This is a genomic window from Maribacter polysaccharolyticus (assembly GCF_028882255.1).
GTDB lineage: Bacteria > Bacteroidota > Bacteroidia > Flavobacteriales > Flavobacteriaceae > Maribacter_A > Maribacter_A polysaccharolyticus.
Genome location: NZ_JARBUY010000002.1, coordinates 762,068 through 877,410, shown reverse-complemented (window position 1 = coordinate 877,410; position 115,343 = coordinate 762,068). Strand labels below are relative to the sequence as shown.

Below are 115,343 nucleotides of genomic sequence, written 5' to 3'. Positions count from 1 at the left end.
TACCGAGATTGGTACATGTTTACAGATGCTCGAAAGCGTTGTAGGATTTGATCCTGGCGATGGTAAAAAATATGTAAAATTTGACCGACCAACACTTAATACGTTATACCAGTACTTGGAAATATTTAAATGGACAAGTCTAGAATCGATGAATGATTTCATGCGATTAATAGTTATTTGGGGTGACGGTTCGTTCACTCCGTTTAATAGTTCAATCGAACAAATTCTAGCGTTTGACACCTTCTTGAAATCCTATGCTAAATTTGGATATACGGCTGATGATCTCATCTATCTATTTGATGAATCACTTGTTGAACAGACCGTAAATACCGACAGTCAAACATTTTTAGCATCTGCAGAGACTAAAGCCTTGCTGGCGAGTGATGAGTTTCAATCAGGCGATAAGTTTGCTGTGCTATACAACAGTTGGCTTTCTATGGATAAGTCCGTCCTTTCTTATTTAAGGGGTTTTATTGAAAAATCGGATAGTGCCCTTAATACTTTGTTCAACAGTTTATCGCAGACCACTATTCCGGACCAGACGATAATTGATTTATCTAATATAAAACTCTCGTTAGAGCGATTAAACCTCATCATAACGGTTTCTAAAATATCTAATGAGGCATTAATTAAACTTGGTGAAGAATCCAATACCCTGCTTTACCCGAAACTTGGCTTCTCAGCTTGGAACGACAAGTCGTGGATTAAAGGATTTTCAATCCTTAGCAATTGGATTTCTGAAACTGCCGACTTATATAATTTTGATATTTGGACAGTATTAAAAAATATTGAACGGGGAACACTCGATGGAGATGATTTTATTAAATCAATTGTAAAATGGAAAGGTGTGACTAATGCCGATGTCCCTGATATATTTGGCACAACGAGTTCTGTCATGCAAATAAATGCGGCTCTTGAAAGAGTCGATTGGGCAAAGAAATTGAACTTAAATTTCGCTTTGGTAGAGCGATTAAAAACAAATAATTCACTAGATAATTTAAAAGAGCAAGAACAATTACTGTTGAATGCCATCCGCTCTACATACACTAATAACGACACCTTTAAAGAAGGAAATCAAGAACTGGAAAGCAAGTTAAATAGTAAGCTGAGAGATGCCTTAGTTGCCTTTATCATTTATAACAAACCTATTAGAACAAAAAATTATGGCTTTAAAGACATCACAGATTTATATAACTACTTTCTATTAGATATTTCGATGGGCGATTGTTTTATGCTCCCTAAGGTCGTGATCGCCACCAACTCCCTTCAGACCTATATAAACAGATGCCTGCTTGGACTGGAAGTGTCTAGAGATGAAAAGTATTTCATCATACTGGATCTAGATGAGAAAGAAGAATGGGAATGGCGCAAGAATTATAGGGTTTGGGAGGCCAACAGAAAAATTTTCCTGTTCCCAGAAAACTATATCGAACCGGAGATCAGAGATAATAAGACGTCTGAATTCAAAGAATTGGAAGATGAACTACTGCAACAAAAATTGGACCTGGAGGTTGTAGAGAGCGCCTACAAGAAATATATCCATCAAGTGATGAAGCTTGCCGAGCTCAAAATCGTAGGTGCGTACAGAGACTATTGGAACGGCATCAATAGAATTTACCTATTTGGAAGAACAAGCACGCAGCCGAACGAATACTACTATCGTCATGTGGAAATACTTTCGGATGGTGCTAAGATCTGGTCTAATTGGGAAAAAATGAATGTCGCTATACCTGCAGAAGATGTCTCTGCTGTACGCCTAAATAGTAAGCTATATGTATTTTGGACCTCTTACCAAAGAAGAGATATTAATATCATTGACGGTCAGGATCAAAAATTATTGGCACATATATACGATATTTTTGCCAACTACACCTACCAGAAGATCGATGGTAAATGGAGTGAGCCACAGAAGATTGATCTCGGTTTTAGAAAATCAAGCAAATTTGATCCTTTTTTAAGAAAATTCAGTGATGATGCCGCAGATAGTCAAATTCAAGATCCAGCTTTACAAGATCATAATAAGCAAGATTTTATATCTGGTAGCACACCAAGTACTATGGATCTTACAGATTTAGCTAAAGAACTAAGGGAAAACGTCCTAAAATCTTTTGAAAAAACAGTATATCGCAAACCATATCCAAAAATCGTTCGAGGTGATTCTAACGAATTATCACTCTATCATATATGGACCGATAAAGAAGAGGCACTTGCTCCAAGATACAAATACACCAGAGCCATCTACGATGCTTTTGAAGAGGATATTACCATAAAAATAGTTAGAGATTGGTGGTTTGATGGTGAGCATGATTTTACATTCCCATTTAATCGGTTCGACAGAATCGTTTTATATCCAAGTTCCACATCGCAGGAAGCGCCACCAACAACCTTTACCATTCCTGATCAGACCGTTGGTTTTACTCTCGGAGATGATATATTGAACTTCACTGTAAAATTCGATGTTCCGAACCTGAAGTATCGCATAATACCTCAAAGTTCGAGTGGGAACGATAAATACTTCTTCAAAAATTTAAACGAGGTAGCCAATGGCAGCTTCTACCTGGACCATCAGATAGATTATATCCCAATTTCAGCCTTAAAAACACAGAAAAGTACGGTGGATATCACCCACCAAATATTAAAAAGCAAGCGCGAACAAAACTTATCAGTAGAATATATGTTAAACAGAGAATACAACACCTATTTTGATAATTTCAAATCCTTCCATGTAGGGCATAGAAACAGTATTCTGCTTTCAAGTACAAGTATTCAAAACCAAAGAGATTTCATTTCGGAACTCGCCATTGGTAGTCTACCAAGAATACCACTTAATCCAGAGGGATTACAATCGTTATGGCAAAACATTTCCATATCGGTGAACGAGCTTTTACATCATAAAAATCAGAATCATGTAAAAACACAGATCGATTATAACGAAAGCTTTGGCAATTATTTCTATGAGATCTTCTTTCATATTCCCATGAGAATTGCAGATCACTTGAATGCCGCTGGTAAGTTCAGAGAAGCAGATATTTGGTATCGATTCGTCTATGACCCTACGAACACCAAAGACGAATTTGAACGATTGGCATTTCCTGCAGATGTAAATTGGAATTTCGCTGCGTTTAGAGAACTGGGCATTAAAAAATTAGAAGACATCTATAGTAATGAAAATGCCATTGAGCAATATAGGCGCAATCCAGGAAATCCACATGCCATTGCTAGAATGAGAATTTCAGCCTATCAAAAGAATGTGGTCATGAAATATTTGGACAATTTAATGGATTGGGCAGATTATCTATTTGAACAATACACTCCCGAAAGCACAAGCGAAGCCCGAAATCTCTATGCAATGGTCAAAAACATTTTGGGAGATAAGCCTCAAAGTGTTGGCAGTTGTTCAGAGTCTGATGAACTGAAGTATGAGGACATCAACTTCCATCTGAATGAGGCGACAGGAGAGTTTATCTATAATATGTTTACCAAGGTACCTCTTAAAGCAAGCGGCTCCGCTTATTCCAAAATGGAGGAAGAAACCTATGTCAACAAGTTTGCCGAGAGGTTGGAAGCCAGGGCCAATATGAAAACCTATAACTACGTGGGTAGAAAATCAGATAAAAAAGCATACTATGATCATAAGGAATCCAGCTTCAGCAATAAGGATGTGTCCAAATACAAGAATGTGGTAGTGTTTAATGCCAGAAAATCGTATAATATTGGAAATCTTCATCGCGATAAACAGGTGTTGGACAAAGTCTATGGTAGACCACATAGACCTGTAAGGTATATCAATATAAAATCCGATCTGATTTTCTGCTTTCCAAAAAATGATATGTTCCTCGCTTATTGGGACCGGGTAAACGACAGAATCTACAAACTCAATAATTGTATGGACATTAATGGGAATAGACGAGTTATGCCAGCTTTTGCACCTCCGATAGACCCTGCGCTTCTTGCTCGAATGATCGGTGGTGGAATGTCCTTTGATGATATACTAGGGGCTTTAAATAGTGGTCTGCCATATTATAGATTTGAGTATCTGATTGCTAAAGCGAAAGAATTCTGCGGTACGGTCCAGAGTTTTGGTGGACAACTCTTTGCAGCTATCGAAAAAAAAGACAGCGAAGAATTAACACTGCTGAGATCCAGACATGAGCAAAACATCCTCACGCTCACGACGAGCATAAAACGTAAAAATCTAGATCAGGCAAAAACGAGTCTTAAGATTCTTGAAGAAAGTAAAAAAGGCTTGCAATTGAAGATCGATCATTTCGATCAATTGATTGAAGAAGGATTGATACCATGGGAGAGAACAGAACAAATTGCCAAATGGACCGCTGGAAGTATACGAATAGGTGAAGGAGTTCTCCAATTCCTTTCTGGAGGGTTGAGGCTTGTTCCACAACTCGGAAGTCCTTTTGCCATGAAATATGGTGGGCTCGAACTAGGGGACAGCGCAAACCGCTTTGCAAACGCTCTTGCTGCTACCGCGAAGATTGCCGATAACATTGCCGTACTTGCAGGAATGGAAGGTGGCCATCAAAGAAGAGACCAACAATGGCGTCACCAATTGGAACTTGAAGAACAAGCGATGGTCGGTATGGATGAGCAGATAAGCAACGCTGAATTGGCGGTTGCTCTGGCCGAATACGATATCGAAATGCATGAAAAGAACATAGCGCAATACCAAGAGCTTCATGAATTCTACACCACAAAGTTCTCAAATCTTAATCATTACACCTTTCAAGTGGGTCAACTTCAGAAACTGTACAAAATGGCATACAATCTTGCCTATGAAATGGCTACAGATGCCCAGCGTGCTTATAATTTTCAACGTGGAATTGCTCTTGCACATCCAGGATTGATCGAAATGAACAATTGGAATTCGGAAAAAGTCGGATTGTTGTCAGGTGAGAAATTGATGCTTCAATTGCATCAACTTGAGAAAGGATTCATAGATTCAGACAAGGTCAACAAACAGATCACACAGCACTTCAGTTTGAAACAGATCGCACCTGAAAAGTTATTGGAACTCAAGTTCAATGGTGAATTCAGGGATTTTGCCATTCCTGAAGCAGCTTTTGATGTGACGTATCCAGGTTTTTATAGAAGACGCATCAAATCGGTTAGAATCAGTATTCCATGCATTTCCGGACCCTATGTGAACATTGGTGCTACGTTGACCTTAGGAGTCAATAAGATCAGACAAGAAAAGGATACGGCTCTTATAGATTTTTCATTTAAAGGCTGCGATACCATTGCCACCAGTACTGCGCAGAATGATGGTGGTCAGTTCGATCTTAATTTCAATGGAAGTAAATACCTGCCATTCGAAGGCGCTGGAGCGATCAGTAGTTGGTCATTATCTCTACCCAATACCGTTCGTTCGTTCGATTACAATTCGATATCGGATGTCATTTTTCACATTAGTTACGAAGCTGAATTTGATGGCGTTCTTAAAACATCTGTCGAAAGTACATTGAAGACCGAACTTGGAAAACTCAATGGTACTAAAACAATAAGAACACTAAGTTTAAGACATGATTTTCATAGTGAATGGCATTTACTCAATCAGGTTAGTCATACAACCGATATTGAGCTCAAATTACAAAATACCCATTTTCCATATTTTGCCAATGTGCAATCGATCGGTGCTATAGAGAACTTTACTTATAACCTTGATGGAAATGATGTCTTAAGTAAGGTTAATTCAAGTCAAGGTATCACCAAACAATCTGGAATGAAGATCAAAATTCCAAAAACTCTTGGAACACTAAATCTAAAAGATGTTATGTTTTTTGTTTCATATTCATTGTCTTAGTTTCTAGTGCAGTTAAAATTGTGTTTTATTAAGAAACTTTACTTATTTTAATAGATTTAATGCACATAAACTTCTTATATCCCCCTCAAACAAAGCCACACAATCAATGTGGTTTTTTTGGGTCCTTCCTTGATTATAGTTTCAATTCCCAATCTAATTATTATTACAACTTTTATGGACAACAGCCTTAAATATTTGTCCAATCTATTTAAGAACAACCTCTAGTAAGTCTTTCATTATGTTTTTAGTTTGACCCTAAAATGGGATTATTCAGTAACAACAAACCCAAAGTCAACACATTTGAAGGATCCATAAAAAAGTTGGATTCAGTGAAATTGCTTAAAAATCCCAGTTCAAGCAAAACTGAAGGACAAAATTCGACCGTTTGTCTCAACACCTGAAAATTCGCGAACTTCACTCCCCTACTCTTGAAACCGAGTTTGTCCGTTATGCTTTTCTCAAATAGGTATCCTAACCAAATTGAATCTTCTTGATATATACCCTCCCTCTTTGAAACATATACCTCTACCCCTTTAGCTTTAGGATTGTCAGCGTGATTACAATGGAGGGACACAAAAATATCAGCTTGCAGTGTTTTTGCCAATTTCGCCCTATCACCCAAGGCAATCATGGTATCCGTATATCGCGTTAGATAAATCTCAAACTTATCCATAAAAAGGACTTGATTCAGCCGAACGATCTCCTTGGCGACATCCAAGACAACATCCTTTTCCTGAAAATGGTTTACCCCAATGGCACCAGGATCCTTTCCCCCATGACCGGGATCGATCACAATGATTTTTTTCCGGAACTCCCCTTGTCCAAAAATGAAACACATTTTCAGGAACAAGATGATCAAACTGACGTTTTTGATTGTTGTTACTCCCCTAAGATTTTCAGTTATCAACATACAAACATGAATTTCCAATAGAATCCAATGGCTTTTGCCATGAAATAAAAACAATGGGATTCAAATAATATTTTATTCACAAAATACTGATTTTCAGTATTTTAATTTAAATATATGATAATTTTAAAACATTGAAAATCAGTAAATCCTTAAACCGTACATCTATGAAAAAATCAAATTATCTTGTCTTAGCATTCACCTTATTATCCACTTCCCTTTTTGCCCAGATCGGAGGCATCGAAGATTCCGTCAATGACATTTCGGATACCATAAGGACCATTTTCCCTATCGTCCTTGGGGTCATTTTCCTTATTGGCTTCCTCTTCAATGCAGGCCACTTTTTCGGTGAAAATGCCGACTTGAAGAAGGGTATAACCCGTGTGTTAGTTTTTGTCCTTATCGCAGGAGCTGTAGTGGGTATCTTCACCTACCTAATCACCCTGGTCGTATAATGAAAAACTATCAGGTTTATCGAAACATCCGCAAGCGGGCCTTGTTGTTCGGGCTTCCCGTTTCTTTGTTCGCATTACAGATGTCGGCCTTAATCGGCTCCCTTTTAGTGGTCATTTTTTCCTTCAGCCTAATCTTGTTGATGGGAGCCATAGTGGTGAATACTTCCCTCTACGTCATTTTGTTGAAGCTGACGCATCAACCATATCTCTTGCACTTTGCCAAAGTATTCCCTTCTGCCATTTCCAATAAGAAAACCACCCCTATCAGCTATGAGGATTAATTTGACACAGCAATATCCCATAGTGGATATCCAAGGGAATGTGATCTTTGCCAACAACGGCAATTTGATCTTAGGGTACCAGGTGGCCCTACCCGAAATCCACTCCCTATCCGAAAAAGATTTTGAGGATCTTCACGGCAGTTGGTTTCAGGCCCTGAAATCGCTTCCAACGGGTACGGTCATCCATAAACAGGACATCTATAGAAAACTTGACTATACAGGAACGGAACTGCCCAATAGCACTTTTCTTGAGAAAGCCACTTATTGCTATTTCAAGGGAAAGGAACATATTGTCCATAAGTCTTATCTTTTCTTCGTATGGCCTAAAAACAAGGTCTTGAACAATGCCAAATATATGAACCCTTTCAATAGGGTTACGGAGGCTATTCCCGAAGCGATGACCACAGAGTTGAACAGTTTTAAAGCTTCCGTTTCTGATACTGTCCGATTTCTGAACAATAGCCAAAAACTGGAATTGGACCCGCTTACGGCAGACGAAATCCTATCCTTGACCGATGCTTTCTTTAACGGATTCCATAAGGGCTTCGATACGGATATCGTATTGGATAAGGACCATGCCCAAATCGGAAACCACTATTTTGATGTCTTGGCCATCAACAACGAAGGCTGTTTCGGTGAAAACGTCCAAAGCAGTAAGACCAATGATGCCTTTACCTCCGATGATTTTGTGTTTCATCAGGGCTTTATAGATGGTATTGGGCTCAACTTCAAGGAAAACCATATCGTGAACCAGATCATCTATTTGGACGATAGGCATAAATGGCGGAAGCTGCTTGAAAAACGTTTGGAGGAATTGGGTAAAAGTTCCAATTTCGGCACCCAGAATAAGGTGGTGTTCCGTAAGATCAGTAATATCCTAGACCAAATCAACCTAGATGATAACGCACGAATCATACGCGGTCATTTGAACGTGGTTTTTTGGAGCGACCGCAAAACCGACCTGGCACAAATAGCCTCTCGACTGAAGACGGAATTCAAAGAATTGGACATGGTGCCCTATTATCCAAAGGGGGAAGAACGAAAAAACTATTTACTGAACAGTTATTGTTGCTTTTCCTCCAATTTTTCCGATGGGGATCTTTACGTGACTGATTTAAAACATGCACTCTGTTTGCTTATCAATAATTCAAACTACAAATCCGATGAGAGGGGGGTCATCTTCAACGATCGCCAACATAACATACCCATCATAAAGGATGTATGGGATGAAAAAAAGAAACGTATCAAGGCCCGAAACTTCGCCATCTTTGCCCCTACTGGGGAAGGCAAGTCATTTCTTGCGAACAATATACTCCGCCAATATTTTGAAAGTGGTGTCCGCTTGGTGATCATCGATCTCGGAGGTAGCTACACCAAGTTCGCCAAACTCTATCCCGATGATCATATCGTACTTCGCTACGAACAGGGCAAAAACCTTGGGATCAATCCTTTTTATATCACGAACCCACATGATTTGGGGCCTGAACGGTTGGAAGACCTATCCGTCTTCCTTTTGGAACTCTTCGCCTCAGGGTTTAAGGTCTCTAAGGCGCAAGAGGTCGCCCTAAAAAAAATCCTGGTCCACTATTATAAAACCAATGGTAACAGTGGCCATTCTTTAGATGGATTCTACAATTTTATAAAGGATACTAACGAAGTATTGTTGGATACGCTTGGCATCGATGATTCCTATTTCAACATCAAGAACTTTCTTCACATCATGTCCGAGTATGTCGGGGATGGCCTATATAGTTTCTTGTTCGAGGTTCGCAAGGATCAATCGTACAAACTCGAGGACAAAGGATTGATTGTTTTTGAATTGGATGAAGTCAAGGACAATAAAGAAGTACTGTCCGTAATGCTCAAGCTCATCAAGTCGGCCATACAACGGACCATCTGGCACAACCGTTCCGAGAAGGGCATTATCCTTTTCGACGAGTTTGCCAAACAACTCAAATTCGAGAACGTATTGGAAAGTGTCGAATTCTATTACCAGGCTATCCGAAAACAGAACGGTGCCATTGGAATCATCCTTCAATCCATCAATCAATTGCCCAGTAATTCCGTTTCGGCGAGCATTCTTGAGAACACCCAGGTCATCTATAGCCTTCGGAATGAAAAAGGGTATGAGGAATTGGTCAAGAGACTCCATCTATCGCAGCATGACCTGAACCAATTAAAATCCATCAAAAACGATTTGAAAGGCGAACGCAAGTACACTGAGATCTTTATCAAAATCGGTAAGGAGAGTAACATCTTCCGCCTTGAGGTACCTCCGGAAGTCTATGCCGCCTATTTGACCGATGGCTTGGAGAACGACCACATCATGCGACTTTATAACACCCATAATTGTATGGAGAAGGCCATTAGGGAATTTGTAGATCTAACCTTTAATAAACCATAACCACTTCCATAAAACAACACCTCATGAATAGACTAAAAACAAGAACCTTCATTGTATCCGTCGTCCTATTAATATCAATGTGTGCCAATAGCTCTGCCCAAGGATTGCCCGTCTATGATAACTCCAATTTCATCTCCTTGGTAAAACAACTCTTTGAATCCGCCAAGCAAACCGCGGAAATGATCAAGACCGTACAGTTTCTCCAGGATGCAAAGGAAGCTATTGAAAAGGTGAACAATGCCGTCCAACAATATGAGGCCGTAAAGGAAATCAACGCCAATAACGAAGCTCTGGTCACTATGGTCAGGAACGATTTAAGGGAAATCCTGAATTCCCCCTACATACATCCCCATGAGATTGATGCTATCTCGAATGCCTTCAATTCCATCATCGATGGGGCGTTGAACAATCTGGAATTCATGCAACAGGTACTGTCCAACGATTTTTTGAAAATGACCGACGCGGAACGTTTGGCCATATTGGAATCCCATAGGGATGAATCCAAAAAAATGGTGGCGGATATTACCTTAAAGAACAAGCGGTATCAGCTGATCATTTCCTTTAGGGAAATGCAGGATAGGATCGACCATAGGGAAACCAACTACTAAAACCTCGCATTTATGTTCTTATCGATCGGCTTGGAATATGTGGATGCCGTCTTTCAGACCATCAAGGATAGTGATTTTGCTTCCTATGTCATCGGTGGTATGAAGGTCTTGGCTGTATTGTTCTTTATGTTGAACATCCTCAAAAAGTATTACGAGGGAGGGGCGACCCAACATGGATTGACCTGGGGACTGACCCCCACCGATCTGATTAAGAATTTTGCCGTGGTTCTGGTCGTAATTTTCTCCACGGAAGTATTGGATGCCTTTGATGCTATTTTGGTGGCCATCGAGGGGCAATATCGCGGTACGGCGCCTACCCTACTCCCTTTGGGCCTCCAGGAAATCGAAGTGGAGGAAGATCTGGGATTGTTCGATGTCACGGCCAAGGCCATGGGATTGCTCTATGAATGGTTGGCCACCCCTTTTCTGGGCATTCGAACCGTTGCTTGGGGGCTTGGCCTCTTTTTATGGGTTCTCGATCTATTTATCTACCCCCTTTTCCTAGCCGAACGCTATTTCCTTTTGGGGGTGATGCAAGCCTTCTTCCCATTGGTCCTAAGCATGGCGGTTTTTGAAAAATTCAGAGAAATCGGATATCGCTTTTTTAAGTTGTATGCTGCGGTCTATATGATCGTACCCGCTTTCTTTTTGGTGAATGTTTTCGTCAATGAACTCCATCGGGAGATCACGGAAAATTTCTGGCCCAGTCTTTTCGGAACGGATTTCGGCAGTGAGTTGTTTGCCCCGATTATTGAACTGGCCGGAATAGGTTTTATCATCCTGATAAAGTTTAAACTCTACAAGCGGGCAACAAGTTTCACTTTTCGATTATTCACCCCTTAAACCCTTTTACATGAAAAAAACAAAAACCCCTTATAAAAATATTTACGACGTATTGGATATCAATAGGTTCATAGTACTATCTGTCGTCATAGTATGTTTATTGACCAGTGGATTTGCCCTATCTACCGTCTTCCGTTTTAATGATCGAATGCTCAATAGTGCCTTTGCCGTAAATACAGATGGATCCGTAATCCCGTTGAAACTGGTCTCTGAAAGGGAAAATATGGAGGTGGAGGCCCTCTCCCATCTGGATATGTTCCATAGGTATTTCTACGGCATCGATGCGTCCAACTACCTGCGTAACTTGGAAAAGGCGCTATGGCTTGGCAATAGTTCCGTGGATAACGTATACCGTCAAAAAAAGGCCGATGGGGTCTATAACCGGTTGTTACAGTATTCCCTGGTTCAGAAAATAAAAACCCTTGATACGGAGCTGACCTTATCCGGTACCACCATGGGATTCCGTTCCACGATCATCTTTGAGATCAACCGGGGTTCGGTAATCGATCGTTACCAACTGATGACCTCTGGGAACCTTATAAAAGTGGACCGGAACTTCCCAAATAATCCACATGGCCTGCTCATTACCCACTTTTTCGAAAATTCGTTACGAAAAATCAATAATCAAGAATAATACAACACTACAAATGGACAAAAATAAGATCATCTTTATCAGCATCATCAGTTTAGTACTCGCCTTTATCTTGCTATATGCGACCCTGGTCCTGGGGAAAACCGATACTTCGGAAGAACCAATAAAAGATCCAGGGGTACCCGAGCTAAAGGAAGAGCAAGCAGAATACAGTTCAAAATTGGAAGCAGTCAATGCGATCAAGGAAAAGCGGGCATCGAATTCCCCCAGTATCTATGATGAAGCCTTATTGGATTCCACAGGCTTGTACGACCCCATGCAAAAAGAAAAGGAACGCCAACGCATTGTGGACAGTATTTACCGGAACGGTAAGATCGATTATGACAATGGTACGTATGCCAATACGGCAGGTACACCTAAAACGCCCCCAAGAAAAAAAGTCCATTCCAAAAATAATATGACCGATATCCCTGATTTTGCTACACTGCATAAGGCCTTCTTTTCCGCTGCCCCAGAAAACAAACCAACCGCTTTGGACAAAAAACCCATCAAGACCGATGCCTTTATCCTCGTAGAGGTCCATGGTGAACAAACGGTAAAGGAAGCCGAGCGTTTGGAATTGCGTTTGGCCGTCGATGCCCAAATCAACAACCTATTGGTTCCCCGAAATTCCTTGCTTTATGGCTTTGTAAGCTTTAAGGCCAATCGGGTCTTTATAAATATCACCAATATCCATAATCTAGCGGTGGATCTAAAGGCCTTCGACCTCTTGGACGGGAATGAGGGCATTTATGTTCGAAACAGTATTCGGGGCGAGGTCAACCGGGAAGTTATAGATGATATCGTCCAGGACGTGAATATTCCCGGGGTTCCCCAGATCGGGGGAATCAAACAGGTCTTCCGCCGGAATAATCGCAATGTCAAGGTCACGATCCACAATCAGTATCAACTTTTCCTAAAACCCACCTTATGAGAAGAACAATCATTCTATTGGCACTAATAACAAGCCACATTGGGGTTGCCCAAGGGCTAAAGACCATTTATACCAATGAGCACCAGGTGGTATCCCTATTCTTTCCCAATGCCATCCGACAAGCGGTCGTAGGTTCCAAAAATTTCGTTTTCAGTTACAACAGGGAAATACCCCAAAATTATGGGCTACTACAAGGAACATCAGGTACTGAAAGCAATCTATTGGTCATCACCCAAAACGGAGGTGTTTATTCCTACCTATTGGCCCACGAGGGTATACTGGATACCTTGAGCTATTTTGTTAGACCCAAGGACAGGATCTATAACATAGCAACCAAGACCACAGCTATGATACAAGGCCCCATTATCAAACCTGGAGATACGCCAACGGAAAAAACCGCCAAGACCCTTGCTATTGATAACCAGGTGAAATACTATAGGAACTTCAGTTCCTACCAGCTCAAAAGCAACCGGAACAGCCTAAAAAGAAAAAGAAAAAAAGGATTGGCATTGCATTTAAAAGACCTTGTCTATAACCGTTCCGAGGTATATGCGATCATTGACATAAAGAATAGGTCCAAAATCGATCTTGAAGTGGATTACGTAAAAATCTTCAAGGTCAATGGGAACCTTCGTAAAAAAGCCTCCTATCAAAAGCTGCCTCTCACTGTACTCTATCGGCATAATTTTCCCAAGGTGGTCAAGTCAAGGGAAAATACCTCCCTGATCCTAGCGGTTCCTAAATTCACCTTGGGGGATTCCGAGAAACTTTGGATTGAACTCAAGGAAAAAAATGGAGGAAGAACCATGGGTCTGGGTTATAAATAGTTAATACCGACAGCGTCCTTAATCATAGATCTATTTCAGGGAGACCCTTGTCCAACCTGTTTCCGGTAATTCATATTGGTCCAATTTCATGACCGCCCTATCCCCTTGTTGGTACTTATATTTTAGGAAAGTGCAATCGTCATTACACTCCAAATAAAAAAGCCGCATCCTTTTTGGATAGGGCAACTTTGCATTTTCGCATTCCACCCGTAATCTATGCGCCCCGATTTCCTGAAGGAGATGTTTTATAACATAGCGGTCCGTATTTATGTAAACCACGTTTTTCATATAAATTTGGATTTTATCCATTTTTTAGGATATTTTCCAAAATTAAGAAATCAATTGTTCCCTTATTCAGTTTTAACATTATTTCCCTTTAAGAAAAGATTCAAGATACTGGTGTCTGCCCCATTCTTGTTGGGAAACCGTTGGCATTTTGGCTTCGTGCATCAGAAAATCGAATTCCTCCGCAATTTTATGTACTGATGGGATGTCATTGATTCTCACCCTGGTCTCATAATTATGCCTGGTTCCCCTATAGGTGAAATTCAACGACCCCAAGTACGCTATCCTATCATCAATGATGTCGATCTTACTGTGCAGATAGGTAGCCCCAAAACCATTGTCATCTTTGGTACGCACCACTTTGAAAGGGAACAAGGGGCTATAGGAATAGGAATAGACCTTTTTCTTGGCGGCTTTGCTACTGTACTGATGGCCGATAAGGTAAAAGAGAATAACCAAGGGCAACAACCAAAGCAATCGAATATCCATTAGCCAGAAGTTCAAGATAAGAAATGCAATTCCCGAACCAATACCAAGACCCTTGAATATCCTAGCCCTAATCATCCCCCTGTTCTTGCTCCTTCTTGCATGCCCATCAACGTGCACTTCTTGATCGATAAGTCCGGGCACCATATTTGTTCGACCGCTATAATGACCCCCAAGGCTATCGGTGGTGATCACTTGAACAGCGATACCCTTGAAGTGAAGATCCATAAGTTTCCCCATAAGACCTGGGGAAAGAAAAGGGGAAACGATCTTGACCGATTTTCGGGCCATCCCGATGTCCTCCATCAATTTTTTCCCGGCACCGGTCCCCATGTATATGTCGCAGCTGGTATTGTTGTAAAACATAGTTTTTTGATTTTGGACCAACCCTTAAAGATACGAAATCCCGTAATCACTTAAAAACAACTTTTATTCGTAATTTGTTATTTATCAACATTTTACCACCCTATGACTTCGACCGGAACAGCTGCCGGGCCTCCAAATGGATGCGTTCAAAATTGGCCTGAATCTCGGCATCGTTATAGGTATATTTTGGTTCGGGCAGGGCCCTTTTGATATGTGGGATCGGAAATCTTACTTTTCGTTCTCTTCCGTCCGCAAAGGCTACGAATTCCCCTTGTTTCAACCTAAAAAACACATCCGAACGGATTTTACTCACCTCCCTCTCCCCTTTGGTAATCCTGGAATCAAAATTCCAATTGCTGCTCTTACTGATACTTATGGTTGGCTTTTTGATGATCTCAAAAAAGCGTTCATAGTATTTGGCCGTATCAGGGTCGTTGGCCTTTCCGAAAAATTGATAGGAAAGGTTGCTCAGTATGGCCCGACTGGCCTTGTCCCCATAGGTCATATCATTTTGAATCTTATCCTGTAGCACATATACCGTGGCAATATCATAACTCCTCAAAGTGGCCGGGATTCGATGCATATTCAGTAAACGGATCGTAGGTGCTTCTTCCATGAGCACGAATGACGATTTTCTGTTTCGGACACTCATTTGCTTCGTAATTGTATGTAAGATGGTGGCTATCACCGGAGAATAAGCTGTTTCGTATTTGGGATTGTTCACGACGGATACCACGGAAGGATGATTGGGATTGTTGATATCCAAAAGTATTTCATCTGCCGAAAGCACCATAAAGATACGCCGGGTACTTATTTTTTTAAAGGCGTTGGCCAAGGTACCCATCACCCCGGCGGTCTGGCGTTCCGAATCCTTTCCAGAGATAAAGGCGTCGGCCATCGCTTTTGCCGTCAGGTTCGAGCTTAACCAAGCAATCAGGTTCTTGGTCCCTAAATATTGGTAGATGGCAATGAGATGGGGCAGTGTGCAAAGTTCGGAATGGTCGGTCTTCAATTTCCATATCATCCCGCCCAACAGCCCCTCAACGGCATCGTTGAAGAATTTGGAGGAGCCCATGGCAATGGACTCCCTTTGTTCCAACAGGTTTTCCAAGAGCACCCTGGAGACTTCGTTCACGCTTTCCTCGTCCTCCATATACCGTGGTGCTATGGGGTTTACCTTGGCATAGATGTCGTCGAACGAGATAATATGAAACGATACTTCGCCTTTTTCAAACAGGGGGTAAGCCATTTCCGTAATCTCAAAATGCTTGTAGTCATAGATCACCCCACAGAATCTGTTTTTGTAAAAGTGTTTCAACAGAGGGTAAACAACCGATTCCGTTTTGCCACTGCCCGCTGAGCCAATGATGGAAACACCACGACGAATATTTCGCATAGGCAGTGCCCTGCCCCGGGTCGACAATCTTACATGGTACTTTTTAACCGTTGTGGATAGCTCCTGCCCAAAAGTCTGCATCATATAAAATAGGGTATTAATGACCTGTAAAGGCAGGAGCCCATACAATGAAATCTGCAGTAGGTGTCCATCCCAAATAAAATAGCTCCCTACCCCTAGGGAAAGGACAAAGAAGGAGTTGATACCAAAGCCGAAACCGGTCCACCGATAGCTACCCAAAAAGACAATCAAGACCATGGGATATCCTATAAAAAGTATTGCCATTGTATTGGTATCCATAGCTGGTGTTCTCGATCAATTTAGATTCCGATAGAAGATGCATTCTTGGCCACCTTCAAGGCTTTTTTAAACTGTTTGATGGTCTTAAGGGCCAAATCGACCTTGCCTTTGGGAATGTTCAGCATGGGAACGGTTACTCCGGTCTTCCCCAATAGTTGGAATGCCGCACTTCGCTCGTTAATGGGAAGTTTCAATAAACGGGCAAAGTAGGCATGTGGATTTTTGATATAGGTCTTTCGTGCGGTATAGGTTTCCACAAAGTTCCGATTGTAAGTAAAGAGTCTGTCAAAGGTCTTTTCAGCGTTCTCGAAAAATTGGTCCCGATTAAACCCTCGCTTGACCTTTTTCCCATTTAAGAGGGATTCCGATTCCATATACTTACTTCCGGGGGAAAGGCTATATCTATTGGTCACGTCCTTACGGCTCATGATAATATGGATGTGGGTCTGTAGCCCAGGCTTTTTCATTCCCTGTTCGATGGCCTTGCCATTGAGGCGATGTGGAATTCCTTTTTTAAGTTTGTCAACCTGCCGTTGAAGGTTTTGCACATTACCTACCATCTCACCCCGTCGTGTTTTCCGGATATCATGCTCCAGTTTAGCTATTTGTGCTTTATATACCCGGTTCTCCTTAACTTCCCTATCAAAGCCTTTATAGGTCCGTTCATACTCAATTTTCGCATAATACTTGAGACTGTTCACAGGTACGGGCTGATTCCGATAAAAGGCAGCTGAATAATCCTTCATCACTTCCCGTACATATTTTTTCAATAATTCCCGGTCATTGTTGATGGCTTTCAGTTCCTTTTGACTGGGACTGATGGTGATCGCATAGAATTTCGGTTCCTTCCTTTTCAGTTTGGCCGTATTGCCATCGATTTCCTTGATCACTTTTTCTGGAGTGACGAAGTCATTGTTTTGGTCAAAAAAGTGTTCTTGTAACTCTGGTGTTCTTCCCTCATTTTCCTTTTCCAAATACGTAACGAAATCCGCTGAACTTTGTGAAAATGTATGGTCAATATGCTGTCGGGTAATACTGATGTACATATTATTGATTTTTATATTTTGATTGCAGTTCCCTGAATTCCTCCAGGTTCATATCCAGATACAATCTGGATTTCCCAAAACCCGTCCGGGTTTCTTTTACTCTTTCAAAAATAAATGCCCCGAACTTTTTCCGGGTTTCCTCCAATTCGTTTTTGAGGTTGTTCCTTTCCTTTCGTAGTTCGATCGCTTCCATCGCATCTTGAAAATGCATATCCGATACGGTTTCTTGGGGGCCGATTTCTATGAGATCGGGCTCTTCATCTTTGGGTGGGACCTGTTCGAACAGCAATTGCATCATCGCCTTGGTCGGGTTTATACCGTTCTTTTCAATATTCTTGACAATCGCTATTAGGGCGTTGATCCGTTTCTTTGTACCATCGTTCCTGACTCCCAAATTGTCATGCGGGGAAAGATCGTTCCAGTCAAAAAAGTTCAGCATGGCCTCCAATGCCTCTGTATTGGATTTAGAAATCTGTTTTGAAAAATCCCTAAATCTTGAAGCGATGTCCTTTTTGACATTGATGGCCGAAAAATTATATTTTGAGTACTCTTCCATGTATTTGCTGCAAAAAAATACCTGTTTATGGGGGATTCGGAGCTGTTTGCTGCAAAACCCATTGACATACGGTTTTTTATATTGACTTAAAGTATTGATTTACAATATTTTAATTCCAATATATCCACGCAACGTCGCGATAGCGTGTTGCCCTCTTGCTATTCCTTTTCGTTCGCGTCAGCGAACTGAAAACTTCTGCACATTGGTAGTCGGCCAATTACTTTTTTGGGAACAACAAATTCCTATTAAATCAAACTAGATGGGTAAGCCTGTCAGCGAAAGTCAAAATATTGGACAGGCATACTGTTAAAATCCGTACTGGATTTCAAGATATTAAAGATACTGATTTTTTGAAAAAAGGGAATAAAAAAACGCTTGAAAATTCAAAGGTTCTTAATGAGTATATATTAATGCTAAACTGTAAACTTGAACTTATGGTTATACAGATTTTTAATAGCTTCCTCTTCCAACAGAGTTTCGTAGTCCAGATGATTTTCCCTCGCATAGACTTTAATATCCGCACCACATTTTTGTTCTACTTCATGTCTAGATTGTTGCATGAGTTTTTCTTGGGTCTCTCCATCCAAATTATTGAAGTTGAGACGAAACGGTATATCCAAATTAATATTCATTGGGAAGCATTAAGGTGTTATCCACGAAAAACAAACGCAATTCATCCAGGGGAAAATCGGTAAAATCGTATTTGTGTTTTTCCAATACATTGTCGTTTCCGTCACTATAGATAATGACTGCTTCATGACCCATGGCATCCTGTTCTTCCATGGAAAGCCGTTTAAAATCAATGGTAATAAAATAGCTTTTATCCATCAAATTTTTGGCGATTACCGAAGCATCTGTAATCAGCCAATAACAGTCCGCGACCGAAGCCAAATATTTAATTCCGTTGGTGTATCGCGTTCTAGTGAGGGGTATCTGAAAAATCGTTTCTGATCCGTGGAAATGTTGTAAGCCTTCTAGTATTTCTTTAACTTGTGCTTTCATTGTTATTTTCTTAGAGATTAATAATGTAAAAGAGGGCGAAACTTTCTCGTGGAGCGCCCTCTTTATTTTTAGAGTTACTCGGTCGAACTATTACCGTTCTTTGTTCCTAGTAAAAGAATTTCACTAGCCTCTACTTCGGTTACATAGCGTTGGTTACCGTCATCGGTAGTATAGGTCCGGGTTCTAAGTTTGCCTGTTACTCCTACTTCTTTTCCCTTGACTACATATTTTTCAATAATTTCAGCAGTCTTGCCCCAGGCTACGACGGTGTGCCAATCTGTAGTCTGTGTTTTTTCGCCTTTGGCATCTTTGTAATACTCGTTTGTTGCCAATGAAAAACGGGCGACTTTCTTACCGCTTTCAAGATTTGTAATGGTTGGTTCTTGTCCAACGTTTCCAATTAACTGTACGTGATTTTTTAAAGTACTCATGATAAAATATTTAAAAATTGATTAAAATACTATCTGAACCATTCAGACAGTTTGCGTTTCTATTTTTTTGAAGTGATTTACTTATTATATCTTGAGCGTTTTCCTTTTTTGTTTTCTTTGGTTCCGCTTCCTTTTTGATGTTTTTGTACGATTTCATAAGATTCATTTTAGATTTACTTCCCATAGCGCCCTCGCTGTTACCTTTTTTTGTTGCTTGGTGTGGTTCAATATTCAGGTTTGGTAAGGCGTATAAAAAGTGAAGTGCAACGAGAGCGGTTTATGCCGCCGTCCAAAAATGAATGTTGTTGTTTTGCTGTCAAAAAAAGGTTGGGCAGTGAGGGTGCGGAAGTGGGTCTAAAGGCTTACGTGAAGTATTAAAGCATAGGAAGCGGTAACAAATGAATAATGGAATTCCGATTTGGCGGACGCTATTCACGATTTCGGCTCGGGAATGAAGTGTTCCTTCCCAGAGCATCGGGAAGGTTTAACGGAAAGGAAAGTCGAAATTGGGGATTGTGTCCAAGACCTTTGTAGGGAAGCTCTTTTCCCGGAATGTAGCGTTTTGCGGAATGTAGGGAAATGTGCTGAGTGGGTTTTAGTACATAACTTCAATTAATTAAAAATGGTCTCTATTTAAAATTAAGATTTCGAAATATTATATTTGCACAACGAAAGTTACTTTGACATAATTTACATCATAAAAGTTCACAAATCGTCAACATGAAACGTGAACATTAGCAAATACCCCACTCTGACTGGGATGAGCACATGAGGTTCGAGCCCCAGCCAGGTCACAAAAAACTAAACCCACCTCTCGGTGGGTTTTTTATTTTAGGGAATTGCCGAACTCATTATAGGTTTTCGAAAGATCGGGAATTTCTGAACGGGAGCCTGGATCGGCAACCACTAAAATTATCGATAGGCCTTTAGAATGGAAAGTTTAGGGGCTTAATACTCTTCGACCGGTAATACCCCTAGGCGGTGACCCAATAGTATTAACACAGGACTTGTCATGGTTCATATACCTTGTTTCATAGAAACCGGATCAATTGCCCTACCTATCCAAATCAATCAAATAACCGACGGAAAGGTTAAAAAAACCGGTTGTTTTCAATTTAGTTTCAGATTCTACAGGAGAGGGAATATTAATATTATATCCTACTTCAAAATCCCATGACTTGGTAGACAGTGTTAAGGGTAGGTTTATTTGTGTATTTAGTAAATCGAATATATCATTAAAGATGATTTCGGTAGATTGATCTGTGTCTTGGGTGTTCAATTGCTCTAATGCGATCGTTTGTTGTGCGATCAGGAAGTTAAGTTTGGGATTGAATTTCAACACTGACTTTTTTTGTCTCGCAATCGTAATATGGGCATACGTCTGTGATGTAATCTGTAAAGATCCATCAGACCCAAACAAATAGGAAATACCCAGTTTTGTACCTAAAGTTCGTTTTTGGGTTCGTAATCCCAGACTTAAACTTAACGAGTTTGTAAAAGTGTCCCAACCATCTGAATAAAAAAATCGGGTATATCCAGCATTATAGGTAACCTGTTTTTCTTTACCCAAGGTGTTAAAATAGCCAACAGACACCGTGGTATAATCCCAATTAGGCTTAAAGGTTTCATAAAAAATCCCGGAAACACTCACATTGAATCCCGAAGAATCATAATAGGATAATTGCGGAACGATACTGAATTGGTCGATGCCGGAATCTCGCCCTGAGAAAAACGTATTATTATAAAACGATGTGTTTGCGTAAATGAAATTATAGGTGTTGAATGAGTTTAAAATGTCATCTATGAATTGTTGTTCGTTAAAGAATAGATCATCCAAAAGTAAATCGATTTCATCTTCTTCCGGTTCTTGTGCATATAATGAATCAGAGGTTGCCACTGTAAACAGCAGCAACCAAATTGCTAGTAATCCTTTGGCGGATTTGGAACGATGAAGTTTCATCTTTTAGCCGAATTTAATTTCCTCCTCCACTTCCGTTCCCGTTTCCACTGCCAGTACCTTGTCCATTTCTTACCCGTTCGCCATCACCGCCAAAGCCCTTCTGGTTTCTTATTTCACCTTGACCGCTGGATTGTCTGTTTTGTTGTACACGTTCCCGTAACATTTGACGTTGCTCCTCGGTTAAGGATTGTCTGAATTGATTTCTTACTTCCCGTAATTGATTTTCTTGATTTTCACATAATTGGTTTTGCTCATCGGAAAAAGATTCCATTAAACGTAATCTTATTTGTTCCCTAGTTTGGGTTTGATCTTGCAAAATGGCCAACTGTTGATCTGTCAAGGTTGCTCTAAGTTGTTCGCGATTTTGTAACATTAATTGACGTTGTGTTCTTAGCATTTCCTGCTGTTGTGTAGATAACTGCTCCATGATCGGACCAAAATCGGTTTCCTGTGCAAATAGAAAACTCCCTGAAGTTAAAAGCATTGCGAAACCAAAAAGTGCGATTAATGTTTTTACTGTTGTTTTCATGATTATAATTTTATATTGTTAGGTGCTTTTTATCGTTAGAACCAATAAGTTCAATAAAGTTTGTTTTGAATATTATAAAACGACATTTTCAATCAGGCTTTTATCGATGTATCCATTTATCATCGAATCTTCCACAAAAAGAGAATTGATGAATATATTTTCCAGCTGTTGTTCTGATAGTTCTGCTTCAACGATTATTTCGTTAAGGATATAATCATCCATAAAACCATCCATATCCGCATCATCTATAAGAAGTGAGGAAACCAAGAAATCATCGGAATATAAATCCATTGAATTCATTTGCTCAACATTTACAGTTTGTGGTTCAATGGTTGATGGGTCATTTTGCAGCCAAATCATAAAACCTATTAGTAAAACAATTGAAGCTGCGATCGGATAGGCTATCATTGGTCTTAGCCCAAACACGGTTCTTTTTTGTTCTTTTTCCATTGGTATACTTTTTAAAATATCGTTTTTGGATATTGAGAAATAGTTATCGGGAATATCCATCCCTAGATACTCTTTATGCTCTTGGGCAAGTCCTTTTTTATCGATATCATCATTTAAAAAGCCTTTTCGGTATTGCCCAATTGGGTTCTTACTTTTTTTATTCTTCTTTGCCATGGTATATATTAGACCTTTTTATTTTCAATTAGTTTGTATCGTATCGCAAACAATTTCCTTTTCGATTGTTTTTACAGCACTGTAATAGGACGATTTTAAGGTGTTCTCGCTTACATCCAATATTTCTGATATTTCATGAAAGCTCAAATCATCAAAATATTTCATTTGGAATACCCGTTGTTGTTTTTCCGATAGACGGGAAATAATAGCATGAAGTTTTAACTGTACCTCTTCTCCATCAAAATAGGCATCCTGGGTTAAATTATTGAGGTAATCGTTATTGTCCCCATTTTGGTTAAAAGCCGGTTTTATTTTGTTCTTTTCCAAAAACCGGATGGATTCATTGAATGCAATCCGAAACATCCAAGTGTGTAGTGTACTGTTCCCTTTGAAATTCCCAATGCCATTATAAACTCTAACGAAGGTGTTTTGAAGTACATCATTGGCATTATCGTGAGTCAGGACAATTTTCCGGATATGCCAATAGAGTCGTTCTTGATATGCATCAAGCAAATCCTCGAAGGCTTTATTTTTTTGCTTTGGATTCTTTAATTTTTTTATGAGGTCGGTTTCTCCTTTTTCGGGTTTCATTTTTGTACGGCTTCCTTTGGTTATTAGACCCTATACTTTCCGTTTAGTTTGTTTTGCTATAAAAAGATACAGGGAATAAAATGGTTTGATGAACTTATTTCTTTTTCTTAGGGGGAATGTTCGAATATTGAATCACCCATTGACCGGAAACAAAATGTACTGGGAACATATAGTGACCATGCCACCCTAACCATTTTCCGTTCGGTATCATTCTGCTCAATCCAATGCAGCTATTACGTTCAGACTTTCTTTTAAAACCTCCAGGTGAAATACTACAGGGTTTGTTCTTCGCAATTCACCATCCTTCTCAAAAATGAGTTCCGTGTCCTTATTCTCTATTTTCATTGTAACATTTTCGACCTTTTGATAAGAATATTCCTTAATCTTATGCTCGCATCTGAGTAGGAATAAAAATGCGAGATAAAGGATTTTGGATTTATTCAATCGATCAATTATTACAATATCAAGTAACCCGTCATTTAAAATTGCCTTTCTTGTCATCGAGAAATTGTACCCCATGATATTGGTGTTCGATACGAAAACCAAAAAAGGGTTTAAGATGGCTGCTTTCCCATTAATTTCAATGGTGTATTCCGTATCATTTTTAAATGACCTGACCGATTGTAAAGTGGCTCTCAGATACGTAATCAATCTTCTTTTCGAAGTGCTTTCGAAATTGGATATCGTATTGGCTGCAAATCCAAAACCAATATTGCTGAAAAAATATTCCCCATTGATACTTCCTACATCAATTGGGGTTACTTTTTGGTCTATGATGAGTTGAATGGCTTTTTTCAAGTCTTTCGGGATTTTAAGGTTCCTGGCCAGTCCATTACCGGAACCTAGAGGGATAATCCCCAGCAATATTCTGGAATTGACCAAGCAGGATGCCACTTCGTTGATCGTACCATCACCTCCACAGGCAACGATGATCTCTGCATTTTCACTTATGGACTGTTGTACCAGAAGTGTCGCATGTCCTTTATAGTCGGAATGTTTTACAACAATTGTAAAATCATCCTTTTCAAAGAATGCCGATAAATAATGCTTTGTAATACGAGGCTTGCCTTTACCGGCAATTGGGTTTACTATAAAATGGATCGTTTTCATAAGTCCATTTTTAATTTTAACCCATTATGGTTATAAAGGTAATCTGCCACTTGAAAATATGAAATGGTTTCCTTTAAGAAACCATCATCCAAGGGCAATGCCTTTAGACTGTTATCTTTGGCATCCCACCGGTAGAATTTAGCGGATTTCCTGTCTCCTAAGACCATGAGCCCGCTTTCTTTTAAAAGGCCTAATTTTCTGTAATTGCCAATAAATGCCCGTTCATCCTTCCTTTCCATCTTATAGACGTCTTTACCGAAAAAATTACTTTCATAATCCCATCCCAATTTGGCGAACAACGTAGGGAAGACATCGATTTGGGAGCAGAGTTTATCGATATGCCCAGCATTCGTCCCTTCCAGATTCACTATCATTCCTGGGATATGGTAATTGGCCACATCAAGTTCCCATCGCCCGGCACTACTGGCACAATGATCGGCCATAATTACAAATACAGTATTCTTGAACCAGGTTTTTTTCTTCGCTTCTTGAATAAATTCATGAAGCGCAAAGTCCGTATATTTAATTGCGCCGATTCTTCCAGATCCAGAAGGAATATCGATCTTATTATCAGGATATGTATATGGCTTATGGTTGGAAGTAGTCATGATAAAGTCAAAAAAAGGTTTTCCCCCAGCGGTTGCGATATCTGCCTCTTTCAATACCTTCCTGTAAATATCCCCATCACAAACCCCCCAGGCATTTTCAAAGGTTACTTCCCCATCCCCAATATTTTTACGATCGGTTACAATATCCCAAGAGGGTAAGAAGCCCCTTCCCCGATCAACGATATCGAATCCGTTACCACTGAAAAAATGATCCATATTATCAAAATAACCATCTCCACCGTAAAAAAAGGTGCGGCTGTAACCCTTGATTTTAAACACCTCCCCGATGGTAAAAAGATCTTGATTCTTCTCCCTTTTAACAATACTTCTGCCGGGTGTAGGGGGTATACCTAGGGTGATGGCTTCCATACCGCGTACTGTTCGCGTCCCCGTTGCATATAGATTATCAAAGGAAATGCCGACTTGGGCCAAGGAATCGAGCGTAGGGGTCAGACGCTTTTGATTGCCAAAAGTCCCTAAATACTTAGCACTTAAACTCTCGATACAGATAAAAATCACATTGGGTTTTCTTTCTTCAAGATCATTCTTTATGAACCTTCTTATGCTTTTCGATGATGTGAAAATGCTATCCTGGGACGTAGAAATATTTCTTTTCACCTTTAGGAAGGCAGATTCCGTATTTTCGGTTTTATAGAACTCCCTGTAATTAAGTTCATTATTCCTAAAGGCAGCAAAAAAGGAATAAATTCCAGTCTTGGAAAGTTCATTATTGAAACGATTTTCTGAAAGTTCCGCATTTTCATTATTGACGAACAACGTAAAAATCAAGGCGACGCCCAATACGAATACACTCGGTAACAAGCGTAATTTAAATCGATCTTTACTTTCAAAAGTTTTCTTGAAGATCAGTGACTTTTTAAAAAGCAAAACCGTAAACAATACGAGAATACCCATACCTCCAATCAAAATCGGCAAGGGATAGGATTCGTTTATATTCTTTACCACCTCGTAGGTATACACTAAATAGTCTACGGCAATAAAATTGAACCTTCTTTGAAATTCGTCCCAAAAAATGATTTCCGCGAAGAATGAAAAGAAGATGATCAACACGCCAATAGTAAACCCCGTATAACAAATAACCCTATCGACTATTGAACCCATAAGGCGTCTGGGCATTAGCAAAAAATACAATGAAGCGATAAAGACAAAAAATGAAACGGTACCGATATCAAAAAAAAGGCCGGTAATGAACGTGGTAAACAAAACAATAAGACCGTGATCGGTTTCGGAAAAGTTCCAAATCAGGAAAATCACCCTCAATATAAACGAAAGGATGATAAACAAAAAGACAAAACCCTTTAACAATGTGAATCTTTTTGGAATTAATGGTTTCATTTTATTCGAATTAATTTTTTTAGTTTATTCAAATTTTCCCGTTTTCCTTTTTCCAAGATAGTTTTGCCATAACTTGTTTTGAATCGGTGCTCCTCCAAGAACTTAATATTCAGTAATTGCCATTCCTCATCGGTCATGACAGTATCACAAAACAATTCCCATTCTTTACGTAAGAGTAGGTTCCTAAAAAAGAAATGCGATGTACCCAAGTGGAACAAATCGGCATCACAAAGTACTTCCGCATAAATGTCATGGGGATTTTGGGGTATTTTTGTGGCCTCTATACAAGCGCATACCCTTTCAATTTCGGCCCTGGTACAATTTGTTTTCACTAGATACTTAGCTGCAATATTTTTGCTGACTTCTTCGTGACCACTATAGGTTACCGAAAAACCCGTATCATGAAAACAAGCTGCTATAGCTATAAGCTTTACCTCACTTGGCTGCATTCCCATGGCATCTGAAATCAAAAAAACATTGTCGATTACCTCCTGGGTATGCGTATAATCGTGAAAAGGCAGGTTTTTACATTTGTCTCCCTGTAGTATCCTAGAACAATACTTCGAAATGCTTTTAATTGTCATCACGGTCATCGTCCTTATCAAATTGAATCACATCAGCATCATATCTTATTTCTGAATGTCGAATCTCGCCACCACTGGTTCCTACATATTTGGAAATCATCATCGAGATTATCGCCAGTAGGATAACCAGTGATAATGCATATTTAGTGAATACGGACTTTCTGTACTCCAAAAACAAAGTGGCAAGAGATACCCCTCCTAGAATCAAAATCGTTGTAAAAAACAACCCTGCATATTCTTCATGATCATGCAAAAGCGTCTCACTTACCCCAGGAATATTCCCTACAACTTCTTCCGCCCCTTCTCCCGTATAGAAGGCGGCAATGGATGTTAGGGCACTGAAAACAAAAATACCCAGTGCCGTATTCCTTACTTGTCGGTTCTTAATGATATAACCTGAGATCAATACCAGAAAACCGAACAATACCCCCACCATGGGAAGATGGTTAACCACTAAATGTACATGTGCCTCGTTCATCATTTTTTTTATGATCAATAGTGCCTTCCAGACTTACTCGGTAATTAAATTAAATGCTCCCTTCGTTAAAAATTCCGTGTTCGCTTCAAAATCGGCTGCATTAAGAATTTGAGTAAATCCATTATCCTTACTGCCTGTTTTGACCAATACCCTTTTGAACCTTGTATTATCTTCCTTCACGAGTACAAAAAAGTCATTATCAATGTTCGCAACAGCTTCGGTTGGCAGTGCAGGATGCTCCGCCGATGTGGTCAAAATCTCAGCCTCAATGTACATTCCAGGAGCAAATTGCCGTACTTCCCCATCGTCTAAAAGATCCCCATGGATATCCACGGTCCTACTTTGAGCATTTATCGCCTTGTTGACTAAATGAACCACACCTTTATATACCCTGTCCACGTCGTTCTGCAATCTTATATTGATTGGCTGCCCCACCTTGACAAGGGGAAGGTCTTTTTCAAAAATCTTCAATTCTATATGAAGGTCGTCGGTATTGGTAACGGTTATCGCAATATCAGAAGGATTTAAGTACATGCCCTTACTTGCGTTTATTGTAGTTGCATACCCTGATAATGGTGAAATCACCGTAATGACAGACCGAATATTTTCGCCCGTAAGGCTATTTGGATCGATGTTCATAAGGCCCAACTTCTTTTTAAGGGATTGAAATTGTGCCAAGGTTACCATATACTCCGATTCGGCCTTCAAAAAATTTTTCTTGGAAGTCACATTATCGACCATCAATTCTTGCTGGCGTTCGTAATCGGACTTTAAATATGTGAGGCGTCCCCTTGCCTCAAGAAAATCCTGTTGTATTTGAATATAATCGGGATTTTCAATCGTGAACAGGACTTGCCCTTTTTTGACCACATCCCCCGGTAATAGACCGATGTCTTTTACGTAACCGGCAAAGTATGCACTTACGTCCACTTGGTTTTGTGGGGGTACGGCAAACATTCCGTTAGCCTTAACGACGGCATTGAAATCGTGCAATGTAATTTCACCAAGTTCCATTCCACCCGAATTGAATTGATTTTCGGTTATGGTAATTACATCTTCGTCCTGAATCCCTTTCGTTGCATCCGTATAGGCCGTTTCCGTTTTTTCCTTTGAGTTACACGAAGCCAATGAAAGCAACAAAAGAATACTTATTGAACTTATGACAGGGGTAAAATTGTTGACTATATTTTTCATCATTAATCGATTAAATAATTTAATTCCAAGACTGTAGCGTTATACTGGTTAAGATTATACAAATAGTTGATTTTGAGGTTTTTGGCATTTTCCAAAAGTTGTACATACTGTAAAAAATCGATCTCGCCGTTTTGAAATGATTTTGAAGCACTAGTCGTTAATTCCATTGCCAGTTTGACCCCTGTATTCCCATAATAATCCACAGCTTCTTGATGTCTCTTTACATCGGATAGCAAACCCTTATACTTTGATTCCAGTTGTATTTTGTAATTTTCAGATTCATCGGCCATTATCATGGTCTCTGTTTTAGCCGCATTGATTTTTGCCTTGTTCGCCCCGAACCATAATGGAATCGACAAGCCCGCTTGAAAACCATTGTATCGTTTTGCATTGGCGCCATTATTGGTGCCTTGGAATACTGATATATGTACATCCGGAAGCAATCTTTGCCTTTCCAAAGCGAGTGAGGATTTGCTCAATTTTTGGGCAGAATCGTAATACAGTATCCCAGGATGGTTGCCAAAATTCGGCTGTTGCAATTCCAGTCTAGGCAAACTGTTTTCCTTTATGACAACCAACGAATCTGTCTGCATCCATTGATATAGCTGGGCAAAAGCCTTTGCCACGCCCTCTTTTGTTTGTGCCAGCAAAATGGATATTTCTTTTTGTTTGGCTTCTGCCGTAAGTTTTTCCAATAAATTGGTTTCGCCCACCTCATATCGCTTGTTGGCCGCCTTCGAAAATTGACCATAGAGACTATCCAAAAACATGTATTGTTCTACAAGATTGTTATTGTACACGACATTGTAATAGGCCTTATAAACCTCCTTGGTCAAGGCTCTTTCATTTAATCGGAACTGTTGGGTAGATAACTCAACTTTTTGTTTTTCAACTTTTCGTTGGGCACCATATATCGTTGGGAATTGTAAGGATTGACTAACCCCATAAACTTTCAGCGCAAGACCGTTTTCGGCAATATTATTTTCATCATAACCATAATACACCTGGGTTTTATCCAAGTTGAACGCACTCCCAACGAGCTGCTTTGATTGGTCTACCTTTTTGGCATATGCCTTTAATCCGTTATTGTTCTTAATGGCTATCCTAACGGCTTGTTCGGCAGTAATGGGGATTTCTTGGGCATTACCTAAAACCGGTAAAAACAAAAGGATAAAAATACCAAGGGCTTTCAGATTCACTCTTCGCTTAACTTTTGGATGACGCCCTTTCCGATCGAACATCGCATATAGAACAGGAAGTACGATCAGGGTCAAAGCTGTAGCGGTAATCAATCCCCCAACGACAACTGTTGCCAAAGGTCTTTGTACTTCTGCACCTGCAGAGGTTGAAATTGCCATAGGCAAAAAACCTAATGCCGCAGCGGCGGCTGTCAATAATACCGGACGCAATCTATTGTTAGTCCCCATCAAAATCCGTTTATTGATATTGTTCACACCATGTGCTTTGAGCTCCTTAAACTCTTCAATCAACACAATGCCGTTTAGCACGGCAATCCCGAAAAGAGCAATAAAGCCAACACCTGCCGAAATACTGAAGGGTAATCCCCTCAAATAAAGTAACATAACACCCCCGATCGCCGACAACGGAATGGCACTGTAAATCATTAAGGCTTCCTTTACGGAATCGAAAGCAAAGTAGAGCAACACAAAAATTAGAACCAGTGCAATGGGCACGGCTATTTTCAATCTTGCCGTTGCCGTACGTAAATTTTCAAATTGTCCCCCATAGCTTATTGAATAGCCAGTTGGCAGTTTAACATCCCTTTCTATTATCGACTGAACATCCCTAACTACCGATTCCAAATCGCGATTACGAACATTTACACCTACGACAATTCGCCGTTTTGTATTATCACGTGAAATTTTAGCAGGGCCTTTGGTATAACTTATTTTAGCAAATTCGCTTAATGGTAATTTCATTCCATTGGGTAATGCTACCGAGGCCGTTTCAATATTTTCGATATCCCTTCTATGGGCATCGTCATAACGAATCATCATCTCGAATTGCTTTTCCCCTTCGAAGACAGTTCCTGCAGGCATACCTGCGAAACCCATAGTGACGACTTTATTCAAGTCCTCGATATTCAAGTTATATTTTGCTATTTTTTTTCGGTCATATTGAACCGACATTTGCGGTAACCCAGCTGTTTTCTCTACCGAAATATCGGCCGCTCCCTCCACGTTTTGGATCGCTTTTTCTATTTCCAATGCTTTTTGGTACAGGATATCCAGATCCTCCCCAAAAACCTTAATGGCCAAATCTGCACGAACCCCTGTAATCAACTCGTTGAATCGCATTTCGATGGGTTGTGTAAACTCAAAATCAACACCCGCTATTTCAGAAAGGGCCGCCTTAAATTTATCGGCCAGTTCATCCTTGGTTTCCGCGGATACCCATTCGCCTTTTGGCTTGAGTTTAATGATGACATCACTTTCTTCCATAGACATCGGGTCAGTTGGCACTTCCGCAGCACCAATTCTACTCACAACTTGCTCCACTTCGGGGAATTCCTTCAATATTTTTTCCATCCTGGTTGTGGCCTCAATGGTTTTACTTAATGATGTCCCTGTTTTCAAAACAGGTTGTATCACAAAATCGCCCTCATCCAAAGTAGGCACGAATTCACCTCCCATCCTAGTGTATAGCAATACGGTAATTACCAATAAACCTATGGCCATCCCCAAAACCGATTTCTTTCTGCGTAATGCCCATGAAATCGTGGGTTGGTATTTTTCTTCAAGAAAAGCGATCAGTTTAGATGAAATAGTCCGTTTTTCGGTATTCGATGGTTTTATAAACAATGAAGCCATTACAGGAATGTACGTGAAACACAATACCATAGCACCTGTGAGTGCAAAACTGAATACCAAAGCCATAGGGCGGAACATTTTACCTTCTACATTGACCAAGGAAAGTATTGGAATGAATACGATGATGATGATCAGTTGCCCAAATACTGCCGAGTTCATCATTTTGGACGCCCCATGATAGGTGATTTGATCTATTAAACCTTGCCTTTGGTTTTTGGGAAGAGCCAACAATTCAGTTCGTTGACTTGTAATTTGAAAGGCAATGAACTCAACAATGATCACTGCACCATCGATGATGATCCCAAAGTCTATCGCCCCTAAGCTCATCAAGTTAGCGTCAACCCCAAAAATATACATTAAGGACAGGGCAAAAAGTAAGCTCATTGGAATAACCGATGCTACCACCAATCCAGAACGCAAATTACCCAAAAGCAATACTACTACGAATATCACGATCAAACATCCCAAGATCAGGTTTTCGGCAATGGTAAAAGTGGTTTTGGCAATAAGTTCGCTCCGCTCTAGAAAAGGATTGATTGAAATGCCTGGTGGCAATGTTGATTGTATTTCGGCCACACGTTGTTTAACAGCCTCGATAACCGCATTGGAATTGGCATCTTTAAGCATCATTACCTGTCCCAAAACTTTTTCCCCTTCCCCGTTTCCTGTAATGGCACCAAAACGATTGGCGTGACCAAAGCCTACCGTTGCGATATCCCTTACATAGACTGGCACATTACCAGTACTGGTCACTACGATATCCTCGATATCCCCTACAGAACCCACTAGGCCTTCGCCTCTTATGAAATAGCTTTCATTTACTTTCTCTATGTAACCGCCACCGGCAACACTATTGTTTTTTTCCAAAGCACTGAACACATCAAAAATGGAAACGTTCATCGCACGAAGTCGTTCTGGATTAATGGCAACTTCATAGGTTTTTAGGTAACCACCCCAAGTATTCACCTCTACAACTCCCGGAATTCCCGAAAGTTGACGTTTTACCAGCCAATCTTGAATGGTACGTACATCGGATAGGGAATATTGATCTTTATGATCCGCATCGACATCGATCACATATTGGTAGATTTCGCCAAGACCCGTTGAAACGGGCCCCATAAAAGGCTTTCCAAATCCGGCTGGAATTTTTTCCTCTGCACTTTTAATTTTCTCCGCAATGAGTTGACGGGGTAGGTATGTACCCAAATCATCATCAAAGACCACGGTAACTACGGACAATCCAAACTTTGAAACCGACCTGATTTCTTTGACCCCGGGCAAGTTTGCCATTTCCAACTCCACGGGATAGGTCAAAAACTTTTCCACATCTTCAGTCGCCAAATTTCTCGAGGTCGTAATGACCTGAACCTGATTGTTGGTTACATCAGGGACGGCACCAATGGGGATATTGGATAAGGAATATAGGCCAAAGCCAATAATACCCGCAGTAAACAAGAGAACTATTAACTTGTGATGGATACTGTACTGGATAATACGTTCTAACATTATTCTTGGTTTATAAAAATGATAGACCAAATGTAGAAGGGGTATCTAAATGTATTCTAAGTACTTTCTTAAGATTCGCTTAAAAATGGAGCCCTTGAACCGAATGAAGAAATGTCCTGACCGTAAGCATTGGCCTTATTAATCCCAAAAAACACCTTTGATTGTACTTACCATTGCGATCCAAGGGGGGTATTTATCCTTTATCGGATGCAAACAGAAACCTTGCAGTTATCTGAAATATCCGTACGGATCGGCTTAAAACCGAATTATGAAGGTTGTACTTTGGCCCATTTCGCTTTCAACTTCGATACTTGCACCGATGGCATCGGCGGCCTTTTTTGCTATGGATAGACCTAGACCATTTCCCGGTATGCTTTTATGATCAAGGGCATCCGATCGGAAGAAGTGGTTAAAAACGTTGTCCAAATCCTCTTTTTTTATCCCGATACCCTCATCTACGACCTTGCAGATTAACACAGCATCGGATTCCGTAATGATAATTTGGAGTGTAGTGTCCTTTCTGGAATATTTAATGGCATTACCTATGATATTTTCCAAAATTAAGTTGGTATAGTATCCGGGCACTATTTGCTCTTGTGAAACTTCGTTGTGAAAAGCTATTGAGAGTCCCTTATCCGTTATGGCTTTTTTTTGCCGTGAGAGTATTTCATCGATCAACGTTGGTAGCGGAATCGAAGTTTCTTTTGATGCTTTCGAATCGTTATCCAACCTGGCCAATAACAAAAGTTGTTCCAGTGTGTCCGACATCCGGTCAATTTCGGTGAGGCTGAATTTTATCTTCCCCTCATATTCTTCCCGTTCCCTAGGCTTACGTATCAACACTTCCAATGTCCCCCTTAATGTGGAAAGGGGGGTTCGTAATTCGTGGGAAGCATCCGAAGTAAATTGTCGCTCCCGCTCAACTGTATTCTCAATACGTTGTAGTAATTGATTTATACCAGAGGATAAATCGTAAAGTTCATCCTTATTTTGAGGAAGAATTACCCGCTCATTCAAATTATTCTTGGTGATCCTATTGGTGGTTTGCGTGATAACCTTTACCGGTATTATACTTCTTCCCGCTATAAATCGTGAAATATAATATAAACCCGCCAAGAGAACCAGATAGGAAAAAAACAATACATTCCTTAAGTTCAACAATACCATATTTGAGGATTCCAAGGACATGGCCGCTAGAATAAAACCTTTGATCTTTCCGTTTTGCTCGATAGGGATTTGGACTTGTCGGATGGCCCTATTGTTTAGGGTTTCGTTAAAGTGGCCGCCAAACTTTTGCTCAGGATTGTAAGCGAGGACATCATTTTTCAGGTTAGGGGAATTGTCCATAAATTTCCCATTTTTATCCAATATTTGGATAAAAACAGGGTTTATCTGTACTTCCAAGTGCTCTCTTTCTGCCCACTCCTCCTTATTTTTTATCTTTATACTGTCTCCTACTATTGTTATTTCCTCAGTATGTTTTTCCGCTTCGAAAGTAAGGTCGTTATCCAGATTTTCGTATACGGTCCTCTGGACTACAAAATACACAACCGTAAATGTAACGGCCATGATTATGGCCGTGGCGATCATGTAATGGAGGGCAATTCTGTTTCTAAAACTCAAATTCATAGTTCTTTTGCCATATATCCTATCCCCCGGATTGTTTGAATATAATTCCCATCTCCCTCCATTTGCAACTTTTTACGCAAGGCATTGATATATACATCGATGACCCCGGTATTATATTCAAAATGGATGTCCCAAACACTTTCAATAATTCGAGTCCTGCTGCAGACCCTTCCCTTATTTCGAATTAAGTATTCGAGCAAGGCAAATTCTTTCTGGGTTAGGCTAACTTCTTCATCGTTTTTCAGAACCCGATGTGTACTTGTATTAAGGGTGATTTCCCCTAATTTAAAAATGGAATGTTCACCTGATTTCGGTCTTAGTTGGACTTTTATACGTTCTAAAAGCTCTTCAAAATGGAACGGTTTTTTTATATAGTCATTGGCCCCGGATTGCAATCCGAATATCGTTTCGTCCACGGTGTCCTTTGCTGTTAAAAAAATAACCGGGGTATCTTTAAACTCCTTCCTGAACTGCCGGCATATTTCAATACCGCTTATTCCAGGGACCATCCAATCCAATAGCAATAGGTCATAATCTCCGGATAGCGCCAAATTCAAACCTTTGTGACCGTCTTCTGCGATAGTGACCATATACGACTCTTCTTCCAAACCTTGTTTGAGAAAATTAAAAATGCCCGGTTCGTCTTCCACTATTAAAATATGCATGATACAAAAGTTACACTTTAAATTTAGAATTTACTTAGGACTTTCTTAAGATTTGCTTAAAAAGATAATTCCGGAATACTTGTTTGTTGAAGTTGAATCGACTGGGTATACTATGTATAGGTTATTGGGTTGTACACCTGATTTGGAAACTTAAGTATTCACTCGGTTTAGTGGAGCATAATCCACAATGTTATTTTATAAAATATTACCATAAACCAATAGTGGAAGTCCAAAATCGGCATGAGGATTTTCCGTTATCCCATTACGGTTGCAATGGTGAACGTATTTGATCATTAAATATGCCCGCCTACCTCCCTCTATAATTCCGCTATCATTTAACATTGACGGGCTGTTTCCGATACAGTAACATGCTAAACTTCATTGATCACCATCCAATGTTCTCGACTTTCTGTAAGCCTATAATTATTGGCAATTGAAAAACTTCCATCTTAAAAGCTTATAGCCGCTTGATTGTATTGAATGCTCGTCCTCGGAAAAATGGTAAATACTCTTCCTTAATCCTATAAAAGGGGTGTTACTAAAATACAACAATATTATTCCCTATTCCTTTCTTTTATTTGGACAAATATGCTCCAGATAACTATCTGGATTTTTAGAAAAATGTTCATAAAATGAAAGCTTTTATAACAAGTTATATCATAAGTAGCTCACAAATCGTCAACATGGGAATTCATAATCAGGAATTGCCTTATTCTCATTGCGGAGGAAAAATTTCGTTAGCGCCCCAGCCAGGTCATCAACTAAGAAAATCCCAAAAACTTTACATGCGGTATTTTTTTGTCCAAACTGTTTCTATTACTTATCAAAAACCATCAGTAGCGAAAGAACTCTTTCCAAGTATCCATTACAGATCATGACTAAGTGATTTGATTGTGAATCTTTTAAGATCCATCCGTATTTTGGTTGTGCAATCCTGCTTCCTTTGTACGAACTACGCCTGGTAATTTATCACATAGGGAGGTCTACTGTTCCTTGTAAACGAGATTGTTTAAATCTATTTCACCAATTTTTGAAGTTAACCTTACATCGGAATAGAGTTCCATAATAGGGTCCAATAAACGATAGGTGTATTTAGGGGCATAAATCGTGGGATTCCCGGGTTGAAACCCTTCAAAAACAACCTGTACCTTAATTACCATTTGTGGGTTCTTTGTTTTATCGTTTATCAACCCCTCGGCTGTGGATGGATCTATTTTAAATAGCACCTCTGCGTTAATATGTTCAACCTGTTGTGTTTTATTTAAGATTTGTTGCCCGTAAGCCGTTTTAGGATGAAACTCAAAAAAATAATTGTTTCCCGTACTACCATAATCCATGCCGTAACTAAACCGCCTTTTTGTGGGAAGTTGCACCCAAAATCCGTTATTATCAAAATCATACTGGCCTTTGAATTCCAAGGGTACCACAAACTGAAAATCCTCTGATCCTTTATTAAAAAATGTTCGGCTCCACTGCAGTATTTTATCCAGGTATTTTTCTACAAACGCCACATATTTTTCATTCTCGGTAAAATCATCGGAATTTTGACCACCCCATTTGGGCACAATGGCACTATTACCGGTCCCGGTCCAATCGTTCATAAAATACTCCTTTTTCAAGGCATCCGTACCCATTAAGAATGCAAAATCCAACAGGATTTTTTGAGCTTGATTTGATTTAACCTCTTCCTCTACCAAGGGTTTACTTATGGGCGTAAGTGCTGTTCTATCCATTACCTCAAAATGGTCCTTTAGCGTATGTATTCGCACCAATTGCATAAATGCGGCATAACCCAATTGCATTTTTTTCCTTTTTTCATTGGCCTCGGGAGTCATCTCGGGCCTTTTGGGATTGCTGGGCATGGAATAAAAATCACAAGACCCAAATCGTGGTAACCCCTCGTATTTTTGAATGTAAATATCATGAAAGGCTGGATCTGGCGATTTATATACCAGGTAATCCGCTTCATTGTAGGTGGCTATGGTTTCCTGTACAGAAGTATGTTGCCCGGATTTAACTTCATTACCTATAATCGTACCCGTCTCTTCTACATCCCCTTCCATCTCCGGATTCTTGTTTCCTTTGAATATATCATCTACTTCGTCACTGGCTTTGTCAAGAAGTTTTTCTTCAGCTTGTTGTTTTAGCTTTTTAAAAAACTGCCCCCTGATCGGTTGGGAAAACCCCAACAACAAAACACCGGTTATTGCCCATACCATACTTTTGGTCCAAATAAATCCCATTTCTTAATTTTTAAACGTTACGGTTCTTATATCCACTTCGCCCAACTTATCGCCAAGTGCAATGTCTTTGTACAATTCAACGGTAGTGCTTTCCAACTCAAATTCCCATAAGATCTGCGTTGACGCACTTACTTTTGGGGTAACCCTCACTTTAAATACTACAAAGACCGGTGAACGGTTCATTAAGTTGTAGGTCTTGGCCCTATTGGCATCCATGGGCAAAAAAATCTTCTTATAAGCGTTTTTTAATTTTTTTTCATTCTCCGTGTAGGCCAAAAAGTTCGAATCATGAAGCATATAATTACCTCCAATTTTGAGAATATTACCAATCCAATACCCTTTGTTTTTAAAGTCGTACTTATCGGCTACCGTAGCCTTGGTTACCAAATAGGCAACTTCACTACCATTCTTATAAAAGGTCTTGCTCCATTCCTTGAGCGTTCCATAATGGTTTTTTATGAAGGTAGTATAGCTGCGATTTTGCGCAAACGCATTATTTCTTGTACCTCCCCAATACGAAACATGTATTCGCTCCCCTGACGGATTATAAAAATTACAGGGTGATTTTTCTTCGGAATCACAAAAATATTCGTGGAGTTTTTCATCCGATAAGGTTTCCCTCCCAAGGGTCAATAAAAGATTCTGGGCAAATTCAGAATTCTTTTTGCTAAGGTCACCTGTCATATTTTGATGTTCGGTCAGTTTCGACCGATCCATATCCTTAAAAGTATCCTCTAAAAATTTCAACTCTAAAAGGGCTTTATAGGCCTTATTGGTAAACAAGGTATTTGTACCCCTTTGAAAGTGGAGTTCACCATATCTTGGCAAGCCGTTATATGCCTGTATTACAACATCCCTGAAGTCTTTGGATGGTGCCTTGAACCTTAAAACATTTTGATCTTCAAGGCTCGGTTCTTCCCTTTTGACCAATGTTCCGGTTTGTGTTGTTTTGGTAGCGGTTCCTGTTTTTACATTATCATTTACGGTAGTTTCCGTTTCTCCGTTTAAAAATTGGTCCGATTTTTCACTGGCAACCCCCACCACCTTGTCCTCAACATTCTTTTTTAATTTTTTAAAAAATTGGGCGTTAACGGAGTTTGGGATTAAGAAACCCATTATGGCAAAAAGTAGAATGAGACCTGCTTTTGTGTTTTTGATTTTCATCGCTTTTCTATTATCTGGTTTTGGATACCATGGTATTGATGTCGATTTCGGCTACCCTATTCGTGAGTCCATCATCGGAATAAATTTCAATAATGGGACTGTTTAGGCTAAATGTGCTTTTAAGCTGGTCGGCCCTATAGTTTTCAAGTCCGTTCACATATGCGGTCACCTCAAAAACCAAGAACATTTGCCGATAGTTTTCCGAAAAGGTCTCCGCTTTTTCAGGGGACATTTTCAACAGGATGGATGAACCGTTGGGATGCACCAATTTTCTTTCCGACGAATTACTGGGCTGAAGACCGAACCACCTCAACAAAAAGCCTTGATTATGAAATTGATGGGTATGCAACCAATAGCCACCTTCCTTAAAATCATAGGTACCCAAATTCGTTTTGGCCACGTAATATCCGGTAATTTTATTATCGGGATACAAGGTTTTTGACCATTTTTCAGCCAAGGGAAAATCATTTTTCACAAACGAGGTGTACGCCCTCAACTTTTGAAACTCCGAAGCCCCCCTTCCTCCCCAAGGCCTTATGTTTCGCGGTTCATTGTAATACCCCTGCTGTGGAAACACCTTGATACAATCCTCTTCTTTGGAGTTGCAAAAAAACGTAATGGCCCGATCCGTTGTGCAAAGGGCATTCGCCAGGGTGAGCACATGCTGCTGTGCGGTATAGGATTTCAGTTCCTTGTCGTACATGTTTTGAGTGCGCTCGGTGAAATAATCTTTATCCATTGCCGCAAACATATCTTCTTTGAACCGAATTTTTAAAAGCTCGGTAAAGGCATGTCTACTGGCATTGTTGTGGCTGAATCGCTTATCCATTTCAAAGTAGGACGCTTCATTGGCTTTTACATAGCTGCCATCCGATTTTAAAAAATACCCATCTTGGAATCCAAAACGTAACTTACCCTTGTGGGTCTGTAGTGATAGGTCTATAAAGTTTGAAGAAGGCGCATCAAAAACTTTTTCTTTTCCTTGACCCCAAATCGTAAAATGGAACACAAGTGTAATTATAATAAATAGGAACTGTTTCATAATTTAATTGGTTAGGTCCGCCAAGGACAAGGTCTTAAAATGTTGTTTTAGCGCTTCGTCCGTATAAATTTCCAAATCGGCACTTTCGTGCGCATAATTGAATTCTATGACCGCAGAGGCCGAATCCATGGGCTTATTCGACCGTTTTACCTTTATTTTTTTTACTACATACAAGCGTCTTATGCCCTCTTTTTGAAATCGTTCTGCCGTTGGTTCATCCAGCTGAAGCAAAAATTCAATGGTCTTGCTCCTATCTACGGAGTTTTGAAGCGCAACCTCGAACGGTTTCACGGGTTTGAACACCACTTGATTTAAGATACCCTGCTTCATGGTAAAAATATTGTTGAGTGCTAAAGAATGATATACGGTATATCCTTTTTTATCAAAATCATAATTATTGCCAATGTTCAGTATAGAAACGTGGTATGCGACCAATTCATCACCCTCCATTATATTTTCACTCCAATCCAAAAGTGGATCTAAAAAGTGGTCCACAAATGATCGGTAGTTACGAAGCCGTTCAAATTCGTTCTTGCCTTGGTTGGCATTTTTGCATTCTTCGGCCAAACATAAATTGGGGGCGAACTTATGCAACAAAAACCGTTGCAGAAAAGCGGAATTTGCTTCTTTTTCAGACATATTCGAGGTCAATGTGGTTAAACGTTCCCTATCCAAATCTCCCATAAACGGCCGTAAATACTTTAAGCCGACCAATAGGGAGAAATTGATTTTGCCCGAAGTAACATTCCTATTTTTTTCAATAGTTTCAGGATTTCCGCTGCCACGGACCGTTCTAACGGACCGCATTCCCTGTCTTTGTCCGGCAACTTGCCCCTGATACCTATTCGGAACCCCAAAACGGGGCAAGCCCTGATGTGTTTGTAATGTAATGGAAACATACGCATCAGAAGGTACTTGGTAAACCAGCGTTTCTTTATCACCTACGGCCTGTGCATAACTATGGAACACTCCCCAAAAACAAAAAACAATACATAAACCCAATCTTACCATAAACCTATTTTTTAGTCATTAATCCCAGGTAATGGTACCATCCAATATCAAAATGGCATCATCTTCGGTATTGATTACCGTTGTATTTTGAAAAGTGACTTCTTTGGTTTCGAAATCGATTCCAAATCCATCGCCACAGGCAGTAAAAAAGTTTTGGTTGGGTGAAGCACAGGCATGCCGGAACTCATCCCCATTTTTTACGATCACCATGGAAATACTTTTATCAATATCGGACGACCCCCCTGTTGAAAAATCCGCCCCCACGATTACAAATCCATTTTGGTCGTCATCATAAACAAGTTCGTCATCGACCACGGAAATATTCTCCGACAAGAGTATCACAGATTTATCGGTTCCTGTCAAGGTTGCATTGGCGATTTCAATGTTTCCGATCGTCAACGATGTTCCGAGTTCCGATGTTTCCTCACCAGACAATGTTATGGTGCCCTGTACCTCATTGGAAAAGTCATCATCAGCCCCATTTCCGTTGTTGTCACTACAACTTAAAATCATTAATAAGATCGCACAGTATGGTAAGATTCCGGTTTTGTAGTTCATAGTAATCAATGGTTAGTGTCTTTCTTTAACCCTAAACTATGGATTCCGATGCCCTAATACCATAGCCAATTATTTTACGCACACTTTTGATAGTTTAGCGTAGCTGTTCCTTAAATAAGCGTAATGCATGGAAAAACAGTGGATTACTTAACCAAAAATTTTAAATTTGAGTTTTACCAACCAAAACAACGCCATTGAACATCAAAAAAACCATTGTTCTTTTCCTGATTTTCTGTGCTCCAATACTGGGTTTTGCACAGGAAAAATCAATCGATTCCCTTAAAAATGAACTGGGAAAACATACTGAAAATGATACGTTGAGGGCTGCATTGCTTATAAAATTGGCGGAAAATATGACGTATTCCAGCCCTAATGAAGCTTTCCGGTATATAGAAGAAGCCATCACTATTTCATCAAAAGAAAAATGGATTGAAGGGAAAGCTATGTCCTACCGACAAAAAGGCAATCTTTTTTATGTTTTGGCAGATAACCTAAAGGCATTGGACATGTACCAAAAGGCATTGGTACTCAGTCAAATGACTTCAAACAAACAACTTGAATCGGGCCTTTTGGGCAATTTAGGGAACATTCATGCCGATTTAAAGGAATATGACCAGGCCTTGAATAATTACCGTGCCTACTTGGCAACAGCGCAAACTTTGGGCAGTAGGGCAGATGAAATCAAAGCCCTTTCCAATATTGCCATCATTTACAACGACACCGGAAAATTTGATGAGGGTGTTTCCTTCCTCGAGAAGGCCCTGGCCCTGGCCAAGCTTGAAGGGAACGATTTATTCATAGCTGCCATTACCAACAATCTTGCCTTGGCCTATAAAAATTCAGGCCAGCAAGAAAAAGCTCTTAGGTTCTATAAGGAAGCGGTTGATTTAGCCCAAGGGATAGACAACAAATATATTGAGGCGTCGGCCTTGAACAGTATCGGAAAAATAAATGTCCTGTTGAAAAAATTCAGCGTTGCCGAAAAAAATGCGAACAAGGCGCTTTCCCTTTCAAAAGAAATCGGGGCAATCGAATGGGAATCCGATTCATGGCAAGTACTTAGTCAAGTATATGAGCACTATGGTAAAAACGCCGAAGCCCTAAAGGCCTATAAAGAACATGTACAATTAAAGGACAGTGTGCTGAGTGAGGAAAAGAAATCTGAATTGACCCGAAAGGAAATGCAATTTCAGATGGAAAGACAGGAAGCCATGGCCCTTGAGGAAATAAAACGGCAACAATTTGTCAAAAATGGCTATTTGGTCGGGGCCATTTTTTTGGCGTTGATTTCCATCATCGCATATGTTCTTTATAAACGCAGACGGGATGCCATGGAAGAAAGGAAAGTCGCTGAATTCAACGCCAAAGTTGCCGAGACAGAGCTAAAGGCCCTGCGTTCCCAAATGAATCCCCATTTTATTTTCAATTCGCTCAATGCCATCAGCGATTTTATATCAAGAAACGATATGGAACAAGCAGATGACTATCTCGTGAAGTTTGCAAAACTAACACGTTCCATTCTAGAGAATTCGGAAAAAAAATGGATTACCTTGGAAGAGGACCTTGAATTGATGGAACTTTATATGCAGATTGAAACCCTTCGATTGGTAAATAAATTAACGTATAGGATAGCGGTAAGCGAATCCATTGACCCTGATAATACCCTGATACCGCCCCTCATGCTGCAGCCTTTCATTGAAAATAGCATTTGGCATGGCATAGCCCCTAAAAACTCCAATGGCAAAATCGACATTATCATTCAAAAAAAGGGAAACATGCTATTGTGCGTGGTAGAAGATAATGGAATCGGTCGACCTAAAACATCGCCCAATGGAATAAAGAAAAACCCATTGGGTCTCAAAATCACGGCCAACCGTATCGAAATCATCAATAAAATCAAAAACACCGATGGCTCCATTAAATTACTTGATAAAAAGGAAGGGGTACGTGTTGAAGTGTTAATACCCCTGGAAATTAAATTCTAACCACCATATGCTCAAAGCCATACTTATAGATGACGAACAGCACTGTATCAATCGATTGGAAGGATTGTTACGTAAAAACGCACCGGATATTGAAATCGTTGCACGTTGCAAGACCATAGAAGGGGCCAAAAGTGAAATATCCTTACAATCCCCCGACATTTTATTCTTGGATGTACAACTTGGAAGGGATACGGGGTTTGATCTGTTATCCCAAATCAATTATACTGATATTGAGGTGATATTCACTACTTCCTATGATAAATATGCATTAAAGGCCATTAAATTCTCCGCCTTGGATTTCCTATTGAAACCTATTGACCGATCGGATCTATCCCATGCCATCCAAAAATTGAAACGTTACAGAAACCTAAGGGATACATCTAAAAAAATAGAGGTATTATTATCCAATATCAAAGAAAACAATACGTCATCGGAAAGAATCGCCATTCCCACATTGGAAGGATATACCATGGTAGATACCAGGGATATTATCAGGTTTCAATCCGATGCCAATTATTCCCATATCCATTTAAAGTCCAATAACAAGATCACGGCCTCAAAGACCATAAAATATTTTGAGGAAATTTTAGCGCACCGAAACTTTTTCAGGGTACACAAATCCCATCTTGTAAATTTATCTTATGTGGAAACTTATGTCAAAGGCAAAGGAGGCTACATCACATTGAATGACGGAACAAAAATCGAAGTGGCCGTACGACGGAAAGAAGAACTGATCAAGAAATTGATCTCTAAAACTTAGTAAGACCGTACTTTCCGGTTTCGATCGTTGCTTATACGTTCCCAATAATACGGATAAAATTAAAATGGAATCCCCCATGGGGTCGGGCACCCAATCGCTTGTAGCATAGCCCTTGTCCCATGAAGCATTCCATTCTTACATCCCTCTAGCCTACAGTTCCTTATTGGGCTTATTGCCCAGTACAAAATGCAGCTCACCTCCCTGTACTATATCCTCATGGGTTATTGTAAGTTTGTCATAGGGTTTACCGTTCAGGGTAATGGATTGGATGTAGCAATTTTCTTTGGACTGGTTTTCCGTACTTATTACGAACTGTTTTCCTCCTTCCAAATTAATGGTAGCTGCTTCAACGAATGGTGAAGTAATGCTATATACCCCTTTTGCTGGGTTTATTGGGTATATACCCATTGAAGACAATACCAACCAAGCCGACATTTGTCCGCAATCCTCATTGCCACAATACCCATCGGGTTTGGTGCTATATTGTGTTTCAATGATCTTACGCACCATTTCTTGGGTTTTCCATGGCTTCCCTATGTTATTGTATAAAAAGGCCACATGATGGCTTGGTTCGTTCCCATGTGCATATTGCCCGATCATCCCTGTACTGAAAATCGGCAACTTATCGTTCGCTTCCGGATAATACGTAAACATGGAGTCTAACTTTACAGCAAACTCTTCCTTACCTACCGCTTGTTCCAAACCATCGATATCGTGAGGTACAAACCAGAAATACTGCCAAGCATTACTTTCGCAAAACTCCTTGGTGTATTCTTTTGGTGAAAACGGACTGATGAATTTCCCTTTTTCATCCTTAGGCCGGAAAAAAGAAGATTCGGGATCGTATAGATTTTTCCAATTATCGGCTCTTTCGGTAAAGGTCACAGCGATTTCATCCTTTCCCAAATCCTTGGCCAATTGGGCGATACACCAATCGTTGTATGCGTATTCCAAAGTTTTGGAAACCGACCAGTTTTCATGATGCTCCCCTGTTGGCACATACCCTAATCGCTTATACAGATCTATTTGCCTGCCATCTTCATTGGCGGAGGCTACACAAGCTTCCAATGCCTTTTCCGCATCCATGGGAATGCCCTTGAAATACGCATCTACGATTACGGGGACCGCATGGTAACCTATCATCATATTGGTTTCATTACCTGCCAAAGACCACACGGGCAACAAACCGGTTTCGTCGTAATGCGATAAAAAGGACTTTATCATATCCTCGGTTTCCTTAGGGGCTAAAAGGGTATATAAAGGATGTGTTGCCCTAAAGGTATCCCACAATGAAAAAGTATCGTACTTGTTATAGCCTTCCGCTATGTGGTTTTTGCCATCGGCTCCTTTGTAAGCCCCATCGATATCACTATGTAACGAGGGCGTCAAGAATACATGGTATAAATTGGTGTAGAACAATTCTTTTTGGGCTTCGGTGCCTTCAATAGTGATTTTGGACAGGAATTTCTCCCAAACCCCATCGATTTCCTTAACCGTTTTTTCAAAATCCCAATGTGGCAATTCCGCTTCCAAATTTTTCCTGGCCCCGTCTATACTTGCTGATGACAAGGCTACCTTAACCTTGATTTTTTCGCCATCGCCGGTTTTGTAATTCGCCACGATCTTGGTAAACTGACCGCTAACCGATTGCCCTTGGATTTCTTTTGAATCTTTGAACAATTGCCCACTGTCAAAAGGTTTTGAAAATTGCATCACAAAATAGACGCGCTGGTCGTTGGCCCATCCTTTTGATTTTCTATACCCCGAAATGGTTTGGTTATCTTCAATCGTGATTTTGGTATCCATGGGCTTGTCCCAATTTAAACTATAACCTAAATCGAGAATGATTTGACTTTTATCGTCCTTCGGAAAGGTGTATTGATGAAACCCCACACGAGAAGTCGTGGTCAATTCGGCTTTTATACCCGAACTTAAAAGATCTACCGCATAGTATCCCGGACCGGCTTCCTCCCTATCATGGGAGAATTTGGAGTACGGCCTGTACGCTCCTTCTGGGGTCAAACTTTCATTGAACCTGCTGTTTAAGGGCATGACCAATAAATCGTACATATCCCCTGCCCCGGTTCCCGAAAGGTGGGTATGGCTAAAACCTGCGATGGTAGAATCCGGATAAAAATAACCTGCAATCCTGTCCCAGCCCGGTAAACCGTTGTCCGGACTCAACTGTACCATTCCAAAAGGGGCCACAGCCCCAGGATAGGTGTTTCCCGGACCATCCGTTCCTGTAAAGGTGTTTACATAACTGGTCAATTTTTCCGCCGAAACTTCTTTTTCCTTTACCGTTTCCTGCTTACATGAAAGAACTCCTAACCCTATTAATATAAAAAAATAACCGTGATACTTCATTTTCTATTTTGGATTTAATCGGTTGATTTCAAATGATCCAACCAATCGTTTATCAATTATTCATTTCTCAATTCGTTTACCTTATCGTGCGCGTTATTGGCAATATGCCTATCATAATCCTGGGTATATAACGTGGCTATGCTACTATATTCCCCTGCCAGTTTATTGTAGTTTGCCCAAGCCTTATCATACGCTTTGATCCACTTTTTAACTTCTTTACCATTACCATTGGCTTCGGCATGTTGCATATAAACAAGGGTTCTATAAATGGTGTACAATCTTAAGCCGTACTCAGCCGATCCGATGGCATGGTTTTTCGTAGCCTCATTTTGCCAATCAATCGATTTGGCCAACTTGACTATTTCTTTCCATTTGGCTACGGATTCGTCTTTTTGCTCCAGGTTCCTTTTTTGTTGTAATTCCCCTTTTACCACCATTGGCCAGGCAATGCCTTGATCTCGTGTCCACCAAGGGTTCATATCCCTGAACGTACTGTTCCTTCCCCTTACCACTGCTTCGGCAGAAAGCAAAGCCAATTTTCTGAATTTAGCGATATCATCTCCCTTTAGATGTAACCGTTCAGTTGCATACCTGTTGAAAACAAACTCCTCACTTTTATCGGTATGTAAAGCCCATTGTGCCATTACCCAAGAATTCAAATCGCACCACATTTCATCTTTGATGTAAGGACCATTCCATCCTCCGCCCCTCGACCATGTCCAGACACCGGCATATAATCCAGGTTTTGTTTCAACAAACTCCTCAATACTATTGATTTGCCCTTCGGGCATTCTTGCATGCTCTTCAAAACCTTCGATAACACCATTGGCGATATAGTTGGGGTAGGCCCCTTTTCCTTCGTATTCGCGAGCGGATTGTACTTCTATGATTTGGGGATGGCGCCCTTGACCGATTACCTTACTGAAGGCATTGGATCTATGAAAATCACCTTCACAGTGCTTAACACTGATAATCAAATTTTTATGGGGAGCTATGGCATCACTTACTTTTAGGTAATCTTCCAAATTCACATCGAACGCACCCCAAGTCCTAAAGATCAACTGCTTGTCCCTTTTTTCACAAATTTCTTCCTTAAGGAGCTGCATTAATGGAATGATCGTTTTTTCAGGGCTTTTTTTATTAGCTATAGCGCCTAAATGGTAGGGGGCATCATGCAAATACGTTTCACCGATACGCACTACCAAGCCGTCCAAATCCGGAAATTGATCGAACATTTCATTGATTTGGGCCCGTATCAACTTTTCGGTCAAAGGGTCATTAGGATTCCCAAAGGTTTCCTCGATACCGTATTTTGCTATTAATCGCTTCGGAAACAAAACCAAATCGGACATCGCAAAAATCTTCATATCCTGTGCTCTACAGGCCTTATGCATTTGTTTTATCTGTTTCGCCTTTGCGTCTACCCATTTCCGATCTTCCGAACCTTTGGGTAAAATATCGGGATCTACCGATTCCCAATCAATTGCCAAGGCAGGGGATTCGAAAAGGAAATAAACCTTCCCGTTGTAGCCCATTTCCTTGATTACTTTTGGGTCGTTATAAACGGACTGATATGGGGCCTCTCCCGGATTATGGTGCACCATATCCAAGACCAAAGGCCCAAAATCCATATTTTGGGTCTGACCATAAACATGCTCACCCACAAAAGCCATACATATTAAAATTAACAGTGCCGCACATTTCCCTATTCCCTGTCTACTCATTTTTATTCTCTTAATATTGATAATTAAAAACCTGTAATTTCTGAATTAATGGACTGTAGTTCTTCCCCTTGTAAACCATACCACGCATTTATCACCCTTGGGTTATCGCTAGGTCTGTATTTTATGGTTATGGGATGCCAACCTTTTTTCAAGGCTACCTTTCCATACCGTTTTCTTGGACCGTGCCATCCACTATTATCCACTACCAACGTATCACCGATAAATAAATGATCACCACCATCCGATCGGGTTTCAAACTCATAAATTCCATCCTCCTCGGCATGGAAATACCCGGAAAATACCATATTGAACTTTTTACCTTCCTTATAGTCGGCCAGATCGACACTATCGACCTTTTGCCAAGCCTGACCCTTATTTAATTTCAAGTCGGCCACCTTCTTGTATTTCCCTTTAAGGATAAATCTTTTCAATCCCTTTTCTGTTGGCATTACCCCGACAGGATCCAAATACGATTTTTGGATCACTTTCGTTTTCTTGATGTCGTTATAAATATCCCCTTTATAGGCCCTCGCTTTGATTTCAACGGTATCGGATACCGCGAATGGCCCCGAATATCGCAATGATCCTTTTGTGGGTACAGACCCGTCAGTGCTGTAAAAAATCTCCACGCCTTCCAACGGATAGGCAAGATCCAATTTAACCTTGATACTATCTACAAGCGCCAAGTCCTTATCCAGTCCCTTAACAATAGGGATGTAATAATAAACCCCAAGTTCCTCCAATCTGGGGTACTGTTTTTCAACCCTGGTGTTGAACGCGTCAAAATCCTTGTTTATCTTTTGCGCCCAGGCATTTTCCGCCACTGCGATCATTCTGGGAAAAGCTTGGTATTGCAACCGCTTAAAACTGGGTATCCATTCGGACCAAAGGTTGGCCTGTATGCCCAGGACATTGGCTTCCTCCTTTGCTGTAAAACTTTTTGGCACGGGCTCATAGTTATAGATTTTCTCCAACGGATTCCCATCGTTCAAATAATCGAAATAATAGGCATCCGTAGTTGTAAGGACCACATCATTGCCTTGCTCCGCAGCTTTTTTGGGAGCCTCTGGGCGCCAACCCCTCCACCACATTATGGTAGCGTCTTTGGTAAGGCCACCTTCTACGATTTCATCCCATCCCATAAGTTTTTTCCCTTTGGAATGTAAAAACCGTTCAATATCCCTATTGAAATGCGATTGTAATTCGTGCTCGTCCTTCAATCCATTATCGTTGATGGCCTTTTGGCATAACGGACATTTTTCCCAAGATTTGATGTTGACCTCATCACCCCCAATATGCACATACTCCGCTGGGAAAATATCCACCACTTCGGTCAAGATATCCTTCATGAATTCATAGGTGGATTCTTTACCCAAACAAGCCGGGTAGGTAAAAACCGTGTCCCATCCCGATTTTCCATCGCACGACAGGAAAGGATAGTTATCTATGGCCGATTTAAAATGACCTGGCATATCTATTTCCGGTATTATGGTAATGCATCTATCATCGGCATAAGCCACAATATCCTTTAATTCTTCTTGGGTAAAAAATCCGCCATACTTGCGTTCCCCATCCACTTCCTTGAATTTTGCCGGATCAATGGTGTACAGATCGTTTTCCACTGCCCTGGTATTGCAAATCGTATCCTGATTGTTGGGAATTCTCCATGCCCCTTTTTCGGTCAATAGGGGATACTTTTTTATCTCCATACGCCATCCTTGATCATCGGTAAGGTGCATATGGTAGGTGTTCATTTTATAAAGCGCCAAATAATCCAAGAATTGCTTCACTTCATCCACATCAAAGAAATGGCGGCTAAAATCGGTATGCATTCCGCGCCATTCAAACCTAGGTTCGTCCTGTATGTCGACACTGGGAACATACCAATCCGTATCAACTACCCCATTTTGCTCAATTTCCTTCGGCAAGAGTTGCCTTATGGTTTGTACCGCATTGAAGAAACCCGATGCTTCAGTGGCTTCAATAGTGATTTTATCCGGATTCACATGTAAACCATATCCGCCATTCTTAAAACCTTCCTTGGTAATGAAAACGATTCCTTTTTCCAGGATTCCCGAACTTTTTTCCAGTGTAAAACCAGCTGCTTTCCCTAACAGCCCGTTGAGAAAACCTACGGCCTTATCCGAAATACCGTCCGATTGTGCCAATGGTGTTTTCGCACTTATTTCAAAGGAACCCTCTCCTAAGGTAAAATTCAAGGGTTTGGGAATAATGGCAATGTCATCTTCCGTAAAACCCGGGTTTGGGGTGTTACAGGAAATTATAAGGATCGTTACCCATAGGGGCAGTAACCTTTGCGCCATTCTTACTGTTGAAGTGATTGATTTTTTCATTTGCTCTAGTTATCGCTGTATATTAAGTTTTAAGTTTTTTTCCACGGTAGCATCAAAAGCCTCCTTCATGGCTTGCGGTATGTCTGCCTTGGCATGCCATTCTTCACTACCGTAAACCCCCGCCTTTGCATAATCAAAAGGCTTGAAATGAATTTTCCTTATAGCCGATTTCGATGTAAATCGAAAATCAAAGCCAGCAGTATCCACGAACTTCGGATCCGTTATTTTACTGTTACGGTCGAATCCCAGGTTCTTCCACGCTGTGTAATCCTTTCCATTAAAATCGTACTGATTTCCAGATACATTCCAATAGATATTCTTGTCCAAATGGGCATTTACTTCATCCCATGCGCCTTTGGCGACCATGCCTTCCTTGAATATAACAATGTTATTCGTAAAAGTGAACGACTTATGTTCTTCGGCTACCGTGCATTGCATTTGATATTTATGGGCAAAGGCCAATATATTGTTTTCCACCACATTATCCTTTCCATAATTTTGCTGAAATCCACCGGTTTTGGTATTGTAAACCAAATTATCCTTGAAAGTGACACCGGTAGTGCCCTCATCCGCATAGAGTCCCCATCCTCCATAAGAATACGCATGGATATGGTGTACCCTGTTGTTCGTTACGGTAGTGCCTTCGGATGGACCCAGGGTGTATATACCGGCCATATCACTCAATAAATTCCATCCAATATGGTGCAGATGATTATAGGCAATGGTATTCCTCTTGGCCAAACTGGGTTTATAGCCCCAAACCCAACCTACGGAAATACCCGTATAGTAAAAATCAGCGATATCATTATGGGTTATTTCATTGTCGGAACTATGCCCTACCCATACCCCTACGGCCGGCGGAAATTCCTGTCCGCCATGTAGTATGATATTATTGTCTACCGTTATGTGGTGGGTATGGTATTTACCTTCCAAGGCTTTGAAAGACCCCAAATAAACACCTCCCCCCCCAAGATCATGTAGGTAATTGTGTCGTACTTTGCTAGAATGGGTCCCCTCTCCCAACCAAATGGCATGCTGACCGATATTGGCCACCTCACAATCGGTTATTGCAATATGGTGGGCCCCTTCCGTATAAATGGCAGCATTGATACTCGCTGCGGCCTGCGTAGGCTCGTAACCGGTCAAAGGAATCCCATAATGACAATGCATGAACCTGAGTCCTTTTATTTTGATATGGGCAACGAAGCTTTCCGATTCCACATCCCCGACCATACGTACCAAATTCTCCAATACCGGGGCTATAAAGGTGGTATTTTCCAAAGTTTCCCCTTTTAAGGGGATGTAAGAGAGCACCCCTTCCTTACTTAAAAACCACTCTCCGGGAGCATCAAGGGCCGCCTTGTAATTTTCAAAAACCACCCTTTTTCCCTTTTTAAGTTCATTCCACGGTTTCATTCCCCTACCGGAAGAGACCACTTTAAAGCTGTCTATATCGATATCGGAAATATGCCTTAGCGTATAATCCCATTTATGGTATGCCTTAAAGCGAATAAAAGGCATATCCGCTACGGTAACTTTTTTTAAAGGCTCAAAGCTTTCCGCTGTGAAAAACAGTTCTTGCTGCGCCTTTGCAGGATAGGGACTGCCCTTTACCCAAGTGGTTTGGGTAACGGTGTCCAATTTCAGGAACCCTTTATTGGGGGTTCGCGCCAGGGTCGCCCGCTTACCATTGACATACAATTGATCGAAACGCCATTTGTAATAACCGGCTTCGGGAATCTTTGCTTGCCAAACCCCGTTCCCCAAAACTTTGAATCCCGTGATCTTTTTACCGCCACTAAATAGGGGACTGGCACCTTCTGCCGCCGTATAGGTTATGGGATGTTCCTGTGTCCCACTATCCTCCGGGCCAAGTTCAAAAGGTTCCTTCATCACATAATAACCATCCTGTACAACTACGGTATAGGATTGGGGTTGCCCCATTGCCGCCTTGTGGGCCCTAATGGCATCCCTGGCGGCATTCAAGGTCGCAAACGGATGCGTTTCGGTTCCCGGATTACCATCGGCCCCTAAGGGGGAAACGTAGAACCTTACCTGGGCATTAAGGAAATTGGAAATTAAAATGAATAAAATTAGAAACCTAAATCCCATTCTTGGTAGCTTATTATCTGGTTTCCATCTTATAAATGGTATCTATACGGTCTGCATCCAATGCACCGGTATATAGAAAAAGTCCTTCTTTTACTTGCTTGAACCTGATTTTGGTCCCCCCATCGAAACTGGTCACCGATTTAACCTTCTCCTTGAGCTCGGGAATAAAAACATAGGGTTCGGTAGGGGCATCCAGCACGTGCACATACAAGGTCTTGTCCTTTTTGGTAATGGTACCCCATTCCTGTGAGTTGATGACCCCTCCTCTGGTGCCATAGATACTTTCACCATAAGTACCGGTCCATTCCCCGATTTCACTTAAGGTATCAACAAATTCCGGTTGTATTTTACCGTTTGGCATGGGACCTACGTTTAACAGTAAGTTACCGTTTTTACCCGCCGCATTGACCAGAAAGTGGATCAATTTTTTCGTGCTCTTGAACTTTTTGTCATAGATGCTATACCCCCATTTCCCGGCCATGGTAGCACAGGACTCCAAGGGCAATTGGCTAACCTGTACCCCATCACTGTAACCGCCGTGGTTTTCCCCTGGCAGATCACGTTCAAAGGTCTGTACATCTTCCCCGGCAATGGGTTGTATATGGTGGTTGTTGGCGATAAGGGTATTCGGACTCAGCTCATGGATCAAACTATAGATTTCATTATACTTCCAATCCGCTTGTTTTTGGTCCCAATGGCCATCAAACCAAATAAGACCTATCTCCCCATAATTGGTCAACAATTCCGTCAATTGGGCCTTCATGAAATCTATGTATTCGTTCCAAGCTTCAGCATCGCCTTTTTTACCCTTTTTATAATCATCACGTTTCCAATCCAACAAGGAATAATAGAAATTCAGCTTGATACCTTCCTTTTTACAGGCCTCTGCCAATGCTTTTAACGGGTCTTTTCCGTAAGGCGAAGCATCCACAATGTTAAAATCGCTCGCATCGGTATCGAACATACTAAAGCTATCATGGTGTCTAGTGGTAATCGTAATATATTTCATTCCGGCGGCCTTGGCCAACTTTACCCACTCTTCGGGATCATAATCCTGCGGATTGAAAAAATCAGCCAAACGCTCATAGTTATCCGCTTGGATCTTTTTAAGGAACATGACCCATTCCCCATCTGCCAAAACGCTGTACACGCCCCAGTGGATGAACATCCCGAACTTCATGTCCTGAAATTCCTTTCGGGCCTGTAAATTACCTTCGGTGGGGGTATAATCCGGCATTGGGAAATCATAGTGTTTTTGCGCACTTACACCTGTAACAAAGGCACTTAGTAGTAGTATTGAAAATATCTTCTTCATCTTCTTATAGTTAATTTGATTTTTGATCATTCCTTAATTTATTTTTTATTAAACCTTATGTTAGCCATCCTTCCATAGCGTGGGACAACCCTTTAAAATGCCTTAGCCTTTCCTAATCGATTATTTCCTTGGTCGTACGTAATAAATCCGTCACCGCTTCCGGATCTGCTTTACGATTGGAAATTGTATTGGCATCACCATACCAATAGACCCCCACACCATATTCCATATCACATTTTGTCCAACTCCAAATTTCCATATCCAATTGAAGGGAGCTACCAAAAGGCATGCCATCCAAAGAACGCGTACGGGTTTCCGTGCTGTATTTTTGGGTATTTCGGGTACCAAACTCAGCTTCGGTTTTCCTATGGTTCTTATTGTAAACATTGGAATTGGGTTGCGCATGGAATGGATGCTCATAGAAATCGTTGCTCATTCCTCCCCAAGAATACCCATAGTAGTCTTCTGTTCCCGTTCCAAAAATGGATGGGAAATCTTCCCCATCGACCCAAATTTTTTCATCGCCTTCTCCCCACCATCTTTTTACAGGATTCCAAATGGTCAATGCATCCCCAACGTAAACACCCCTTCCTTTTAGTGTAACATAATTCCAATCGGAAAACGGTCTTGTGGATACAGGATATTCCCCTCTCCATGCCGCATTAAAGTACATACTACGATCGTCCCAGTCATAATCCCCTACTACTGCTTTTAGCTTTACCTCCACAGGTTGGGTGCCGAGGTTGAGAATGGAAATTTTTCCCGCCTTTTGATAGGGCATTACCCATCTGCTAGACATGGTACCATCGTTAGCAACTGTTCTATACCATCCTTGAAACGGATTTAATCCTATACCACTACCAAAAAAATCCCCAATTGGGCACCAAACGGTTTCTTTCCCATCAAACTCCATTTTCAATACCACAGAACGTGTAACGGTAGAGTCTTTATAACTCCCTAACTTTAATGCTAAATCCCTTATTGCTTTTGTACCTTCAGGCAGCTTTAGCAATTTTTCCTCTCCCTGTTTTAAAGTTTCTTTTAATTGAAGAGTTTCCCCTTTTTCTGCACCTTTAGGGGATAATAAAGCCTCGCCGACCTTTTTTATCAATTCGGTTTCTTTATTGAAATCTTCTAAAGTAAACGTTTTTATTTCAGTTCCCTCGGCATAGGCACGATAGGTGAATTGATAGAAAAATGGTTGTTCGGTTACGGTTATTTTACAGCTTTTGGCATAGGCTATAGGGAAAAAAGATACCGAAGAGCGTAACGATTTATGTGCAAAAGGAAATGGGAACAAGCCGGTTCCGTTTAAAAGCCCAAGCATATTGCCTTCCAAAACAGGTTCTTCAGCGCCATCCAAATAAATTCTAATGATATTGGTTGTATTTGGTTCTTTGGGATTTAAGAAAGGCATCCATGTACGAACGATAGCTCCCGGACCTTTATGATCCATTAATACCCATTCTTTTTCGCCATTATTCTCTTCAACCCGAACAAAATTCCCTGTGATTTTCTTTGAATTGAAATCTTCATTGAAAAACCATCCCACCGTATCATTCGGTGTTTTTGAAGCTCTGTTGTAACTACTTTCTTGTTTTAAGCGAAAATCATGCTTGGGGAATCTCGATATCGCTTCACGATCTATCATTTCAAGCAATAGAGACTCTATTGATACCAATTCTTCTTTGTTCGCTGAAGCACAAGAACTTAACATCACAACACTAATTGTAATTATAATTACAGACTTAAAATGTTTTAACAATAGATCCATCTATTTTACTTTTTGACTGTTTTTAATTTAATTTTTGTACGATTTTAAAAGTTCTTCCATCCCGATTGCTATTTCAGGAAACTTATTGTACACATTCGTTGTTTGATGGGGATCGTTTTCAAGATCGTACAATTGAGCAGGAGGCGCATCTTTTTTTATTTTTCCGTTTTCAATATCACTATTAATTTGTCCTGCAAATTCTATAGCCTTTGGCCCTCCAAAAGCATGTGCACCGTATTTTCCACTACTAAACCCGCCTGCACCTCTTGCCCCTATAAACATCCATTTTCCTTTTCTAACGGACAGATGCGATTTTTTAAGAGGAGCGAGTAGCACTTCTTCCCGTATTTGTGCATCCGTATTCCCTAGGATAACATCTAACATATCAATACTATCCCTTCCTTGGTTTTCATCAAACTGCTGTCCTGTCAGAGCCGAAAAAGTAGACAGCATATCAACATTACAAATGAGTTGGCCCGACACCTCTCCGGCCTTAATTTTTCCCGGCCAATGTGCAATAAACGGCACACGATGCCCGCCTTCCCAGACATCAAATTTAAACCCTAACAATTCACCATTGGGTTTGTGCCCTTGTTGCCATGTTCTTTGTCCTGTGGCATTAAACATGCCTCCATTATCACTGGTAAAAATTACCAGCGTATTTTCATCTTCTCCCATCTCCTTAACCGTTTTCATAACCTCACCGACTATCCAATCCAATTCATGAACAAAATCGCCATAAATACCGCAATTGCTTGTTCCTACAAATTGGGGTGCCGGCGTAAACGGATGATGGATATTCGTTGTTGCCAAATACAGAAAAAACGGTTTGTCTATTTGCTGCTTCATCCAACTCAAGGCTTTTTCTGTTAAACGGGTGCCAACTTGTTCGTCTATATACAAACCATGTGCCTTATCCGCTCCTCCGATAGCATCGAGTTTCATTTTTTCAAAAACTTCCTGTGTTTTTGCTTTTTTACCATAAATGAAAGGATCATCTTCAACGAAACCTACTACATGATGGTTTTCAACATATACAAAGGGAGGGTGACTATTTACAACAGGAACACCATAGTAATAATCGAACCCAAGCTCATTAGGTCCAGGTGTTAAAGGCTTATTCCAATCTACAGGCTCGGTTTCTCCAAAACCTAGGTGCCACTTACCAATACAAGCTGTGGAATAGCCTGCTTTTTTTAGCAAAGAGGCAATTGTTTCTTTTTGAGTATCTATAACCAACTTGCTTTTAAGAAAAACGGGCGCATTTAAGTTTCCATGCCTAATAGGATATTCCCCTGTTAGAAGCGCATAGCGAGATGGTGTACATACCGCTGAAGCCGAATGTGCATCTGTAAATCTGCGTCCTTCTTTAGCCAACCGATCAATATTTGGGGTATTCAGTAAACTTGCACCATAGCTACTGAGGTCTCCATAACCTAAATCGTCTGCATTTATAAGTATGATGTTAGGAGGTTGCTGACTTTGGGCTGAAACACCACCGACCAATATCAGCAATATGAATACTACCGAACTGATTGATAGTAATTTATTGTTATTCAGCATCAATTCATTCATTCTTTTATGCCTTAATTTCCCCTACGGGTCTTTTATTGTTTTCTAGATCTTTATAAAAAGCGTTTGCTTTTCGGTTGTTCACAAGCCATACATAACAAAACCAGCGATGAGCACACTATTTTACTCTTCATTTGTTTTATGGACTTCAATGGGATTGGTGTCATCATTATCCCTTTTATATCTTTGGTTCTGGACCCATTTCAAATTCCAAAACACCACCTTTGGTGATTTCTTCGTGAGAAATCCAAAAGCGATCCAATGGTTTTCCATTCAATTTGATTGTTTGTATATAAATATTTTCTTTTGAATTGTTATGGGCGATAATCCTGAATGTTTTTCCTGAATAATAGTTGCTGTCCAATTTAATTTCGACATCATTGAAAACCGGACTCGTGATTTGGTATTTATTATCCCCCGGATTTATGGGATGAATACCAATGGAAGCCAACACATACCACGCAGACATTTGACCTACATCCTCATTACCGCATAATCCGTAAGCATCGATACCGTAAGCCTTATCACAAATTTTACGGGTATATTTTTGGGTCAAGTGCGGTACACCGGCTTCATTGAACATAAACGGTACATGATGCACAGGTTCATTGGCATGGTTGTAATAGTTATTCCAAAGAAAGTCTTCGGGCGTGTTTTCAAAAAAAGTGATCAATTCATTTTTAAAAGCTTCTTCACCACCCATCAAAGTCTTTAACCCATCGATATCGTGGGGCACAAACCAACCTTGTTGAAACGGATTACTTTCAATACACCCTTGGCCATGAACGGTTTTCCCTTTCCATTCCAACCAAGTTCCGGTACTGTCCTTAGCCCTAAACCAGTTGACTTCATCGTTCCAGATATTCTTATAATTTTTACTTTTTTCGAAATAGGTTTCGGCAATCCCATTTTTGCCCAACGCTTGTGCAAAGGTTGCCAACGCCCAATCGGAATAGGCATACTCCAAGGTTTTGGAAATGTGCTTGTGTGAATACCCTAACTCACCATTTCCTGTGTTGTTCACCGTGTTCAATGAATACTCAAAGGCTTTTTCCACATCGTAGTTACGAATTCCTTTTTGGTAAGCATCGTTAATTACCGAAACTGCCGGATTCCCCAACATTACGCCCGAATAGGAATTCAGCATTTCCCAGCGTGGTAAATATTCGCGACCACTTAACGCTGCCATTTGTAATAGGGAATTGATTTCATCATCGACCAATGCAGGATTGATAATGGTTTGCAACGGAAATTGTGAACGAAACACATCCCAACCACTAAAAATAGTACGGTAAGTAAAATTATCGGTTTGGTGCACTTGTTTATCGGCCCCTATATAGTTTCCGTTTACGTCTGAAAAAGCCCGAGGATCGATTAAGGTATGATAAAGTGCGGTGTAAAAAATGGTTTTTTCCCTATCGGTTGCACCGGATACCGCTATGTTTGAAATGGCCGTACTCCATAAGTCACGTGCTTCTTGCCTGGTTTTGTCGAAATCCCAATGATCGATATCGTGCTCGAGATTTTCCTTGGCACCTGCGATACTCACGAATGAAATGCCGCTTTTCACCAACACCTGTTCACCTTCTTTTGTGCTGAAATCGGTATAAAACCCTAAATGCTTGCCTTGCATTTCATTTCTACCTTTAAAAATTTCGGCATTTTTAACTGCATCCTGATAATTATCCCTTCTGATAAAACGCATCTTTCTAGGCACGTCAGGAATATCGGCACTCCATATTCCGTAGTCTTTTAACGGCTTGCTAAATTGGCAATGGAAATACACCACGTAATCGGCGTTACCGGCCCCAGCGCCCCAGCCACCACCTTCCGGGGGACATTTCATCCAGCCTTCAATCGTGTTTTCGTCAACTACCCTGATGTATTGTTCCGTTGATGTACCACCAACGCGACGTGATAAATCGATTTGAATTCGTGAACTGTCATTTTCCGGATAAGTGAATCTGATTATTCCTGCCCTTGGTGCCGCCGTCAATTCCGCCTTTACTTTATAATCGGCTAAAGTCACTGCGTAATAGCCTGCTTTGGTTACCTCGGTATCATGTGAAAACCGAGATCGGTAACCATCTTCCGGGTTTTCAGGAACACCTCTATTCGTATGTAATTTACCGGTTGTGGGCGTCACTAAAAAGTTGCCCAAATCGCCAAACCAACCTACACCGCTCATATGTGTAAAACTGAAACCTTCGAGTGTTGGATGCTCGTACGAATAGCCCGAACCATTATCACCACCCGTAAAAGTATCCGGACTTAATTGTACCAAGCCAAAAGGGGTTGCGGCACCCGGAAATGTTTTTCCAAAACCATGGGCATCTTTGGATTTTTTCCCATAGGTAATGGCTCCAATAATAGGGTCTATATAATCTACCGGTTGCTTTTCCTGTTGTACTTTTTCGTTTGTCGGTTTTGCCGTGGAACAAGAAACCATGACTAGAACGCCTAGTACAAAACAAATCGTAACCGCTATTTTTCTTTTTCCTATTAACATAAAATCCTTGTTCTTTAAAGTGGTATCAATGTGTTGTTCCTGCTTCGCTATTCCCGGTTTTATAGATATCTATCGGCACATCATTTTTCTGTGACGTACCTACCGTTGTTCTCCCGTTATCAACAATCCGAATTAATTCCGCCGTCAATCGATTTACAATTCTTGGATGCTTTTTATACACATTCGTGGTTTCCCTCCAATCCTTTTTCATGTTATACAGCTGTATCTGGGGCAAACCCTCCATTATGGCTTTTTTATCTGTTGGGGCACTCCATCCTCCGGAACCTGGAGTCAATTCCAATTTCCATTTTTTATTTCTAATGGAGAATTTCCCATTAATGGAATGGTGCACCACCAATTCATAATCCGTTTTGGCCTTATTGTCTTTCAATAACGGAAGAATACTGTACGAATCCACACCATCATCGGCATCCAAATCCGCACCGGTGATCGCTGCACAGGTTGCCATTAAACTCGTCTGGCAGATAAGCTGGCTATTGGTTGTATTGGGTTTGATCTTCCCGGGCCATTTGACGATAAACGGGATCCGATGGCCACCTTCCCAAATATCTGATTTGTATCCCCTAAAATCCGCACTGGGGTAATGACCGAATTCTTTTTCCAATTTCCCTGCTTTGGCAACCGGGGCCGAACAACCATTGTCGCTGGTAAAGAAAACCAACGTATTATCCGCAATACCGTTTTTCTCCAAGGCTTCAAGTACACGACCCACCACATCATCGGTTTCCATCACGAAATCGGCATAAGCGCCCATACCACTTTTACCTTGCCAGGCCTCTGATGGCACTACAGGGCTATGGGGTGAATTCAAAGCCAAATACATAAAAAACGGCGTATCGTCCTTAGCCTCCTCTGCGATATAATTTTCAGCATTTTCGGCTAAAAATTGTAACATTTCAATGGGAGGCATCATATCGACCACTTTATCATCCTTTATAACTGTTTTCATAACCCTTGAATGGTGAAATCCTACATAGGAATCAAAACCACGTGTAATAGGTCCGTTTGGAACCGTTGATCCGATTGCCGGTCCAACAACTTTTTTACCATCATAAACCTGAACTGGATTACCTTCATCGTCAACAAACTTAAACCCAAGGTGCCATTTGCCAATGGCGGTTGTTTTATAGCCCACTTCCTTGAGCATTTTTGGCACCGTCATCCTATCGGCATCAATTAAAGGTTCCAATTCATCTCCACTTGCCAAAACACCTTTTTGTAATCTTGAACGCCATGAATATCGCCCGGTTAAAATGGCATATCGGGATGGTGTACATACGGCAGAGGCCGAGTGTGCATCGGTAAATGTCATCGCTTCTTTAGCGAACGCATCTATTTTCGGGGTTAGGATTTTTCCTTTTTCAGGGTTTAAGGCCTGTACATCCCCATACCCTAAATCATCACAGATGATGTAAACGATATTGGGTCTTTCTTGGGCCGTAAGTAACTGAAGACAAAAGAACAGTATCGGTAAGATTCCATATTTTTTCATAATCCCTTTTTTATTTCAATCTTAATTCCAAGGTTTTTCCTTTTTGTTCCCCTTTGTCATTGAACAAGGCGGCTTTAAGTAGGCTTTTGGGTTCTGCCCTAAACGCCTTGGTATATACCGCACTATCAATATCAGGTTCCGAGCCATCCAAGGTGTACCTGATCTCATACCCTACACTCTCGGTCTGTAAGTAGACGATGGCTTCACCATGCAATTCGTCAATCGTGTAGGACGGGTATACACTGTACAAACTTTTAGAGACGTTAATACCTTTACGCTCCAATTTGTCAAAATGGTAATCTTCCAAAGCGGTTTGAAAACGTTCCCAATTCTTGGTTTCGGGCAAACTCCATGAAACCTCAGCACTGGCTATTGCCCTAGGGTATAGCATATACTCGCAATGTTCTTGGGTAGGTGTAAACTCCCCCCATAAACTTGCTTGGTTACCCAGTACCAATTCTTTTTGGGCTTCAGTAAGTTCGGCTGCGACCGGCTCATGGCCATAAACCTTTGAAAGCGGTAAAACGACCTTTGGTCCTTCCGGTTCTGTAATGGTAGGTCCCTGTACCTGACTAATATAAGAATATTTATAGGATGTCATAATCGTAGGGTAACCTTCTTGGGGGGCCGTGATCTGTGGTGTGTATTTTCCTCTTCTCCAAGCCATGATCGTAGCTCCCGGGGCTCCATTTCCACTCAAAATCTCATCCCAACCGATCATGGTCTTCTTTTGTTTTTTAACCAATTCGTGAATACGCTGGATAAAATAACTTTGTAATTCTTCCTCATCCTCCAATCCGTTATCCAATTTTGCCTTTTGGCAATACGGACACTTTTTCCAGTTCTTTTTATTGCACTCATCACCGCCGATATGCAAATATTGGGAAGGGAACAATGCAGCGACTTCCTTAATGACGTCGTTCAGGAATCCATAGGAATATTCCTTACCTGGACAAACCGTATTGTCAGGGGCTTTACCGCCAACGGCCACTTCAAAATCGGCTTCTGGATCATCATAGCAAAACAGTTCAGGATAGGATGCCACAAGTGCTTTACTATGGCCGGGCACATCTATTTCAGGAATGATCTCGACATTCCTTACCTTGGCATAGGCGATAACTTCCTTGATTTCCTCTTGGGTATAAAACCCTCCAACGGTTTTGGGCTCTTCCGCTGTGGCTTTTTCCCTTTCCCACCATGCAATGCCACTTCTATCCGCTCTCCAAGCTCCTTTTTCCGTTAGCTTGGGATACTTTTTGATTTCGATACGCCACCCTTGGTCATCTGTTAAATGCCAGTGGAATTTGTTCACCTTGTAGGAAGAAAGTACGTCTATTTGTTTTAGGATAAATTCCTTGGGTTGAAAATGTCTGGAAACATCCAACATGATTCCACGCCATTGAAACCTGGGATTGTCCTTAACCTCCATAGCGGGTATACGGACTTCCCCGGTACTTTCCAATGGGAATGTTTGCCGTAAGGTCTGAAAGCCATTGAATAGTCCGGCATAGTCTTTTGCCATGACCACAATCGATTCGGGGCCAATAATAAGGTGATAGCCTTCTTCTTTTAACGAAGCCTTTTTTTCCAATTTAAATAGAATGTGTTTTTCCCCTTTATCGGGCCCGTTATAGGAATACACGAGGTTGAGACCTAAATCGGATTGTATCTTTTCAGCGACATAAGGTATGAGTTGTTCCCTGAATTTTTTGGGAACGATTACCTTAGTGATCTGGTCGAGAACAAACACGCCATCGGAAAACTGAACGGATTCGGGCTGTGGAATGAAATTCGGGGAATTCTTTTGTGCCTCCCCGGTTATGGAAATAAGAAATAATGATATAATGAGTACTATTCTGTTCATGATTACAAGTTTTCAGCAATAATTTTCGCAACTTCTTTCCCCTGTTCTTTTTTACCTAAATCGTTATAATGTACGTTATGGGGTTTTATGTACCAGTCCTTGGCATTGGGTTTGGTAAAGCTGTATAAATCGTTAATGGCAATTGATGGATAACCGGCCAAAACCTCCAAAGCCGCTTTGTTGTACTTTACACTATCGCCTGCAACCCTGCCATCGGCACCTTCATCAGGAACTGCGGTGGTCGTAGCAAAAATCAATTTTGCTTTTGGATATTCCTTCATCAGATATTCACAAATCCCATGTAGGTTTTCCTTATACTTTTCAATGGTGTTTACCTGCTTTCCGTTCTCTAAATCGAGCTTACCGTTTTTTACATATTTTAAATCGTGCAACCCGACATTAAAATGAATAACATCCCAATCGAAATCCCAACCACCTTTCAAGTAAGGCTGAAACATGGTCGTTTTCATTTTTTCCATAAAAGGGATGAACTTATTACTTGATTGTCCGTTTTTATGAAACCTAAACACATTGGCTTTTCCTTCCAATTCGGTTCTTACGGTTGGGGTATAGCCTATTGAAATGGAATCGCCATAAATAAACACATTGGGAAGTTTCTTATCCGGATTTACATATGCAAAGGCTTCACCCTTGTTCGCAAGCTTGCCCCATGCTTCCCTACATACCCCTTCATCGTACTTCCTTCTAAAAAAACCTGTCGATGCGCAGGAAGAAACCCCAATATAAATGGAGGTGGCCCCTACATACTTTAAAAATTTCCTTCTTTCCAATTTAATTCCGTTATGTGTTTATTCCTTACTACTTAATTTTAAAAATGCCTCTTCGGTCGCCAGAGGCAACATATTCGTTTTTCTAGCTCCTTTCGGCCCACCGCAACAATTCAATTTTTCAATAGGCACATTGTATAGGCTATCCACTGTTTTGGTATAAACAGGCTGTGCATCCCGATCAGGAAGACCATTCAATATACCTTCGAATTTTTCAAGTACCTGGGCCGATGCCCCTTCTCCAATCAGATTATGGGTTTCATAAGGGTCTGACTGTAAATCGAACACCCTTACAATGCGTTTTAAAGTATCGGTATACACCTTATATCGCCTATCGCGAAGCACACGGTCCCTAAATTGGAACCAATTTTCCATTCGATCGTCCTCACCTATTTTTGCCGATAGTCCTCCCATAGCCAATATCCAATCCCGCTTGCCGATTACACGCTCCCCTTTCAATACATCCGCAAATGAGTAGCCGTTCGTTTCGGCCTTATTCCCGACATTCGCCAAATCAAGTAATGTCGGGTATATGTCGGTAAAGTCGATAAGGGCATCGGTCGTAAAATGCATCTTATCGGGGGTCAAGACCAAAAAGGGCGCATTGATCCCGTTTTCGGTTAAAAACGATTTCCCTCCCCGAACATAAACCTCATCCCTTTTTCCTATGATGCCATTGGAGGTGCCATTATCGGTGGTGAATAGGAGGTATGTATTATCCAGCAAACCATTATCTTCCAATGACTTCACTATTTTCCCGATAATGAAATCGGTATAACGTACCATCGCCTGATGCTTTTGGTATTTGGTTTTTGCCTCAGGTTCGTGGGGTGTATGCACAAAAGGGGCATGTGTTAAAACCATTGGATAATAAACACAAAGGGGCTTATCCTTGTTCTTTGACATAAAGTCGATGATAAAATCCGAAAAAATATCGGGTCCAAATTCACCTTCATAGGTCTTGCTGCCATTTTTCGTGAAGATATAAGGGTCCCAATACCGATTTTCACTGGGTTTATTACCCGACTCGTACCCCGTCCACATACAATATTCCTGAAAACCCGCATTTTCCATGGCTTTGGGTTCGATCCTAAAATCATTGATCTGCCACTTTCCCGCTATACAGGTGGCATATCCGTCATTTTGCAAGGCTTTGGCAAAACTTGGATTTTTATCGGCATCAAAATTCACCCCATGCCCCCAACGGGGTACATCATAATGGTTTATCCACCCATTGGCAAACGGATATTGTCCTGTAATCAAGGCCACCCGACTGGGTGTACACTGTGGCATGGAGTAGGCATTGTCGAATGTAATTCCCGTTTCTGCCAACTTATTGATGTTAGGGGTTTCGATTTCCGTTGCCCCATACGATTCTATCCATTCTTTCCCCAGATCATCGACCATGATAAATACAAAGTTGGGTCTTTGAGGTACCTCCATCTGCTTACACCCTATCATTAGGGGAAGGAGCATTACCACCAACAACTTATATATCTTATTCATGATCGAACTATAATCTTTACCCTTTTGATTTACACCCCATAAAATGAGTGCACCCCAAATACATTCATAACCCTTTAATTTCCATTTAAGGCTTAAGCATATTAAATCGAAACCACCAAGGTGTTGAACGATTTACCCTCAATGGCTGCCTTTACGACTTCCTCCCCTATGGTAACATTGAGTTCTTGCTTTTCATCCGTATCGTTATACGTCAAAAGGACTACGGTTTTATCGGCTTCATTGTAAAAAGCAATGGTATTGTCGACATCCCCGGCAGCCAATAACTTTACAGAGCCTGGTGCCACATAAGCGCTCAAATGTTTCATTAAGTAGAATTCAGGATTGTACACGATGGCCTTGGTCTTACTGTCGATAGAGATCATTGAATTTTGTTTCCAACCCCATTGGCTTTTGCCCGTTTCATCCAATACCATATTCCAATACATGTACGAATTCGCGCCGTTTTCAAAATAATGCTTCATTAAGCCGAAGGTATGTTCAGCCGCTTTCCAATCGTTGGACCCATCTCCGCATTCGGTTTCGGTCTGCATCAATCGCATTTCGGGATAAGTGGCATGAACCGCTTCTATCGCCCCTTTACCGGCCCACTGAAAACCGATTCCATCTACATACTCTTTTGCATTCTTATACTCAATAACATCGGTTACCCTTTCCAATTGTGGACGCTCTACGGTACCCAACCAAATCTCCGTATCCAAGTTCTCCGATTCGAATTTGGGCCCTAAATAATCTGCAATGAAAATCCCTAAATCTTGAGGGTTCCAAACACAGGATGGAAAGTTTTGTGCAGAATTGTATTCGTTTTGAACATGTACCGCACTAATATCGATACCTGCTTCTTCGTAAGCTTTTACAAACTTCGCAAAGTACAATGCATACGCTTCAAAATATTCCGGTTCTGTAATAAAACGGGATACCAACTCTTCGGTTGAGCTCCATTCTTCCGGTAGATCGTTAAACTCGGGGTTCGACTTGCAGGCATAATGCTTACTGTGCTTCATCCAAGAAGGTGGACACCATGGAGAGGCCCAAACCTGTACGTTCGGATTTAACTTTTGTGCTTCCTTGATGTATGGGATCAACCGTTCCTTATCCCTATCGATACTGAAGTTTTCCATAGCGAAATCCCCCTCGGTTTCGTTATGGCTATACCAGTTAACCGCATAGTCATTGGCCCCTATCGGCATTCTACAAAGATTGAATTTGCAGCCCGAATCAGTGTTGAACAAGTCGTTTAGGATATCTTGCTTTTCTTCGGCAGTGACCATACCTAAGGCTTCCCAACCCAATTCATTGAAACAACCTCCGAATCCATCAATGGTCTGTTGCTTTTTGCTTAGATCCAAATCGATGGAAATTTTGGCCACCGCCCCCTCGGTGTTTCCGGTATAGACTTTGGTCTCCCAAGGCTTATCGTTGGTAGAACTTATCCAATTCACCTGTACATCAGGCTCCTGCGTACAGGAAGAAAACAATGCCAAAGCTATAACTGCTATTCCTTTTAATACTTTCATTACTTACTATTTTACGTTTAATATACCTCTTAGACGAATATCCTTTGATGACGCTCCGATCATGACCCTAAAATCCCCGGATTCCACTACCCGGTTCAAATCTTTATCCAGCATGGATAATTTTTCCGGATCCAGCTCAAATGTGACTTGCTTTTTCTCCCCCGCTTTCAATGAAATACGTTGAAACCCTTTCAATTCCTTTATAGGTCTTGACACTGAAGCCAATTCATCCCTGATATACAGTTGAACCACTTCATCCCCGTCAAATTGACCGGTATTCTCCACTGTACAGGAAACTTGGACGGTATCATTCTTGGCGATATTGTTTTTACTGAACTCAAGGTCGGTATATTCGAAAGACGAATAGCTCAACCCGTAACCGAAAGGAAACAAAGGTTGCCCGGTAAGGTTATGGTAATTATCGCCCCTTCCCGTGGGTTTATTGTTATAATACAACGGACATTGGGCCGCATCAACAGGGAAGGTAATGGGTAAACGCCCTGCCGGACTCACATCCCCGAACAACACATCGGCCAAGCCATTACCACCGTTTTCGCCCGGATACCAAGCCATCAATATTCCATCGACATTTGGTTTCCAATCGGCCATGGTAATGGCACTACCCCCAACGAGTATAACTACCGTGGGTTTACCTGTTTTAGCAACGGCGTTAATTAATCTTTCTTGATTTTCCGGTAAATCCAATAGGGCCCTGTCCCTGAATTCGCCCTCATGTATACCGGCAACCACTACAGCCACATCGCTTTTTTTAGCTGCTGAAACTGCATCTGAAATTTGTTTGTCCAAATTGTCCACTACACCATGATCCCATATCATCTTGAACTTGGCATTCCCTGCGGATTCAAAATACTCCAATTTTATATCATATTCCCTACCTGCTTGGAACCTGAACGGTTTTACTACGGTGTTATAGGATTGTTTCTGCCAATTGTCGATAATCAATTCCCCGTCCAAGTAAAATCGATACCCGTCATTTCCTTCAATACCGATATGGACCAAACCTGATTTGGGCGCCTTTAATTTCCCTGTCCATCGTGCAGAAAACCAATCGTAGGGTAAATCCTCATGCGGGGAAAAGAGGGTCCATCCAAATTGGATCTTTTTATCGATTCGCTCCACTTTTGGCGTACCGCTAAGTTTGATATTATCAAAATACGATGCACTTAGGCCGGCCTTTTTTTCTCCATCTTCAACGGTAGAAAGGAATTCTGGGGCAACCACTTTATAGGATTCTTCTTTAAAGGTAACTCCTTCTGCATAGGAAACATTGGCCTCCCCAATTTTATTGACGACCCCATCATATATGGAGACTTTGTCGTTACCGGGACCGCTATACCCCCCTAAACGGGCAGCCTTGGCATCATACCCGATAAGGGCCACTTTGGCCGCCTTTTTCAACGGCAACACTTGATCTTGATTCTTTAACAATACCATGGATTTGGCCGCTGCTGTCCGGGCCAACTCCCTATGGTCTTTGTGACCGTTCCAAAGTGCAGCTTCCTTTGCATCGACATATGGATCCTCGAACAATCCCAATTCGAATTTTGCCTTTAGGATACGACTTACCGCTTCGTCTATGGCGGCTAAGTCAACCATCCCTTTTTCATAGGCTTCCCAGAAAAGTGGATAGTGATTGTAATTGGTTTGAAACATGACATCCAATCCCGCTTCAACGGCGTCTTCGGTGGATTCTGCGTAGTTTGCCGCAGTAAAATGCAACACATTGGCCCCTCCCGTTGCTCCCGCATCAGAAATCACAAACCCGTCAAAGCCCCATTCTTCTTTCAACTTTTTTCGAAGCAACCATTCGTTTGAGGTAGACGGACTACCATCAACAGAATTATAGGCCGTCATTACAGACCTTGCCCCGGTTTTTTGAAATACGGTTTTAAATGCCGGAAAATAGATTTCCTCCAACAGGCGTTCGTTAAAACTAATAGGGTAACTGTCCCTGCCTCCTGCGCCCACATTGGCCACAAAATGTTTTGGCGTGGTAATGACATCCTCACGTTCAAAGGCCCCTATAAAAGCAGATGCCATTTGTGTGGTCAAATAGGGATCCTCCCCATAGGTCTCCTCAACACGCCCCCAACGTACATCCCTGGCGATATTCAGAACAGGTGAAAGTATTTGTCTAATACCCCTGGTTTTGGTTTCTTTTGTAATCGCTTTGGCCACATTCCCCACTAAAGTGGTATCCCAGGTCGCGGCCAAAGCGATAGCCTGTGGATAAGCCGTGGCTCCATCACGGGCCAAACCATGCAAGGCTTCATTAAACGGGATGATAGGAATGCCCAAACGCGACTCCTCTATAAAGTAACGTTGTATTTCATTAATTTCCTCTGCCATTTGTTTGGCACTTCCCGTTGAACCGTAGTCCATAATTTGTTCAGCGGCATTGTCATTCTTTCCTTTGGATGAAATCTGGAAACCGAAAATACCATGCTTCAACTTATCTTTTCCAATGCTTAAATCCCCGGGAATCATGAACATTTGCCAGAACTTTTCTTCCAATGTCATTCGACCCAATAAATCTTCAACACGTTCATCGACAGAAAGGTTGGGATCCTTATAAGCCGGATTTTCATCGTCCCGATTTTGGGAACATGACCAAATACATATTCCAGTAAGGGCAATCAGTGTTATTCTTCGTAAGTATTTCAACTTGTATACTTTTAAATTCATGTTGACTTTATTTTATGTGCTCCAATTGTGGCCAATCCTCAACGGCGTCATTCTTTTGCTTTTCCCCCTCGGTACTTCTACCGTTATTGATGATTTGCAGTAAATCGGTCCTATATTCGGCGATTACTTCCGGAAATTCGGCTTGGAGGTTGTTTTGTTCTGCCATATCCACTTTTACATTATAGAGCTGCACTTTGGGTAAAGTGTCCAAAATCGCTTTCTTTACATTCTTACTTGGGTAGCTCCAACCACCGGAACCGAAACAAAAATTGACTTTATAGTCTCCTTTTCTATAGGCGAACTCCCCATCAACGGAATGGTGTACAATACTTTTCCTTAAAGGTTTTTGCGATTTTATGTTCGTTGCCGCAAGGTGACTATAGCTATCAACAGCTACATCATCGGCATAATCGACCCCTATTAAATCGGCTACGGTCGCAAACAAATCCGTAGTACAAACCAACTGATCCGATTTGGTGGGTTCAATGGTTCCTTTCCAACTCATGATATACGGTACGCGATGGCCTCCTTCATAAATATCGGATTTAAAACCCCTAAAGACATAACTTGGATTATGCCCTTTGGCCTTTAGTTGTTTATAATTGGCAGCGGGGGAACAACCGTTATCACTGGTAAAAACGATCAATGTGTTTTCGGAAATCCCATTTTGTTCCAATGCCTTTGTGACTTCACCAACCACCCAATCAACCATTAAAACAAAATCCCCATATGGGTTATCCAAGCCACTTTTCCCTTGAAACTCCTTGGTGGGAAGAATAGGGGTATGCGGTGCAGGTAATGGCATATAAATGAAAAACGGTTTATCCTTATTGGCATTTTCAGCAATAAAATTCACCGTGCGTTCCGTAATCTCCGGCAGGGCCTCTTCATGGGAAAAATCTTTGGATGTCGGTCCTTTTCTCCAGGTTGCCTGACCTTTTTTGCCCTTGGTGGTATCTGTCGGCACCCTAGTTGGCATGCCATTTTCAACCCATACATAAGGGGGCATATCCAAAGAACCACAAAAGCCATAACTATAATCGAATCCGTGGGTATTCGGTCCGTTTTTAACCGGTATGGTATAATCTACCGCGGGACGGGCCTTTAGATGGTCAATATCCAATGAATCGGTATTTTCCAAGGCCCAATCCCACCCTAAGTGCCATTTTCCGATATATGCCGTAGCGTACCCATTTTCATTCAAAAAATCGGCAACCGTCGTTTCCTCTTGTTGTATGAGTGATTTGGAATACCCGCTTAACACCCCTTTTTTAAGGGTGGTACGCCAATTATAACGTCCTGTCAAAACACCATAACGGGTGGGCGTACAAACCGAAGAACTGGTATGCGCATCGGTGAACATGACGCCTTCTGAAGCCAGGTTATCGATGTACTGTGTCTTTATCTTGGAATTCTCATTATACGATGAAACATCGCCATACCCCAAATCATCAGCCAATATATAAATGATGTTGGGTTGTACTGGCTCCTTTTTTGACTTGCACGAGCATAGTACAACACTGAGTACTGCTATTTTCAGAATCGATTGTATTGACATTATTTCTTTAATAAATGTTCCTTATTCCTTTTGTTCCCTTGTAGCTCCTTATCAAACCCTTCCATCATTTTTTGCAATTTTTCAACGATTTTAGGGTGTTCGGAGGCTATATTCCTACTTTCTGAAATGTCTTCCTTCAGGTTATATAAAGCGACCCCGTCTGTGGTAACCCTTAATTTCCAATCGCCTTTTCGCACGGCTTCCAAGGTTGATTCCTTATAGTAATAAAACCCTTCCTTGTAATGGGGTGATTTACTTTTCTTACCGGACAACAATTTCCAGATATTCTTGCCATCGATAGGTTTTTCGGGTAATGCACTATGGGTCAAATAGGCTAATGTGGGTAAGATATCAATCGTTGAAGCAAGCTCGTTGCAAACGGTATTCGCCGGTATTTTCCCCTTCCATTGTGCGATCATGGGCTCACGCATGCCGCCTTCATAGGTGTCGAACTTATAACCCCGCAATGGATAGGCGCTACCGCCATGTCCGTTCTTTAAATTCCACGGTCCGTTATCCGAAGTAAAGATCACCAAAGTATTGTCGTCCAAGCCTAAAGTGTCCAAGGTTTTTAAAATTTCACCTACACTCCAATCAATTTCCTCGATCACGTCCCCATACAGACCTCGTTTACTCTTTCCTTTAAATGCTTCTGAGGCATGTAATGGAATATGGGGCATTGAGTGTGCCAGGTATAAAAAGAAAGGGCCTTCTTTATGCTCTTCAATAAACTCCAATGCCTTTTTGGTATAGCGCTGGGTCAATGTGTTTTGATCTACGGGATATTCGATGATTTCGTTTTGCTCGGTTAACGGAACTTTACCTTTCCTCCATTTCTTTTGCCTAAGGCTATCCATGGTCATCCCTTCCCTGAATAAAATGTGTTTTGAGACCTTTGCTTCTGGATAAACCGACATATCGTTGCTATATGGAATACCATAATACATATCGAATCCTTGGGCGGTCGGCATATATTGATCCTTATCCCCTAAATGCCATTTCCCGATACAAGCCGTGGCATACTCTTGGGTTTTCAGCATATCGGCTATCGTATACTCCTCATTCGACAATCCCCCGGGTTTGTTGGGCCATAGCACTTCGGGCACTCCGATACGGGGAGGGTATGCCCCTGTTAACAACGCCGCCCTCGAGGGTGAACATACTGAGGATGCCGAATAAAAATCGGTAAACTTCATCCCGTTTGATGCCATCGTATCCAAGTTTGGCGTACTGATCAAAGGGGACCCAAAAACCCCGACATCCTGATAGCCTTGATCGTCGGTGAAGATCAGTATCACGTTGGGTTTTTCTGTTTTCTTTTGGGCCAAGACCAAATGGCTCCAACCAAAAACAAGGGTCAAAAGGATTGCTAATTTTTTCATGTCTGCTATTTTATAATGATTGTAATGTGCCATCAAAAGAATATGTTCCGCCCTTTTCAGTTTCAAATTCCATTTGCTTATCCTCATATACCAAAATACACTTGCCACCAGCTTTCGATAATACCTTGACGCCGGTCAGCCGCGAATCTTCCCAAGTGAAATCCAACTCAAAACCACCTCGGGCGCAAACGCCGGAAATACTTCCCTGTGGTAGTGCCTGCGGTAAAGCCGGTAGTAGTTCTATCTTCCCCAATTGACTTTGAATAAGCATTTCCAAGATACCCGAAGCCCCTCCGAAATTCCCGTCGATTTGAAACGGTGGATGTGCATCGAACAAATTGGAATACGAGCCACCCCCGACTTTACCATCCGGTTTTTCGGCAGGACTCAGTAGTTTATGCAATAGTTCATAAGCATGATCCCCATCTTTAAACCTCGACCAGAAATTGATTTTCCAAGCCAAACTCCATCCGGTGCCATTATCCCCTCTGAATCTTAAGGATTGTTTTGCGGCCTCCATGAATTCGGGAGTATCCTCATAGTTGATTTCATTCCAAGGGTGAACCCCCCATAAATGGGATACATGCCTATGATGTACCTCGGGATCGTCCTTATCTTCCAACCACTCTTGTAACTGCCCATGTTTACCAATTTGGTTTGGCGCTATTTGTGGAATAAGGGTTTTCAATTCGGCTGTAAAATCGGCGTCCTCGCCTAAAATAGCAGCTGCCTCAATAGTGATATCGAACAAGGCCCTTATAATCTGATGGTCCATGGTCGGCCCGGCTACCAAACCTCCTATTTCCGGGGAATTGGATGGGGAACTTATTAAATATCCTGTTTGTGGGTCTTTGTATAAATATTGGGAATAGAACAAGGCCGCCTCCCGAATAAGCGGATATCTTTCTTTTAGAAACCCTTTGTCCTGTGTAAACAGATAGTGCTCCCAAATATGGGTGCTCAGCCAACCTGCCCCTCCCAACCAAATACCATGGTGTGAAGCATTGACCGGGGCCGCACCACGCCAGATATCCACATTATGGTGTGCGATCCAACCGTCGGCATTGTAATGCGCCTTAGCAACCTTTGCCCCCGTAATCGATAGGTCTTCAATTAAATCGAACAAGGGTTCGTGGCATTCACTTAAGTTATACATTTCTACCGGCCAGTAGTTCATTTCCAAATTAATATTCGTGGTGTAACTACTAAACCATGGGGGGGTTAATTGATCATTCCAAATACCCTGAAGTGTAGCCGGTTTTGTTCCCGGACGACTACTGGCAATGGTCAAATAGCGTGCGTACTCCACATACAAGGCCACCAATTGCGGATCATTGGGATCTTTCCAGAAATCGTAAATCCTTTGATTGGTCGGATTTGCCGATTTACCGTTATCCCCAAAACTGATCTCAAAACGGTTGAATAACGATTGATAATCCGCAATGTGTTTCGACTTAACGGCTTCGTAATCGGTATTCGAAACCTTGGCCAAGGTTTCCGGAACTATTTTTTCAGGGTTGCCCGACACATCTTCAAAATCGATATAATTCGTTGCAGCGGTCAAATAGACCGTCGCTTTTGAAGCTTTGGTTATTTGAAGTTTCCCTTCGGTGTTTTCAATATTCCCGTCGGTTACTATCTTCAAGGTTGAAACACCTCTTAAAACACCATCCTTCACCTTTACCACCAAGGTTTGCGAATCGTTTGATGTCACTACGGATTTGTCTTCATGGATGGCATCCAACCACAAGTCGAAATTAAGGGCTTTGGCTTTACTCGCCGTTAAGTGTATGGCAATAACTTGATCAGGAAAACTGGAGAATACCTCCCGCTTATAATCCACATCGTTAACCGTATATGATACCGAACCAACGGCATTATTTAAATTTAGTTCGCGTTTATAGTTTTTGAAGTTGTCATGATCTTTAAAATCGATATAAATATCACCAAACGGCTGATAATGAATTTGTTTTATGGGATCACTCATAAAATGGTCCTGAGCCAATTTTTGAGCTTCAAGCTGTTTACCCTCAGTTAATAATTCCCTGATTTCCCCGAGATATTCGCCTGCACCTTCGTGGGCATAATCATGGGGCTGTCCACGCCAAAGGGTTTCTTCATTAAACTGGATATGTTCCTGGGCCACACCACCGTAGATCATTGCGCCCAAACTACCATTTCCAATTGGTAGGGCTTCCGTCCATTTTTCAGCTGCTTGAGTGTATTGAAGACCAAAGCCTTCTTTTTGTTGCCCCCCATCCTTGGGGTTTGCACAAAAAGTCAAGGTTACACCTAAAAGCAGTACCCATAACTTATTAATCATGTTGTTCATTTCTGTTTTCATTGTGTCGACCCCTTGGTTATTATCCTTTTATCTCCATATAGAATGGATATGTGAATTTTAATTCCCCTTTTTGTGCTAGATACAATTTCGGCATGATGGTCAATGTGCCTTTGTTCAATTTTACATTGGGAAATTGCAGGCTGGTCTGGCCTTCACCCTCAAAATCGATGGTTTTGGTCTCGTCCCCTATGATCAATTCCAATGTGCCATTGGTATCCAATCCACGATCTAAATGAACCGTAATATCAAAAGATTTGGAGGCATCGACTTCGACATCCCAATACATCAATTGTTCTTTTTTACCTTCTTGTTTTATAAAGTGTGCATCGTTTTGATTTAACATCACGGGATTCTCGTACTCCGTACCTATGATAGGCTTAGGGGAATTTAGTATATGCTCGGAAGACTCCATGGAATCGAGCCATTTGTCCATTTCCGATTTTAGTTCGGTCACCATCCCACGGTTGTTTTCAGAAATATCATTTCTTTCAAAGGGATCTTTACTCAAATCGAACAATTCGAACTTATCATTACCCTCATCGTCCTTACCTACACCTACAAGTTTTAGATCTCCTTTTCTGGTGGATACGTTTCGGTACCTTACCGGAGCTGCCCTCGCCCAATACCTACTGATGTACCGTTCTGATAGATCTTCTGTAGACTTGGTCAATAAAGGCATTAGACTCCTTCCTTCTATATCCAAATCGGTCGGTATCTTGGCGCCGGTCAATTCTGCTATGGTTGGCAAAATATCGTAATGGGCGGCAGGGGTCTTTATGTCCCTGGCTTCTTTAAATGCTTTTGGATAGTACCAAAAACTCGGTACCCGTACCCCACCTTGGAACACAGAACCTTTTCTACCACGCATACCGGCTACATATCTTGGGTGCTGTGGACCATTGTCGGTCATAAAAATGACCAGCGTATTCTCCTCTAGCCCCAGGGTTTCCAATTTATTGAAGAGCAAACGTAGGTTGTCATCGATATTGGTAACCATACCGTAAACCTTCCTAGCATTTTCACGACTGTGTTCCGTTACTTCCGGATATGGCATGCCTTGGTCTATCAGCCCCGCATCGGGATCCGTATCCTTATACATGTCATAGTATTCTTGCGGTAATTGTAACGGCCCGTGAGGAGCGTTGTATGATAAATACAGGAAGAACGGATTACTTTTATTTTCTTCGACATAATCCAGTGCAGCTTCTGTCAACACATCGGTACAATACCCCTTCGTCTGTACCTGCTTCCCGTTTTCCCAAAGGATGGGATCAAAATAACTGCTATCCCTTTTTAAGGTATTGGGCCAATCCCCGTATTGACCTATTCCACCAGAGAGATGATTAAACGTATAATCGAAACCTTGATCCTGGGGACGCATGGGATAATTGTCCCCTAAATGCCATTTGCCGATCATACCCGTTTTATAGTCAGCTTCTTTTAAAAGCTCTGCTATCGTAACTTCTGAAGGTGCCATCATGGCCCCACCCATATAGGTATCATGGACCCCTGTACTCATACAGTATTTACCGGTCATAATCGCAGAGCGGGTAGGGGCACAAACCGGATTTACCAAAAACTCATCAAAACGTACACTACGCGCTGCCAAACTATCCAAAACAGGGGTTTTGATATTGGGGTTCCCATAATAGCCCAAATCGCCAAAACCTTGATCATCGGTAATGATCAAAATAACATTGGGCTTAGTCGTTTCGTCAGCTTTTTTGGGTTGTGAACAACTGGCCAGAACCAATAGTAAAACCAATAGGTTTGTGTAAATGAATCGTTTCATGATTACTTATTTTGTTTTGGTTGCATAAACATCTTCACTCCAGTCGTTTAATTTTCCGAGCATTGTTCCAACCCTTTCAGGATGTTGTCCCGCTACATTATCGTTCTCCCCGATATCTTCCTTTAGGTTGTACAATAAAGGCTCTGCATCCTTTTTTTGTAAAATGAGTTTCCAGTCGCCTTGTCGTATGGCTTTTCTACCGGCATATCCCCAAAATAAATCCCGTTGTGGCAAGGCTTCCCCTACAAGGAGGTTATTCTTGACACTAATACCATCCAATCCTTTTGGGATTTCAGCTCCGACCAAATCCATAATGGTGGGGAAAAGATCCATGGTTAAAATGGTCTCATCATTAACCTGATTTGGGGCGATTCTACCCGGATACCATGCCATGGCGGATACCCGATGTCCGCCTTCCCATAAGGTGGATTTGTAGCCTCTTAAACCGCCATTGCTACCGACTTTTCTTGAAGCACCGTTATCCGAACAAAAGAACACCAAAGTGTTTTTATCAAGCTTCAGTTTTTTTAAGGTTTCCATAACCTCACCAATGCCTTCATCCATAACTTCGACCATTTCTTTATAAATGGCGTTAAGTTCTTCTTCGGATACTTTCTTTTTCTGTTTGGCTCCGTCTTTCCATCCCACATAGCGTTCTGCTTCCGATTTACGCCCTTGAAACGGACCGTGAGGTGCTTCATGGGGAATGTAAAGTAAAAAAGGTTCGTCTTTATGGCGTTCAATAAAATCCACGGAATGTTTCGTGATCAAATCTGTTGAATACCCTTTTTCATTTTTTATGGTATCCCCTACCCACCAATCTTCGTATCCTTCCTGATCGATATGGGAATGATAATCCACATTACCCGAAACATAACCGATATACTCATCGAAGCCTTGCTGTATGGGGTTGAATTTGGTTTGATACCCAACATGCCATTTCCCGAACATGCCGGTAACATACCCCGCTTCTTTTATCGCTTCAGCAAACGTTTTTTCACTGGGATCCAAACCTTTGTCACGATGATGTTTGGCCGTCACGACTCCATCTATACCAACGCGTTGTTGATATTTCCCTGTCAATAGGGCTGCCCGTGTAGGACTACAAACGGATCCGTTGGCATGAAAGTCGGTAAACCTGACCCCTTCGGCCGCCATATTATCCAAGTTGGGCGTATTGATCAATGTACTCCCGTAACATGATAAATCGCCATACCCCATATCATCGGCCATAATAATGATGATATTCGGTTTTTCCTGTTTTTGAGCCGTACAATGGGTCATTGCCAATGCAAAAAGGAAAAGGATGGGAAGTTTGATAAGTTTATCGATCATAACGGTTTTAGAAAATAGTTCAGCTTAAATCAATCGTTCCAATGTTTTTCAACAATCGCCAATATTTCCGGATTATCAAGATCCGTATCGCCCAAGGTTTCACGTTGTTTTAAAATCTCGGATTTCATTTCGGCAATGATGTCTTTGTATTTTGGGTCGTTATAGGCGTTATGCAACTCATGGGGATCTTCTTGTAAATCATAGAAATCCCAGAATTGATCTTGTGCGGCCCCTTTAAATCCGTTGCCATAGAAGAATGCCAATTTGTAACGCTGGCCACGGATACCGAAATGCCCCGGTCTGTCTTTCGAATGGTCCCAGTACCGGTAATAACCATAATCCCTCCAATCGTCTGGAGTATTTCCTTTTAAATTCTCACGGAAACTGCGTCCTTGCATGGTCTTTGGATAATCAATCTGCGCATAATCGGCAAACAGGGCCGAAAAATCGACATTTTCAATAAGGTCCTTATTTCTGGCACCGGCCCTAACTTCTTTTGGGTATCGGATCACAAATGGCATATGAATGGATTCTTCAAAAATCAGGCGTTTATCAAACCAGCCATGTTCCCCCAAGAAATAGCCTTGGTCCGCGGTGTAGATGACCACGGTATTTTCTGCCAGTCCGGATGCTTCCAAATAATCCAAAAGCTTACCGATATTATCATCCACGGCCGCACCCGAACGCATAAAGTCCTTCACCATTTTTTGATACGTCTTATACCTTGCTTCTTCTTGGGTCAATCCTTCCACGGAAAAAGGCAACCCCGGATAATTCATGAAATCCTTTCTCAACTCAGGGTTTGCAGTAGCATCCAAATAACGTTTTTTAAGGTTATCCATAGACTGACCCAAAAACGAACGTCCCGTTGTGGCAGCGCTATTGTCATAGAAAGATTCGGGAACAGGAATTTCCTCATCTTTGTATAAATGCGCAAAACGTTCCGGATAATCGTAGGGTTCGTGTGTGGCCTTAAAATGGCACATGGCCATAAAAGGTTTTTCCTTATCCCGGTTTTCAATCCAATCAATGGTCATATCCGCAATGATATCGGTACTATAGCCTTTGTATTGTTTACCACCGCCGTAATAATCTTCCCAATTCTCCTTGGTTTTCATTATAGGGTCGTGGTACTCCCCTTGACCCGGAAGCACACAATAGTAATCGAAACCGGCCGGCTCTTGCTTTAAGTGCCACTTGCCGATGATAGAGGTTTGATACCCCCCTTTTTGCATTTCCTTGGCAATATTGTTATACTGTGGGGACAAGCCCGCATCCAATATCCTGACCCCATTTACATGGCTGTATTGGCCGGTAAGTATGGTGGCCCGACTAGGGGTACAGATTGAATTTGAAACCAAGCAATTATTCAAAACGGTGCCTTCGTCGGCGAGACGATGAAGGTTCGGCGTATGTACATAATCCTCCAAAATACCCCCATATATCCCCCATGCCTGTGAGGTATGGTCATCGGCCATGATGAATAGGATATTAGGTCTTTCTTGTTCTTTTGCTTCCGATTTCGCTTCTGTTTTACTTTTACAACTTGTTGCCGTAAAAGAAACCAAAAGCACTAAAGTATAAAGCCTTACCAATGTTTTCATTATTTATTATAAATTTATTCCGTTACTTCCAATTTAACTGTCTCAAAGTTGTCCGATGCGGCACCGATACCGATTTCAAATATTCCAGGTTCAACAACTTTTTCATGTTTTACCGTATCAAAAAAGGATAAATCCTCTGGGGTGATCTCAAAACTTACCGTAGTTGACTTTTTGGGCTTTAAGGAGATTCTTTTGATTCCCCTTAAACTTTTCAAGGGTCTCTTCACCGAACTTTCAACATCCTTGATATAAAGCTGAACTACTTCATCCCCCTTGTATTTGCCTACATTGGTTACTTTAACCGATACTGTGGTCGTACCCGTTGCATTGATTTTATCCTTTGCCAATTTTAATGTGCCATAACTGAAATCGGTGTAGCTCAATCCGTACCCAAAAGGATAAAGAGCCTCCCCTTCAAAATACCTGTATGTCCTTCCTTTCATGCTATAATTGACAAACGGTGACAATTCTTTGACCGTTTTATAAAAAGTAACCGGCAACCTACCGGACGGGTTGTAATCCCCAAAAAGCACATCCGCTATTGCGGTACCTCCAAGTTCCCCAGGATACCAAGCCTCTACAATGGCAGGTAGGTTTTCATTCTCCCAGTTAACCGCCAACGCACTACCGTTCAATAATACCAAAACAACGGGTTTGCCTGTTGCATGTAGTGCCTTTAAAAGTTCTTTTTGAACCTCTGGCAATTCTATATCGGTTTTGTCCCCTCCATCAAACCCTTTGGAGTTGACCGGCATTTGCTCACCTTCCACACCTGGCGATATCCCCCCAACAAATACTACCACTTCGGATTTTTCAGCCAATGCAATTGCTTTTTCAAAGGAAGTTTTATCGGGTGAAGCCCATAAGAACTTCAATTTAACAGGATACCCTTCATGGAAATACTGAATTTTAACTTGATACGGTTTCCCTTTTTCCAATTGAACGGTTTCTTTTACGACCCTTCTTTTTAAATCCTCGGTATTATCCACTAGCACCTTACCATCAATGGCCAAAGTATATCCCCTACTGCTTTGTAGCCCTAGGTCGTATTCCCCGGAGACATCCACTTGAAGGGTGCCTGTATATTCGACGGCAAATTTAGCTTCGTTCAATCCTTCAATGGGGTAAAGGTTCCAATTTGAATTGATACCTTCCTCCACTCTGGTGACAACTGGAGTCCCTGAAAAATCGTGATTGTTAAAATACTTGGCTTGTAATCCTTTTTTACTTTCAAAGCTTAGGTATGCGGCAGGGATCAATGACATGGCCGGCGCTTTGGAAATCAATTCCGTACCCGCTTCGTAATACACTTGTGTGTTTTTGGAAACCTTATTTTGAATCCCTACCAAGGGGGTAAAATATTGTGACGGGAAGCCGTTGTAGTTTCCTAATAGCACTTCCAGATCATTGGCATTGGGACCTATGACCGCAATGGATTTCAAATCTTTCTTAAGGGGTAGGGTATTATTGTCGTTCTTTAAAAGTACCATGGATTTTCGGGCGGTTTCCAAGGCTAATGCCCTGTGTTTTTCCGAACTTACCACGCTCATGGGAATACTTGCATAGGGCACGGACTCCGGAGCATCGAACATTCCCAATTTAAATCGTGCCTTGAATATCCTTTTTAAAGACACATCGATCTCATCCTCAGTAATATCACCCCTTTCAACGGCGCTAATTAAATAAGAATAACGTGAACCACAATTTAAATCACAGCCCGCCTTAACAGCAACTGCAGCTGCTTCTTCTTTGGAGTCCACATAATTGTGGTAATCATGAATATCCCTTATCGCATTACAATCCGAAACAACAAATCCTTCAAAACCCCAATCTTTCCTTAGGATCTCATCAAGTAATTGATGGCTTGCACAACAAGGCTTACCCATATACCTATTATAGGCCGCCATTATCGAATACGCTTTTCCTTCAACCACAGTAGCTTCAAAAGCCGGTAGATAGGTATCGTACAAATCACGTTCCGTAGTCGTGGCATCAAAAAAATGCCGCTCAGGTTCGGGACCGCTGTGTACGGCAAAATGTTTGGGTGTAGCGACCAATTTCAAATATTTTGGGTCGTCCCCTTGTAACCCTTTCACAAAATTGACCCCCATACGAGCGGTTAAATATGGATCTTCACCATAGGTTTCCTGTCCACGACCCCAACGAGGGTCCCGAAAAATATTAACGTTTGGGGTCCAGTAGGTCAATCCCTCATAGCGTTCAAAGGAATTGTTTCGTAACGCTTCATGGTGCTTTGCCCTTGCTTCATCGGATATCACTACGGCCGAATTGTAAATTAGGTCGGTATCGAAGGTAGCGGCCAAACCAATAGCTTGGGGAAAAACGGTTGCTTTGCCGGCACGGGCCACCCCATGCAAACACTCATTCCAATATTCGTGTGCAGGAACATTCAAACGGGGAATGGCAGGGGCATCGTTCATCATCTGTCCTACTTTTTCCTCCAAAGACATCCTGGATACCAGATCATCGACCCGTTCCCCGATATCGAGGCTCTCATCCAAAAAAGGGTACTGCGTCTGTTGGGCATTGAGACCTAATGACCATACCGTCATTACCACAAAACTAACTACTGTTGAAGTTTTCATTTTTAAGGCTATCATTTTACTCGAATTGAATCTTTTTGCGTTTGTCCGTACTATTCATAATTCACTGCCACTACCGAAATGGTATTTGCAGGAATATCCACAACTTGTGCGTGGTCATCTTTTAACCAAAGGTCGAAGGTCTTTACGTCATCCGAATCGTTTTTAATGAACAGGTACACGTTTTTATCATCGGCAAGGGTAATGGTATCCCCATACCAAGAAGCTGAAGCTACACGTTTCATTCCTGGTTTCATAAACCTACCAAAAAGCGCCATTGCGGCGTAATCTGGATTGTATGTTACCGTTTTTTCTTGTCGGTTTATTTTAATTAGGCTGTTCTGCTTCCAACCCCAACCGCTAGAGGAATCTTCATTTAAGATCATGTTCCAATAACAGAAGTTGGGTACACCATGGTTAATATATGCCGCAACTTCATTAAATCGGGAAAATGCCTGGTCGATACTGTTTTTTCCACCATAGCAATTGCCCTCGGTATGCAAGAATTTGATTTCCGGATAAATTGCCTGCATGTTTTCAATCTGCCTTGAGTTCATATACTGCACCCCGATACCATCAACGGCTTCCCTCCAACTTTTGTTGGCCACATACTCCAATCCATCCAATCGCTTGGCGGTACGGAAAGAACCTGCCCAGATTTCGGCCGGTGTATTGTCCTTTTCAAATTGGGGACGCAAATAATCGATTACGAATTCGCCCATTTGTTTTGGGGGCATGTTACAAGAAGGGTATTTAGTGGATATGTCCTGCTCGTTTTGAATGACGATTCTATTGACCGATATACCTTCTTTAGCATAAGCCTCAACATATTTTGAAAAATATTGTGCATAGGCCTTATAGATCTTGGAGTCGTCTTTCAAGACATTCTTCTCCGGGAATTCTTCCCCCCTATCCATTAAACCGGATTCCTTCATCCAACCCGGAGGGCTCCAAGGGGAAGCGAACAATACCATATCAGGGTTATACTTGTAAGCCATCTTAAGGTAAGGGATCACGCTTGTCCTTTCCCGCTCAATGGAAAACCCCTTCATTTCAAAGTCATTCGGCACTTCGCTGTAGCTATAGGCGTTAATTCCAAAGTCGCTGGCTCCGATGGCCGTTCTACAAACCGTGAAATTGGCACCATTTTTATCGAACAGGTTTTTCATGATGTCGTTTTGTTGATCTTCACTTAACGACATCAATGCTTCCCCTCCGATTTCATTGAACGCCCCACCGATACCTTCAATGGTTTGAAACGAAATATCAGGATAAATACGAACCGAAATACCTTTTCCTTCAGACCTGGCCTCCATTTCCTTTATGGGATTGGCAGCTATGTCCTGACCTTCAACAAGCTCAACATAATAAACCTTAGCCTTGTTTTGGGCGTTGATTGAAAGTGATATTATAAAAACCGTTATTACCGTAAAAACAAATTTTCCCATATCCCCGTATTTAATTTTTGAATTTCGCCTTTAATACCACTGGATAACTGTCACCATTTACGGCCGGCATGGCAATGGTCAAACCTTCATTGGTTTGCTTAAAGTCTATTTTCCTGCCATCGTATAATTGGGTTAAACCTTTTAAAGTTCCTGGATTGACTTCGCTGGATTTTCCGAATGATGGAATAACGAATTTCCCTCCTTTAGGGTTCATTACGATAATGTAAAAATCGTCTCCTTTAGTGGTGTAGCGAACTTCATCATGGGCAAAAGCCGGTGTGGCCGTTGTTCGTTGGTTAAAATGCTCGCCGTGTTTCTGGTTAGCTGTCGCATTCCTAAGTTCCCCTTCAACGGTTTCCACTTCCTCTCCCCTAACACTTTTCCCGTCACCGAAAACCTTCCATGGGCGTGTGCCATAAATGGCTTCCCCATTGATTTTCAACCAATCGCCAACAATTTTAACGCTCTTTTTAATTTCGTGGGGAATGGTTCCATCAGGCTTTAATTCCATACTTAAAAGCAAGTTACCATTTTTACTTACGGCTTCAATGAGCATTTCCAAAATGGTGCGTGCATTGTGTGTTAAATGGCGGTCTTTTTTATAAAACCAATCGGTAAACGTAATTTCAGATTGCCATGGGTCTTCCCTCAAGGTATTACTACCTCCCGATTCCACCTCATTGACCGTACCTTTTTCTTTTCGCTTTAAAAGCATTACGGCATCTATGGTTCCGTTTTCCTCCAGACTGTTACTATATAATTCCCGTGCTACTTCTTGCCCATATTCCCCATAGGTGAAGTTAAATCCATCGTTATACAGCAAATCGGGTTTGTAATTCGTAACCAATTCAATATGGCGTTCCAACCAGTTTTTCTTGATGTCCTCAATAATTTCGGGAGTGCGGTCTTCCGGTGCCGGACCATATAAATCTTTCGGGTCCAAGCCTTCCCACCATTTGCCTTTACCGTCTTCCTTGGTCAAACGCCCGTCGTATGGCACGCCTGCTTTGTCCCCATCCTTATCCGAACCGAATGCCGGTTTCCACCAATTCAGAAAACGATCATCGTGACTGGTAACCCCGAATTTCAAACCGGCTTTTCGGGTTGCCGCCTCAAACTCCCCGATAATGTCTTTTTTAGGACCCACATCCACGGAGTTCCATGGGTGGTGCGAAGAATCGAACAAATCGAAATGATCATGGTGGTTCGCCAAAGCCACAATATATTTAGCTCCGTTTTCTTTTGAAAAATCGATTAAGGCTTGCGCATCGAAATTTTCGGCTTTCCATTCGTTGATTACATCCTTAAAGCCAAATTCGGAAGGATGGCCGTAGGTTTGTAAGTGATAAGGATAAGCCATTTTACCGAACTTTTGGCGGCCTACATCCTGCATATACATATGGCGGGCGTACCAACCGCCCCCTTGCTCTGGAACGGCTTGTGGTCCCCAATGGAACCAAATACCGAATTTGGCATCCCTGAACCATTCCGGGCATTCGTATTGATTTGCCAATTCATCCCAAGACAATTCCGTATCCTGGGCCATGACCATACTTGAAACGGTTATAAAAAGAAGGAAACTAAATACTTTAAAACGTTTCATCGGTTTTATTTTACTTTTTTGAATTTTTCTTGAAATTGTAATCTTCCGGGTTATCGAACAAACCGAATTCGTTTTTGTCCAATTTAGCCGGATCCCCGGTTTCCTTGATAAGGATTTCCAATTCGTTCATCAAGTCCTCCTTGACCGATGCATAATTTTCATTCTCACTTAAATTGACCAGCTCCCATGGGTCATTTTTCAAATCGAACAATTGATAGGTGAACACTTCATGCTTTGCACTTACTATCAATTTATAATCCCCTTTTCTAACCGCCCTATGTCCACCTCCGGGATTGTGGTTTCTGTTCTTGCCCAACAAATCACCCGGCCAAGAGTTATAAGCATAAAGCATACTGTTCCTTACTGCATTGGACTCACCTTTTAAGACAGGTGCCAAATTTTCGGTTTGGACCGATTCAGGGATTTCCAGACCGGTCAAACCACAAAGGGTCGGGAAGATATCGTGTAAATATACCATAGCATCATTTTTCCGGTTTTCAGGGATATTCGGTCCGCAAAAAACCATTGGGACACTAATACTATGCTCGTACACGTTCTGTTTACCCAATAAACCGTGTTGACCCAATGCCAAACCGTTATCACCTGCCAAAACAATAATGGTATTGTCCGCTTTGCCAGAAGCTTCCAATGCTTTTAAGATCCTGCCGATTTGGGCATCAGTAGCGGATATCATGGCATAATAGTCCGAAATTTCTTTTTGGATAATTTCCTCCGTTCTTGGGAACGGGGCCAATACTTCGTCCCTTATCCTATCATCGGCAATTTCAAAAGGGTGTTCGGGCATAAAGTTTTCGGGCAACGCAATATCGCTTGCCGCATACTTATCTTCAAACTCTTTGGGGGCCGTACGTGGATCGTGGGGTGCGGTAAAGGCCACATACATCAAGAAGGGATCTTTGTTTTCGTAAGTATCCAAGAAACCCACAGCGGCATCGGCAAAGACCTCGCTACTGAATTTTTCTTCATTTTTATACGGTTCGGACCATCCTGTTTCCGGGCTATAGTCCTTTACTTTAGTACCGAAATGTGTTGTCATTCCGCCTAAGAATGCGGATTTCACCTTGGTAAATCCACGTTCTACCCAAGGTTCACCGTTATGTTGCTTTCCTGTTGCGAACGTGGTATACCCATTCGCTTTAAAATACTCCGGAAAGGTTAATTTATCGCTCTTACCTTTATCTTCCTGGTTAAAAGCAAATTGAGCATATACGTTAGGTTCTATATTGAAATAGTGCCGTCCGGTCATTAACATGGCCCTACTTGGGGAACATACGGCAGCGGTTGTGGCCCCTAAAATGTATGAGTTGGTAAAAGACGTACCCCTTTGGACCAAGGCATCCATATTTGGCGTTTCGACATCATATTTATCCAAGGCCCCAATGGTCCCACCACGTTGGTCATCGGTAAACAGGAAGAGGATGTTCGGCTTTTCCGCCTCCTTTTCCACCACTGTCTTTTCTTTACATCCAAAAGACAATACCACTACCAATGCAGCTACGATCTTGATTGAATACTTATGCAAATTCCCCATTTTTATTTCCCGGTTTATTGATTGCTAATCTTATTTAGAATTTTCCTCTCTGATCATCTTCCCTACTTCCAACAAAATCTTTGCCGATTCCTCGGGTACGACCCCATTGCCATCGGGCCCTACGTTAAGCAGGAAATTCCCTCCTTTTCCATTGATGTCCTTTAATTTTTCATAGACTTCCACAGGGGATTTCCATAAGGTATCCTTCTTTTTGTACCCCCAGGAATCGTTCATGGTATAACATGCCTCCCAGTAATACTTTACAATGGAATCCAAATGGAATTGCTCCGGTGTCCCAAAATCCTTTTTGAACAGTTTTCGTTTTGAAACACGGTTATTGATAATGATACTGGGTTTTAACTCCCTGATATATTGGTACAGGTCATTTCCGTCCTCAACGGTCCACCAATCGACCCAATCCCCATCAAACCAAATGATATTGGAATCGTAATTCTCGATCAATTCCTTGATTTGATTTTTCATATAGGTTACGTATTTCTCTTTTTGGCCTTCATGCATTTTCATCATGCCCCAACCTTTTCCTTCTTCCACGTATTGTGAACCTTGGTGCCAATCGGTAATACTATAATAGGTTCCAAAAACGATGCCTTCCCTTTTACAGGCATCGGCCAATTCCTGAACGAAATCCCTGCCTTTCATTGGCGTATTCGCAATATCGAAATCGGTGTATTTGGAATCGTACAGACAAAAGCCCTCATGGTGTTTGGTAGTGATCACCAAATACTTCATTTCGGCATCCTTGGCCAACTTTACGATTTTATCGGCATCAAAATCCACAGGGTTCCAGGTGTCCAACAGTTTTACGTATTCCTCTGACGGAATGTTCTGGTTCCCTTGGATCCATTCGGCATAGCGACCTTCCTCATTCCCCTTGTAAATTCCGCCCAACTGACTGTAAAGTCCAAAATGGATGAACATACCGTATTTGGCATCGGTAAACCATTTCATCCGTTCATCAAAATCTTCTTCCGATTCTTCCAAATAGTTCACCAACTCCTTTTGTTCCGGTGCTTTTTGCTTACAGCTACCCAGTGTCGCTACCATCAACAACACCACCAATACTCCTATTATTTCTTTTATTGCCCTCATTCTTCTGCGAATTTTCTATTGTGATTTGGTTATTTACTTAAGCCTTTGGCTTTTAAAAAACGATCTAGGTGTTCTTGGTTCAATACATCACTATCCCCATATTTTGTCCGCATGGCTTCCAATTGCACATGCATTTCTTCCCGTACCTCGGCATATGCCGGATCGTTGTAAACATTATGCATCTCGGAAGGATCCTTTTCCAAATCATAGAGTTCCCATTCATCCAAATCGTAATAAAAATGTATGAGCTTATACCTATCCGTTCTAACCCCGTAATGACGTTTTACATGATGCTCTCCCGGAAATTCATAATACGTGTAGTAAAGGGCATCCCTCCATTCACTGGCTTCGCCTTTTACCAATTTCCTTAAGGACTCCCCTTGTATGCTTTCATCGATATCGACCCCTGCATAATCCAGGAATGTTGGCGCAAAGTCAATATTCTGGACCAAACCATCAACAACCGTACCTGGCTTGATCTCTTTAGGGTACTTCATCAGGATAGGCGTTCTAAAAGACTCTTCGTACATAAAGCGCTTGTCGAACCAACCATGTTCCCCTAAGTAAAACCCTTGGTCTGAGGTATACACTACGATCGTATTCTCCTCCAAACCATTTTCCTTTAAATAATCCAGTACTTGCCCAACGCCGTCATCCACTGATTGTATGGTGCGTAAGTAATCTTTCATATATCTATTATACTTCCAAAGTGCCAAGTCTTTCCCTTGGGGTTTTTTGGCTTTGAATTCTTTTATGATAGGGTCGTAATAAGCATCCCAAGCTGCTTTTTGCTCCTCGGTCATCCGATTGTACTGTCTTTGGAACATGCCCCTGTACTTCGTCTTGATTTCCTTTTCCTTATCGAGCATTTTCAGATCGTACACCACATCCATATCCTTATAAATGCCCATCTCATGTTTTGCAGCAGCCGGTCTACCTTCGTATTCATCAAAGAAATTCGATGGGGGTGTAAAGGTTTCATCATCAAACAGGGTGAAATATTTCTCTTCCGGCATCCATGTTCTATGAGGTGCTTTTTGATGATAGAGCAATAGGAAAGGCCTATCCTTTTCCCTTTTATTGTCCAACCAATCCAAAGCGATATCCGTGGTTACGTGGGTCACATATCCCGGATACGTTTTTTTTACCCCATTTTCTATAAAATCCGGGGCATAATAATGCCCTTGACCCGGTAGTACGTTCGAGTAATCAAAGCCTTGGGGCAAACCGTCCAAATGTATTTTACCTACCAAAGCCGTTTGGTAACCGTTTCTTTGCAAAGTCTTGGCAAAGTTCTCCTGATCCCAATCATAGGCACGGATATTATCGACCTTACCATTGACAAAACTATGTTTACCGGTGAGCATGGCCGCCCGGCTTGGGGCACAAATGGAGTTGTTTACGAATCCGCTATTGAAAATCGCCCCCTCGTTGGCTATCCTATCGATATTAGGGGTATTGTTCAACCCGTGCCCATAAGCACTTATGGCTTGATACGCGTGATCATCACTCATGATAAAAATAATGTTGGGTTGCTTTATTCCCTCTTCAGCAACTTTGTCATTCTTTTCATTTTTACAACCCAACAAAAACAATACAAGCAAACAACCGCTTACAACTCTTGAATACATATTATTATGAACTTTAGTGGAATACCCTCTCATGCTATAGAATATTTGATTTGATTTTTTTCCAAGTCCTTTTTAGAAGGAAAGCCGCGACAATGGCAAGGATGGTGATCGGAACCGCATAGTTGTAATCCCCATAGATCCAATATCCCGTAGCGAACATGGAGCTATAGATCAATACACACCCCAAAAGCATGGCCAAAATACCCGCCGGTACGCTCCAAGCTTCCTCCGAATCTTTCAAGACCACACCTTCGGCATCGGCTTCCGCTATGACTTTTGCCCAACCAGGACCCCCTGGCTGTATTTTTTTGTAAAAGCCTTGTAACACCTCTTTACTCTCGGGCTTGGCGATAAAAGTTGCGGTAAGCCATATGGCCGTAGTTACCAACACCACGAAAGGATATTCCCAATAGCTTTCAAAAACACTGTTTTGCGACCTGAACAGGTAATCCCCAAGCGGGGTCAATTTCAATAAGATCGATATAATACCGGAGGCGAACATGGCCGTGATTTCACTCCAAGCATTGATACGCCACCAAAACCACCTCAAGATGAATATCAATCCGGTCCCTGCTCCAAAAACCAACAACAACTCAAACAACTGCAGTGCATTTTGCAACAATAATGCCAACAGTGCACTACATACCATCAAGGTTACCGTGGACAACCTACCGACGGCGACCAATCTTTTTTCCGAGGCCTTTGGATTTATCTGTTGCTTGTAAAAATCATAAACGATATAGGAGGACCCCCAATTCAATTGTGTGGAAATCGTACTCATATAGGCTGCTATCAAAGAGGCCAGAACCAACCCCAACAACCCACTCGGCAATTTAGTAAGCATGGCGGAATACGCTAAATCATGACCCAGTTTATCATCCGCGATATTGGGAAAAGCTTCTTTTATACTGGCTAAATCGGGAAATACCACCAATGAGGCCAAAGCCACCAAGATCCATGGCCAAGGACGCAAGGCATAGTGCATTATATTAAAGAAAAATGTAGCTCCTATGGCATGGTTCTCATCTTTAGCCGCCAACATACGTTGTGCAATATACCCCCCGCCACCAGGCTCCGCTCCCGGATACCAAGAACTCCACCATTGTACGGCCAAGGGAATGACAAGAAGCGTGATCAAAGCATTCGCATCGCTGAAATCGGGTAATATGGTCAATTTATCCGCAACATTTTCATTGGCCATCAGTGATGCCATACCCCCTACTTCGGGCAAATTCACCAAATAATAGGCAGCGCCAATGGCTCCCCCCATAGCAACAAAAAAGAGTATGAAATCGGTATATACCACTCCTTTAAATCCTCCTAAAGCACTAAAGACCACAGTAATCAATCCCGCGCTGACGACCGTTTGCCAGGGTTCCAAACCAAGCATGATACCGCCGATTTTAATGGCGGCCAAGGTTACGGCGGACATGGTTATGATATTGAAAACAACCCCCAAGTATATGGCCCTGAATTTTCTTAAAAACGTAGCGGGTTTACCCCCATATCTAAATTCATAAAACTCGATATCGGTGTTCACATTCGATTTTCGCCACAATTTGGCGTATACAAACACCGTCAATAAGCCCGTAATCAAAAAAGCCCACCAGACCCAATTCCCTGAAACCCCATTGGTCCTGACGATATCCGTCACTAAATTGGGCGTATCCGTGGAAAATGTCGTAGCCACCATGGAAACCCCCAAAAGCCACCAAGGCATTGTTCTTCCCGAAAGGAAGAACTCAGAGGAACTTTTCCCGGATTTTTTGGAAAGAATTATCCCTATTGATAAAGTGATTGAGAAAAAAAGGGCAATTAAAATATAATCCACCGTGCTTAAAGACACCATAAAGCCGTATTTAAATAAATTATTTCGCTAAAAATGGGAGGAGAATTGAATAATCCCCTCCCACAAAACTAAAACTAACTCAAACTTGATCTACTATTAACAAATAAATAATAAAAAAGATATGGATGGTAATTACTTCGACCAACACCAAATCTGGACAGATAGAGGTAAAAATTTAGTCGTCATAAGTGAGGTAGGCGGAAACCAGCCAGTGATTGGCCTTTCCTTTTTCCGCTTTAGTGGCCGGAATAAGCACTTTAAGCCTGTGCTCCCCTTTTTTCAAATCCCCTAAAGATACCTGAATGGGGACCACTTTTGAACCGGGACACCAATTGGATCGGGATAAATCCGATGAAGCCAAGCGCTCTTCTATTTGCTTTATGGCACGTTCCCGAGTGGCAGGATTTCTGTAATAGGCGGAATCTTTCCTTAACCAAACACCGGAAGTTGGGTTAAACCTTCTAAAAGAAGCACAATCATCACGCCATGGGATGGTATCAAGCACCAATTCATTATCAAAATAAACGCTATTCCTTATTTTGATAAATTCATCCCCTCCGCTATGACCGCCATGCCCCGTTGTAATATAATGCAGCCGTACGTTTTTTAGGTCAGCACCCACTTTCAATCCATATTCAAGTGGACCCTCGGCGAAGAAATCCGGTAAAGCTTGCCCTTTTACATATTTTACGGCATTGAACAACGGCATCACCTTCCTACCCTTTTTAGGTCGACCCGAATAGGATAAACTTAAATCTATCCGATATCCTGTTTTCGTCCAAGAATCGATCCAGACCCCAATATAAAAAGTGCCCGTAGTAATATCCTCAAGTTCAGAAATATCTTGGTTCCATACGACTTCTTTTTCCCATTTGGGCACATAAACAGGCTTTGAATATTTACGCTCATCATTGCTGTAATGCCCAACACCGAAAGGGGTCATAAAACGCAACAATTCAACTACCGGTTGGTAATTTTCAGCAGGAAGCACCCCTCCGTGCTTGGTGCCTACATAGGAAGCACTTGGAAATTCGGCTTCCCCCTTGGCGACATCAAGAATGGATATTTGTTCCGGATCGGTAATCACGAAACAAGAGCCGGACTTATCCCATTTATCCCCATTGGACCTTAACTTCAATTCCAAATGAACATCGGTTCCCTTTTTGAATTTTAGAACGGTCACCTTTTTCAAGACCAACCTGCCCCCCAACAACCTGATGACATCGGGATCTACATTGGTGCTGTCAGGTTTCCCATAATTTATTTTTTGATCCCTGAATACGGTCTTCTCAAAAGCCGATTGTGCCGTGACCAAAGAACATGAAATCAGAAATAAAGCCAGTAAGTTCTTTTTCATTTTAAACTATTTTCAGTGTAGCACGATCCCTATCGCCCCTTTAATCAGTTAACCAATACTTCATCTATAAAAAGCCAAACCTCGTCAAGATCACTATCCTTTTCAGCAAACGAGGCTTTCACCTTAACATAGTTGACTTCCTGTTCTTCAAAGTTGACCACAAAATCTTTTAAAGCAGCCCGGTTATCGACCTCATAAGGATTTTCGACTTTGCCCACTTGGGTAAATACTTTTCCATCAACAGAAACGGACACCTCGATTTCAGTAGGGTAATAAATGCCGTTTTTTTGGTTTACCATACTTCCTACAACAACCTGACCTATGTTTTCCCCATTACCCAAAGCTATGGTCATTTCGGCATTTTCATTCAACCACGCCTGCCATCTGCCATCGCGAAAGTTCTTGGTACCCCTTAAGGTATTAACCGAATTGAACGCACCGGAACCTTGATACCTCTTATCATAATCGGTCAGGTAAGTAACTTTGCCCGCCACTCCTTTATGAAACTTGATGGTGTCTTCAAAAACCCTACCCACGGGATCATCACCTTCAAAAAGAGCGGCTTTTACAGCAGTCGTTTTCGTAATGGTTATCGGTTCTGTAAACTTTGTCGAACCTGAATCCAACACCTCATTATCCAAAGCGAACCTGATATCCGAATCGGGGAATTCATTATGTAACGACAAGGAAATTGATTTGCTTTCAATGGCTGTCTTTACATCCGATGTAATCAGATATGCACTTTTGGCATAGTTGATATCCAAAAGCCGATAGCGTTCAAACATTCGTTTCAATCGCCCTGAAAAATCCTCCCAGTTTCTGGAATCCTTAGGACTCCAAAGGATTTCTGACAAAGCCGTCAATCTCGGAAAAATCATGTATTGGGAATGGTCCTCCGTAGGAATATGCTCTGCCCAAACATTGGCCTGCCCCCCTAAAACACGTTTTGTTTCTTCTTCTGTCAACGTTTCGACAATGGGATCGAATTGATATACTTTACTCACCGTAGTTACCGAACCCCCTGCGGCCGGTTCATACTCTGGCGGACCTTGATAGTAATCAAAATAACAATATCCCACGGGAGTCATTATAGCATCATTCCCGTGTTTTGCCGCCTCAACACCGCCTTTTACACCCCTCCAACTCATTACGGTTGCCTCAGGGGCCAATCCCCCCTCCAGAATTTCATCCCAACCTATGAGTTTTTTTCCTTTTGAGTTGATAAACCGCTCCATCCTTTTAATGAAATAGCTTTGAAGCTCCTCCACATTATCGAGTCCTTCCGCTACAATTCGTTTTTTACAATGTGGACATGTTTCCCAGTTCGTTTTCGTGGCCTCATCCCCCCCGATATGTATATACTTGGAAGGGAACAATTCCATGACCTCCAAAAGGACGTTTTCCAAAAACTCAAAAGTACTTTCTTTACCGGCACAATAAATATCCGTTATGGGCCATAATGCCCCGGAAGGAACGGCAATGGGCCGTTCATGGCATGACAACCCGGGATAGGCCGCAATAGCACTTGATACGTGTGCGGGCATTTCTATTTCAGGAACCACTTCCACGCCTTTTAGGGAGGCATACGCTACAATATCCTTTATATCTTCTTGTGTCAGAAATCCCCCATAAGTCCCTTTTTCTTCAGGGCTGTTGGTTGTCCTGTCATTCCAAGGAAGGTGTTCTTGATCTACCCTCCAAGCCCCAATTTGGGTTAATTTGGGGTACTTTTTTATCTCGATACGCCACCCCTGATCATCTACTAAATGCAGATGTAATATGTTCATTTTATGTAAAGACAGGGCATCTATGGTTTCTTTGATATATTCCTTATCAAAGAAATGACGCGATAAGTCGAGCATCAGTCCCCGCCACTTGAATCGCGGGCCATCCATTATCTCCAAACAAGGGATTTCCCAATTCAGGTTTTCGACAGGAGTCTTGCTTTCGATCTCAACGGGCAATAATTGCCTCAGACTCTGTATACCGTACAAAAACCCGGAGTTGTCGGAAGCTTCGATCGTTATATGGCTTGTACTTACGTTTAAGTTATAAGCTTCGTTTTCCAAGCTATCGACAACTTGGAAAAGGACATAATTTGAATGTGGTGCCTCCGTTACGATTTGTAGCTCCCAGTTGGAAGCCACCTGAAATTTATCCCTCAATAACCGGGCAGCTATTTCTTGACCCTTTTCCGAGACCACGAAGCTGGTATTTTCATCAAATCGAAATGTTCCGGAGGTAAGGGCCAATTGGTTTACCTTTGGGATTATTTGTATATCCGATTCTTGGTAAACCTTGTTCGATTTGTCCTTACAAGCCGAACACACAATTAAAAAAAGTAACACTACGATAAAGTTTCGGGGGAACACTCTAGTCATTGTCCTGTATTTTGATTTATCATTTTAACTTTTTTAGAATGCCGCTTTTTCCATTCCACCATCATTTTCACCATCATATATCATTTCATCATCATAAGCGGCATACCTAAATCCTTACCTTAAGCCATATCGCATAACCCTTTTCACCTTCCAAGGGCCATAAGCCCGATATAACCGAATATTACTTATTCCTTGGAGTTTTTTATGACTTCCAATTGTGCCTCGGTCATGGAGTAATCATCGAAAAAGGCGACCCCTTTTGCTCCATTTTCCTTGGCCTCCTTTATGGCCACCTTTAGATCGTCAGGGGTTAATTTTGGTGTAAATAAACCTGTATGTAATTCTACCGGCTTATCCTCCAAATCTTGGACACCTTGTGCCGTGGCGTATCCGATCCAATCCAATTCTTCGTTATAAAAATTATAATAAATCATGGGAAGCACCATGTCGATTTTCCATTTATCCCAACGCTGGCGTACCATATGGTCGGCCATTTCGGGATATGGAAAAACCGCTGCACTCAGTTTTTTATCATGCTTATGTACGATGTCATAGGCATCATTGACCAATGACCTAATCTCATTCAATCGGAAATTTTTCCACTCGATATCAATGGCTGGATTTTCCATTTTCCTTGGATCTTTATGATGAAGTGCAATAAACTTGTTTACACTGGCATCGGAATAATCGAAATCGTAATCCGGTAGTTCCTCCTCTTGTTTTATACCGTACTTTGGTAGTAGACCGATTGGCAAATACACATCCGGATAGCGTATATAATCCAAATGCACACTGGCCACTCCCTCTACTTTTGCCAAACCTTCGACTAAACTCAAGATGTGTTTTTTAGCTTCCGGATGACTTGGCGACAACCATTGGTAATAACCCACATAAGGCCTTTCCTCTTTCTTGAAGCACGATTTACCACTTCTACTGACCATGTACCATTCAGGATGCTTTAAGGCTGTGGTGTCCCCGGGCCTATTTGTCGTAAACATCCAAGCATGGACTTCCAAACCGGCCTTTGATGCAATGGGGGTCAGGCGTTCCAACAACTTGGGATCCGCGCCTGTGTTCAAAAGCACGGCATCAAACCCATTATTTTTCAGTTTATTGAAATGTGCGGTATACGCCGAATCCGATTTTTTATGCCCTACGCTCATCCAACTCCAATATTTGTATTTCGGGCTTGAACTTTCTTTTGGGGTTTCTTGGGCGTTCCCCTCCTTTTTATCCTTAACATTACATGCCGTTAAACACATAAAAACCATAATGGACAATACCTTTAAAAACCTCATAATTTCCTTATTTTTCAATGAATTCACCATCTTCTTTCACTATAAGTCGCTTTCCCGAAAAAGGGCTATCAACCATTATGTTCCAACCTTGGCTATGATTTTCAAGCGTTGGTGAAATAACCTTACCTTCAATTACCCTATTTCCGATCTGTAGGTCATCCAAGGAATCGGCCCATTTCCCATTCGTTTCGAAATAGGCCTTTTGTGCACGATACAATTCGAATAATTTCCATTTTATTTTCTCATCGCTCGGAATAGCGAAAACTTCCTTATCCCCAGGTTCCTTGGAAGAAAAATACACATAGCCCCATTTTTCGGGTTCATGCATATTGATGACCCCCATGGCAGACCATACCCAATTGTATTCGTGCAAAAGTCTACCTTGATCATTTTTCTTTCTTTGATATTCACCATCAACCAGCTCAAAATCCCAATTGACCCTTGAGAAGTTCACCCTCCAGAATGTATCCTTGGGCACGTTATTGTGATAGTATCCCTTTTTATACGCTTCCCACGGAATGGCCATTTCCAAAACCCAACCTTTATCGACATCAGTGGGATCATTGATCGTTCCGTTTACCTTAACGGCCGATTTCAAGCCGGTAATATTCCAATCATTCAACACCACGTTCCCATCCCGATATGGCTTACTCAAGAACAAATCCCAAGGGGTATTCAACGCATTGACCTCCAATTCATAGTAATTGTACGTATCACTATCGGGATCTATAAAAACCTCAAAGTCGTTATTATGAAAGATAATGGTATCCCTTTTCACCAAATTGCCCCACACATGGGGCTCCTCGAGGTGGGCCAAAATATAGAAATACGTATCATCCCAAAGCATTTTCACCCGGGTTTTGTACTTGGGCTTTTTTATGCCCTCAATATCAACAAAAGGTTCCGTCCATGCTACCCGACCCCATGCCTCATCAGCATCCTCTCCATCGATGATAAGGGGTTCGGGTGTTTTATAGGCGACGTAAGATTCAGGAACAATAGGAGCATCACGGTTCTGTGCGCATCCCAAAAAGGACACGCCTATCAAAACCAACAAACATAAAACCTTCGAGTCCATGAATATTATAAACTATTGTTCTTTGTGAATTCCACTATCTCGCTAAGTTTTCCAAAAGCCAAGGCAACTACGGTATCCGCGGCACCATAATATACGGCTACCTTGTCTTCGGCTTCATCATGTAAGGCCGCACAAGGGAAAACCACATTCGGCACATCCCCGGTCAGCTCATAGGATACTGCCGGCCCCAAAAGATAGGGTTGTGTCCTGTATTTTACCTTATCGGGCGCATCCTCTTCCATGATTGCCGCACCCATGGCATATCTAAAACCATTACAGGTATTGATTACCCCGTGGTAAAACATCAACCAACCTTCTTTGGTTAAAATAGGAATCGGTCCGGCGCCGATCTTGGTACACTGCCAAGCACTATCCACAAAATTGGTCGCTTTCATCACGCATCTGTGCTCTCCCCAATATTTCATATCCGGGCTATAACTGACATATATGTCACCAAAAGGCGTATGCCCATTATCACTAGGCCTACTCAACATGGCATACTTTCCGTTTATCTTCTTTGGAAACAACACCCCATTCCTATTGAAAGGTAAAAAAGCATTTTCACATTGGAAAAATTCTTTAAAATCAAACGTATAAGCTATCCCTATCGTTGGGCCATGGTACCCATTACACCAAGTAATCCAATACCTATCCTCTATGAAAACGACCCTGGGGTCATATTTGTAATCGGAATCTATCATTTGGGTGTTCCCGGCCTTCATTTTGATCGGTTCATGATCAATGTCCCAATCAATGCCATTTTTGCTGAAGCCCGCAAAAATATTCATCTGCACCGCTTTATTATCACATCTGAATACGCCTGCAAAACCATCTTTATAGGGTACTACCGCACTATTGAAAATACTATTTGAAGAAGGAATATCATAGCGATTGATTATGGGGTTCTCGCTATATCTCCACATTACATCAGTGCAATCGTTCGGCTTATCTTGCCAAGGTATGTTTTTCATTATCATCATTTAATTGTTAGTCCTGAATCTTTTTTACTTTATCGAGCCACGTGTATTTCAATATAAGGGTCGTTGCCATAAACACCCCTAAGGTGACGTATGTTTTGGGATAGTCCCTGATCATGAAGTATATGGGCAACAATATCATACTGGATTGCCAAATAATACCTATGGTACAGTTGAACATATCCATCCAAAAACCGGTGTTCTTGACCGTAGCATTATTTTCGGTTTTCAATTCTCTGTAAACGGGATCCCACCAACCCCATGGGCGAACATTATGGTAGAACGCCTTCAACACTTTCATATTCGTTGCCGGCGTCAATAGCGTTCCCAAGAAGGAACCTGCCAGGGAAACAAAAAATATGATCGGGAAGATGTAAATAGCCGGAATTTTAGCCAAATCATATAGCATGGTCCCCACTTCAAAATTGCCTTTGTTCTGATCCAACAAGAACTGTAACGTGGCGATGATAAGTCCGGAAGTCATTCCCCAGAAATATCCCCAGCCATTAAAACGCCACCATATCCACTTCAAAAAGTTAGCCGCAACGTACCCCCCGTAAAGCGCACTGGTTATCCATAAGGTAATGGAGTTTATCGAATCGGCAAAAAAGCCCATGGTAACCCCCAAAATCACGATGGCGAAAGAAGCGATATGGCTTGCCCGAATATAGTGTTTTGGTTGGGCATCGGATTTAAAATACTTTTTATAAATATCGTTGACGATATAAGCCGGCCCGGAATTCACAAATGCGGAAAAAGTAGACATGAATGCAGCCAACAATCCAGCCAACAAAAGTCCCTTAATACCGACCGGCACATGGTTATTGATGACATTGGGCAAAATAATTTCAAGATCCCCCAAGCCCAAATCCGAAGAAACCGCCATTTCCGGAGCCAAATACACCAAAGCGAGTACTACGATACCGGTAATCAACAAATACCTCGGAATGAATAATATAAGATTGGTAAAGCCGCTCATATAAGCGGCTTCCTTTACAGATCTAGTGGATAGGATCCGTTGCATATCATAACTCGGCGTGGGTCCCGCCACACTCGCAAAAAATCCTTTAAACAGACACATTCCTATAAAGGCACCGAACATTTTATACCCTTGGGTATCGACAAGGTCATTAAAAGCCTCGAATTTCCCTTGCCAAGAACCTTCGAGGGTATTTCCGAAGAAAATAGTACTCCATTCCGTTGAAATAATGGAATGTATTTCAACATCGGTTACGGTCACAAAAGCATATATAGCAATCAGGATTCCGGCAATTACCATGATCAGGTACTGTAAAACCTCAGTGGCGACCACGGAGAACATACCGCCTTTTATAGTATAAATAGTCGTCAAAAAGATGATCAACAATGCATACGACTGACTGGAAGTCAACAACATAAAGTCGTTAATGGTCAAGGTGGCATCCCACGGCAAAATTACCGTCATGAATTTCCCTACGCCTTCAAAAAAATACGCGATAAAACCAATCGAAGCGATAACGGCAAATATCGCGACTATCAAATGTGATGCCCTTCCTGCTTTATCATCCCCAAATCGTGTCAATATCCATTCCGATCCGGTCATAATATTGGAACGCCTGATCCAAATCGCCAAAAAGACCATAATGAACACTTGGTTCCAAATGGGCCACATCCACATGAACATAAAGCTCTTCGCCCCATAGAGGAACAAAAGTCCGACCATCCAGGCCGTACCGGAAACATCGAACATTCCCGATCCATTACTTAACCCTAAATAGTACCATTTAATACTCTTACCCCCCAAAAAATAAGAATCCAACCCTTTGGAGGCCCTTTTAGATACCCAGATACCAACCCCAAGGGTCAATACGATATACAATACTATGATTAAAACGTCTATGCTATCCATTAATGCTCTCCTTAACCGTATTAGTCAGTTCCCCATTCCTTATTAGGTGTATCCCCCATAACAAAATGAAGCACGCCCCCGTCCAATAGGGTTTGGTGTGAAATTGAGGTAGTGTTGAAGGGTTCACCGTTCAATGCTGCCGATTGGATATAAATGTTGGTATCCGAAACATTCTCGGCTTCCACCGTAAAAGTTTTTCCGCCCGGAATTTCGATGGTCGATCTTTCAAAGATCGGACTCCCTATTTCGTAGTAGGTAGAAGACGGGTTCATAGGATATAAACCGATGGCACTAAAAACATACCAAGCGCTCATTTGGCCACAATCCTCATTTCCACTCAAACCATTCGGGCTTGTGTTGTATTGTGTATCCAATATGTATCTCGACCAGTATTGGGTTCGCCAAGGCTTATCGGCATGGTTGAACATATAGGCTATGTGGTGACTAGGCTCGTTTCCATGGGCGTACTGACCGATCAAACCCGAGATATCTGCCGAAACATTACTACCTGTAATCTCGGAACTCTCGGTAAACAATTGCTCCAATCTTTGGGTAAACACATCATTCCCACCGTGCAGTTGGGCCAAATCCTCAACCGCGTGGGGAACGAACCAGCTATGCTGCCATGCATTACCTTCGGTATAATCGGTATGCTCCCTGTGATTCGAATATTTGGGATCAAAAGGTTCGTTCCAAGTCTTGCCATCTTTGGATTTCCCCCTCATAAAACCCGTATCGCCATCAAACAAATGTTCATAGGCCTTAGAACGATCCATAAAGAATCGGTAATCCTCTTCCTGCCCCAAGGCCTTTGCCATTTGGGCGACACACCAATCATCATAGGCGAATTCCAAAGTAATGGTAACCGACTCATCCAATTCGTCATAGGGGATGTAACCATACTTTTTATAAGGGGCCAATCCGCGTTCATCCTGCATCATGGTCACCTTCATGGCCTCGTATGCCTTTTCCGCATCAAATCCCGTTATACCCTTTAAATAAGCTTCGACGATAACAGGGATCGAATGGTACCCGGTCATCGTATTGGTTTCATTGGCATAAAGGGTCCAAACAGGTAGAATATGCTTGGTTTCATAATACGCCAGCATACTGTTGATGATATCCGAAACTTTCTCGGGAGCGATCAAAGTGAGTAATGGTTGCTCTGCCCTAAAAGTATCCCATAACGAAAGCGTGGAATAGGCCGTAAAGTTTTCTGCGCTTACAATGCTGTCATTTTCTTTTCTAAACTGTCCGTTTTTATCACTGTAGGTAACCGGGGCCACTTGGGTGTGGTACATGGCGGTATAAAATATGGTCTTTAACGAATCTGCAGTAGTTTCGACTTTAATTTTGGACAAGGCGTCTTCCCAAGAATCATTGGCCTTCTTTTTGGTCCCTTCGAAATCAAAAGCCCCCTCTTCCAAGTTCTCCTTGGCATTGGCGATACTTACAGACGATAACGCTACCTTAACCAACAATTCATCGGCATCCCCCGCTTCAAAAAACAATTGGGCTGCGGTCCTTACCCCTTGCCCAAGATCGCCTTCCACCGATTTTTTATCCGAAACGATATCATATTCAGTGATCGGTTTGGAAAATTTGGCCGTAAAAAACACTTTTTGATTTTTTGCCCAACCGGTACTAAAACGGTATCCACTTATGGTATATGGATCCTCTATTTGCAATGAAGCGCCCACCGCCTTATCCCAATTGATCGCAAAACCCAAATCGACCACAACGGATTGTTCATCATCCGCTTTAAAAGTATATTTATGGTAGGCCGTACGTAAAGATGTGGTCAATTCGACATTGACATCGTGGTCTTCCAAATAAACTTGATAGTACCCTGGAATCGCTTCTTCGTTCTTATGGGAATAGGAAGACCTATACGATAAGGAATCCCGGGATTTCGGCATTGGCAATAAGTCAACCTTTCTGTTTATCGGCATAAAGATGATATCCGCCAAATCCCCAATACCCGTTCCGCTCAAACTCAAATGACTAAAGCCCACGGCTACTGAATCCGAATAATGGTACCCGGAACACCAATCCCAATCACTTATTCCGTTTACCGGGCTGACCTGCAGCATACCAAAGGGAACGGTGGCCCCGGGATAAGTATGCCCATGGCCTCCAGTCCCGATAAAAGGGTCAATATATTGTGTCAGTAATTCCTGTTCCGTACTTTTGTCGAAAGCCCTTTCTTTACAGCCAACCATATAAACCGCCAAAAAGAAAAATAGCGCAAAGTATCTCATAAAATACATGTTAGTTAAGTTATCTAACTTAAAAATTCATATATTAAATAAGTATTGAAAGTAATTTAGACCGACGTAGGCTAAACATAGCTAAACACCAAAAAAACAACCTTATTCGGAAAATGAATTTTGAATCCAATCGCCTATATCGCATTTTACCCAGACACCATGTCATTTTCTGGTTGGTCTACTTTGTCATTACGGTAATACGTTGGGGAGGAATTCATGGAGACTATTTATACTCCCTGAAAACCACCTTATTGGGTTTCCCCATCCATATGTTCTTGGCTTATCTGAACATTTATGTATTAATGCCCAAATTGGCCTTTAAGAAAAAGTACTTCACCTATATCGTGGCAACACTATCGACCATCTTTCTGATGGTTGTCGTGAAATTCAACCTGACCTACTATTTGATCAGCACGAATGTCTGGCCAGAAGTAAGGGAAATAGACCGTATCACCATTAATTACATCATTGACATGATGATCGGCGAGATCTATGTAATAACCTTCGTGACCGCCATAAAAATAACGATGGATTTTTTGCAGGAAAATCAACGGGTCGCCAATCTTGAAAAGGCCCAACTGGAAACCGAATTGCTTTTTTTAAAGACCCAGATTTCCCCCCATTTTTTCTTCAATACCCTTAACAACATTTACTCCCTTGCCGTAGTACAATCCAAAAAGACCCCGAAAATCATTTTAAAACTTTCGGAATTGATGAGGTACCTGCTCTACGAGACAAAAGGCAAAAAGCAATCCTTGCAAAATGAAATCCTCTGCATCCAAAATTATTTGGATCTGGAGCGGGTTCGCCACAACGATGAATTAGAGATTGAAATGTCGATTTCCGGAGATATCCAAGGCAAGAAAATAGCGCCCATTCTCCTGTTATCATTTGTGGAAAATGCCTTTAAACACGGTGTACGCAAGAACATCGGGGAAGTAAAGATCACCATTGATTTCGAAATCAAGAAAGATTGGCTATATTTTACCATCACCAACCCACTCCCAAAACAACCCGAGAACAAAGAAAACATTTCCGATCAATACGGTGGAATCGGTTTGGAAAATGTAAAGAAAAGATTGGAACTGGGATACCAACCCAGTGATTATAAATTGATGATGAGAAACAAAAACGGCATGTTTGTCGTAAAACTTAAAATAAAGGTGTCATGAAGATAAAATGTCTGATAGTCGATGATGAGCCCCTTGCAATCAACGTTATAAAAAACTACTTGGATCAATTGGACGATTTTGAAATATCGGAAACGTTCAATAATGCGGTAGATGCCCTGAACTTTCTAAAAAGCAACACCGTCGATGTCATTTTTTTGGATATCAACATGCCCGTATTGGATGGTATAAATTTTATAAAGAGCTTGGAAGACCCCCCACTTTTGATCGTTACCACCGCTTATGACGAGTTTGCCTTGGAAACCTACGAATTGGACGTAATCGATTACTTGGTGAAACCTTTTGAGTTCCCAAGGTTCATGAAAGCCCTCAATAAAGTCAACAGAAGACTCAAAAATACGAACACCTCCTTGGGCAAGGCCGAAAAGCGTCCGTTCATTTTCGTGAAAATAGACAAAAAGAAAATGAAGAAGATTTTTTTGGACGAAATATTGACCGTGGAATCGCTAAAAGACTATTTAAAAATAAACACTACCACAGGCAGGTATATCATCCATAGCACTTTAACAAATTTCACGGACCTTTTGCCCAGCGAAGATTTTATACGCATACATAGATCGTATACCGTAGCTATCAATAAAATAGATGCCGTTGAAGGCAATAGCGTGGAAATCGAAGGTCTGAGATATGTCATAGGCAAATCCTATATTGATGAAGTAAAGCAAAAAATACTCGATTCATCAATATAAGATTAAAAATCATAGTGCCGTAGACCATATAGATAGTAGGTTATTAATAATGATATCGTTTAAAAGCCTCAATGGCTTCATAATTTGCCAAGCCTAAGGCGTTGTATTTCTTAGCGGTCAATCGATTCCTATCCTCGGCCCTTACCCAAAACTCCCTGCTGTCATCCCCTTGGAACATGACACCATCTTTTTGGGACTGATGACAGAATATGGCATGTCGTTTTTTAAGCACTTGATCCGGACTCATGGGAACCGCCATATCAATTTCATAGGATTCCCACTCGTGCCAAGCCCCACGGTACAACCAGACCCAACAATCTTCCATAAACTTATGCGTCTCATCATATTTAAGGACATCCAAAGCCTTGAATAACGCATCCAAACACACCTTATGGGTCCCGTGTGGATCTGCCAAATCGCCCGCCGCGTAGATTTGATGTGGTTTTATCTCTTCAATTATATTACACATAATTTCGATATCCGCGCCAGAGAGATTGCCCTTTTTTATAGTCCCTGTTTCATAAAAAGGCAAATCCAAAAAGTGTACGTTTTTATCCTTTAGACCCAAATAACGTGTTGCGGCCAAGGACTCACTCCTTCTGATCAACCCTTTTAATTGGCGTACCTCAATGGAATCGATCTCATTCCCGGTCTTCACGGCGAGCTTATCGATAATGGTTTTTGCCTCCTTGAGTTTTGCACCCAATACATTGGCCACTTCAGCAAACTTTAAAGCTTCGACATCGGAAACGGCAATATTCCCGGAAGTCTGGTAGGCCACGTGTACTTCATGACCTTGCTGGATCAATCTATCGAAAGTACCACCCATGGAAATCACATCATCATCGGGATGAGGACTGAATATGATGACCCTTTTCTTTTCGGGCTCTGCCCTTTCAGGACGATAGGTATCATCTGCCCTGGGTTTCCCTCCGGGCCATCCCGTAATGGTGTGCTGCATTTCATTGAACATTTTTATGTTCAAATCATAAGCAGTTCCTTCCAGTGACAACAAATCGGACATTCCGTGATCATTGTAATCCTTATCGGTTAACTTCAAAAATGGTTTTCCCGTCATTTCACTTAACCAAACAACGGCTTTTAACTTTAAGGATTCCGTCCATTTACAAGACCCTACAAGCCAAGGGGTCTTTATTCTTGTAAGCTCCGATGAAGCCCCTTCATCCAACACAAAAGTCGTATTATCATGTTCTTGCAAATACGTTGCGGGCACATGGGAGGAAATTTCCCCTTCGATCGTTTTTTTAAGAATATCGGCCTTGCTGATCCCCCATGCGAGCAATACGATCCTTTTGGCACTTCTTACCGTTCCGACGCCCATTGTAATGGCTTTGCGAGGCACATTTTCAATACCCAAGAAAGCCGGGGCGGCATCGACCCTGGTCATATGGTCAAGCGTAATACTTCTGGTACCTGAATTAAAATGGGAACCGGGCTCATTAAAACCTATATGACCTGTTCGCCCTATCCCCAGTAACTGAAAATCGAATCCACCGAGTAATTTTATTTTATTTTCATAGTTGATACAATATTGATATAGATCCTCACTGCTCACTATACCACTGGGTATATTGATATTTTCGGGTAAAATATCCACATGGTTGAAAAGGTGCTCATGCATGAAATAGTAATAACTATGAATGTTATCCCGTTGCATTGGATAATACTCATCAAGATTGAAAGTGATCACGTTGGAAAACCCCAAACCTTCTTCCTTATGCATCCTTACCAATTCCTCATAAACCTTTACCGGGGAAGAACCTGTTGCCAGACCCAGAACACATGGTTTGCCCAAAGCTTGCTTTTCCTTGATCAAATCGGCAATTTCCCGGGCCACGACCAAAGAAGCCTCATCCGATGATTCGAAAATAACATTATGGATTTTCTCAAAACGCGTTTCTTCAATTTTACCTGCTGCCGTGTATTTTATTAGTTCTGCACCCATTAAGATTCCTTTTAGATTTATTTGATAGTTAAAAATATCTTTTACACTTCTTTCCAAACCTAAAATTTCGACCAACAACCATAGGCCTTAGACAAATCCCTAAACACCACACACTTCCAGTTAACCCCAAAGTACCTCATAAACAACAACTTATTGAACACCACGGAGCATCAGGAAACAATTCCCTTTAAATTCGATTATTGCGATAAACGACAAAATCCATTATTTATCGAAGGGCAGGTGCTATTGGTCGAAATTTTAATTTTTCGAGTAGAGGAAATTTATAAGTTTAAAAAATTGTTAAAAAAACGGGCTCAAACCCAATTTCTTTAACTAAAAATTAGCAACATATAACAATAGCATCAAATTAGGAACCAATTAAAACCAACGAGAGTCAATGAAAATGCAACTAATGACAAGAAATTACAAACGTTTTATTCAAGTAAAATACTAAACTCACAATCTTATGAAAATCAAATTATCGAGTCTTTTTCATACAAAAAAAAGGACTAAAATTCCCTCCGTGCGAGCTCTTATTTATTTTTGCTGTGCAGTTACATTTGGTTTAACCGCAAATCCCGTACTGGCATTTGAGAACGCTGTTGACATTGTTCAACAACAACAGATCAGTGGTACCGTAACCACCTTGGATGGTATGCCTTTACCTGGCGCCAGTGTGGTGGAAAAAGGAACCACCAATGGTATTACTACTGACTTTGACGGTAATTTCACCATGCAATTAAGTTCCCCCAACGCAGTTTTGGTAGTATCCTACATCGGCTTTATCACAAAAGAAGTCAGTGTTAAAGGCCAGTCTACCATTAAGGTTCAACTAGAAGAAGATGTTGCCATGTTGGATGAGGTCGTTGTTGTAGGTTATGGTACTCAAAAGAAGATCAACCTAACAGCAGCGGTTTCCCAAGTAGGTTCAGAGGTTTTTGAAAACAGACCTACTGCAAATGCTTTTAGATCGTTACAAGGTACAACCCCCGGCCTTGTAATATCCAACTCTTCTTCTGGTGGTGAGCCTGGTGCTTCTTCGGATATCAATATTCGTGGTTTTGTCACAAGTGGTGGTACAGGGAGTATCGGCGATGCCGAGCCATTGGTACTTATCGATGGAATTGAAATGAGTTTAAATGACATCGACCCAGAGGATATTCAATCGGTTTCCGTTCTGAAAGATGCTGCCGCAGCCTCTATTTATGGTTCCCAGGCCGCTGCTGGTGCGATTATCGTAACCACTCGAAGTGGTAAAAATTCACAAGGGCAGATCAAAGTGAACTACAACAGTAGCTATTCGATCACCCAACCATCGATATGGCCAGAAAGTGCCAGCCCCATAGATTTTGCCTATACCATCAATGATGCCCGAACGAACAACAACCAATCGGCCTATTATGATGAAACGGATTTAGCCAACATCATGGCCAATATGGAAAGTCCAGGCAGTGCACAGACAATAGTATCCAACGCTTCAGGAAATGGTTGGGATTATGGCACCATCGGTATTGAAGGTACTGCTGCGACCGATTGGGATGAGATCATCATGAAAAAATGGGCGCAAAGAGTAAAACATAGCGTAAATATAACCGGAGGAACTGAAAAAATGAATTTTTATTTGTCCGCCGGTATTTATGATGAAGACGGATTGTTAAAGGTTGGGGATGAATCTTATCAAAGGTATAATTTAGATGCCAAGATATCCGGTAAGGTTAATGATTGGTTAACCTTGGAATTATTGAGTAAATACAGGAAAAGTTATACCGATTTCCCAACTGAAGCTAACAGTAACACTACATTTTGGAACAAATCAAGGGTATTGGATCTGATTACGAAAATCAAACCCACCTTACCACAGTACGACCCCATTTATGGTTTGGAATTACTACAACACACCTACTATCCATTTTGGGATTATCAGCGTGTTAAAACGGAAAACGATCAAATCGTTCTTTCACCAAGGATCATTATCGAGCCTTTCGACGGACTTAGGATAAATGCCAATTTCAATTACAAAAGGGACAACAACTTCCAAGAGATAAATATCTTGGCCAGTCAGACCGTCGTCCCTAATGGCCTTGTCGACAAAGTATCACAAGCATCAACTTCATACAGTCCGACCGTTGCGATCAACGAATACTTTTCCCCTAATATTTTCGCAACCTATGACAAATCGATTAACGACCATAATCTACATGCTACGGTAGGTTTTCAAAGTGAGGTCAACAATTACTATGCCCTTGGCGCCTCATCGGACTATTTGATCAGTAATAACATTATTTCACTTAACGCATCATTGGATGATGATCAAACGGTAAGTGAAGCTATATCCCATTGGTCAACCGTAGGTGTATTCAGTAGGTTTAGATATAACTATCAAGAGAAGTATTTATTTGAATTCAGTTACCGTAGGGATGGTTCTTCCAGATTTGAACCGGATAACCGATGGGCAGGATTCCCAAGTTTCTCCGCAGGATACAATGTTGCCAAAGAGGAATTTTGGCCTATTGATGCCATCAGTACATTTAAACTAAGAGGTTCATATGGTACGCTGGGTAACCAAAATGTTGATAATTACCTATACCTTTCGACCATAGAGTTGAACACGGCCGGAACCTCTTACCTATTTGATGGGGAACGCTTGACCTTTTCACAAACACCGGACATATCCAGTGAGAATTTAACTTGGGAAAAAGTTAAAACAACCGATATTGGATTTGATCTAACTGCTTTTACCGGTAAACTTGATCTAGGTTTCTCTTGGTACCGTACCGATATTGAAGGTATGGCGGCCCAAGGAGCCGATTTACCCGCTCAATTAGGTACCTCAGCCCCTTTAACGAATATTGGAACATCAAGGGTACAAGGATGGGAAGTAGAAACTACTTGGAGACAAAAATTAGGTGATTTCGGATATAGTATAAGAGCCGTTTTAAGTGACTATAAACGATCTATCGTAGAATACCCCAATGACACAAAAGCCTTGACCAACTATTTTGAAGGTCAGGACTTGGGAGATATCTGGGGATTCCAGACCGAAGGTCTGTTCTTAACGGATGAAGCAGCTACGGAAGTCACTTCAAATATCGACTATTCGTTCATAACCGGCTGGTCACGTGTTGCAGGGGATATCCAGTACAAAGACCTTAACGGGGACAATGTCATAGACCGAGGTAATTATGTGTACGGTGATACTGGGGATTACGGCGTGATCGGTAACTCAACACCACGCTACCAATATTCGGTAACCCTAGGTATGAATTACAAAAACTGGGATTTCAATGCCTTGGTACAGGGTGTCGGTAAACGCGATTTGTCTTTTGGTAGCCAGCAACGTTTTAGAGGTCCTGCCAACGGTCCGTTCCACGCCTTTGTATGGGAAGGTCACTTGGATTATTTCAGACCGGAAGATACTACCAGTCCTTTAGGGGCAAACACCGATGGTTATTTTCCTACCCCTTATTTGAATGGTGGAGGTAGAAATAACAAGAACTATAGCTATAGTACGGATCGATTGATGCAAAATGCCGCTTATACAAGGTTAAAAAGCCTACAGGTCGGTTTTACCATCCCGAATGATGTTACCAATAGGTTCGGTGTAGATAAACTAAGGATTTTTGCTACAGGGGAAAACCTATTCACCTTTACCGATTTGATGTTCTTCGATCCTGAAACGAATACATCAGGATTGACAGGTAGTGCACAATCCTACCCATTATCAAGGATACTTTCTTTGGGTGTAAATCTATCATTCTAAATAAAAAATTAAATAATCATGAAAAATATATTTAAAATATTTATTCTAGGAACGATTCTATTTTCAACTTCATGTGAAGATTACTTGGATAGAACTCCCTTAGATTCAGTTTCTGAAGTTACCTTCTACAGTACGCCTTCAGATCTACAGGCCGCAGTAAATGGCTTTTACAACGATTTGCCAGGTTGGTCAGCCCTTTCCATAGGATTTAACATTTTACCCGATATGTATTCCGATATGGGAACCGCACAGGAACCCAGTAATCGATTGAGTGGCTTAAGCTATGAAGTTCCCACTTCGGCTACCTCTTCCATTTGGAGTTGGGATGAAGTAAGGGAGTCTAACTGGTTATTGGATCATGTCGATCAAGCTGAAGGGGATGAAACCCTTATCGATCAATATACCGGGGAAGCCTATTTTTTTAGATCCTATTATTATTTCAATTTATTGCAAAGTTATGGGGACCTCCCCATTTTCCCAGAGTATTTTGACAATACCGATGAAGAATATATTTATGCTGCAAGGAATTCCAGGGATGAAGTTGCCGAATTCATCATTTCCGATTTGGACACCGCGATTTCATTATTGCAATCCTTCCCGGACATATCCGGTCATCCTAGGATAAGTAAAGAAGTAGCCCAACTGTTCAAAGCTAGGGTTGCCCTTTATGAAGGAACATGGGAAAGATATCATAGTGGTACCGATTTCGGTGTTGATGGTTCAGATGGTTCTTCATTCTTGCAAATAGCGGCCGATGCTGCCGAAGATGTAATGAACGGTGGTGTATTCTCCTTATACAGCGATTACCAAACTTTATTCAACCAAGTAGGTTATAGTGGAAATAGTGAGGTCATGCTTTGGAGGGACTACAACTCGATCACGTTAAGTATTGCCAACGTTTTACAACAACAATGGCCTAACCGTTGTGGGTATACCAAATTTGCCATAGACAGTTATTTATGTGATGATGGTGATCCGATTTCAGCAAGTACAAGATATCAAGGCAACACGGACTTATCAAAAATAGAAACGAATAGAGATCCGAGATTGGCAGCAACCCTAATGGTTCCCGGTGATTTGATCGAAATTGATGCCAATGGGGATGAGGATTATTGGGAATACCCCGATTTCAATGGTACGAATACCAGTTTAACCGGTTATGAGTCCGAAAAATACAGGAATGTGGAATACGATTCGGATTATGGTGATTTCACCGAAGATACTTCAAGGATCATCTTCAGATATGCCGAAGCCTTATTGATCTTTGCCGAAGCTAAAGCAGAGTTAGGTACAATAACACAATCAGATCTGGACATTTCCATTAATTTATTAAGGGACAGGGTAGGCATGCCCCATATGAATTTAGGTAGCATTACCTTTGATAAGGATTGGCCAAATTATGGTTATACGTTGACCGATGTTTTGTATGAAATACGTAGGGAACGTTCTGTAGAGTTGATGGCCGAAGGATTTAGGGCCGATGACCTATATAGATGGAGGGCCCACAGCCTGTTTGATGGCGATCAGCCAAGAGGTGCTTATTTGGAAGATGGTATTGTAAACCAGACATTGAGTGCCGAGGATGCCAGTTTGGACTCTGAAGGATTTATTTTACCATTTGCCAGTACGGGCAATTACAATTTTGACGAAAGTAAAGCTTATTTACAACCGATACCGTTGGATGAACTGATACTTAACCCCAACCTTACCCAAAACCCAGGGTGGTAGTGAATAGTTCCTATATGCCAATTGGCATAAAACATACTTATGGCAGCTGATTTTTTAGTTAATGGTTAGTGTTTTGAATCCTCCATAAGGTAAAGGGTCCCATCTAATGGGGCCCTTTTTTATTGGTAACGGGCAGAAAGTCAAAAACAGTCCCGATTAAAGGAGTGCCATGCCCTACTGGGTATGGGCCGGTTTATTCCCAACATCCTAGGGAAAGAACCAAAACCACCTGTATCCTACAGAAAACACGATTTGAAGGAATGGTCGGTGGTACCGTAACCGATCACTGCCTTTGAACGATAAAAGGGCCATTCAATACATTGGGTTTGTTGTAGGTAAGGCCTTGTAAGGTCTCCTGGGAAATGACACTAAGGCCAACAGCTTCACATATGGCTTGCCCAGCGGCGGTATCCCATTCCATGGTAGGACCGAACCGGGGATAAAAATCCGCTCCCCCCTCGGCCACCATACAAAACTTAAGGGAGCTTCCTTTAGAAACAAATTCGATGGGACCATATCGTTCCCGCAATTGTCCAATATAATCCTCGGTTTCCTTATTCATGTGGGACCTACTCCCGACGATTATGGTTTCCCTTGTCTTCCTTTTTGCAGGTTTTAAACTCAGTGCATTTAGAAACCAATTTTCCAAAGGGGTGAAATTTTCGTCGAGCACAACTTTATAAGCTTTCTTTTGTGTAACATCGGCATAGTAAAGTGTTCGGGAGACCGGTATGAAAATGACGCCCAATAGCGGCTTCCCCTGCCCTATAAGTGCTATATTCACCGTAAACTCACCGTTCCTATCCACAAACTCCTTGGTCCCATCCAAGGGATCGACAATCCATAATTTTTCCCAATGCTGTCGGACACTATAATCAATTTCCTTATTTTCCTCACTGATAATTGGTAGGTGTGTAAGTTGCAAAAATTCATGAATCACGGAATTCGAAAGCTTGTCGGCTTTTGTCAAAGGGGATCGGTCTTTTTTGAGTTCCACTTCAATCTCCCTATTCCTATATACCTCCATAATGGATTTTCCTGCCGCAATAGCGGCTTTTATGGATAGTTCAAGGTAGTTCTTCATCATGATCGAAAAGTATTTGCTTGTGATTTTCTGTCTTCAGTCAACATAAATTGACCATACCCAAAATCTTTTTGATTTTATGGCAACGGTCATCAACACCCCAAACGTATTACCTAAGTAACTACCGATTTATCCCCCCCCCCTTAAAACGAACCCAATAAGTGTAACCGGCAATCCTAGGCAAATGCCAGGAATAAAAATAGCGCCCCTATGGGGCAACTGACATGATATCGATCAGTGCGTCAATGCCCAAAATTAATTTATTTTGGATATGGTTTTAAAACGCCCCATATTGATTGCCGTTTTCGGACTTCCCGGTACGGGGAAGACCACCTTTGCTTCTTTTTTGGCCAGCCATTTGGGGATCAAACATTACAATACCGATATCATTAGAAGTTTTAGGGGAAAGTCCCATAAATACGATGACCAAAATAAAATATTGATTTACAATGAGATGCTACGCCTGACAAGGTTGGAACTTGATAGGGGTAAAAGCACAATTGTGGATGCAACGTTTTATAAACGGGAACTGAGAGAAAAATTCAAAGACCTGGCCAAGGAATTTGGCTTTATCGTGAAATGGATCGAAGTTTGCGCCGAAGCGGAGAGCGTAAAAAAACGCATATCGAAAAAGCGACTGTACAGTGAAGCCGATTACCCTGTTTATCAAAAGATAAAAGAACAATTCGACCCTATGGAAGAGGAATACCTGCAAGTATTTACCGATCGGGAAGAATTCCCCGATTTGGTCGATAAAGTCATCAAGTTCCTGGAACAATGACTCATGATCAGGTCAACCATATTATCGACAACAAAGCTTTTCCTTATCCTACGGATGGCATCAAACTGATCGTGACCCATATTTCTTGGGTCATACTTACCGATCGATATGTCTATAAAATAAAAAAACCGATCAGGTTCAGCTTTTTGGATTTTTCAACCTTGGAAAAGCGCAAAGTCTATTGTGAAAAAGAGGTACAACTGAACAAGCGGCTGGCCCCTGAAATGTACCTTAAGGTGATTCCCATAACAGAAAACAACGGGAATTACAGGATACTTGGAAGCGAAGGCACGATAATCGACTATGCGGTCTTAATGAAGCGGATGGATGAAACAAAACAAATGGACATGCTTTTGGAACAAGGCGCGGTCAAATCGGGATCGATCGTAAAGTTGGCAGAGGTATTGGCCCGTTTTCATCAAGAGGCGACCATTGTTCCCGAAGGGGAAGACTGGAAGGAACTTTACGGGGAGTTCGAGGATATATCGAGCATAAAGGATTTTTTGGAACGGAATTTCGGAAAAGAAACAGGACAATTCCTGGAAGAAGTGAACCGATGGGCCTATCGATTTTTAAACCAAACGAAAGAACGGATCCAGGAGCGCAACGAACAGGGCTTCGTCATTGAAGGCCATGGGGACCTACATACCCGGAACATCTTTCTTTTGGAAGATCCCGTTATTTTTGATTGCATTGAGTTTAACGATGATTTCCGGAAATTGGATCTGCTGAATGAAATTGCTTTTTTGTGTATGGACTTGGAACGATTCGATCGTTTCGATTTATCCAAACTGTTCCTTGATCACTATCTATCCAAAATACACTGCATTGCGAATAAAACCGATGAACGATTATTCGCTTTCTACAAATTATACCGGGCCAACGTCAGGTTGAAGATACATGCGATCAACGCCATGGCCACAAATACCGACAAAGACAAATGGCAAAACGAATTGGCATTGGTACGACAATATCTGGCACTATATCAATTATATTATTCCGCATTAAAGCGTAAATAAACAACACTACCCTGCCCCAATAGCCATAGGTATCCTTTTTCTTATCTACCGCCTTTACCGTTTTAAGTGTACCCTTCCTACAGAAGCCGTACTGCCGTGCATTTATACAGTTTGTGAGTCCAAACCTTTTCCCAAAAGAAAAGGGCTCCACTGCGTGGAGCCCTATGACCTATGGTGCTTTATAAACACTAACCATTAACTATAAAATCAGCTACCATAAGTTCATTTTACATCTAAGGATTGGGTACCCAAAGACGTTTGTTTTCATCCCCTTTTGGATTGTGCTTCAATAATCCACTTTTACAAAATGCCTTCAATACACAGAATACGACCCTGTCAATCGGCAATTGCGAACAATTACCCGATTTGCCCAAAGGTATGTAAAAAGTTCATTAATCGATAGCCTTACCATAAATTGATTTG

78 protein-coding genes (1 of these 78 cut by a window edge) are annotated in these 115,343 nt (G+C 41.5%); 17 read left to right on the top strand and 61 right to left on the bottom strand.

From position 1 onward, the window contains the following. A protein-coding gene (locus tag PHU20_RS09680) for a Tc toxin subunit A-related protein (protein WP_274825153.1) crosses the window boundary here: on the top strand, positions 1 to 5,818 show its 3' portion. 2,051 nt of this gene lie to the left of the window's left edge; only the last 5,818 of its 7,869 coding nucleotides appear in the window; its start codon lies off the left edge, out of view; it ends in the stop codon at positions 5,816 to 5,818. Between the two features lie 244 nt (positions 5,819 to 6,062). Here the strand turns inward: PHU20_RS09680 and PHU20_RS09675 are convergent, their stop codons facing one another. Beyond that, positions 6,063 to 6,728: an N-acetylmuramoyl-L-alanine amidase family protein gene (locus PHU20_RS09675; RefSeq protein ID WP_274825152.1), complete on the bottom strand. Its 666-nt coding sequence runs from the start codon at positions 6,726 to 6,728 to the stop codon at positions 6,063 to 6,065. Between the two features lie 164 nt (positions 6,729 to 6,892). Here PHU20_RS09675 and PHU20_RS09670 point away from each other — a divergent pair, with 164 nt between their 5' ends. From PHU20_RS09670 to PHU20_RS09635, 8 genes are read left to right on the top strand one after another with little or no spacing between them, the layout of a single operon-like run. Beyond that, positions 6,893 to 7,180 (top strand): hypothetical protein, encoded by a 288-nt coding sequence (locus PHU20_RS09670; RefSeq protein WP_274825151.1) that lies wholly within the window; start codon positions 6,893 to 6,895, stop codon positions 7,178 to 7,180. Further along, positions 7,180 to 7,461: a hypothetical protein gene (locus PHU20_RS09665; RefSeq protein ID WP_274825150.1), complete on the top strand. Its 282-nt coding sequence runs from the start codon at positions 7,180 to 7,182 to the stop codon at positions 7,459 to 7,461. Before PHU20_RS09670 ends, PHU20_RS09665 begins: the two co-directional genes overlap by 1 nt. Continuing rightward, positions 7,451 to 9,865, top strand: coding sequence for a TraG family conjugative transposon ATPase (locus PHU20_RS09660; protein ID WP_274825149.1), 2,415 nt, complete (start codon positions 7,451 to 7,453; stop codon positions 9,863 to 9,865). Before PHU20_RS09665 ends, PHU20_RS09660 begins: the two co-directional genes overlap by 11 nt. A gap of 23 nt (positions 9,866 to 9,888) precedes the next feature. Further along, entirely contained in the window at positions 9,889 to 10,473 is a 585-nt protein-coding gene (locus tag PHU20_RS09655) for a conjugal transfer protein (RefSeq protein WP_274825148.1), read from the top strand. A gap of 12 nt (positions 10,474 to 10,485) precedes the next feature. Then, positions 10,486 to 11,316, top strand: a complete 831-nt coding sequence (locus tag PHU20_RS09650) for a hypothetical protein (RefSeq protein ID WP_274825147.1) — start codon at positions 10,486 to 10,488, stop codon at positions 11,314 to 11,316. Between the two features lie 10 nt (positions 11,317 to 11,326). After that, positions 11,327 to 11,950, top strand: a complete 624-nt coding sequence (locus PHU20_RS09645) for a conjugal transfer protein TraK (RefSeq protein WP_274825146.1) — start codon at positions 11,327 to 11,329, stop codon at positions 11,948 to 11,950. A gap of 13 nt (positions 11,951 to 11,963) precedes the next feature. Next, entirely contained in the window at positions 11,964 to 12,881 is a 918-nt protein-coding gene (gene traM, locus PHU20_RS09640; protein ID WP_274825145.1) for a conjugative transposon protein TraM, read from the top strand. Continuing rightward, positions 12,878 to 13,708, top strand: coding sequence for a DUF4138 domain-containing protein (locus PHU20_RS09635; RefSeq protein ID WP_274825144.1), 831 nt, complete (start codon positions 12,878 to 12,880; stop codon positions 13,706 to 13,708). Before traM ends, PHU20_RS09635 begins: the two co-directional genes overlap by 4 nt. A gap of 30 nt (positions 13,709 to 13,738) precedes the next feature. Here the strand turns inward: PHU20_RS09635 and PHU20_RS09630 are convergent, their stop codons facing one another. The 24 genes from PHU20_RS09630 to PHU20_RS09515 form a co-directional block, all read right to left on the bottom strand. Then, positions 13,739 to 13,996, bottom strand: coding sequence for a hypothetical protein (locus PHU20_RS09630; protein ID WP_274825143.1), 258 nt, complete (start codon positions 13,994 to 13,996; stop codon positions 13,739 to 13,741). Between the two features lie 78 nt (positions 13,997 to 14,074). Further along, a complete protein-coding gene (locus PHU20_RS09625; RefSeq protein WP_274825142.1) occupies positions 14,075 to 14,845 on the bottom strand; it encodes a phospholipase D-like domain-containing protein in 771 nt (256 codons plus the stop codon). 100 nt (positions 14,846 to 14,945) lie between these two features. Further along, positions 14,946 to 16,541, bottom strand: a complete 1,596-nt coding sequence (locus PHU20_RS09620; protein ID WP_274825141.1) for a type IV secretory system conjugative DNA transfer family protein — start codon at positions 16,539 to 16,541, stop codon at positions 14,946 to 14,948. A 20-nt stretch (positions 16,542 to 16,561) separates the two neighbouring features. Then, a complete protein-coding gene (gene mobB / locus PHU20_RS09615; RefSeq protein WP_274825140.1) occupies positions 16,562 to 17,587 on the bottom strand; it encodes a MobB family relaxase in 1,026 nt (341 codons plus the stop codon). A gap of 1 nt (position 17,588) precedes the next feature. After that, positions 17,589 to 18,143, bottom strand: a complete 555-nt coding sequence (locus PHU20_RS09610; RefSeq protein WP_274825139.1) for a BfmA/BtgA family mobilization protein — start codon at positions 18,141 to 18,143, stop codon at positions 17,589 to 17,591. A gap of 621 nt (positions 18,144 to 18,764) precedes the next feature. Then, a complete protein-coding gene (locus PHU20_RS09605) occupies positions 18,765 to 19,145 on the bottom strand; it encodes a DUF6876 family protein (protein WP_274825138.1) in 381 nt (126 codons plus the stop codon). Between the two features lie 74 nt (positions 19,146 to 19,219). After that, positions 19,220 to 19,576: a single-stranded DNA-binding protein gene (locus PHU20_RS09600; RefSeq protein WP_274825137.1), complete on the bottom strand. Its 357-nt coding sequence runs from the start codon at positions 19,574 to 19,576 to the stop codon at positions 19,220 to 19,222. Between the two features lie 1,054 nt (positions 19,577 to 20,630). Then, a complete protein-coding gene (locus PHU20_RS09595) occupies positions 20,631 to 21,536 on the bottom strand; it encodes a hypothetical protein (RefSeq protein WP_274825136.1) in 906 nt (301 codons plus the stop codon). 13 nt (positions 21,537 to 21,549) lie between these two features. Continuing rightward, a complete protein-coding gene (locus PHU20_RS09590) occupies positions 21,550 to 22,065 on the bottom strand; it encodes a hypothetical protein (protein WP_274825135.1) in 516 nt (171 codons plus the stop codon). 72 nt (positions 22,066 to 22,137) lie between these two features. Then, complete coding sequence (locus PHU20_RS09585; RefSeq protein WP_274825134.1) at positions 22,138 to 22,689, bottom strand: hypothetical protein; 552 nt, start codon at positions 22,687 to 22,689, stop codon at positions 22,138 to 22,140. A 24-nt stretch (positions 22,690 to 22,713) separates the two neighbouring features. Next, positions 22,714 to 23,280 carry an RNA polymerase sigma factor gene (locus PHU20_RS09580; RefSeq protein WP_274825133.1) on the bottom strand — a complete coding sequence of 189 codons (567 nt, stop codon included), beginning with the start codon at positions 23,278 to 23,280 and terminating at the stop codon, positions 22,714 to 22,716. Positions 23,281 to 23,496: 216 nt separating this feature from the next. Beyond that, positions 23,497 to 24,390 (bottom strand): diacylglycerol/lipid kinase family protein, encoded by an 894-nt coding sequence (locus PHU20_RS09575; RefSeq protein ID WP_274825132.1) that lies wholly within the window; start codon positions 24,388 to 24,390, stop codon positions 23,497 to 23,499. Next, positions 24,387 to 26,354, bottom strand: coding sequence for an LTA synthase family protein (locus PHU20_RS09570; protein ID WP_274825131.1), 1,968 nt, complete (start codon positions 26,352 to 26,354; stop codon positions 24,387 to 24,389). The genes PHU20_RS09575 and PHU20_RS09570 overlap by 4 nt, the downstream gene beginning before the upstream one ends. Further along, complete coding sequence (locus PHU20_RS09565) at positions 26,351 to 26,938, bottom strand: HD domain-containing protein (RefSeq protein WP_274825183.1); 588 nt, start codon at positions 26,936 to 26,938, stop codon at positions 26,351 to 26,353. The genes PHU20_RS09570 and PHU20_RS09565 overlap by 4 nt, the downstream gene beginning before the upstream one ends. After that, positions 26,928 to 27,419 (bottom strand): hypothetical protein, encoded by a 492-nt coding sequence (locus PHU20_RS09560; protein WP_274825130.1) that lies wholly within the window; start codon positions 27,417 to 27,419, stop codon positions 26,928 to 26,930. Before PHU20_RS09560 ends, PHU20_RS09565 begins: the two co-directional genes overlap by 11 nt. Before the next feature lie 30 nt (positions 27,420 to 27,449). Then, complete coding sequence (locus PHU20_RS09555; protein WP_274825129.1) at positions 27,450 to 28,613, bottom strand: efflux RND transporter periplasmic adaptor subunit; 1,164 nt, start codon at positions 28,611 to 28,613, stop codon at positions 27,450 to 27,452. Next, entirely contained in the window at positions 28,613 to 32,947 is a 4,335-nt protein-coding gene (locus tag PHU20_RS09550; protein WP_274825128.1) for a CusA/CzcA family heavy metal efflux RND transporter, read from the bottom strand. The genes PHU20_RS09555 and PHU20_RS09550 overlap by 1 nt, the downstream gene beginning before the upstream one ends. Before the next feature lie 255 nt (positions 32,948 to 33,202). After that, complete coding sequence (locus tag PHU20_RS09545; protein ID WP_274825127.1) at positions 33,203 to 34,576, bottom strand: sensor histidine kinase; 1,374 nt, start codon at positions 34,574 to 34,576, stop codon at positions 33,203 to 33,205. Then, the gene (locus PHU20_RS09540) at positions 34,573 to 35,241 is read right to left on the bottom strand and encodes a response regulator transcription factor (protein WP_274825126.1); all 669 of its coding nucleotides are present in this window, start codon (positions 35,239 to 35,241) and stop codon (positions 34,573 to 34,575) included. Before PHU20_RS09540 ends, PHU20_RS09545 begins: the two co-directional genes overlap by 4 nt. Before the next feature lie 983 nt (positions 35,242 to 36,224). Then, on the bottom strand, positions 36,225 to 37,484 hold the full coding sequence (locus tag PHU20_RS09535; RefSeq protein WP_274825125.1) for a hypothetical protein: 1,260 nt from the start codon (positions 37,482 to 37,484) through the stop codon (positions 36,225 to 36,227). 3 nt (positions 37,485 to 37,487) lie between these two features. Then, entirely contained in the window at positions 37,488 to 38,648 is a 1,161-nt protein-coding gene (locus PHU20_RS09530; protein WP_274825124.1) for a hypothetical protein, read from the bottom strand. 10 nt (positions 38,649 to 38,658) lie between these two features. Further along, the gene (locus PHU20_RS09525) at positions 38,659 to 39,690 is read right to left on the bottom strand and encodes a hypothetical protein (RefSeq protein WP_274825123.1); all 1,032 of its coding nucleotides are present in this window, start codon (positions 39,688 to 39,690) and stop codon (positions 38,659 to 38,661) included. A gap of 3 nt (positions 39,691 to 39,693) precedes the next feature. After that, positions 39,694 to 40,701, bottom strand: a complete 1,008-nt coding sequence (locus PHU20_RS09520; protein ID WP_274825122.1) for a hypothetical protein — start codon at positions 40,699 to 40,701, stop codon at positions 39,694 to 39,696. A gap of 18 nt (positions 40,702 to 40,719) precedes the next feature. Further along, positions 40,720 to 41,259, bottom strand: coding sequence for a hypothetical protein (locus PHU20_RS09515; protein WP_274825121.1), 540 nt, complete (start codon positions 41,257 to 41,259; stop codon positions 40,720 to 40,722). 194 nt (positions 41,260 to 41,453) lie between these two features. Between PHU20_RS09515 and PHU20_RS09510 the strand changes: the two genes are divergently transcribed. Next, positions 41,454 to 43,244, top strand: coding sequence for a tetratricopeptide repeat-containing sensor histidine kinase (locus tag PHU20_RS09510; protein WP_274825120.1), 1,791 nt, complete (start codon positions 41,454 to 41,456; stop codon positions 43,242 to 43,244). A gap of 7 nt (positions 43,245 to 43,251) precedes the next feature. Then, complete coding sequence (locus PHU20_RS09505; protein ID WP_274825119.1) at positions 43,252 to 44,004, top strand: LytR/AlgR family response regulator transcription factor; 753 nt, start codon at positions 43,252 to 43,254, stop codon at positions 44,002 to 44,004. Between the two features lie 150 nt (positions 44,005 to 44,154). On the opposite strand, the gene PHU20_RS09500 is transcribed toward PHU20_RS09505, so the two are convergent. The 34 genes from PHU20_RS09500 to PHU20_RS09335 all read right to left on the bottom strand — a co-directional run bounded on the left by PHU20_RS09500 (position 44,155) and on the right by PHU20_RS09335 (position 102,703). Then, a complete protein-coding gene (locus PHU20_RS09500) occupies positions 44,155 to 46,371 on the bottom strand; it encodes a GH92 family glycosyl hydrolase (protein WP_274825118.1) in 2,217 nt (738 codons plus the stop codon). Positions 46,372 to 46,427: 56 nt separating this feature from the next. Further along, on the bottom strand, positions 46,428 to 48,095 hold the full coding sequence (locus tag PHU20_RS09495; RefSeq protein ID WP_274825117.1) for a hypothetical protein: 1,668 nt from the start codon (positions 48,093 to 48,095) through the stop codon (positions 46,428 to 46,430). Positions 48,096 to 48,118: 23 nt separating this feature from the next. Then, positions 48,119 to 50,449, bottom strand: coding sequence for a family 20 glycosylhydrolase (locus tag PHU20_RS09490; protein WP_274825116.1), 2,331 nt, complete (start codon positions 50,447 to 50,449; stop codon positions 48,119 to 48,121). Between the two features lie 9 nt (positions 50,450 to 50,458). Beyond that, positions 50,459 to 52,561 carry a right-handed parallel beta-helix repeat-containing protein gene (locus PHU20_RS09485; RefSeq protein ID WP_274825115.1) on the bottom strand — a complete coding sequence of 701 codons (2,103 nt, stop codon included), beginning with the start codon at positions 52,559 to 52,561 and terminating at the stop codon, positions 50,459 to 50,461. Positions 52,562 to 52,574: 13 nt separating this feature from the next. Further along, on the bottom strand, positions 52,575 to 53,876 hold the full coding sequence (locus PHU20_RS09480) for an alpha-L-fucosidase (RefSeq protein WP_274825114.1): 1,302 nt from the start codon (positions 53,874 to 53,876) through the stop codon (positions 52,575 to 52,577). A gap of 112 nt (positions 53,877 to 53,988) precedes the next feature. Next, entirely contained in the window at positions 53,989 to 55,650 is a 1,662-nt protein-coding gene (locus tag PHU20_RS09475; RefSeq protein ID WP_274825113.1) for a glycoside hydrolase family 172 protein, read from the bottom strand. Between the two features lie 27 nt (positions 55,651 to 55,677). Next, entirely contained in the window at positions 55,678 to 57,225 is a 1,548-nt protein-coding gene (locus PHU20_RS09470; protein WP_274825112.1) for a sulfatase family protein, read from the bottom strand. Positions 57,226 to 57,400: 175 nt separating this feature from the next. Continuing rightward, positions 57,401 to 59,731, bottom strand: a complete 2,331-nt coding sequence (locus PHU20_RS09465) for a GH92 family glycosyl hydrolase (RefSeq protein WP_274825111.1) — start codon at positions 59,729 to 59,731, stop codon at positions 57,401 to 57,403. 25 nt (positions 59,732 to 59,756) lie between these two features. Next, positions 59,757 to 61,244: a sulfatase family protein gene (locus tag PHU20_RS09460; protein WP_274825110.1), complete on the bottom strand. Its 1,488-nt coding sequence runs from the start codon at positions 61,242 to 61,244 to the stop codon at positions 59,757 to 59,759. 10 nt (positions 61,245 to 61,254) lie between these two features. Further along, a complete protein-coding gene (locus tag PHU20_RS09455; protein ID WP_274825109.1) occupies positions 61,255 to 63,108 on the bottom strand; it encodes a beta-N-acetylhexosaminidase in 1,854 nt (617 codons plus the stop codon). A 2-nt stretch (positions 63,109 to 63,110) separates the two neighbouring features. After that, positions 63,111 to 63,899: an SGNH/GDSL hydrolase family protein gene (locus PHU20_RS09450; RefSeq protein ID WP_274825108.1), complete on the bottom strand. Its 789-nt coding sequence runs from the start codon at positions 63,897 to 63,899 to the stop codon at positions 63,111 to 63,113. Positions 63,900 to 63,917: 18 nt separating this feature from the next. After that, positions 63,918 to 65,402, bottom strand: coding sequence for a sulfatase family protein (locus PHU20_RS09445; protein ID WP_274825107.1), 1,485 nt, complete (start codon positions 65,400 to 65,402; stop codon positions 63,918 to 63,920). A gap of 101 nt (positions 65,403 to 65,503) precedes the next feature. Next, positions 65,504 to 66,937: a glycoside hydrolase family 30 protein gene (locus tag PHU20_RS09440; RefSeq protein ID WP_274825106.1), complete on the bottom strand. Its 1,434-nt coding sequence runs from the start codon at positions 66,935 to 66,937 to the stop codon at positions 65,504 to 65,506. Positions 66,938 to 66,943: 6 nt separating this feature from the next. Further along, a complete protein-coding gene (locus PHU20_RS09435) occupies positions 66,944 to 69,643 on the bottom strand; it encodes a glycoside hydrolase family 3 C-terminal domain-containing protein (RefSeq protein ID WP_274825105.1) in 2,700 nt (899 codons plus the stop codon). 7 nt (positions 69,644 to 69,650) lie between these two features. Then, positions 69,651 to 71,201, bottom strand: coding sequence for a sulfatase family protein (locus PHU20_RS09430; RefSeq protein ID WP_274825104.1), 1,551 nt, complete (start codon positions 71,199 to 71,201; stop codon positions 69,651 to 69,653). Beyond that, a complete protein-coding gene (locus PHU20_RS09425) occupies positions 71,201 to 72,583 on the bottom strand; it encodes a sulfatase family protein (RefSeq protein ID WP_274825103.1) in 1,383 nt (460 codons plus the stop codon). The genes PHU20_RS09430 and PHU20_RS09425 overlap by 1 nt, the downstream gene beginning before the upstream one ends. A gap of 10 nt (positions 72,584 to 72,593) precedes the next feature. Beyond that, the gene (locus PHU20_RS09420; RefSeq protein ID WP_274825102.1) at positions 72,594 to 74,906 is read right to left on the bottom strand and encodes a glycoside hydrolase family 95 protein; all 2,313 of its coding nucleotides are present in this window, start codon (positions 74,904 to 74,906) and stop codon (positions 72,594 to 72,596) included. A gap of 40 nt (positions 74,907 to 74,946) precedes the next feature. Further along, the gene (locus PHU20_RS09415; protein WP_274825101.1) at positions 74,947 to 76,719 is read right to left on the bottom strand and encodes an arylsulfatase; all 1,773 of its coding nucleotides are present in this window, start codon (positions 76,717 to 76,719) and stop codon (positions 74,947 to 74,949) included. A gap of 6 nt (positions 76,720 to 76,725) precedes the next feature. Next, a complete protein-coding gene (locus PHU20_RS09410) occupies positions 76,726 to 78,054 on the bottom strand; it encodes a sulfatase (protein WP_274825100.1) in 1,329 nt (442 codons plus the stop codon). A 29-nt stretch (positions 78,055 to 78,083) separates the two neighbouring features. Beyond that, positions 78,084 to 79,658, bottom strand: coding sequence for a sulfatase family protein (locus PHU20_RS09405; protein WP_274825099.1), 1,575 nt, complete (start codon positions 79,656 to 79,658; stop codon positions 78,084 to 78,086). Positions 79,659 to 79,672: 14 nt separating this feature from the next. Beyond that, positions 79,673 to 82,264, bottom strand: a complete 2,592-nt coding sequence (locus PHU20_RS09400; RefSeq protein WP_274825098.1) for a glycoside hydrolase family 3 C-terminal domain-containing protein — start codon at positions 82,262 to 82,264, stop codon at positions 79,673 to 79,675. Positions 82,265 to 82,314: 50 nt separating this feature from the next. Beyond that, entirely contained in the window at positions 82,315 to 83,709 is a 1,395-nt protein-coding gene (locus tag PHU20_RS09395) for a glycoside hydrolase family 30 protein (protein WP_274825097.1), read from the bottom strand. 10 nt (positions 83,710 to 83,719) lie between these two features. Then, positions 83,720 to 85,312, bottom strand: a complete 1,593-nt coding sequence (locus PHU20_RS09390; protein WP_274825096.1) for an alpha-L-fucosidase — start codon at positions 85,310 to 85,312, stop codon at positions 83,720 to 83,722. A 10-nt stretch (positions 85,313 to 85,322) separates the two neighbouring features. Then, positions 85,323 to 86,855 carry a sulfatase family protein gene (locus PHU20_RS09385; protein ID WP_274825095.1) on the bottom strand — a complete coding sequence of 511 codons (1,533 nt, stop codon included), beginning with the start codon at positions 86,853 to 86,855 and terminating at the stop codon, positions 85,323 to 85,325. Positions 86,856 to 86,894: 39 nt separating this feature from the next. Next, a complete protein-coding gene (locus PHU20_RS09380) occupies positions 86,895 to 87,974 on the bottom strand; it encodes an alpha-L-fucosidase (RefSeq protein ID WP_274825094.1) in 1,080 nt (359 codons plus the stop codon). A 29-nt stretch (positions 87,975 to 88,003) separates the two neighbouring features. Continuing rightward, a complete protein-coding gene (locus tag PHU20_RS09375) occupies positions 88,004 to 89,605 on the bottom strand; it encodes a sulfatase family protein (RefSeq protein ID WP_274825093.1) in 1,602 nt (533 codons plus the stop codon). Positions 89,606 to 89,639: 34 nt separating this feature from the next. Next, positions 89,640 to 91,454 carry a sodium:solute symporter family protein gene (locus tag PHU20_RS09370; protein ID WP_274825092.1) on the bottom strand — a complete coding sequence of 605 codons (1,815 nt, stop codon included), beginning with the start codon at positions 91,452 to 91,454 and terminating at the stop codon, positions 89,640 to 89,642. A gap of 175 nt (positions 91,455 to 91,629) precedes the next feature. Next, positions 91,630 to 92,811, bottom strand: a complete 1,182-nt coding sequence (locus tag PHU20_RS09365) for a PNGase F N-terminal domain-containing protein (protein ID WP_274825091.1) — start codon at positions 92,809 to 92,811, stop codon at positions 91,630 to 91,632. A gap of 44 nt (positions 92,812 to 92,855) precedes the next feature. Continuing rightward, positions 92,856 to 95,192, bottom strand: a complete 2,337-nt coding sequence (locus tag PHU20_RS09360; RefSeq protein ID WP_274825090.1) for a beta-N-acetylhexosaminidase — start codon at positions 95,190 to 95,192, stop codon at positions 92,856 to 92,858. A gap of 185 nt (positions 95,193 to 95,377) precedes the next feature. Then, the gene (locus tag PHU20_RS09355; protein ID WP_274825089.1) at positions 95,378 to 96,490 is read right to left on the bottom strand and encodes a family 10 glycosylhydrolase; all 1,113 of its coding nucleotides are present in this window, start codon (positions 96,488 to 96,490) and stop codon (positions 95,378 to 95,380) included. A gap of 7 nt (positions 96,491 to 96,497) precedes the next feature. After that, on the bottom strand, positions 96,498 to 97,568 hold the full coding sequence (locus PHU20_RS09350; protein ID WP_274825088.1) for a sugar-binding protein: 1,071 nt from the start codon (positions 97,566 to 97,568) through the stop codon (positions 96,498 to 96,500). Positions 97,569 to 97,573: 5 nt separating this feature from the next. After that, complete coding sequence (locus PHU20_RS09345; RefSeq protein ID WP_274825087.1) at positions 97,574 to 98,539, bottom strand: glycoside hydrolase family 130 protein; 966 nt, start codon at positions 98,537 to 98,539, stop codon at positions 97,574 to 97,576. Positions 98,540 to 98,555: 16 nt separating this feature from the next. After that, positions 98,556 to 100,433 carry a sodium:solute symporter family protein gene (locus PHU20_RS09340; RefSeq protein ID WP_274825086.1) on the bottom strand — a complete coding sequence of 626 codons (1,878 nt, stop codon included), beginning with the start codon at positions 100,431 to 100,433 and terminating at the stop codon, positions 98,556 to 98,558. A gap of 20 nt (positions 100,434 to 100,453) precedes the next feature. Beyond that, positions 100,454 to 102,703, bottom strand: coding sequence for a GH92 family glycosyl hydrolase (locus tag PHU20_RS09335; protein WP_420828673.1), 2,250 nt, complete (start codon positions 102,701 to 102,703; stop codon positions 100,454 to 100,456). A gap of 113 nt (positions 102,704 to 102,816) precedes the next feature. Between PHU20_RS09335 and PHU20_RS09330 the strand changes: the two genes are divergently transcribed. Both PHU20_RS09330 and PHU20_RS09325 read left to right on the top strand, forming a co-directional pair. Further along, entirely contained in the window at positions 102,817 to 103,875 is a 1,059-nt protein-coding gene (locus tag PHU20_RS09330) for a sensor histidine kinase (protein WP_274825084.1), read from the top strand. Next, positions 103,872 to 104,582, top strand: a complete 711-nt coding sequence (locus PHU20_RS09325) for a LytR/AlgR family response regulator transcription factor (protein WP_274825083.1) — start codon at positions 103,872 to 103,874, stop codon at positions 104,580 to 104,582. Before PHU20_RS09330 ends, PHU20_RS09325 begins: the two co-directional genes overlap by 4 nt. 43 nt (positions 104,583 to 104,625) lie before the next feature. Here the strand turns inward: PHU20_RS09325 and nagB are convergent, their stop codons facing one another. After that, positions 104,626 to 106,548 carry a glucosamine-6-phosphate deaminase gene (gene nagB, locus PHU20_RS09320; protein ID WP_274825082.1) on the bottom strand — a complete coding sequence of 641 codons (1,923 nt, stop codon included), beginning with the start codon at positions 106,546 to 106,548 and terminating at the stop codon, positions 104,626 to 104,628. A 523-nt stretch (positions 106,549 to 107,071) separates the two neighbouring features. On the opposite strand from nagB, the gene PHU20_RS09315 reads away from it, so the two are divergent. Both PHU20_RS09315 and PHU20_RS09310 read left to right on the top strand, forming a co-directional pair. After that, positions 107,072 to 110,308 carry a SusC/RagA family TonB-linked outer membrane protein gene (locus PHU20_RS09315; protein ID WP_274825081.1) on the top strand — a complete coding sequence of 1,079 codons (3,237 nt, stop codon included), beginning with the start codon at positions 107,072 to 107,074 and terminating at the stop codon, positions 110,306 to 110,308. Positions 110,309 to 110,326: 18 nt separating this feature from the next. Then, complete coding sequence (locus PHU20_RS09310; protein ID WP_274825080.1) at positions 110,327 to 112,036, top strand: RagB/SusD family nutrient uptake outer membrane protein; 1,710 nt, start codon at positions 110,327 to 110,329, stop codon at positions 112,034 to 112,036. 283 nt (positions 112,037 to 112,319) lie between these two features. Here PHU20_RS09310 and cysQ read toward each other — a convergent pair whose 3' ends face one another. After that, a complete protein-coding gene (gene cysQ, locus PHU20_RS09305; protein WP_274825079.1) occupies positions 112,320 to 113,123 on the bottom strand; it encodes a 3'(2'),5'-bisphosphate nucleotidase CysQ in 804 nt (267 codons plus the stop codon). A gap of 268 nt (positions 113,124 to 113,391) precedes the next feature. Here cysQ and PHU20_RS09300 point away from each other — a divergent pair, with 268 nt between their 5' ends. After that, entirely contained in the window at positions 113,392 to 113,901 is a 510-nt protein-coding gene (locus PHU20_RS09300) for a P-loop nucleotide/nucleoside kinase family protein (protein ID WP_274825078.1), read from the top strand. Further along, positions 113,898 to 114,920: a phosphotransferase gene (locus PHU20_RS09295; protein WP_274825077.1), complete on the top strand. Its 1,023-nt coding sequence runs from the start codon at positions 113,898 to 113,900 to the stop codon at positions 114,918 to 114,920. The genes PHU20_RS09300 and PHU20_RS09295 overlap by 4 nt, the downstream gene beginning before the upstream one ends. Positions 114,921 to 115,343: the final 423 nt, after the last annotated feature.

Bases quoted from the DNA above. Each gene is read 5' to 3' on its own strand.
- PHU20_RS09370 (WP_274825092.1), bottom strand. From the start codon at position 91,454: ATGGTGTCTTTAAGCACGGTGGATTATATTTTAATTGCCCTTTTTTTC.
- PHU20_RS09560 (WP_274825130.1), bottom strand. From the start codon at position 27,419: ATGATGAACGAGGCACATGTACATTTAGTGGTTAACCATCTTCCCATG.
- PHU20_RS09345 (WP_274825087.1), bottom strand. From the start codon at position 98,539: ATGAAAAACATACCTTGGCAAGATAAGCCGAACGATTGCACTGATGTA.
- PHU20_RS09570 (WP_274825131.1), bottom strand. From the start codon at position 26,354: ATGAAACCATTAATTCCAAAAAGATTCACATTGTTAAAGGGTTTTGTC.
- PHU20_RS09530 (WP_274825124.1), bottom strand. From the start codon at position 38,648: ATGAAAATCAAAAACACAAAAGCAGGTCTCATTCTACTTTTTGCCATA.
- PHU20_RS09310 (WP_274825080.1), top strand. From the start codon at position 110,327: ATGAAAAATATATTTAAAATATTTATTCTAGGAACGATTCTATTTTCA.
- PHU20_RS09590 (WP_274825135.1), bottom strand. From the start codon at position 22,065: ATGAAAACAACAGTAAAAACATTAATCGCACTTTTTGGTTTCGCAATG.
- PHU20_RS09625 (WP_274825142.1), bottom strand. From the start codon at position 14,845: ATGTTTTACAACAATACCAGCTGCGACATATACATGGGGACCGGTGCC.
- PHU20_RS09480 (WP_274825114.1), bottom strand. From the start codon at position 53,876: ATGAAGAAGATATTTTCAATACTACTACTAAGTGCCTTTGTTACAGGT.
- PHU20_RS09430 (WP_274825104.1), bottom strand. From the start codon at position 71,201: ATGTCAATACAATCGATTCTGAAAATAGCAGTACTCAGTGTTGTACTA.
- PHU20_RS09350 (WP_274825088.1), bottom strand. From the start codon at position 97,568: ATGGACTCGAAGGTTTTATGTTTGTTGGTTTTGATAGGCGTGTCCTTT.
- PHU20_RS09455 (WP_274825109.1), bottom strand. From the start codon at position 63,108: ATGAACAGAATAGTACTCATTATATCATTATTTCTTATTTCCATAACC.
- PHU20_RS09675 (WP_274825152.1), bottom strand. From the start codon at position 6,728: ATGTTGATAACTGAAAATCTTAGGGGAGTAACAACAATCAAAAACGTC.
- traM (WP_274825145.1), top strand. From the start codon at position 11,964: ATGGACAAAAATAAGATCATCTTTATCAGCATCATCAGTTTAGTACTC.
- PHU20_RS09535 (WP_274825125.1), bottom strand. From the start codon at position 37,484: ATGGGATTTATTTGGACCAAAAGTATGGTATGGGCAATAACCGGTGTT.
- PHU20_RS09405 (WP_274825099.1), bottom strand. From the start codon at position 79,658: ATGAAAACATTGGTAAGGCTTTATACTTTAGTGCTTTTGGTTTCTTTT.
- PHU20_RS09525 (WP_274825123.1), bottom strand. From the start codon at position 39,690: ATGAAACAGTTCCTATTTATTATAATTACACTTGTGTTCCATTTTACG.
- PHU20_RS09665 (WP_274825150.1), top strand. From the start codon at position 7,180: ATGAAAAACTATCAGGTTTATCGAAACATCCGCAAGCGGGCCTTGTTG.
- PHU20_RS09470 (WP_274825112.1), bottom strand. From the start codon at position 57,225: ATGAATGAATTGATGCTGAATAACAATAAATTACTATCAATCAGTTCG.
- PHU20_RS09340 (WP_274825086.1), bottom strand. From the start codon at position 100,433: ATGGATAGCATAGACGTTTTAATCATAGTATTGTATATCGTATTGACC.
- PHU20_RS09410 (WP_274825100.1), bottom strand. From the start codon at position 78,054: ATGATCGATAAACTTATCAAACTTCCCATCCTTTTCCTTTTTGCATTG.
- PHU20_RS09610 (WP_274825139.1), bottom strand. From the start codon at position 18,143: ATGGAAGAGTACTCAAAATATAATTTTTCGGCCATCAATGTCAAAAAG.
- PHU20_RS09295 (WP_274825077.1), top strand. From the start codon at position 113,898: ATGACTCATGATCAGGTCAACCATATTATCGACAACAAAGCTTTTCCT.
- PHU20_RS09300 (WP_274825078.1), top strand. From the start codon at position 113,392: ATGGTTTTAAAACGCCCCATATTGATTGCCGTTTTCGGACTTCCCGGT.
- PHU20_RS09580 (WP_274825133.1), bottom strand. From the start codon at position 23,280: ATGAAACCCGAAAAAGGAGAAACCGACCTCATAAAAAAATTAAAGAAT.
- PHU20_RS09500 (WP_274825118.1), bottom strand. From the start codon at position 46,371: ATGAAGTATCACGGTTATTTTTTTATATTAATAGGGTTAGGAGTTCTT.
- PHU20_RS09485 (WP_274825115.1), bottom strand. From the start codon at position 52,561: ATGGGATTTAGGTTTCTAATTTTATTCATTTTAATTTCCAATTTCCTT.
- nagB (WP_274825082.1), bottom strand. From the start codon at position 106,548: ATGGGTGCAGAACTAATAAAATACACGGCAGCAGGTAAAATTGAAGAA.
- PHU20_RS09335 (WP_420828673.1), bottom strand. From the start codon at position 102,703: ATGTATTTTATGAGATACTTTGCGCTATTTTTCTTTTTGGCGGTTTAT.
- PHU20_RS09545 (WP_274825127.1), bottom strand. From the start codon at position 34,576: ATGAATTTGAGTTTTAGAAACAGAATTGCCCTCCATTACATGATCGCC.
- PHU20_RS09360 (WP_274825090.1), bottom strand. From the start codon at position 95,192: ATGACTAGAGTGTTCCCCCGAAACTTTATCGTAGTGTTACTTTTTTTA.
- PHU20_RS09375 (WP_274825093.1), bottom strand. From the start codon at position 89,605: ATGTATTCAAGAGTTGTAAGCGGTTGTTTGCTTGTATTGTTTTTGTTG.
- PHU20_RS09475 (WP_274825113.1), bottom strand. From the start codon at position 55,650: ATGGATCTATTGTTAAAACATTTTAAGTCTGTAATTATAATTACAATT.
- PHU20_RS09600 (WP_274825137.1), bottom strand. From the start codon at position 19,576: ATGAGTACTTTAAAAAATCACGTACAGTTAATTGGAAACGTTGGACAA.
- PHU20_RS09635 (WP_274825144.1), top strand. From the start codon at position 12,878: ATGAGAAGAACAATCATTCTATTGGCACTAATAACAAGCCACATTGGG.
- PHU20_RS09540 (WP_274825126.1), bottom strand. From the start codon at position 35,241: ATGCATATTTTAATAGTGGAAGACGAACCGGGCATTTTTAATTTTCTC.
- PHU20_RS09495 (WP_274825117.1), bottom strand. From the start codon at position 48,095: ATGAGTAGACAGGGAATAGGGAAATGTGCGGCACTGTTAATTTTAATA.
- mobB (WP_274825140.1), bottom strand. From the start codon at position 17,587: ATGTACATCAGTATTACCCGACAGCATATTGACCATACATTTTCACAA.
- PHU20_RS09415 (WP_274825101.1), bottom strand. From the start codon at position 76,719: ATGAAACGATTCATTTACACAAACCTATTGGTTTTACTATTGGTTCTG.
- cysQ (WP_274825079.1), bottom strand. From the start codon at position 113,123: ATGATGAAGAACTACCTTGAACTATCCATAAAAGCCGCTATTGCGGCA.
- PHU20_RS09520 (WP_274825122.1), bottom strand. From the start codon at position 40,701: ATGGTAAGATTGGGTTTATGTATTGTTTTTTGTTTTTGGGGAGTGTTC.
- PHU20_RS09330 (WP_274825084.1), top strand. From the start codon at position 102,817: ATGAATTTTGAATCCAATCGCCTATATCGCATTTTACCCAGACACCAT.
- PHU20_RS09515 (WP_274825121.1), bottom strand. From the start codon at position 41,259: ATGAACTACAAAACCGGAATCTTACCATACTGTGCGATCTTATTAATG.
- PHU20_RS09630 (WP_274825143.1), bottom strand. From the start codon at position 13,996: ATGAAAAACGTGGTTTACATAAATACGGACCGCTATGTTATAAAACAT.
- PHU20_RS09660 (WP_274825149.1), top strand. From the start codon at position 7,451: ATGAGGATTAATTTGACACAGCAATATCCCATAGTGGATATCCAAGGG.
- PHU20_RS09550 (WP_274825128.1), bottom strand. From the start codon at position 32,947: ATGTTAGAACGTATTATCCAGTACAGTATCCATCACAAGTTAATAGTT.
- PHU20_RS09460 (WP_274825110.1), bottom strand. From the start codon at position 61,244: ATGAAAAAATATGGAATCTTACCGATACTGTTCTTTTGTCTTCAGTTA.
- PHU20_RS09645 (WP_274825146.1), top strand. From the start codon at position 11,327: ATGAAAAAAACAAAAACCCCTTATAAAAATATTTACGACGTATTGGAT.
- PHU20_RS09575 (WP_274825132.1), bottom strand. From the start codon at position 24,390: ATGAAAACGATCCATTTTATAGTAAACCCAATTGCCGGTAAAGGCAAG.
- PHU20_RS09380 (WP_274825094.1), bottom strand. From the start codon at position 87,974: ATGAGGGCAATAAAAGAAATAATAGGAGTATTGGTGGTGTTGTTGATG.
- PHU20_RS09445 (WP_274825107.1), bottom strand. From the start codon at position 65,402: ATGAATAAGATATATAAGTTGTTGGTGGTAATGCTCCTTCCCCTAATG.
- PHU20_RS09325 (WP_274825083.1), top strand. From the start codon at position 103,872: ATGAAGATAAAATGTCTGATAGTCGATGATGAGCCCCTTGCAATCAAC.
- PHU20_RS09465 (WP_274825111.1), bottom strand. From the start codon at position 59,731: ATGTTAATAGGAAAAAGAAAAATAGCGGTTACGATTTGTTTTGTACTA.
- PHU20_RS09365 (WP_274825091.1), bottom strand. From the start codon at position 92,811: ATGAAAAAGAACTTACTGGCTTTATTTCTGATTTCATGTTCTTTGGTC.
- PHU20_RS09490 (WP_274825116.1), bottom strand. From the start codon at position 50,449: ATGAAAAAATCAATCACTTCAACAGTAAGAATGGCGCAAAGGTTACTG.
- PHU20_RS09400 (WP_274825098.1), bottom strand. From the start codon at position 82,264: ATGAAAACTTCAACAGTAGTTAGTTTTGTGGTAATGACGGTATGGTCA.
- PHU20_RS09555 (WP_274825129.1), bottom strand. From the start codon at position 28,613: ATGATGAAAAATATAGTCAACAATTTTACCCCTGTCATAAGTTCAATA.
- PHU20_RS09605 (WP_274825138.1), bottom strand. From the start codon at position 19,145: ATGAAAGCACAAGTTAAAGAAATACTAGAAGGCTTACAACATTTCCAC.
- PHU20_RS09390 (WP_274825096.1), bottom strand. From the start codon at position 85,312: ATGAAACGTTTTAAAGTATTTAGTTTCCTTCTTTTTATAACCGTTTCA.
- PHU20_RS09440 (WP_274825106.1), bottom strand. From the start codon at position 66,937: ATGAAAGTATTAAAAGGAATAGCAGTTATAGCTTTGGCATTGTTTTCT.
- PHU20_RS09425 (WP_274825103.1), bottom strand. From the start codon at position 72,583: ATGAAAAAATTAGCAATCCTTTTGACCCTTGTTTTTGGTTGGAGCCAT.
- PHU20_RS09435 (WP_274825105.1), bottom strand. From the start codon at position 69,643: ATGAATTTAAAAGTATACAAGTTGAAATACTTACGAAGAATAACACTG.
- PHU20_RS09585 (WP_274825134.1), bottom strand. From the start codon at position 22,689: ATGGCAAAGAAGAATAAAAAAAGTAAGAACCCAATTGGGCAATACCGA.
- PHU20_RS09655 (WP_274825148.1), top strand. From the start codon at position 9,889: ATGAATAGACTAAAAACAAGAACCTTCATTGTATCCGTCGTCCTATTA.
- PHU20_RS09355 (WP_274825089.1), bottom strand. From the start codon at position 96,490: ATGAGGTTTTTAAAGGTATTGTCCATTATGGTTTTTATGTGTTTAACG.
- PHU20_RS09670 (WP_274825151.1), top strand. From the start codon at position 6,893: ATGAAAAAATCAAATTATCTTGTCTTAGCATTCACCTTATTATCCACT.
- PHU20_RS09595 (WP_274825136.1), bottom strand. From the start codon at position 21,536: ATGAAACTTCATCGTTCCAAATCCGCCAAAGGATTACTAGCAATTTGG.
- PHU20_RS09620 (WP_274825141.1), bottom strand. From the start codon at position 16,541: ATGGATACCAATACAATGGCAATACTTTTTATAGGATATCCCATGGTC.
- PHU20_RS09505 (WP_274825119.1), top strand. From the start codon at position 43,252: ATGCTCAAAGCCATACTTATAGATGACGAACAGCACTGTATCAATCGA.
- PHU20_RS09650 (WP_274825147.1), top strand. From the start codon at position 10,486: ATGTTCTTATCGATCGGCTTGGAATATGTGGATGCCGTCTTTCAGACC.
- PHU20_RS09395 (WP_274825097.1), bottom strand. From the start codon at position 83,709: ATGGGAAAATTTGTTTTTACGGTAATAACGGTTTTTATAATATCACTT.
- PHU20_RS09420 (WP_274825102.1), bottom strand. From the start codon at position 74,906: ATGATTAATAAGTTATGGGTACTGCTTTTAGGTGTAACCTTGACTTTT.
- PHU20_RS09565 (WP_274825183.1), bottom strand. From the start codon at position 26,938: ATGACAATTAAAAGCATTTCGAAGTATTGTTCTAGGATACTACAGGGA.